Below are 104,445 nucleotides of genomic sequence, written 5' to 3' on the forward strand. Positions count from 1 at the left end.
GCTTTCTTGTCGTCGCCGCAGCCGGCGAGGGAGATGGCGAGGGCCAGCAGACTGGCGGTGGCCAGGGGCATACGAGTCATGGCGGATTCCTTTGCTTTATTGGTGGCGTGCCGAAGCGGCGTGCGCTTGTCGGAAACACCCGCGAGGGCGTTAAAAAACCGCCACATAATGCGAAAGATTTGCATTTTTGAAAAGGGCGCAGCGTGATCGCCGTCGTGCCTGGACATGTCGGGCGCAGCTAGAATGCCAGTATCTTCGTCCGGAGCTCCGTCCATGAGTCTGACCGCTATCGCTTTCTGGGTTGTCCTGCTGCTGCTCGCCGGCTACGCGGTGGTGCTCTACAACGGCCTGGTACGGCTGAAGCACGCCGTGGGCAAGGCCTGGGCCAATATCGACGTGCTCCTCAAGCAGCGCCATGACGAGCTGCCGAAGCTGGTCGAGGCCTGCAAGCAATACATGCAGCACGAGCGCGCCACCCTGGAGCGGGTCATCGCCGCCCGCAACGCCGTCGCCAGCGCCCGCGAGCGCGCCGACGTGAATGCCCTGGGCAAGGCCGAGAGCGGCCTGCGCGCCGGCCTGGGGCAGCTCTTCGCGCTGGCCGAGAACTACCCGCAGCTCAAGGCCAACGAAAGTTTCCAGTTCCTTTCCCAGCGCATCAGCGGCCTGGAGAACGGGATCGCCGATCGCCGCGAGCTGTACAACGAGGCGGTGAACCTGAACAACGTGCGCATCGAGCAATTTCCCGACCTGCTGATCGCCCGTGTCGCTGGCTTCAAGGCCGCCGAGCTGTTGCAGTTCAGCGAGGCGGAGAAGGCCGACGTCGATCTCAAGGCCCTGTTCGGCTGAGATGGACTTCGACCTGCGCTGGCTGTTCATCGCCGCCAGCCTGGGGCTCTGCGCCTGGGCCGGCTGGCAGTTCGTGCACCGCCTTGCCCGGGCGCGCCTGCTCGGCGACGTACCGACCTCGCGGATCCGTTCGGCGGCGCAGGGTTTCGTCGAACTCTACGGGGTGCTCGAGGAGGGCCCGGAAGGCCCGCTGCAGGCTCCCTTGACCGGCAAGCCGTGCCTGTGGTGGCGCTACCGCATCGAAGTCGAGGAAAAGCGCAGCGGCCGCGAGAAGGCCTGGCGCACCGTCGACAAAGGTGCCAGCGAGTCGCCATTCAGCTTGCGCGATGCCACCGATGCCTGCCTGGTCGACCCACGCGGCGCCGAGGTGCGACCCTTGACCCAGCAGCGCTGGGAGGCTTTTCGCGAAGCACCGATCGATACCCTGCGACTGCTGGAGAGCTTCGGCACCCTGGTCGGCGGAGAGCGGCTCTACCGCTACACCGAGGAGCGCCTGCATGCCGGCGAGCCGCTCTATGCGCTGGGCGAATTCCGCAGCAGCGGTGGCGGTCGCCAGGGACTCGATGCCGAACGGGCGCAGGGTGCGGTGATCCGTGAATGGAAGGGCGATTTCCACGGGCTGCTGGCGCGCTTCGACAGCGACGGCAACGGCGAGCTGGACGAGCGCGAATGGAACCGGGTGCGCCTGGCGGCACGGCTGGAGGCCGAGGATCGGCATCGGGCAAGCAGCGCCGCGCCGACCCGCCACCGGCTCGGCAAGCCGGGGGAGGCGCATCCCTTCATTCTCTCCAGCCAGGGCGAGGACGATCTCGCCGTGCAACTGCGCCGCCAGGCGGCGGGGGCCGCGTTGCTCTGCCTGGGCAGCGCGCTATTGGCGGGCTGGCTGTTCAGCCGCCTGTTCTGATCAGGGCCGTTCGCTGCTGGTGGCCTGGCTCAGGCGTCGCGCCTGCTTGAGGTACTGGGTCAGTTCCCTGGCCGGCAGCGGCTTGCTGTACAGGTAGCCCTGACCTTCGTTGCAACCTTCGGCGATGATGTACGCCTCCTGCTCGGCGGTTTCCACGCCCTCGGCGATCACCTGCATGCCCAGGCTCTTGCCGAGCTGGATGATGGCGCGAACGATGGTCGCGTCGTCCTCGTCCTGCAGCAGGTCCTGGACGAAACTCTTGTCGATCTTGATCTTGTCCAGCGGCAGGCTCTTCAGGTAGCTCAGCGAGGAATAGCCGGTGCCGAAATCGTCGATGGCGATCAGCGCGCCGGCGCGGCGCAGGCTGAGGAGGTGCTGGGCGGCAGTGGAGATGTCCTCCATCAGGCCGGTCTCGGTGACTTCCAGCTCCAGGCTGCGCGCCGGCAGGCGGTAGACCTGCAGCAGGTTGCTGACCACCCGTGGCAGGGCGTTGTGGTGGAGCTGCACGGTGGAAAGATTGACCGCCATGCGCAGGTCGTCGAAGCCCTGGTCGTGCCATTCGCGCAACTGCCGGCAGGCCTGGTCGAGCACCCACTCGCCGATGCTGAAGATGCTGCCGTTCTGTTCCGCCAGCGGGATGAACAGGTCCGGCGGGACGAAGCCGTGCAACGGATGTTGCCAGCGCAGCAGCGCCTCGACGCCGACCACGCGGTGGTCGCGGTAGTCCACCTGCGGCTGGTAGACGAGATGCAGCTCGTGGCGCTGCAGGGCGTCGCGCAGGTCCTTTTCCAGTTCCCGGCGGCGACGCATCTCGCTGTCCACGCTGGCGATGTAGAACTGGTAGCGGTTGCGCGAGCGGGTCTTGGCCAGGGTCATGGTCTGCTCGGCCTTCTGCAGCAGTTTCTCCGTGGTCTCGCCGTCCTCGGGGAACAGGGTGATACCGATGGTGGCGCGCAGGCGCACCTCGTGCTGGTCGATCTCGAACGGCGCTTCCAGGCCGTCGAGGATGCTCTGCGCCAGTTCGGCCGCCTCGTAGGGTTGCTCGATGTCGGCCTGGACCAGGGCGAACTGGTCGCCGCCCAGGCGCGCCAGCGAACCGAGCCGCGCGCTGTGCCCGCGCAGGCGGTCGGCGAGGGCGATCAGCAGCTGGTCGCCGAGCTGGTAGGTGTACTGCTCGTTGATCCCCTTGAAATCGTCGAGGCCCAGGCACAGCACTGCCACCCGGCGCTGCTGGCGGCCGGCGCCGTCGAGGATCTGGTCGAGTTGCTGCTGCAGCAACTGGCGGTTCGGCAGGCCGGTGAGGAAGTCGTACTGGGAAATGCGCAGCAGGTTGTCCTCGGCCTCGCGGCGCAGGTGGCTGTTGCTTTCGATCGAGGCGAGCAACTGGTTGGCGGTGGTCACCCAGAGCCCCAGCTCGTTGCGTTCGTGCCCCTTGAGCAGCGGCAACTGGTGCTGGCTGGGGCGGTCGGGATTGATGCTGACCAGGTGCTCGATGATCTTCGACAGCGGCTTGGTCAGCATCCAGTGGTAGACCAGGAACAGCACCAGGCCCATGGCCAGGGCGCGGAGAATGCCGGAGATGAAGATGATTTCCGAAGTGGTGACGAAGTTCTCGCCGTAGGGCGCGGTGTCCAGGGTGATCTTCAGGTCGCCGTAGTATTCGCTATAGGGCGGGCGGCCGATCAGTCGAATGCTGAAGGTGCGTTCCTGGCCGAGGATCGGGTCGGTCAGCCAGCGCGTCGGCAGGTCCAGCAGCGGCCTGGATTTCTCCGCCAGCATTGGCTCGCCGGGATGGCCGATGCTCGCCTGGCGCACCGCCTCGTGCTGGAACAGGCCTTCGAGGACCTGCATCGCCATTTCCCGGTCGAGGCTGTAGACCGCCTGGGTGGAAGGGTCGCGGACCATCGCGAGGATGCGTTGGGCGTCGCTGCTCACCGCCTGCTTGGCCTTGTAGGCGTCGAAGACGATCTGCGCGCAACTGAGCACTACGCCAACGGCTAGCGCCGCCAGTAGCACGACACGCAGCAGCTTGAGCGAGAGGCTGTGTCGGGAGTCCAGTTTCAAGGGGCCTTCCTTGTTCGTCGCCAGGGCGAAAGACAAGCCGGTAGGAAGAGCTTGTTTACCTCAAGAGGCTATCACGAGCGAAGGTCTACCAGTTCCTGAGGGTAGACGATGGCTCCTGGACCGCAGATTAAAACGAAAAAGCCCGGCGAATGCCGGGCTTTTTCGTGGTTCTGATCAGACTCAGGCAGCGAAATTCTTCGCTACGAAGTCCCAGTTGACCAGGTTCCAGAACGCCTCGACGTACTTCGGACGCAGGTTGCGGTAGTCGATGTAGTAGGCGTGTTCCCAGACGTCGCAGGTCAGCAGCGGGGTGTCGCCGCTGGTCAGCGGGTTGCCGGCACCGATGGTGCTGGCCAGGGCCAGGGAGCCGTCGGCCTTCTTCACCAGCCAGCCCCAGCCGGAACCGAAGGTGCCGACGGAAGTCTTGGTGAACTCTTCCTTGAACTTGTCGAAGGAGCCGAAGGCGGCGTTGATGGCGTCGGCCAGGGCGCCGGTGGGCTGGCCACCGCCGTTCGGGCTCAGGCAGTTCCAGTAGAAGGTGTGGTTCCACACCTGGGCGGCGTTGTTGAAGATGCCGCCGGAGGAGCTCTTGACGATCTCTTCGAGGCTCTTGCCTTCGAACTCGGTACCCGGGATCAGGTTGTTCAGGTTCACCACGTAGGTGTTGTGGTGCTTGTCGTGGTGGTATTCCAGGGTTTCTGCGGAAATGTGCGGCTCAAGGGCGTTCTTTTCGTAAGGCAGCGGCGGCAATTCGAAAGCCATGGTGTCTCTCCTATTCTTCCTCAGGTCAGGACTGGCGCGGCTAGCGCGCGACCGGTTCACGGGGCCGGTCCGATGCCTGTCCGGGAGCCCGTCCTGGATCCCCGGGGGGACGTTCGGCGGAGCGCTCCGGAAAGGGCGCCGGGTGCGACTCGGAGCCTAGGCTCCCAGTGCCGCGAACTCCGGATCATAGCACCCGTGTCGGGGCATATCCACGCAGCAACTGTAGGGGCAAAGGCCGGCGGCGGCGCGCTGCGACGGGCTTCTGCAAGCTCGCCGGCGAACACCGCCACATTCTCTCTGGACTGCCTGGTGGCGCGAGGGTTCGCTCGGGAAGACAGAAACCGCGTTATCCCCGGAACAGCAGTTGCGCGGCCATGCCCAGCATCATGGCCGCCACCATCAGGTCGAGCAGGCGCCAGGTGGCCGGGCGCGCCAGCCAGGGGGCCAGCCACGCCGCGCCGAGGGCGAGGGCGAAGAACCACATCAGCGAGGCGCTGGCCGCGCCGAGGGCATAGGCGCCCGGCGCGGCCTGCTGGGCGCCGAGCGAACCGATCAGAAGTACGGTATCGAGATAGACGTGGGGGTTGAGCAGGGTGACCGCCAGTGCCGCCAGAAGCACCGCCTTGCGCGAGCGTGGCCCGGTTTCCGCTGCGTTGCCGAGAGCGTCCGGGCGCAACGCGCGAAGCAGCGCCTTGAGCCCGTACCAGGTCAGGAAGGCGATCCCGCCCCAGCGGGCGATGGCCAGCAGCGTCGGGTTTTCCAGCAGCAGCTTGGCCAGGCCGAACACGCCGAGGCTGACCAGCACCGCGTCGCAGAATACGCAGAGCGCGGCCACCGAGAGGTGATGCTCGCGGCGCAGGCTCTGCGCGAGAACGAAGGCATTCTGCGCGCCGATGGCGATGATCAGGCCGGCAGCCACCAGGATGCCGTTGAGATAGCTCTGCCACATGTCAGTGTGCCTCCGCCGCCAGCCGCTGGAGCACGGCGAGGGCGCGCCGGCCCTCGTCGCGGGCGACGAACAGGTGGTCGTGGAAATAGCCGGCCATCACGTTGCAACTGATCCCGGCTTCGGCCAGCGCCGTGGCGAAGGCGGCGGTCAGGCCCACCGCCGCCAGCGAGGAGTGCACCGTCAGGGTGATCCAGGCCGCCACGTATTCGTAGGGCAGGCCCAGGCGTTCGGCCTGCCGGCGTTCGAGCACCAGGGTCAGGCCCTCGCGCTCGCGGAAGCTGGCGAGCGGCTCGGCGCCGTTCGGCAGCGCGCCAGCGGCGCAGGTACAGAACACATAGTCGCCGGGATTGAGTTCGGGAGTGAGCGTGCGCAGCAGGGTGCGCAGCGAGGTTTCGCCAGCCATGGTCGGTCCGCGTCGGGTGAATCGGAAAAGTGCTGGCGAGTGTGGCCGCGGGCGGTTTATAAGGAAAACGAATCCTGCTGATCTCTCATTAGGAAAACTGATTTTGTTCGACTACAAGTTGCTCGCCGCGCTGGCCGCGGTGGTGGAGCAGGGCGGTTTCGAGCGCGCCGCACAGGCGCTGGGGCTGTCGCAATCGGCGGTATCGCAGCGGATCAAGCTGCTCGAGGCGCGGGTCGGCCAGCCGGTCCTGGTGCGCGAGACGCCGCCGCATCCCACCGATCTCGGGCGCCGCCTGCTCAACCATGTACAGCAGGTGCGGCTGCTGGAGGGCGACCTGCAGCGCTGGGTGCCGAACCTGGATGAAGGCGGTGCCCCGGAGCGCCTGCGCATCGCTCTCAACGCCGATAGCCTGGCGACCTGGTGGGCCGCCGCGGTGGGCGATTTCTGCGCCGAGCGGCGGGTACTGCTGGACCTTGTGGTGGAGGACCAGGAGGTCGGGCTCAAGCGCATGCGCGCGGGCGAAGTGGCCGGCTGCGTCTGCGGTAGCCCGCGGCCGGTGGCCGGCGCGCGTTCGCTGCTGCTCGGAGCCATGCGTTATCGCGGCCTGGCCAGCCCGGATTTCATTGCCCGGCACTTTCCCCGCGGGGTCGAGGCGGCCGCCCTGGCCGGTGTGCCGGCGATCGTGTTCGGCCCGGACGACCTGCTGCAACACCGCTTTCTCAAGGACCTCGGCGTCGAGGGCGGTTTCATCCACCACCTCTGCCCGTCCTCGGAAGGTTTCGTCCGCCTCACCGCCGGCGGTCTCGGCTGGGGCCTGGTGCCGGAGCGCCAGGTGCAAGGCGAGCTGGCGCGCGGTGAACTGGTCGAGCTGCTGCCCGGCCAGGTCATCGACGTACCGTTGTACTGGCACTACTGGCGCAACGGCGGCGAACTGCTCGCGTCGCTCACCGAGCACCTGCTCGCCCGCGCCGGCGACGGCTTGGTGCGGGTGTCAGGCTGATCAGCCGATGACGGTGATTCGTCCGGAGCCGGGCAACGATTCGACGCAGCGCGCGCCGAGCAACCGCGATGGCGTGAAGTAGCCGCCGGGACCCTGGTAGTCCAGCAGGTGGCGCACTGCCAGGAGCACGCCGTGCAGGGTCAGGTCGTACACGTTGGCCGTCTCCAGGCGCGCCGTGCGGCGTTCGCCGCGGGCGTTGCGCGCCTCGCCCCAGACCCAGGTGCGCAGGCGCTCGCGGGCCGCCTGGTCGGGGCCGGCGATGCGTTTGTCGACCTGCCCCTTGAGCCAGTCCTGGACCCGTTGCCGACCGAGCAGCGGACGCAGCGGGTCGATCAGGCGCATGCCCAGGGCCAGCAGCGGCGGCGCCGGCAGGTAGACCTCGATGTCCGGGATGCCGGTGCTGTAGTAGGCGGTGGCCACGTCGCCCCAGGGAATCGTCACGGCGTGCCGCAGGCCGCGGCCGAAATCGATGTCGCGGCGCTTGTAGCCCAGCGGCACGTCGCGCAGGCGGCCATTCTCGCGGATCTTGCCGCCGAACTTGAGGCCTTCGACGCTGGTCTTCGCGGTTCCCGTCGAAAGCCCGCTGCCGGTGTCGAAGCCCAGCGCCAGCCGTTGCGCGTCCGGCAGCGCCTCCTTCAGGCAGGCAGCCAGGCAATCGGTGGGGATCACATCGAAGCCGACGCCCGGGCAGACCACGATGCCGGCCTCGCGGGCCTCGGCGTCGCCGGCGTGGGCCTGCTCGAACACCGCGATCTCTCCAGTGATATCCACGTAGTGGGTGCCGGCGGCGCGGCAGGCGGCGATCATCGGCGTGCTGGTGGCGGAGAACGGACCGGCGCAATGGGCCACCACCTTCACCTGGTCCAGGGCTTCGCGGCAGGCCTGCGGATCCCCCAGGTCGAAGACCCGGCACTCCAGCCCGAGCTGGCTGCCGAGCGCGTGCAGGGCGGCCGGGTTGCGTCCGCCGAGGAGCGGCGTCAGGCCCTCGCGCTGCGCCTGTTCAGCGACCAGCCGGCCGGTGTAGCCGTTGGCGCCGTAGATCATCCAGTGACTGGCCATGGTGCGTCTCCCAGCGTGCAGGTGGCTTTCAGGTTAGACCTTGTAGCGCGCAGCGCCGCTTCTGTCGCCCAACGCAAGTCGTGCCGGCGGCCCGCAAGGTCGTTGTTCTGGCATGCTGTGCCAGTGGTGGCGCGGCTCCGGGTTGCTAGAGTCGCGGCACAAGAAGAACAACGGGAGAAACGCAATGCGGATTCTGGTAACGGGGGCGACGGGCTTCATCGGCGGGCGTTTCGCTCGCTTCGCCCTGGAGCAGGGCCTGTCGGTACGGGTCAGCGGTCGTCGTGCGGACGCGGTGGAACATCTGGTGGCGCGGGGCGCCGAGTTCGTTCCCGGCGACCTCGCCGACCCGGCGCTGGTCCTGCGCCTCTGCGAGGATGTCGAGGCGGTGGTGCATTGTGCCGGCGCGGTCGGAGTCTGGGGACCGCGCGAACGCTTCCTGGCGGCCAACGTCGGGCTTGCCGAGAGCGTCGTCGAGGCCTGCATGCGGCAAAAGGTGCGGCGCCTGGTGCATCTGTCGTCGCCGTCGATCTATTTCGACGGGCGCGACCACCTGGACCTGAACGAAGAGTACGTACCCCGGCGTTTTTCCGACCATTACGGGGCGACCAAGTACCAGGCCGAGCAACTGGTGCTCAGCGCCCGCGACCTGGGCCTGGAAGTGTTGGCGCTGCGTCCGCGCTTCGTGGTCGGCGCCGGCGACACCAGCATCTTCCCGCGAATGATCCAGGCCCACCGCAAGGGACGCCTGCGGATCCTCGGCAACGGCCTGAACCGGGTCGACTTCACCAGCGTGCACAATCTCAACGACGCGCTGTTCAGTTGCCTGCTGGCCGGCGAGCCGGCGCTGGGCAAGGTCTACAACATCAGCAACGGGCAGCCGGTACCGTTCTGGGATGCGGTCAACTACGTGATGCGCCAGCTCGACCTGCCGCCGGTCGGCGGTCACCTGCCGTATGCCGTCGGCTATGGCCTGGCGGCGTTCAACGAAGGCGTCTGCCGGATCCTGCCGGGGCGCCCGGAGCCGGTGCTGTTCCGCCTGGGCATGGCGGTGATGGCGAAGAACTTCACCCTGGACATCAACCGCGCCCGCGAATACCTCGACTACGACCCGCGGGTCAGCCTGTGGACCGCGCTCGACGAGTTCTGCGCCTGGTGGCGCGCCCAGGGACTCTGATCAGCCGCGCAGCGGGCCGGCGTATTGTCGGCTCGGCGCCTGCGCGGGCAACAGGGAAGGTTCCGCCGGCGGCAGCGCGACCCCGCTGAGCCTGCCGAGGCGCTGTCCCAGCTCCCGCGTCGTCGCATCGCCGGAGCGGGCGCAGGCCGCCTGCATCGCGGCGATCGCATCGCGTTGCTGAAAGTGGATATCCAGCGCCTGTTCCTCGCGCAGGCGTCGGCGCACGGCGCGCATGCAATCCAGCAAGGATTTGTTCAACTCCATGCATCCTCCGGCTCTCGAATCTGCCCGGCAATGCCCAGGCAAGCGACGTGCCATGCGGGCCGCGGACCAGCGCCGGCGTGCGGGGCGGGGAACCGCTGGCGGCCTGCGGCGGTCTGTGCCGGACAACGTTCGCTCCGTCTTGGGGCGCACGGCTTCGCGGTGGAGCGCCCCGGTCCGGCAATTTGCTTCGAGCAGACGCTGAAGGGGCGGGGCCGAACCGATATAATGCGCCATTCGGCCCTTTCTCCAGGCCTCCGGCAGGATGCCGTTCCCCTTCACAGGTTTTCACCATGCGTAACGATGCTTTCGACGAACTCGACGATGTGCCCAGCCTGACCACCGATGCTGCCGACCGTGATGAATTCGGCCACCACCCGCGGCACGTCTACGAACCGGAGCAGCGCCGGGTCGTCGACACCAAGGAGCGCCGTCCGGCCTCTACCGGCCCGCTCTGGGCCCTGCTCGGGGCGATGCTGATCGCCCTCGCCGGGGTGGGTTGGTGGAGCCACCAGCAAATCAGCCTGATGGAACAGCAGTTGGTGGCGACCCAGGAAAGCTTCGTAAGGATCAGCGAGGAAGCCGCCGGGCGCCTCGACGACATTCGCGGCAAGGTGGTCGCCAGCGAGTCCAGCGTCACCAGCGAACGCGAGGCTCTGCGCCTGCAGGTCAAGCAACTGCAGGAGAAACTCGGCAGCCAGGAACGCCAGCAGGCCGATGTGAGCAACCAGTTCGGCGGCCAGGGCAAACGCCTCGACCAACTGGCCAGCGATCTCAAGGCCCAGCAGGAAAGCGCGGCGCAACTGGTCGCGCAACTGGACGGCAAGCTGCAGACACTGGCCGCCGAACAGGAGAAGCTGAAAGCCCTGCAGGTCGAACTGGGCAAGACCAACGAGCAACTCAAGGCCCTCGGCGGCGATGTCGCGGCGCTGAAGAAGCAGGGCAACCCGAGCCAGACGATCAAGGGTATCCAGGATGACCTGCTGGTATTGCGCAGCCAGCTCGACAACCGCCCGGCCCAGGGCGGCAATACCGCCGAGTTCGACGCCTTCCGCACCCAGGTGATGCGCAACATCAACACCCTCCAGGCCCAGGTGCAGAACCTGCAGCAGCAGCTCAATACCCGCTGACCCCTTGCGCCGCCAGCCGCCCGTCGCACCGGGCGCTGGCGGCGACAGTTCGCCGCGCCCGGCGAAAATCCCCGCTTCCATTGCTCTGGATCAGCGAATCCGCTGCTCCTCCACTCCGATACTGCGTCCTTAAGCGAGCCTTAAGTGAGAGTCGTTTAGATTCTCGGTCACCGGCCAGGGAGGCCATTGGTCCCTTCCTCTGCCTGGAATCCGCCATGAGCGCATTGCAACCGTCCCGTTCCTACCGCATCACCGGTTATTCCCCCGCCATCAGCAACGGCTATCGCCAACGCCTGTTCTCCATGGGGCTTCTGCCCGGCGCGGCGCTGCGCGTGGTGCGCATCGCCCCGCTGGGCGACCCGATCCAGGTCGAGACCCGCCAGACCAGCCTGGCGCTGCGGCGCAAGGACCTCGCCCTGCTGACCCTCGTCCCGCTCGACTGACCCCGCCCGGAATCCCCATGACCGCATTGACCCTCGGCCTGATCGGCAATCCCAACTCCGGCAAGACCACCCTGTTCAACCAGCTCACCGGCTCGCGCCAGCGGGTCGGCAACTGGGCCGGCGTCACCGTGGAGCGCAAGGAGGGTGCGTTCCATACCGTCCGTCACGCGGTACGCCTGGTCGACCTGCCCGGCACCTATTCGTTGACCAGCGTTTCCGCCCAGGCCTCGCTGGACGAGCAGATCGCCTGCCGCTACATCGCCAGCGGCGAAGTGGACGTGCTGGTCAACGTGGTGGATGCGGCGAACCTGGAGCGCAACCTGTACCTCACGGTGCAACTGCGGGAGATGGGCATCCCCTGCATCGTCGCGCTGAACATGCTCGACATCGCCCGTAGCCAGCGTATCCGCATCGATATCGACGGTCTGGCGCGGCGTCTCGGTTGCCCGGTGGTGCCGCTGGTGTCTACCCGCGCCGATGGCATCGACGAGCTGAAGGCGGCCATCGACGAGTTGCAGGTCCCGCAGGCGGCGCTGGCGGTGGACTACCCGCCGGCCATCCAGGCGCAGGTCAGCTACCTCCTGGAAACGCGCGCTCCGGCGGCCTCGGCCATCGAGCCGCGCTGGCTGGCGTTACAGGCGCTGGAAGGCGACATCTTCAACGGCCCGGCGCTGGGCTTGCCACCCGCCACCCTGGAACAGGCGCGCCAGGGCTGCGGCGAGGAGCCCGAGCTGGCGATCGTCGATGCGCGCTACCGACTGATCGGCGAGATCTGTGCGGCGGTCTGCGACCACCAGCAGGCTCAGCCGCACCGGCTGACCCAATGGCTCGACCGGGTCGTCCTGAATCGCTGGCTGGGTCTGCCGATCTTCCTGCTGGTGATGTACCTGATGTTCTTCTTCGCCATCAACATCGGCGGGGCGCTACAGCCGATCTTCGACAAGGGCTCGTCGGCGATCTTCATCGACGGCATCCAGTGGCTGGGTATCCGCTTCGGCCTGCCCGATTGGCTCACGGTGTTCCTCGCCCAGGGCATCGGTGGCGGGGTCAACACGGTGTTGCCGCTGGTGCCGCAGATCGGCTTGATGTACCTGTTCCTCTCGCTGCTCGAGGATTCCGGCTACATGGCACGCGCGGCCTTCGTCATGGACCGCCTGATGCAGGCGCTGGGCCTGCCGGGCAAGTCGTTCGTGCCGCTGATCGTCGGTTTCGGCTGCAACGTACCGTCGATCATGGGCGCGCGGACCCTGGACGCGCAGCGCGAGCGGCTGATTACCATCATGATGGCGCCGTTCATGTCCTGCGGCGCGCGCCTGGCGATTTTCGCCGTATTCGCCGGGGCCTTCTTCGGCCAGGGCGGCGCGCTGGTGATCTTCTCCCTGTACCTGCTCGGCATCGTCGTGGCGATCCTCACCGGGCTGTTGCTCAAGCACACTTTGATGCGCGGCGAGGCCTCGCCGTTCGTCATGGAACTGCCGCTGTACCATGTGCCACACCTTAAGAGCCTGCTGCTGCAGACCTGGTCGCGCCTGCGCGGCTTCGTGGTGCGGGCCGGCAAGGTGATCATCCTGGTCAGCCTGGTGATCGGCGGCCTGAACAGCATCACCCTCGACGGCAAGCCGGTGCAGGGCGACATCGGCCATTCCGCGCTGGCCAGCGTCAGCCAGCGTCTCACTCCGCTGCTGGCGCCGCTCGGGGTGCAGCCGGACAACTGGCAGGCCACCGTCGGCCTGGTCACCGGGGCGATGGCCAAGGAAGTGGTGGTCGGCACCCTGAACACCCTCTACACCGCCGAGCAGATCCAGGGCGAGGCCTTCGACTACGAAGGCTACGACCTGCCCGGGCAACTGCGCGACGCCCTGGTCGAAACCTGGGACGGCCTGGTCGATACCTTCAGCCTCAGCGTGCTGGCCAACCCGGTGGAGGCGAGCATGGCCGACGGCGACATGGAGACCGGCTCGATGGGCACCATGGCGAGCAAGTTCGGCAGCCCCATCGCGGCCTACAGCTATCTGGTCTTCGTCCTGCTCTACGTGCCCTGCGTGACCGCCATGGGCGCGATCGCTCGGGAAAGCAGCAAGGGCTGGATGGCTTTCTCGGTGCTCTGGGGGCTGAACGTCGCCTACTCGCTGGCGACCCTCTGCTACCAGGTCGCCACCTTCGCCGCGCACCCCGAGCGTAGCGTCCTGACCATCGCCGTGGTGCTGCTCTTCAACCTGATCCTGATGACCTGCCTGCGTCTGTTCGGCCGTGAGCAGGTACTGCAACTGCCAGGCCGAATGGCCGATGCCCCGAGCGGGCAGGGAGGATGTCACTGATGGCGACACTCATGCAGATCCGCGCCGCCCTGGAAGACTGCCAGGCGCGTGGGCTGAAACAGCTCAGCCGCCAGGTGGACGCGCCGCCGGCGCTGGTGGAGGCGATCCTGGAGCGGCTGATCGCGCTCGGCAAGGTCGAGCGGGTGGCTGCGCAAAGCTCGGGCGGTTGCGGCGGCGGTTGCAAGGGCTGCGCCCAGCGCGATCCGTGCGCGGAGCCGGAGCCGTATTTCCGCCTGCGCTAGACGGGCAAAGCACAGAGCCCGCCACGGCAAGCGTGGCGGGCTCTGTCCTGGCTGGCGCGATCAGGCCAGGGTCGGATAGTCCAGGTAGCCTTCGGTGCCGCCGGTATAGAAGGTCTCCGGGCGCGGCGGGTTCAGTTCGGCGCCCTGGCGCAGGCGTTCGACCAGGTCCGGGTTGGCGATGAAGGGGACGCCGAAGGCCACCGCATCGGCGTCGCCCTTGGCCAGGATGGCGTTGGCGCTGTCGAGGGTGAACTTCTCGTTGGCGATGTAGGGTCCGCCGAAGGCTTTCTTCAGGGCTACGCCGATGCTGTCGTCGGCCTGCGCTTCGCGGGCGCAGATGAAGGCGATGCCGCGCTTGCCCAGCTCACGGGCGACATGGCTGAAGGTTTCCAGGCGGTTGGAATCGCCCATGTCGTGGGAGTCGGCACGCGGCGCCAGGTGTACGCCGACGCGCTGGGCGCCCCATACGGAGATCGCTGCGTCGGTGACTTCCAGCAGCAGGCGCGCGCGGTTCTCGATGGAGCCGCCGTAGCGGTCGGTGCGCTTGTTGGTGCTGTCCTGGAGGAACTGGTCGAGCAGGTAGCCGTTGGCGCCGTGGATCTCCACGCCGTCGAAGCCGGCGGCCTTGGCCCGCTCGGCGCCCTGGCGGTAGGCCTCGACGATGTCGGCGATCTCCTCGGTGTCCAGCGCGCGCGGGGTGACGTAGGGACGCTTCGGGCGCACCAGGCTGACGTGCCCCTCGGCGGCGATGGCGCTCGGCGCCACCGGCAGCTCGCCATTCAGGTAGAGCGGATCGGAAATCCGCCCGACGTGCCAGAGTTGCAGGAAGATGCGCCCGCCGGCGGCGTGCACCGCCTTGGTCACGTTGCTCCAGCCACGGACCTGGTCATCGGACCAGATGCCGGGGGTGTCGGGGTAGCCCACGCCCATCGGCGTGACCGCGGTGGCCTCGCTGAGGATCAGGCCTGCATCGGCGCGCTGGGCGTAGTACTCGGCCATCAGGGCGTTGGGCACGCGGCCTTCATCGGCGCGGCAGCGGGTCAGCGGCGCCATGACGATGCGGTTGGGCAGCTCGAGGTCGCCGAGCACGATGGGATCGAACAGAGTAGCCATGGAACATCCTCCACTAGGGAATAGACGGACAGGGGATCAATCGAGGACCGGCTGCGCCCGGGCGCGGCCGTTTCCGGAAAAGGCGATCAGGGTGGCCAGTAGCGCCAGCGCGGCCAGCGCGGCGGCGGCCAGCGGCACGCGGGTCAGGCCCAGGCCGTGGTCGATGACGCTGCCGCCGACCCAGGCGCCGAGCGCGTTGCCGACGTTGAAGGCGCCGATGTTCAGGGTCGCCACCAGGTTCGGCGCGGCATGCCCGACGCGGACCACGTTGACCTGCAGCGCGGGCACCGCGGCGAAGGCGGCGGCGGCCCAGAAGAACAGGGTGATTTCCGCCGGCAGCAGGGCCTGGCTGGTCCAGCTGAACAGCGCCGAGACCAGCGCCATGGCGGCGAACACCGCGGCCATGGTGGTGCCCAGGCGCCAGTCGGCGAGGCGGCCGCCGATCACGTTGCCGACGGTCAGGCCGACGCCGATCAGCAGCAGGGTCCAGGTCACGCCGCGCGGGCTGACCCCGGTGACTTCGCCGAGCAGCGGCGCGACGTAGGTGAACAGGGCGAACATCGAGGCGGCGAACAGCACGGTGGTGCCCAGGGCCAGCCACAGCGACGGGTTCTTCAGCGCGGACATTTCCTGGCGCAGGTCGACCTTCTCTTCCTCGCGGTCGTTTGGCAGCACCCTGGCCAGGCCGACGAAGGCGACCACGCCGATCAGGGTCACCACCCAGAAGGTCGCGCGCCAGCCGGCTTCCTGGCCGAGCGCGGTACCCAGCGGCACGCCGAGCACGTTGGCCAGGGTCAGGCCGGTGAACATCAGGGCCACGGCGGAAGCGCGGCGGTTCGGCGCCACCAGGCTGGCGGCGACCACCGAGCCGATGCCGAAGAAGGCGCCATGGCAGAGCGCGGTGACGATCCGCGCCAGCATCAGCAGGCCGTAGTTGGCGGCCACCGCGCAGAGCAGGTTGCCGACGATGAAGATGCCCATCAGCGCGAGCAGGGCTTTCTTGCGCTCCAGGCGGGCGGTGGCCATGGCCATCAGCGGGGCGCCGAAGGCCACGGCGAAGGCGTAGCCGCTGATCAGCCAGCCGGCGCTGGGAATGGATACCCGCAGGTCGCCGGCGACCTGCGGCAGCAGGCCCATGATGACGAATTCGGTGGTACCGATGGCAAAGGCGGATAAAGCGAGGACGAGAAGAGACGCCGGCATCGGTCGAGCTCCTGGACTGCGAGGTGGTGGGGTGGAAGCGAGTGCTGCTTACAGCTCGTCGCCGAGTTGGTCGAGGAAGGCCTGGATGGTCTCCTCGTTGCGCTTGAAGAAATTCCACTGGCCGACCCGGCGGCTGGTCACCAGACCGGCGCGTTGCAGGGTGGCGAGGTGTACCGACACGGTGGACTGGGAGAGACCGGTACGCTGGTCGAACTTGCCGGCGCAGACGCCGATCTCGAACGGGTGGTCCTGCTCGACGAAGTACTTCTCCGGTTCCTTCAGCCAGCGCAGCATGTCGCGTCGCACCGGGTGGGAGAGAGCCTTGATGATTTCGTCGATGTCCAGTGGCATGGCGGTGGTCCGTTGGCCGTCCATATCGGGTTGGGACGAACTATATATCGGTGTGGGACGATATGGGGATCGATTGCGACGATAGTCGCTATCGACAGGGCTGATGACGATGATCGAAACGACCGTTCCGTCCCTGGGGTAAGCTAGCCCGCATGAACTACCTCGCGCATCTCCACCTCGGCGGCCCGCAACCGGCCCAACTGCTCGGCAGCCTGTACGGCGACTTCGTCAAGGGCCGCCTGCAGGGACAATGGCCGGACGAGATCGAGCGGGCCATCCAGTTGCACCGGCGCATCGACGCCTTCACCGACAGCCACCCACTGGTGCATGCGGCCAAGCGGCGCTTCCCGCTGGAGCGCCGGCGTTTCGCCGGCGTCCTGCTGGACGTGTTCTTCGACCACTGCCTGGCGCGCGACTGGAACGACTACGCCGACGAACCGCTGCCGCAGTTCGTCGAGCGGGTCTACGGCACCCTGCGCACCGCCTCGCCGCTGCCGGAGCGCCTGGCGCGCATCGCGCCGCGGATGGCGGCCCAGGACTGGTTGGGCAGCTACCGCGAGTTCGCGGTCTTGCGCGAAGTGCTGGGCGGTATGTCGCGGAGGCTGTCGCGACCGCACCTGCTGGACGGCTCCTGGGAAGAACTGGCCCAGCGCTACGATGACCTGAGCGCGGATTTCCGCGCCTTCTACCCGCAACTCCAGGCTTTCGCCCTGAGCCAGCGCTGAGCCTGGCGCAGCGGCCATTGGCCCGGCCGGCGGAATCACCTATCAATTGTTTCAGTCCGAAGCATCCGCTTGATGCACATCAACCGGCAGCGGTCGCGTCGATCGTTCAATGGGGCCGACGTTCAACGCTCTGCCAATGGAGGTGGAAGATGAAACGAATCCTGGTGGCGACCGACCTGTCCTCGCGTTCCGAGCTGGCGGTCATGCGCGCCGCGGCGCTGGCCAAGGCGAGGAATGCCGAACTGACCGTGCTGAACGTGCTCGACGACGACCAGCCGCCGGTGCTGATCGCGCCGCAACGGCTGGCCATCGCCAACCTGCTGGAAGTGAACGGACAGGCCCTGAAGGAGCGCCTCGGCGTCGAGTCCAAGGCGATCGTGCGGGTCGGCGATCCGGTGGTGGTGATCAACGCGGTGGCCGAGGAGATCGGCGCCGACCTGCTGGTGATGGGCGCGCACCGGCACACGCCGCTGCGCGATCTGTTCATCGGCACCACCCTGGAGCGGGTGGTACGCAATGCGAAGATCCCGGTGCTGCGCGCGGCCGGTGCGCCGGAAGAGGAGTACCGCCGGGTGCTGCTGGCGCTGGACTTCTCGCCGACCTCGACGCGCGCGGTGCAGATGGCCGGCCAGCTCGGCTTCCTCGACGCCGCCAGCCTCACCGCGCTGCATGCCTTCGAGCCGTTCGCCAAAGGCATGATGCGTTATTCGGGGATCAAGGAAGACCGCGTCGAGCATTACGTCGACCAGGAGGAACTCAAGGCCAACGTCGAGCTGCGCGACTACGTCGCCGGCCTGGGGCTGGGCCGCGAGGACATCCAGTTGCGCGTCGGCGAAGGCTTGCCGATCAACGTGATCATGACCGAGGTACGCCGCCAGGCGCCGCAGTTGACGGTGCTCGGCACCCAGGGCCTGACCGGCTTCCGCCGCGCGCTGATCGGCAGCGTGGCCGAGGCGGCCCTCGGCGACCTGCCGTGCGACGTGCTGGCGGTGCCGCCCAAGCGCGACTAGGCGGCGCGCCGGGTTTGCGTAGTGGCGGCAGTGCCGAACAGCGCCAGGCGCACCGCCTGCTGGGCCTGGCGGGCCAGTTCGGCGCGGTCCAGGCCCTGGCTGGGGATCGGCTCCAGCAGCTGGATATGCACGCTGCCGCGCTCGCCGCGCAGCAGGCGGCCGAGGTGGCTGAGCAAGTCGTCGTCGCCGATGAACGGCGCCTGCGCATCGGGCACGCCGTCGCGGCGGTAGCTGATCGCCACCGGCTGCACCGCCACGCCGGCTTCCAGGGCGCTGGCCATCAGGCGACCGTGGAAGGTGCGCAGGCTTTCGCCGTTGGTGGTGGTGCCTTCCGGGAAGATCAGCAGGTTGCGCCCACGGTGCAGTTGTTCGGCCAAGCGCTGGTTGATCAGCCGGCTGTCGCCCGAGCCGCGGCGGATGAACAGGGTGCCGGCCTTTTCCGCCAGCCAGCCGGCCAGCGGCCAGGCACGCACCTCGGCCTTGGACAGGAAGGTCAGCGGCGCCAGGGCGCCGAGCAGCGGGATATCGGTCCAGGACACATGGTTGGCTACCCACAGCATGGGTTGCCGGGGCGCTTCGCCGCTGACCCTGACCTCGAAGGGCAGGGCCGCGCAGAGGCGCGCCAGCCACCAGCGGGTCAGGCGCTGGCGCAGCGGCGTGACGTCGGCGCCGGGCAGCCGCTCGCGCAGGCTGACCCAAGTGGCCAGGCCCAGTCCGAGCGCGACCAGCCCGAGCAGGCGTGCGCTGCGCAGCAGCAGGCGCAGCCGCGCCATCAGACCGCTGCCTTGAAGTGGCGGGCGTAGCGCGGGCAGAGTTCGTCGCGCTTGAGCAGGATGAACACGTCGGCGACCTGGAAATCCGGGTCCCAGCAAGGCTCGCCGCAGATCTTGGCGCCCAGGCGCATGTAGGCCTTGAGCAGCGGCGGCAGCTCGGCGGTGAGGTTTTCCGGGACGTCCAGCGGCGGCAGCGGGTTCTTCGGCTCGGCCTGCAGGTAGTCGGTGCACAGGTAGCGTTCGCGCAGCCGCTGCATCACCGCCTTGGCCTGCATACCGCCGTCGCGCATGGGAATGCTGGCGCAGCCCATCAGGTAGCGGTAGCCGCCCTCGTTGAGGACCTCGGCGAGTTCGCCCCAGAGTACCGCGATGGTGGCGCCGTTGCGGTATTCGGGAGCGACGCAGGTGCGGCCGATCTCCAGGACCGGGCCGTGCAGGGCGTCGAGGCCGGAGAGGTGGAACTCCTCTTCGCTGTAGAAGCGCCCGAGGCGTTCGGCGGCGCGATGGTCGAGCAGCCGGGTGGTGGCCACCAGGGCGCCGCTGTCGAGGTCGCGGACGCCGATGTGCGCGCAGTGACGGTCGTAGTCGTCGCGGTCGAGGCCGTCTTCGGCGCCTTCGAGCTTGGCGTCGAACTCGGCGCTGAATACGCGGTAGCGCAGGGCCTGGGCCTCGCGCAGGGCGCGGGCGCCGTTCAGGCGCTCGGCCTTCAGGCGGCGTCCGGCGACGGGTTCGCGGGTAATGGCGGTCTGGGTCATGCCTGGGCCTCCTTGGGCCGGCGCCGCGGGTTGCGGCCGCTCGGCTTTGTTGTGCAAGCTCAGGCTAGGAAGGCGCGGTGTCACCCCTGTGACAGGGGCGTGATGCTTGTATGACATTGTCGCCGGATGTAACGCGCCGTTGTTCAACGCTGGCACCCTCGGCAGGATGCCGGTTCCGACACATTCCACACTGGAGTCCGCCATGTCCTGGCAACGCTTGCTCGGCCCGCTCGACCGCCTGCCCACCGAAGGCTCCCTGGAAGACTGGCACGCCGCCGCCCTGGCGCGCGCCGACGGTCTTGGCACCCTGGAGCGGGCGGTGCTCGGCGGACGATTGGCCGCGAGTCCGGGCCTGGCCTTCCTCGCCGGCTACCAGGCGGCCCTGCGCGCGCTCTGGCCGGCGGCGCCGGAAGGTCTCGGCGCGCTGTGCGTGACCGAGAAGCGCAGCGTGCGCCCGGCGGACCTGCAGACCCGCCTGGAGGGGCTGGTCCTGCATGGACAAAAGGATTTCGTCACCGCTGGCGACAGCGCCTCCTGGTGGCTGGTGGCCGCCCGCGACGAGGCACCGGGGCAGCCGCCGCGACTGTCGATGACGGTGGTCCTGGCCGGCGCCCCGGGGGCGCGCCTGGAGGCGTTGCCGGCGCTGCCGCTGATGCCGGATGTGCCGCATTCCCGCCTGTTGCTCGACGGTGCCCATTGCGAGCGCCTGCCCGGCGATGGTTGGGACGACTACGTCAGGCCGTTCCGCCTGCTGGAGGATGTCCATGTGCTGGCGGCGCTGGTCGGCTGGCTCTATGGGGTCGGCCATGAATGCGGCTGGCCCTCGCCGCTGCTGCTGCGCCTGGCCGGCATCCTCGGCGGCTGCGCCGAGGTCGCGCGGCATCCGGTCGCCTGCGTCGGCACCCAGGCGGTACTGGCTGGGCTGTTCGAACAGTTCTCGGCGCTGGAGGGGCAACTGGATGCCGCCTTCGCCGCCAACGCCTCGACCTGGGAGGCATTGTGGCAACGCGATCGCGGCTTGCTGGCGATTGCCAACGGGGCCCGCAAAGTTCGCCTGGAGAAGGCCTTGACCCGCCTCGGGCTTGACCCAGGTCAGTGAGGCGCCGCGCCGCAGGCGCTTACCCTGCGCAGCATCCGGCGAGGAATGCTCCTCGGCGCCTGCACAGAGTAGATTTCACCGACCATGCGACGCGAACCGATCGTGCTGTTCGACAACGGCAGCCACCAGTGCCTGTGTTTCGATGACCTCGTCAGCGGCGAAGGGGTCCAGTCCAACCAGTTCCTGATCGTCGACAACGGCCAGTACCTGCTGCTCGATCCCGGCGGCGACCTGACCTACACGCCGCTCTCGCTGGAATTGTCGAAACGCTTTCCGCTGCAGGAGCTGGACTACATCTTCGCTTCGCACCAGGACCCGGACATCATCGCCGCCCTCGACAAGTGGCTGCTGCACACCCGCGCCCGGGTGATCTGCTCCAAGCTGTGGGCGCGCTTCCTGCCGCACCTGACGGCCAACTACCTGGCGGTCAGCCATGGCATCAACACCTACGACCGGGTCATGCCGTTGCCCGACCGCGGCCAGGCGATCGCTCTCGGCGACTGCTCGTTGAAGGCGATCCCCGCGCATTTCCTGCATTCGGTGGGCAACTTCCAGCTCTACGACCCGGTGAGCAAGATCCTTTTCTCGGGCGATATGGGCGCCTCGCTGGTGGACGACGCGGCGCCGGTCAGCGATTTCGCCGCGCATATCCAGTACATGGACGGATTCCATCGCCGCTACATGGCGGCGAACAAGATCTGCCGCCTGTGGGCGCGGATGGTCCGGGACATGGATGTGGAGATGATCGTGCCGCAACACGGGCGGCCCTTCGTCGGCAAGGAAATGATCAGCGCCTTCCTCTACTGGATCGAGAACCTCGAGTGCGGCATCGACCTGCTCGGCCCGGACGACTACCGCATGCCAGGCTGAGTCCGCGCTTCCTGGCGTCATCGAGGCCATGCTAGGGTTGCCCCTCGACCGTCGAGAGGGCCCGCCGATGCCCGCTTTGCCGTTGTCCCGCCGCGCCCTCGCCGCGCTGGCCCTGGTATTTGCCCTCCCTGCCCTGGCCGAAGACTGGCCCGACACCGACTGGCCCCGTGCCCAACAGCCCGCGGGGCCGGCGCTGGAGGCATTCGAGCGCTATGCCTTCGGCCGTCGCGACGATGTTCGTCGCAAAGGCATCCGCACCGACGCGGTAGTGGTGATCCGCGACGGTCGCCTGGTCTATGAGCGCTACGCCGGCCCGAGCCGTGCCGAGACCCCGCACCTTACCTGGTCGGTGAGCAAGAGCCTGCTCGCCACGCTGCTTGGCGTCGCCGAGGGCGAAGGGCGCTTCCAGCTCGACGACCCGGTGGCGCGCTACTACCCGCCGTTCGCCCGTCATCCCGAGGTGACGTTGCGCCACCTGCTGAACTGGTCTTCCGGACTGGACTGGCAGGAGGACTACGAGTTCGCGCCATTGAAATCCTCCGTGGTGGCGATGCTCTACACCCGTGGGCGTGACGACATGGCCGGCTTCGTCGCCGAAACCCCGCAGGCCCGGCCGCCGGGCCGGCGTTTCCGCTACTCCAGCGGCGACAGCAACGTGCTGGCGGCGGCCCTCCACGGCATGCTCGGCGCGGACTATGCCGAGTACCCCTGGCGCGCGCTGTTCGAGCCGCTGGGCATCCGTTCGGCGGTATGGGAGCGAGACGCCGCCGGCACGTTCGTCGGCTCGTCGTACGTCTACATGAGCGCCCGCGACCTGGCGCGCGTCGGCCTGCTGATGCAGCGCCACGGGCGCTGGCGCGAGCGGCAACTGCTGCCGCTGGCATGGGTCGAGTTCAACCTGACGCCCTTCGCCCGCTACCGGCCGAGCGCGGAAGAGGAGGGCGAGGCGGTGCCGGGCGGCCAGTGGTGGTTGAACCGTGCGGTGAAAGGCGCGCCGGCGCCCTGGCCGGACGTCGCCGAGACCGCCTTCGCCGCGCTCGGCCACTGGGGCCAGGCGCTCTACGTGCTGCCCGAGGAGAAGCTGGTGATCGTGCGCTACGCCGACGACCGCGACGGGCGTTTCCGCCACAACGAATTCCTGCGCCTGGCACAGGCGGCGTTCGCCGGGGAGGCGCGGCCATGATCCGTCGCCATCCCTTGCTCTTCCTGTTCGTCCTGGGGCTGTTCGCTGCCCTCGCGTGGGCCTGGCAGAACCGCATCCACCTGGCGGCCTTTCCCGCCATCATCGGCGCCTACACGGCCAAGGAGTACTGCTCCTGCCGCTACGTGATGGGGAACTCCGCGGACTATTGCCGGGCCTATACCCAACAGTACGTGCCGATCAGCGGCTTCTTCGACGACGAAGCCCGCCGCCGGGTGACCGCCCGCGGCCTCGGCAGTACGCAGACGGCCGCCTGGCTGGGCCCGCGCGAGGGATGCCGGCTCATGCCCGAGGCGGACAGGCTGCCGGACTGACCGGCGGCGCATGTCGGGGCGCGGGGCGAGGGACGGCGCCGGCCCGAAGCCGGAGGTGGAATGCCTGTTGTATTGTGTGTCCTGTTGTTGCTCCTCAGCCCTCTGCTGTCGGCGGCGGAATGGCAACTGGAGCCGGATTACTCGCGGATCAGCTTCGTTTCCGTGAAACGCGCGAAGATGGCCGAGGTGCAGCGCTTCGATCGTCTCAGCGGCCAGATCGACAAGCAGGGCGTCGCGCGCATCGTGGTGCCGCTGGGCACCCTGGACAGCGGCCTGGCCCTGCGCGACGAGCGAATGAAGGACAACTTCTTCGAAACCTCGCGCTTCCCCGAGGCCACCGTGGAGAGCCGCCTGGACATGGCCGGCTTCGACGACCTGCGGGTCGGCCAGTCGCGGGTCGAGAAGCTCGACTTCACCCTCGACCTGCACGGCCAGCAGCGCCGCCTGAAGGCCGACGTGCTGGTCACCCGCCAGGGCGAAGGGCTGGTCCAGGTGGCGACCCTGGAGCCGGTGCTGCTGAAGCTGCTCGACTTCGACCTGGAAGAGAAGCTCAAGCCCTTGAAGGAGATGGCCAATATTCCCTCGATCACTCCCGAGGTACCGGTGTTCGCCGTGCTGAACTTCCGCGAAGTGCCGCCGGAACAGTTCTGACGTACCGGCGGAGGGCGGCGCGGGCCTTGGGTTCCACCCAGTGGAACCGCCTTCCGTTGTCCTTCGCCGCGTGCCGCGCTTAGCTGTGACCACGCCCGGCCGGCCTTGCGTCCGGGCCTCCCGCCAACAAGACCGGAGCGCAATCCGGCCAGAGGAGAGACGGCATGGCTCGACATCGACACATCGTGGCCTGGCTCGAGGAGGTCGCCGACGACCTGCGTAGCCTGCGCCAGGACATCCACGCCCATCCCGAACTGGGCTTCGAGGAGCGACGCACCGCCGCGCTGGTCGCCGAATGCCTGCGCGGCTGGGGCTACGAAGTGCACGAAGGGATCGGCCGCACCGGCGTGGTCGGCGTCCTCCGCCAGGGCGACGGCACGCGGCGGCTCGGCCTGCGGGCGGACATGGATGCGTTGCCGATCGTCGAGGCCACGGGGCTCGGCTACAGCAGCTGCCACGGCGGGCGCATGCACGCCTGCGGCCACGACGGACACACCGCGATGCTGCTCGGCGCGGCACGCTACCTGGCGGCGACGCGGCGTTTCGACGGCACCCTAGTACTGATCTTCCAGCCCGCCGAGGAAGGCCAGGGCGGCGCCGAGGCGATGCTCGCCGACGGGCTGCTGGAGCGCTTTCCCTGCGATGCGCTGTTCGGCATGCACAACATGCCGGGACTGGAGGCCGGGCACCTGGGCTTCCGCGCGGGACCGATGATGGCTTCCCAGGACCTGCTGAGCGTCACCCTGGAGGGCGTCGGTGGACACGGTTCGATGCCGCACCTGAGCGTCGATCCGTTGCTCGCCGCGTCGAGCGCGGTGATGGCCCTGCAGAGCGTGGTGGCGCGCAACGTCGATCCGCAGAAGGCCGCGGTGGTCACGGTCGGCGCATTGCAGGCCGGCGAGGCGGCCAACGTCATACCCCAGCGCGCCGTGCTGCGCCTGAGCCTGCGGGCGCTCGACGGCCAGGTGCGCGAGCAGGTGCTGCAGCGGGTTCGCCAGATCATCGAGTTGCAGGCCGCCAGCTATGGGTGCCAGGCCAGCATCGAGCACTACCCGGCCTATCCGGTGCTGGTCAACAGCGTCGAGGAAACCGAGTTCGCCCGCCAGGTCGGGGTCGAGCTGGCCGGCGCGGAGCAGGTCGACGGCGACACGCCGAAGCTGATGGGCAGCGAGGACTTCGCCTGGATGCTACAGCGCTGCCCCGGCAGCTACCTGTTCATCGGCAACGGCAGAGGACGGCCGATGGTGCACAACCCGGCCTATGACTTCAACGACGACATCCTGGTCCGGGGCGCGGCCTATTGGGGCGCGCTCGCCGAGACCTGGCTGGCCGCCCCCGCGGCGTCCGGCCTTCGACTGACTGCCGCCAATAACGGCGCGGCCTGAGCCGCGCCGGCATTCCCCCGGTTACCAGGAGATTCCCATGCACGCTTGCCCGAGCGGTACCTCGCGTACCCGCCAGGTGGCGGCTGCCGTGATCGGCAACGCCCTGGAGTGGTACGACTTCATCGTCTACGGCTTCCTTTCCAGCCTGATCGCCAGGCTGTTCTTCCCTTCCGGCGACGAGTACACCTCGCTGTTGATGGCCCTGGCCACCTTCGGTGTCGGTTTCTTCATGCGTCCGGTCGGTGGGGTCCTGCTCGGCCTGTATGCCGACCGCAGGGGACGCAAGGCGGCGATGCAACTGATCATCCTGCTGATGACGCTGTCCATCGCGATGATCGCCTTCGCCCCGACCTACGCGGCGATCGGCGTCGGCGCACCGTTGCTGATCGTGATCGCGCGAATGCTGCAGGGTTTCGCCACCGGCGGCGAGTACGCCAGCGCCACGGCTTTCCTGGTGGAAAGCGCGCCGCCGCACCGGCGCGGTCTCTACGGTTCCTGGCAATTGTTCGGCCAGTGCCTGGCGGTGTTCGCCGGTGCGGGGATGGGCGCGCTGGTCACCCATTGCCTGGACGCCGAGTCCCTGGAGAGCTGGGGCTGGCGGGTGCCGTTCCTGTTCGGTCTGCTGATCGGTCCGGTGGGATTGTGGATCCGCCGCTACATGGGCGAGACCGAGGCCTTCCTCGAAGCCATCCGGGAGCCCGGCGAGCGCCAGGGGCTGCTCGGCGTGCTGCGCGAATACCGGCGCAGCGTGCTGGTGAGCATGGGCCTGACGGTGATCGGCACGGTGTCCTTCTACGTGGTGCTGGTGAATATGCCGACCTTCGCCCACAAGCAGTTGGGCCTGCCGCTGGACGAGGTGTTCATGGTGCAGATGGCTGCGGTGGCGCTGATGACCCTGGTGATCCCGTTGGCTGGGGGACTCTCCGACCGGGTCGGGCGGCGCCCGGTGCTGCTGGTCGCGACCCTGGCCTTCATGCTCATGGTCTATCCGCTGTTCGCCTGGGTCGCCGCGGCGCCGAGCCTGGGGCGCCTGCTGCTGATGCAACTGTTGCTGTGCACGGCGATCGGCGGCTTCTTCGGCCCGGCGCCGACCGCGGTGGCCGAGCAGTTTCCGGTGCGGGTGCGTTCCACCGGCCTGGCGGTGGCGTATAACCTGGCGGTGATGCTGTTCGGCGGTTTCGCTCCGTTCATCGTCACCTGGCTCACCGAGGTCGGCGGCTCGCCAGTGGCGCCGGCGTTCTACGTGCTCGGCGCGGCCTTCCTCGGGCTGCTCGCCACCCTCTATCTGCGGGAGGGCGCGACGCCCGCCCCGCGCCCCCGTGAACCGGCCCTGGGCAAGCCGGCAAGGAGTCTGTGAATGAGCGCCACCCGCCATCGAAGCGACGGCCACGAGGAAATCGTCGCGCTTGACGCGCTGCCGCTGTCCGCGGCGATCCGCCGACGCGAACTGTCCTGCCGCGAGGTCATGCAGGCCTACCTGGCGCAGATCGAACGGTTCAACCCGCGGGTCAACGCCATCGTCTCGCTGCAGGCGGAAAGCCGCCTGCTCGCCCAGGCCGACGAGCGCGACCGGCAACTGGCGCGCGGCGAATGGCTGGGCTGGATGCACGGCATGCCGCAGGCGATCAAGGACCTCGCCGCCACCTCCGGCATTCCTACCACCCTGGGTTCGCCGCTGTTCGCCGGGCAGGTGCCGGAGCACGACGCCATCGTCGTCGAGCGGGTGAAGAGCAGCGGTGCGATCGTCATCGGCAAGACCAACGTACCGGAGTTCGGGCTCGGCTCGCAGACCTACAACCCGCTGTTCGGCACCACCCGCAATGCCTACGATCCGGCGCGGATCGCCGGCGGCAGCAGCGGTGGGGCGGCGGTGGCGCTGGCGCTGCGCATGCTGCCGGTGGCCGACGGCAGCGACATGATGGGTTCGCTGCGCAACCCCGCCGCCTACAACAACGTCTACGGCTTCCGCCCGTCCCAGGGACGGGTACCGCACGGCCCGCAAGCGGAACTGTTCGTCCAGCAACTGGCCACCGAAGGCCCGATGGGGCGCAGCGTGGCGGACCTGGCCCGGCTGCTGGCCACCCAGGCCGGCTACGATCCGCGCTGTCCGCTGTCGTTGCGCGACGATCCGCGCAGGTTCGCCGACGACCTCGGGCGCGATTTCCGCGGAGCCCGGCTCGGCTGGCTCGGCGACTACGCCGGCTACCTGCCGATGGAGGAGGGCGTGCTGGAGCTTTGCGAAGCCGCGCTGGGCGATTTCGCCGAGCTGGGCTGCGACGTCGAGGCGTGCCTGCCGGACTATCCCCTGGAGCGCCTGTGGCGCACCTGGCTGGTCCATCGCCAGTGGCTGGTGCAGGGCTCGCTTGGCGAGCTTTACGCCGATCCCGCACGGCGCGTCCGGCTCAAGCCGGAGGCGCAGTGGGAAGTGGAGTCCGGGCTCGGCCTCGGCGCCACCGAGGTCTATCGCGCCTCGCTGGATCGCAGCGACTGGTATCGGGCGCTGGCGCGTCTGTTCGAACGTTACGATTTCCTCTTGCTGCCCAGCGCCCAGGTGTTTCCTTTCGATGCAGAAACGGCGTGGCCGCGGCAGGTCGCCGGGCGGCCGATGGACACCTATCACCGCTGGATGGAGGTGGTGATCGGCCCGACCCTGGCCGGTTTGCCGGCGATCAGCGTACCGATCGGCTTCGGCGCGGCGGGCCTGCCGATGGGATTGCAGATAATCGGCCCGGCGCAGGCCGACCTGGCGGTGCTGCAACTGGCCCATGCCCACGAGGGCCTGACCCGTTGGGTCAGCCGCCGTCCGCCGGCGATGCTCGAGGCTCCAGGGGGCATCGACTAGGCCGCGGAGCAATGCTGGCGTATTCGCAGATTCTTCCTACATGACCTGGGCCTGCATCTTGCTTTGCCATAACGGTCTGTCGACGGTGGAGGTGTCGTCATGCCGGAAAGAGAAGAGGCGGGAACCGTGCGTTCGGTGGAGCGGGCGCTGGCGATCCTCGATCTGCTGGGCCAGCACCAGGCGCTGGGGCTCGAGGAACTGCATTACCTGACCGAACTGCCCAAGGCCACGGTGTCGCGGCTGCTGCATACCCTGCTGGAGCAGGGCTGGCTGTACCGCGGCTTGACCGACCGGCGCTACCGGCTGCGTTCCACCCGCCTCTACGGTGACGCCGCCGAGCGCTTCCGTTGCCAGGTGGTGGAGCGTTCCGCGCCGCTGCTGGTGGAGTTGAGCGAGCGAACCGGGCTGGTCGCCGATTTGTCGATTCTCGACGGCGACCGCCTGCTGGTGGCGGAAAGCTCGGTGCCCGGCGTCCTGCGCAAGCGCTACCCGGCCAACCGGCTGGTGGTCGGCCAGCACGCCAGCCTGTTCCATTCGGCCATGGGCAAGGCCTGCCTGGGCGAACTGGCAGACAGCGAGGTGCGCCGCCTGGCGCGCCAGCACCAGGTAGACGAGGACCTCTGGTTGCGCACCCGCGAGCAGGCCCACGGCCAGGGCTACGGCGAGCGTACCGAGGGACACTGGGAGTATCCGGTGCGCCTGCCGTTCCTGATCCGCGCGGTGGCCTTGCCGGTACGCGCCCAGGGTCGCCTGCTCGGCAGCGTGGCGCTGCACTGGCCGCGCGACCAGGATTGCGTCGAACGGGTGCGCCGCCGGCACCTGGGAACCCTGGCCGATACCGTCAGTCAGTTGCAGCACGCGCTCGACTGACGCGGGAGTTTGCCTGCTCCCAGGCGGCCGGTTTAAGGTGGCGCCGGACGCAAAGGGAGCCCGCATGCACAAGTTGATCTGCCTCGGCCTGGCCCTCCTGGCCTTGCCGGTCCAGGCCGCCTGGTACCTGGACTACGAGTCGTCGCGACTCAGTTTCATCTCCACCAAGAACGCTACCCTTTCGGAAGTCGGCCGCTTCCTGGTCATGCACGGCAAGGTCGACGACAAGGGGCAGGCGCGCCTGCGCGTCGAGCTGGACTCGGTGAGCACCGACATCCCGCTGCGCGACGAACGCATCCGCGAGCATCTGTTCGAGACCAAGCGCTTCGCCGAGGCGGAGATCACCGCCCAGCTCGACCTGGCGCCGATCGTCGAGCTGGCCGACGGCGTGCAACTGGAAATGCGCCAGCCGGTGACCGTCAGCCTGCACGGCAAGCGCAAGAGCTACGCCAGCGACCTGTTGGTGACCCGCCTGGACGAGCATCGCTTCCAGGTGGTGACCCTGTCGCCGCTGGTGCTGGACGCCGCCGACTTCGACCTCGCCCCCGGCATCGAGACCCTGCGCAAGCTGGCCGGCGCCGGCAGCATCGGGCTCTCGGTGCCGGTCGGCGCCGTGCTGATCTTCACTTCGCGGTGAGCGGCCCGGTCTTTCCCTGGCGCAGCGACAACCGCTTCGCCCTGCTCAATGACGGCGTGCGGTTCTTCCCGCGCATGCTGCTGGCCATCGAGGCGGCGCAGCGGAGCATCGAGCTGGAGCTGTACCTGGTGGAAGACGGGCATTGCGCCGAACTGTTTCTCGTCGCCCTGCTGGATGCCCGCCGCCGGGGCGTCGCCGTGCGCTGCCTGTTCGACGGCTTCGGCTGCCTCGGCCTGGGCAGCGCCTGGATCCAGCGCCTGCGCGAGGCCGGCGGCGAACTGCGGCTGTACAACCCGCTGCGCTGGAAGCTGACTGGCGGCAATCTCTACCGCGACCATCGCAAGCTGCTGCTGGTGGACGGGCGCCTCGGTTATGTCGGCGGCGCCGGGATCACCGACGAATTCTGGGAACCGGTCAGCGACGTCAGCGCCTGGCGCGAGGTGATGGTCGAGATGGACGGCCCGGTGGTGGCGGACTGGGCGGCGCTGTTCGAGCGGCAATGGCTGGCCTGTCTCGAAGAGAAAGCCTGGAAGCCCCGCGAGGGCATGACCCTTACCCGCCTTCCGCCGCAGCCGGGGGCGGCCCGTGGGTTGGGCCGGGTGGCCTACGCCGACGCCCGCCAGCACCGCGACATCCTGCAATCGCTGGTCCGCGCGCTGAACGGCTCGCGCCGACGGATCTGGCTGGCGACGCCGTACTTCCTGCCGACCTGGAAGGTTCGCCGGGCCCTGCGCAAGGCCGCCCAGCGCGGCGTGGAGGTGCGCCTGCTGCTGGCCGGGCGGCTCACCGACCACGCCCCGGTGCGCTATGCCGGGCAGCGCTACTACCCGCGCCTGCTGCGCGCCGGCGTGCGCATCCACGAATACCAGCCGCGCTTCCTGCACCTGAAGATGGTCATGGTCGACGATTGGGTGAGCGTCGGCTCCTGCAACTTCGATCATTGGAATCTACGCTTCAACCTCGACGCCAATCTCGAGGCCCTCGACCCGGACTTCACCAATGAGGCGGCGGCGAGCCTGCTGGCGGACTTCGCCGACAGCCGCGAGGTGACCCTGGCGATGTGGCGCGCGCGACCCCTGTGGATGCGCCTGCACCAGCGCCTGTGGGGTTGGCTTGACCGGGTAGTGGTGAATTTCCTCGACCGCCGGCGCTAGGGAGCGGCCGTTCGTAGCCGCTGGCCGGCCCGGTGAAACTTGCCGGGGAGCTTGCGGGTCTACCCCGGACCGCCCATTACAATGACAAAGGAGAGATGCGTGGCAACGCCCGACTCCAAGGAACGTTTCATCGGACTGGAATGGTTGCGCTTCCTGCTCGGCCTGTACGTGGTGGTGTACCACACCCTGCATACCTATCCGAAAGAGCAGAAGTTTCCCGGTCTCGACGAACTGACCAGCCTGGGGTTCTTCGCCACCAGTACCTTCTTCGTGCTTTCCGGCTTCCTCCTGGCCCATGTTTACGCACGCAGCGGCCGGTTGCGCGAAAGCGCCCGCAGCTTCTGGACCAAGCGACTGTCCAATCTCTATCCGCTGCACCTGTTCTCCCTGCTGCTGTCGATCCTGGTGTTGCTGGCCCTCAGCCACCTGGGAATCGGTCCCGAGCTGGACAAGGCCACCCCGCGCTTCGTCATCTACGACACCAACGAAGTGCTCGGCCGCACCCACCCGGAACTCTTCCTGCACTGGATGAGCAACACCGAACTGTTCGTCAACAGCATCCTGCAGATCCTCCTGCTGCAGGCCTGGAATCCCTATTACCTGACCTTCAACGCGCCGTTGTGGTCGCTGTCGACGCTGATGTTCTTCTACCTGGCGTTTCCCTTCGTCGCCCCGCGGCTGATGCGCAGCCGGCACAAGTGGAAGGTGCTGGCGCTGGTCTGGCTGGTCTACCTGATCCCGCCGGCGCTGGTAGTGGCCAGCGAGAGCTACGGGATCCCCTGGACCGGCCTGCTGCACCGCAATCCGTTGCTGCGCCTGCCGGAATTCCTTGGCGGCATCCTGGCCTACGGGTTGTTCCGCGGCTACCGCGACCGTGGCATGGTGCCGGGACGCGGCCTGCTGGCCGCGCTGGTGGCGCTGGTGGTGGCGGCCTTCCTGGTGGCCGACTACCTGTTCACCCAGGGCGCCAAACATTGGTACTTCCTGCTGCACAACGGCCTGCTGCTGCCGGCCCAGTTGCTGCTGGTGTGCCTTTGCGCGCTGCCCGCCGACCCGAAGAGCGCTTTCGTCCGCCACTGGTCGCCGCGCCTGGGGGCCGCCTCGCTGTCGCTGTTCGCCCTGCATGTGCCGATGTTCACCCTGTTCTCCCGTAGCGAGCGCCTTATCGCCGTGCCGGGGCGTTGTCTCGACGACTGGCGCGCCTGCACCGAGGCGGCGGCCGCGCTGCCATCGTCGCTGCTCTACTACCCGCTGTTCCTGGTCCTGCTGGTGGCGTTCTGCGTGCTGTTCCAGGAGCGCGGCGTGGTGCCGGTGCGCAAGTGGCTGGTGCGCCGGCTGATGCCGGCGCCGGCGCTGGCCAAGGTGCCGCGCCCGGCCTGAGGCCGTTCTCCCGGAGAACCGGACTTTCGACGGGTGGCAGGCCCGGCCCGGCTGGTTATGCTGCGCGGATAACCATAAGAAGAGGGATGGAGCATGCTGCGCAGCCTGTCGCTGGCCCTGTCGATCGTCGCGAGCCTGGTCGGCTGCAGCACGCCCGGCGCGTTCTTCGGTGCGGTGGACGGACCGGCCTTCGTCGCCCATCCGAGCGCCGATGCCAGCCACGCCACCGTCTACCTCTACCGTCCGCGGAGCCAGTGGGCGGACGAGGAACTCGAGGCGCCGGGGATCTTCCTCAACAACGAACTGATCGGCAGCCTACCGAGCAACGGCTACCTGGCGTTCGAGTTCGAGACCGGCAGCTACAAGCTGGAAATGCGCCGGCCGCTGGCGGGCAGCTTCTGGACCCTGTTCGCCGACGGTCCGATGGATTTCACCCGCATCGCCAGCTTCATGCTCGAGGCCAGGGCCGGCTCGGTCTACTACCTGCGCTACGACGAACTCAACCCGCCACCGAAGAGCGAGCACCCGGCGGGTGAGGGCGATGGCCCGCTGCAATTGGTGGCGGCCGATCTCGGCGCTGCGGAAATCGGCGCTACCCACCAGGTTCAGGAGCCCATGCAGTTCGCCGCCAGCGGCTACCGGAAACGCGTGCAGCGCTCGTTCTGGGAAGGCGTCGGGCGGGCCCTGGACAAGATCGGCATCTGAACCCGGCACGCGTGTAGTAACCGTCTATTACCCGCGTCCCCCTGCGGATTGGCTACCTTAGGTGCATCCCCGGTATGACCGGGCCCTGCCCGAAGGAGTGCGCGTGATGGCTGCGAAGAAGATCCTGATGCTGGTCGGCGACTATGCCGAAGACTACGAAACCATGGTCCCGTTCCAGGCCCTGCAGATGGTGGGCCACCAGGTGCATGCGGTGTGTCCGGACAAGCGGGCCGGGCAAAGCGTGCGCACCGCCATCCACGATTTCGAAGGCGACCAGACCTACAGCGAGAAGCCGGGCCACAACTTCACCCTCAATGCCGACTTTGCCCAGGCCCGCGCCGAGGATTACGATGCCCTGCTGATCCCCGGCGGCCGCGCGCCCGAATACCTGCGCCTGAACGAGCAGGTGCTGGCTCTGGTGCGTGACTTCGACGCCGCGCGCAAGCCGATCGCCGCGGTCTGCCATGGCGCCCAGCTGCTGGCCGCCGCCGGCGTCCTGCAAGGGCGGGCGTGCAGCGCCTATCCGGCCTGCGCCCCGGAGGTGCGGCTGGCCGGCGGCGAGTACGTCGACATTCCGTCGGACCAGGCCCACGTCGACGGCCACCTGGTCACTGCGCCGGCCTGGCCGGCGCATCCGGCGTGGCTGGCGCGCTTCCTTGAGGTGCTCGGCACCCGTATCAGCCACTGAGACCCAGGAGACCCCCGCGCATGTGCGAACTCTATGTGAAAGCCGATCCGATCCTCTATGAATCGCGCTCGCGTTCCTTGCGCATCCGCGGGGTGGTGACCACCCTGCGCCTGGAGAACCAGTTCTGGGACATCCTCCGGGAAATCGCCGAAGGCGAGGGCCTGAGCACCAACCAGTTGATCACCAATCTCTACGAGGAAGTGATGGACTATCGCGGCGAGGTGCTCAACTTCGCCTCCTTCCTGCGTGTCAGTTGCACCCGCTACCTGGCGCAGCGGCGCGAGAAAGTCGCCGAGCTGAGCCTGGTCGGCCAGCGCGCCCAGGCCTGAGGCGAGGGAAGACGCGACCGGGGTGAAACGTTTAGGCTGGTCGCACTTCCTCCCCCGATCCGGCGTCGCCTCGTGAAATACTCCCTGCCCACCACGGCCACCGCGCCGTTCTGTCCCTCGGCGGTCAGCCACAGCGTGGCGGTGCCGGCCGACGCCTCGCCGCTGCGCAAGCTGGCGCTGTTCATCGGCCCCGGCCTGCTGGTCTCGGTCGGCTACATGGACCCCGGCAACTGGGCCACCGCCATCGAGGCGGGCTCGCGCTTCGGCTACGCGCTGCTGTTCGTAGTGGTGCTGGCGAGCTTTTCCGGGATGCTCCTGCAAAGCCTCTGTTCGCGCCTGGGCATCGCCACCGGCCGCGACCTCGCGCAGCTCTCCCGGGAGCGCTACCGCCCTGGCGTGGCGCGTGGCCAATGGCTGCTGGCGGAACTGTCGATCGTCGCTACCGACCTTGCCGAGGTGCTCGGCGCGGCGCTGGCCTTCCACCTGCTGCTGGGCGTCTCGATTACCACCGGGGTGGTCCTCACCGCCTTCGATACCCTGATCGTGCTGGCCCTGCAGGGCGCCAACTTCCGCCGCCTGGAGGCCATAGTGCTGGGGCTGATCGCGACCATCGGCGCGTGTTTCTTCGTCGAACTGGTGCTGATCGGCCCCTACTGGCCGGATGTCGCCGCCGGCTTGCGGCCGTCCTGGGACACCCTGAGCAGCCAGGAGCCGCTGTACCTGGCGATCGGCATCCTCGGCGCGACGGTGATGCCGCACAACCTCTACCTGCATTCGTCCGTGGTGCAGACCCGGGTCAGCGGCGACGACGCGGCGAGCAAACGCTCGGCGATCCGCTTTTCCCGGCTCGACACCATCGGCTCGCTGTCCCTGGCGCTGCTGGTCAATGCGGCGATCCTGATCCTCGCCGCCGCGGCTTTCCACGGCAGCGGCCATACCGAGGTGGTGGAGATCCAGGACGCCTACCACCTGCTCGACCCGTTGGTGGGCGGCGCCCTGGCCAGCTTCCTGTTCGGCTTCGCCCTGCTGGCGGCGGGGCAGAGCTCGACCTTCACCGGCACCATTGCCGGGCAGGTGGTGATGGAGGGTTTCCTCCGGGCGAAGATTCCCTGCTGGCAGCGGCGCCTGATCACCCGCGGCCTGGCCCTGGTGCCGGCCTTGATCGGCGTGCTCTGGCTGGGCGAAGGCGCGGTAGGCAAGCTGCTGGTGCTCAGCCAGGTGGTGCTCAGCCTGCAATTGCCGTTCGCCCTGTGGCCGCTGATTCGCTTCAGCAGCGACCGGGGCCTCATGGGGGAGTTCGTCAACCCGCGCTGGGTCAGCGCGCTGGCCTGGTCGTTGTTCGGCCTGATCTCGGCGGCGAACCTGACCTTGCTGTATTTCTGGTTCGGCTGAACCAAGGCGCCTGCGGCGCTGCCAGCCCAGGCTCCGGCCAGTGGCCGTACGAAAAAGCCCGGCGCGGGGCCGGGCTTTTTCAGGGACGGAGCAGGCTTACTTGACCTCGACCGCCAGGCTTTCGGCGATCTTCTTCTGCCAGACCGCCGGGCCGGTGATGTGCACCGACTCGCCGTTGGTGTCAACCGCGACGGTGACCGGCATGTCCTTCACCTCGAACTCGTAGATCGCTTCCATGCCCAGTTCGGCGAAGGCCAGCACCTTGGACTTCTTGATCGCCTGGGCGACCAGGTAGGCGGCGCCGCCGACGGCCATCAGGTATACCGCCTTGTTGTCCTTGATCGCCTCGATGGCGATGGGACCGCGCTCGGACTTGCCGATCATGCCCAGCAGGCCGGTCTGTTCGAGGATCTGGCGGGTGAACTTGTCCATCCGGGTGGCGGTGGTGGGACCGGCCGGGCCGACCACCTCGTCGCCGACCGGATCGACCGGGCCGACGTAATAGATGAAGCGGCCTTTCAGGTCCACCGGCAGCGTTTCGCCCTTGTTCAGCATGTCGACCATGCGCTTGTGCGCGGCGTCGCGGCCGGTGAGCATCTTGCCGTTGAGCAGCAGGGTCTCGCCCGGTTTCCAGCTTTGCACCTCTTCCGGGGTGATTTTGTCCAGGTCGACGCGGCGCGCGGACGGGCCGGCTTCCCAGACGATCTCCGGGTAGGCGTCGAGCGACGGCGCTTCCAGTTCGGCGGGGCCGGAGCCGTCGAGCACGAAGTGGGCGTGGCGGGTCGCGGCGCAGTTGGGGATCATGCACACCGGCAGCGAGGCGGCGTGGGTCGGGTAGTCCATGATCTTGACGTCGAGCACGGTGGTCAGGCCGCCCAGGCCCTGGGCACCGATGCCCAGCTGGTTGACCTTCTCGAACAGCTCCAGGCGCAGTTCCTCGATGCGGTTCTGCGGGCCGCGGGCCTTCAGTTCGTGGATGTCGATCGGGTCCATGAGGACCTCCTTCGCCATCACCGCTGCTTTCTCCGCGGTACCGCCGATGCCGATGCCGAGCATGCCCGGCGGGCACCAGCCGGCGCCCATGGTCGGTACGGTCTTCAGCACCCAGTCGACGATCGAGTCGGACGGGTTGAGCATGGCCATCTTCGACTTGTTCTCCGAGCCGCCGCCCTTGGCCGCGACATCGACCTCGACCTTGTCGCCGGGAACGATGGAGTAGTGGATCACCGCCGGCGTGTTGTCCTTGGTGTTCTTCCGCGCGCCGGCCGGGTCGGCCAGGATCGAGGCGCGCAGGACGTTCTCCGGCAGGTTGTAGGCGCGGCGCACGCCTTCGTTGATCATATCGTCGACGCTCATGGTAGCGCCGTCCCAGCGCACGTCCATGCCGACCCGGACGAACACGGTGACGATCCCGGTGTCCTGGCAGATCGGGCGGTGGCCGGTGGCGCACATGCGCGAGTTGATCAGGATCTGCGCCATGGAGTCGCGGGCAGCCGGCGATTCTTCGCGCAGGTAGGCCTCATGCATGGCCTGGATGAAATCGACCGGGTGGTAGTAGGAGATGAACTGCAGGGCATCGGCGACGCTCTGGATCAGGTCGTCTTGCTTGATCACGGCCATGGAGCACGGTCCTCTTCAGGCGGGTAATTCGGATGCGGGGCAGGGTCACGGAGCCGGCCGCAGCCGAGGAGCGCGCCGGTCAGGCACCGGCGCAAAAAAGGCGCGACAGTATAGCCGTTCCGGCGAGACGGGCGCACGCGCCGACGATCAGACCTTGGTCGGCCAGCCGGCTGGTCGGCCGATAAATCCGCGGTCCGCTAGCTGGCAGTTCGTTCGACTAGGCAACCCGCAGGGGGCAGGGTACATTGCGGCCAGGTGCCATTACGGGACGGAGCCCATGCGCACAGACAAGCCTCCTCTGAAACAGCGTGCGCTGCAAAAGCTCTTGCTCCGCCGGTTCGGCATGGCCGCAGGCACCTACCTGCTCGGCCTGGTCCTGCTCTGGCTGGCGCTACTCAGCGGCTTCTACCGCGCAGCGCCGACCACCGCGGCGGCCAGCACCACCCTGGTGGTGGCTTGCCAACTGGCCTTCCTCTGGCTGTTCGCCAGCGGTCGCAACCTGCGTTACGCCGATCCCAGCCTGACCGAGCCGCAGGTGCTGGTGGCGATCGCCTGGCTGACCTATTTCCTCTACCACGTCGACAGCCTGCGCGGCACCTTCATGGTGTTCTACGTGCTGGCCCTGCTGTTCGGTGTGTTCCAACTGCCGCCGCGGGTCTTCGCCCGCTGTGCGGCGCTGGCGTTCATCGCTTTTTCCGGCATCTACCTGGTAGAGGCCTTGCAGCAGCGTCTCGAGCTACCGGGCCGGGCTGCATTGCAGGTGCTCGTGATGTTCATCGTAATGGTCTGGCTGAGCCTGTTCGCCAGCTACATACAGGCGATGCGGCAACGCATGCGCCAGCGCCGCTATGCCTTGCAGGCGCACCAGGACACGCTGCGCGGCATGATGCGCCAACTGGAAGACCTGGTGGCCACCGACGAACTCACCGGTCTGTTCAACCGCCGGCATTTCATGCGCATGGCCAGCCGGGCGCTGGAAGACCTGCTGCCGAACCGGCAGCACGGCCTGGCGCTGATCGACCTCGATCACTTCAAGCGGATCAACGACCGCCACGGCCACGCCGCCGGCGATCGGGTCCTGCAGACCTTCGCCGCGGTGGCGCGTTCCTGTCTGCGCGATGGCGACGTCCTGGCCCGTTACGGCGGCGAGGAGTTCGTCCTGCTGCTGCCCCACGCCGACGCGGAACAGCTGGAAAGCTGTTGCGAGCGCCTGCGCCTGGCGTTCCAACAGGCGGAACCGGTCGGGGTCACAGTGGATACCCTGAGCCTTTCGGTGGGCATGACCCTGCTGTATGCCGACGACGATCTCGACGAGGCCTTGCAGCGGGCCGACCAGGCGCTCTACCGTGCCAAGCGCGGCGGACGAAACCGCTGCGACGCCACCTGGGAGGTCACCAGTGCCTGACATACGGGTCGGCGAGCGACGCCTTGCCGTCGCCGCCGGCAGCAACCTGCTGGATGCGCTGCTCGCCGGCGGCATCGCCGTGCCCCATAGCTGCCGCGCCGGCAGTTGCCACGCCTGCCTGGTGCATTGCCTGCAGGGCGAGGTGGACGACACCCTCCCGGAGGCGCTCGATCCGGCACGGCGCGAAGCGGGCTGGCGGCTGGCCTGTCAGTGCCGGGTGCTCGGCGACCTCGTGTTGCAGCCTTTCGATCCTGAGCGCGACGGGCTGCCGGCCAGGGTCGTAGCCTGCCACTGGCTGGGCGATGTGCTGCGCCTGCGCCTGGAGCCGGAGCGGCCCTTGCGCTATCGCGCCGGGCAGCACCTGCTGCTGTGGAGCGACGATGGCGTGGCGCGTCCCTATTCGCTGGCCAGCCTGCCTCACGAGGACCCATGGCTGGAGTTCCACATCGACTGTAGCGCTCCCGGCGCGTTCTGCGACCGCGCCCGGCGCCTGGCGCCTGGCGCGCTCCTGCGTCTGGGCGAGTTGCGCGGCGGGGCGTTGCGCTACGAGCCGGACTGGCAGGAGCGACCGCTGTTGCTGATGGCCGCCGGTACCGGGCTGGCGCCGCTCTGGGGGATACTTCGCGAGGCCTTGCGCGCGGAACACCAGGCGCCGATCCAGTTGCTGCACCTGGCGCGCGACCACTACCTGGCGAGCGAGTTGGCGGAGTTGGCCGGGCGTCATCCGCAAGTGCGCGTCAACCTGGTGTCGGCGGCGCAGTTGCCCTCTGCCTTGGCCGATCTCCGCCTTGTTCCGCGGCGCAGCATGGCCTTACTCTGCGGCCAACCCGCCAGCGTCGAACGCTTCGCCCGGCATCTCTACCTGGCCGGCGTACCGCGTAGCCAGACCCTGGCGGACCTGTTCCTGCCCCACGCCTGACGCGGCGCGGTGGCGGTGCCTTGCAGCCATTGCCGCGGCCCTGCGCCGCATCCCTGGAGTGACGATGAGCGAGCTGATTCGGGTCGAACGCGAAGCGGGGCTGCTGACCCTGCGCCTGGACCGCCAGGACAAGAAGAACGCGCTGACCCGCGCGATGTACAGTCGGATGGCCGAGGCGCTGCTGGAGGCGCAGGCCGATACGGCTGTGCGGGTAGTGCTGATCACTGGCGGCGATGCCTGCTTCACCAGCGGCAACGACATCCTCGACTTCCTCGAGCAACCGCCATCCCTGCGCGACAGCCCGGTCGGCCGCTTCATGAGCGCTCTGCTGGAATTCCCCAAGCCGGTGATCGCCGCGGTGAACGGACCGGCGGTGGGTATCGGCACCACCCTGCTGCTGCATTGCGACCTGGTCTTCGTCGGTCGCAACGCGCGATTGAAGATGCCGTTCGTCAACCTCGGCCTGACACCGGAGTTCGGCTCGAGCCTGATCCTGCCGCGCATGCTCGGTCATGCCAGGGCTGCGGAATTGCTGATGCTCGGCCAGGACTTCAGCGGCGAGCAGGCGGCGGCCTGGGGCCTGGCCAATGCGGCGCTGGAGGATGGCGCCACGGTGCTGGAGCACGCCCGCGATGCGGCCCGGCGCTTCCTGCACCTGGCGCCCTCGGCGGTAGTGGAGAGCAAGCGCCTGATGAAAGCGCCGTTTATCGAGGAGCTTCGCCGGGTGATCGCCGAGGAAGGCGATATCTTCAGTACCCGACTGCGCTCGCCCGAGGCGATCGAGGCGCTCAGCGCCTTCATGCACCGGCGCCAGCCGGATTTCTCCAGGTTCGCCTGAGCACACCGCTGTTGGGCCAGCGGAGCGACGATCCGTAGGGCGGATAACGCCCCAGGCGTTATTCGCCGTGAGGCGTCTGAAACGGCGGATAACCGCGTAGCGGTTATTCGCCCTACACCAGGTTGGGCCAGCGGAGCGCCGGTCCGTAGGGCGGATAACGCCCTAGGCGTTATTCGCCGCGATGCGGCTGAAACGGCGGATAACCGCGTAGCGGTTATTCGCCCTACACCACGTTGGGCCAGCGGGGCTCCGGTCCGTAGGGCGGATAACGCCATAGGCGTTATTCGCCGTGAGGCGTCTGAAATGGCGGATAACCGCGTAGCGGTTATTCGCCCTACACCACGTTGAGTTAGCGGAGCGCCGGTCCGTAGGGCGGATAACGCCGCGGGCGTTATCCGCCGCGACGTGCGCTTATACCAGCAGGTCGCCGACGTGCAGCACCTTCATGGTGTTGGTGCCGCCCTGGGCGGTGTAGCTGTCGCCCTTGGTCAGGATAACCCAGTCGCCCTTGGTCACCACGCCGCGCTTGAGCAACTCGTCGACCGCGGCCTGGCTGACCTTCTCCGCCGGCAGCGCCGCCGGGTCGAAGGGGATGGTTTCCACGCCGCGGAACATCGCCACGCGAGCCTGGGTCTCGCGGTGCGGGGAGTAGGCGTAAATCGGTACCGACGAGCGGATGCGCGACATGATCAGCGGGGTGAAGCCGCTTTCGGTCAGGCAGATGATCGCCTTGATCCCCGGGAAGTGGTTGGCCGTGTACATCGACGCCAGGGCGATGCTCTCGTCGCAGCGGTCGAAAGTCTGGCCGAGGCGATGGCTGGATTTCTGGCTGGTCGGGTGCTTCTCGGCGCCCTGGCAGACGCGGGCCATGGCTTTCACCGCTTCCACCGGGTACTCGCCGGCGGCGCTTTCCGCCGAGAGCATCACCGCGTCGGTGTAGTCGAGCACGGCGTTGGCCACGTCGGAGACTTCCGCGCGGGTCGGCATCGGGCTGTGGATCATCGACTCCATCATCTGGGTCGCGGTGATCACCACTTTATTGTTGCGGCGAGCGTGCAGGATGATCTTCTTCTGGATGCCGACCAGCTCGGCATCGCCGATTTCCACGCCGAGGTCGCCACGGGCCACCATCACCGCGTCGCTGGCACGAATCAGGCCGTCGAGGGCGTCGTCGTCGGCGACCGCCTCGGCGCGCTCGATCTTGGCCACCAGCCAGGCCTTGCCACCGGCCTCGGTGAGCAGGCGGCGGGCGTACTCCATGTCCTTGGCATCGCGCGGGAAGGAAACGGCCACGTAGTCCAGGTCCATGTCCGCGGCCAGCTTGATGTCGGCCTTGTCCTTGTCGGTCAGCGCCGGCGCGGTGAGACCGCCGCCGCGGCGGTTGATGCCCTTGTGGTCGGACAGCGGGCCGCCGATCAGCACCCGGCAGCGCAGTTCGTCGGCGGCGACTTCCTCGACCACCATCACCACCCGGCCGTCGTCCAGCAGCAGTTCATCACCGACCCCGCAGTCCTTCACCAGGTCCGGGTAGTCGATGCCGACCACTTCCTGGGTACCGGCGTCGCGGGCGTGGCTGGTGGAGAAGCGGAACTTGTCGCCGACCTGCAATTCGATGCGCTTGTTGGCGAACTTGGCGATGCGGATCTTCGGTCCTTGCAGGTCGCCGAGCAGGGCGACGAAGCGGCCGTGCTTGGCCGCCAGTTCGCGCACCAGCCTGGCGCGGGCGCGGTGTTCATCGGGGGTGCCGTGGGAGAAGTTGAGGCGGGCGACGTCGATCCCGGCCAGGATCAGTTGCTCCAGCACTTCCGGGGAATTGCTGGCTGGGCCGAGGGTGGCGACGATTTTGGTGCGGCGAACGGACATGCAAAGGACTCCTTGGATAACGCTGGCGTGCAGGCTACCACCGGCGAGGCTCGGCGGCGACTGCGGAGTCATACTATCTGCATCAGATGTCATTTGTCGGTTTGAGCACCAGCAGGTCGCATTCCACCTCCTCCAGGACGCGTTCGGCGGTTTGCCCGATCAGCGCGTTGTCCAGGTGCCCCCGGGCGACCGCGCCCATCAGCAGCAGGTCGATGTCGTTGGCCCGGACGAAGTCGGGGATCGTCTGCTCGGCATAGCCGGCCAGCAGGTGGCGGCGCTCCGCGGCGATCTCCGGGTAGGCTGCCAGCAGGTCGTCGAAGGCCTGGCGGTGACGTTCCTCATGTTGCAGCACGAAACGCTCGTAACCGGCGAGCATTTCCGCGTCGAACAGCAGGCTGCGCGGCATCGCCGCGTGGGTATGCAGGTAGTCGGCGCGCAGCCCCAGGCTGGCTTCGAGCTGGCGGGCGGCGGCGATCAGCCGGTGATCGAGGGCGGCCGGCTTGTCGCTGGCATGCAGCGGGTCGAGCGCCGCGCACAGGCGCTGGCCGCGCCAGGCGTCGTGATGGACCAGCCAGAGCGGCTGCGGGCAGTGGCGGATCAATTGCCAGTCGCTGTTGCCCAGTAGCAGGCGGCGCAGCAGGTTGTGCTTGCGGGTGCTCTTGAGGACCAGGTCGGGCCGGGTTTCGCCGACCCGTTGCAGGACCATCCGGTCCAGCGGCTTGCCCCACTGGGCCTCGACCTGAGTGCGGATGCCGGCCTGCTGCAGCGGCATGGAAAGCTGCTCCAGCCAGGTGACCCGTTCGTCCAGGTAAAGGTCGCGGGCACGCTGCAGCGAGTGACTGTCGAAGAACAGCCCGCCGTCCAGCGCCGGGTTGAAGTCGCACAGCAGCAACTCGACGCTGGCGCCGCTGCGTTCGGCGATCCACTGGGCACGGGTAAGGGCCGGCTGTTCGTCGCTGCTCGGGTCGACGACCACCAGCAGGTTATGCAGGTTCATGGCAACGCTCCTGGCACTGGGCGGGAATGCCATTGCAGACCAGGCGCCGCGACGGGCGCTTGATCTGGGTCAGTCCGGCGGGGATCAGCGCGGTTGCACGTTGAGCGCCTGGTCGAGGTGCCGGCTGGCCTTGTTCGACAATTCGCCTTCAGGATAGTCGAGCAACTGGCGGCGCAGGTATTCGATGGCCTTGTCGCGGTTCGGGTGCGGGTTGTCTGGCGCCAGGTACATCAGGCCGAGCTGGTAGAGGGCCTTTTCCTTTATACCGGCAGGAATCGCCGGATCGTTGACCGCCAGCAGGTAGAGCTCGGCGGCCTCGTCGACGCGATCCTTGAGCACCGCGCGGCGCGACAGCAGGGTCATGTCCGGGTCGAGGCTGGTCTTGTAGAGGTCGAGGTTCTGCTGCGGCTTCCAGGTGGCGAGCAATTCGCGGGCGCTCTTCTGCACCGGCTCCCTGGCTCGCTGCCGCATCGCCAGCAGGCGCGCCTGGGCATGCTCGGCGGCGTGGGTGCCGGGGAACTCGCGGACCACGCGCTGGAAGTAGTCGGTGGCCTTGGCGTCGTCGCGCTGGTCGTTGTAGCGGCTCATGTAGATCAGGCCGATCTGGTACAGCGAGATACCGCGCACCTCGGCGCTGTAGCGGCTATTGTCGTAGCCGGTGAGGTAGAGCTTCTCCGCCTCGGCGCTCCTGTTGTCGCGGATCGCCATGGCGCTGTAGGTCAGCAGGTCGCCTTCCTCCTCGATGGCGGCGGTCATGCGGTTGCTCTTCATCTGCTTGTATTCGGCGACTTCGCCAGTGGTCACCTGGGCGACGAACAGCGGCGTGGTCGGCGAACAGGCGGCCAGCAGCGACAACAATGGGAGCAGGACGAGACGGCGGGCGAAGCGCATGGCATCTCCTTGGCGCCAGGGCGAGAGCCACCCCAGTCTAGTCAGGCCCTTCAGTCACGCCAATACGCGCCGATACAGTTCCCAACGGAGGATATGCCTATGCGAAGCTTGATCGTTGCCTGCCTGGCGCTGAGTGCCACCGGTTGTAACAGCTGGTCGCTGAACAGCGACCTGAACGGGGCCTACCGCGCCTACGACAAAGGCGATTGCGCACAGGTGATGCTCGACCTGTCGCGGGCCGAACGGCGGATTCGCGCGCGGCCCTACCTGCAGCCGGAAATCTCGCTGCTGCGCGGCCAGTGCCTGGAACGCCAGAGCCTGTTCGTCGACGCGGCGCAGACCTACCACTTCATCATCGCCCGTTACCCCACCAGCGAATATGCCTACCGTGCCAAGGCGCGGCTGGAGACCTTGCGCCAACTGGGCCGGCTGAGCGAGACGCCGGCCTCGGCCAGCGCCGTGCCGACCCGCCTGTAGGCGGCCGGGAGACTGGACGGGCGTTCAGGCTGACCGTCGGTCGCATGGGACCCCGGTCGATCCGGTAAGCTTCGTCCTGGATTTCACGGAGGAGGTTCGCATGCGTGCCCTGTGGTTCTGTGTCGCCCTGATGCCCGTGCTGGCGCAGGCGGACATCTATCGCTGGACCGATGCCCAGGGCAAGGTACACTTCTCCGCCACGCCACCGGCCGGCGCGCAACGCGTCGAAGTCAGGCCGCAGGTGGTGGAACGTGACGCCGCGACCCGCCAGCGCGAGCAGCGCACCCAGGAGTATTTCGATGCTCGTCGCGAGGAACGCACCGCCGCCGCCGAACGTGCCGGCCAGCGCCAGGCTGCGCTGGCCGAGGAATGCGGGCGCTTGCGGCAACAGTTGTCCCAGCTCGAACGCGGCGGCCGCTTCTATCGGCAGGACGCCGGCGGCGGGCCGGTTTACCTGAGCGATGCCGAGCTGGACGCCATTCGTCGCGAACTGGCCTCGCGGGAGTCCGAACGCTGCCGCTGAGCTTGTTCCCCGAGCGCCGGCATCGTCATACTGGACTGCAAATCATAGCGAAATGCCATTATGGGTCTTCAACGACATATCCAGCGCCATCAGTTGCCCAGCTACCTGAAGGTGTTCAATCGCATCACCGATAAGCCGATGGGCTACATCGGCAACGTCTCCGAGGACGGCCTGCTGCTGATCAGCCAACTGCCGATGCTGGTCGGCGCGCGTTTCGAACTGCGCCTGAAGGTTCCGGGACTGGGCGGTCGCCCGAAATGCATCGATTTTTCCGCCGACTGCCGGTGGACCTGCGAGGACGTCACGCCCGGTCATTTCGATTCCGGCTTCCACCTGCTGGCGCCGCCCGCCGAATTCCTCGAACTGGTGGAGGCGCTGCGCCGCTACTTCAGCTTCCCCCGCCAGCCGCAGTCGGTCTGATCCGTCAAAGCACGCCGGCGCGCTTCCAGCCCAGGTAGCGGCTGATCAGCTCCGGCCCGAGTTCGCTGGGACGCGCATCGAGCACTGGCACGCCGTGGGCCGCGAGCTTCTCGTGGAGGCCGTTGCGCGCATTCAGGTAGTCGATGGTGCCGGTGTAGGCGAGCGCCTGCTCGTAGCGGGCGACCGGCTCCTGGCGCAGGGTGTCGAGCACTTCCTCGCGCAGGCTGGCGACCAGCACCCGGTGCTGGCGGCCCAGGCGTTTCACCGCGCCGAGCAGTTCTTCGTCGTCCTCGTCGCGCAGGTTGGTTACCAGGATCACCAGGGCCCGCCGCCGCTGGCGGGACAGCACCGCCTGCACGGCTTCCGGGAAATCGGCGGGACGCTGGCTGGTCTGCAGGTCGTAGACGGTGTTGAGCAGCGCGCCGAGCTGGGCGCTGCCCTTGCCCGGCGGGAGATGCCGGCGGTCGTCGCCGGCGAAGGTCATGGCGCCCACCGCGTCGCCCTGGCGCAGGGCCACGTAGGCCAGCAGCAGGCTGGCGTTGAGGGCATGGTCGAAGTGCGACAGGTCGCCGTCCTGGCTGCGCATGCGGCGGCCGCAGTCGAGCAGGAAGAGGATCTGCTGGTCGCGTTCGTCCTGGTATTCGCGGGCGATCGGCGTGCGTTTGCGAGCGGTGGCCTTCCAGTCGATCTGGCGCAGGGTGTCGCCGTCGCGGAATTCGCGCAACTGGTGGAACTCCAGGCCGAGGCCGCGGCGCTGGCCGCCGCGTACGCCGATCTGGTTGAGCCAGTGGTCGACCGCCATCAGTTCGGCGCCGTAGAGGCGGGCGAAGTCCGGGTAGACGCGGGTCTCGCCGCGTGCTTCCAGGTAGCGGCGCTGCCGCCACAGGCGCAGCGGGCTGGGCAGTTCCAGCTCGCAGCGGGGAAACACGAAGTGACCGCGGTTGAGCGGCCGCACCCGGTAGCCGACCTCGGTGCTTTCGCCCGGGCGCAGTTCGACCTCCTGCGGCAGGTACTCGAAATCCATGCCGGCCGGCAGGTGATCGAACAGGGTCAGGCGAACCGGACGCCGATAGGTGTGCTGCAGATGCAGGCGCACTTCGCTCCAGCGCCCCAGCGGCAGGTTGCCGCTGAGCTGGCGGCTCAGCTTCGGCACCGCCTGGCGGCGCGCCCACAGGGCGTCCAGCAGGCCGAGCAGGAGCAGCGCGGCGAGCGCCGCCCACCAGAATGTATGCAGTTGCGCAGGCAACCGCTGGCCGAGCGCCGACAGGCTGCCCAGGCCGATGGCCAGCAGCAGGAGCGCGGCGAACAGCGCCAGCAGGGCGCGCGATGGCTTCATACGCGGGGGGCCGGTACCTGGTCGAGCAACTGTTGCAGGACCTGGTCCACCGACAGCCCCTCGATGTCCAGCTCCGGAGACAGCCGGACCCGATGGCGCAGGACCGCCAGGGCACAGCCCTTGATGTCGTCCGGCACCACGAACTCGCCGCCGCGCAGCAGCGCCCGCGCCCGGCCGCAACGGACCAGGGCGATCGACGCGCGAGGTCCGGCGCCGAGGGCCAGGCCCGGCCAGTTGCGGGTGGTGCGGGCCAGGCGCACGGCATAGTCGAGGACCTGGTCGTCGATCGGCAGGTCGCTGGCGATCCGCTGCAGGGCGAGAACGTCCTTGTCCTTCAGCAGCGGCCGCAGGTTGGCCACGTCGAGCATGTCGCTGCGCGCGGAGCGGGTCACCTGGCGCACCAGGGTCTGCTCCTCGGCTTCGGCCGGGTAATCGATGCGCAGCTTGAGCATGAAGCGGTCGAGTTCGGCTTCCGGCAGCGGATAGGTGCCTTCCTGCTCGATCGGGTTCTGCGTCGCCAGCACCATGAACGGCTGCGGCACCGGCAGGGCGCGTCCTTCCAGGGTGACCTGGCGCTCCTGCATCACTTCCAGCAGGGCGGCCTGGGTCTTGGCCGGCGCGCGGTTGATCTCGTCCGCCAGCAGCAGGTGGGTGAACACCGGCCCCTTGCGCAGCTTGAACTGCTCGCTGGCGAGGTCGTATACGGCGTGGCCGGTGACGTCGCTGGGCATCAGGTCGGGGGTGAACTGGATGCGCGCGAAGCCGCCGTCGAAGCAGCGCGCCAGGGCGCGTACCAGCAGGGTCTTGCCGAGCCCCGGCACGCCTTCCACCAACACGTGGCCGCCGGCGAGCAACGCGGTGAGCACATCGTCGATCACCGCGCCCTGGCCGATCAGGGCTTTCTGCAGTTCGCTGCGCAGGGCCTGGGCCAGTTGGCTGGCGCGCTGGCGCTGGAGCGCCGGGTTGGGCGCGGTGCTCGGTTGTTCGGGCGTCTGTTCGCTCATAGGGCATTCCTGAGGCTTTGCAGGTGGGCGACCTGGCGGGTGAAGTCGGCAGCGGAAAGGCGCTGCGCCGGATATGGGCGCATGGCCTGGCTGATGGCGCTGGGTGGCAGGCGGGTCATGCGCCCGAGGATCTGCCATTGCTCGGCGACGCCGAGCTGTTCGAAACCGGGGTGGCGACGCCGTGCCCTGCGCAGGATGTCGCGTTGCAGACCGTGCAGCAAGGCGACGTGGCCGCGCTGGCGGAGGAGGAAGTCGGCGCCGGCGCGCAGGTGTTCCTCCAGTTGCCGGCGCGAACGGCTGGCCACCGGCTGCAAGGGACCCTGGCGCAGCCCTGCGCGCCACAGGCCAGCGAGCAACAGCAGCAGCGCTGCCGCCAGGGCCTCGGGGAAGTGGCGGGCGAGCAGGGTGGCGAGGCTGTCGCGTTCGGCGCGGTAGAGCAGGGTCACCTGGTTGTCCTGGGTCAGGTACCAGAGCAGCCAGGCGTTGTCGTACTGCTCGATGTTGCGGTTCTGCCAGATCCAGGCGTCGGTGAGCACCGTGACCAGGCCCTTGCCGTGCTGCATCTGCAACAGGTGGGTGGCGTCGCCGCTGTTGGCCCAGGCGTAGGCGTGGTTCTGCGGATCGTAGAGGTGGTAGTCGGGATCGAAGCCGATGTAGGCCGGCGAGCGCTCGTTTTCCAGGTACAGGCGGGTCAGTGCGGAATAGTCCGGCACGCTGTCGGCGGGCTCTTCTTCCTCGCCGGCGGCTTCCTCCGGCGGCGCTTCGGTCGCATGGTCGTCGACGCTACCTTCGTCGGCGTCGGCGTCGGCGGTTTCCTCGCTGGCCCGGTCCTGGCTGTCGTCGAAGTCCTCGGTCAGGTACTGGCGGATATCCAGGCTGTCGAGCAGCAGGTCGCCGCTCTTCTTCTCGTCCTCGTCCCACAGGCGTTCGGCGATCAGCACCAGGTGCCCGCCCTGCTCGCTCCATTGCAGCAGGCGGCGCGCCTGGCCGGGAGTCATGCCGGAGCGGCTGCCGAGCAGGAGCAGGGTATGCCCGGAGGGCGGCAGCTCCTTGAGGACCTCAAGGCCGTCGGCGCGGCTCACCGTGACCCCCTGCTTGCGCAGGAACAGTTCGGCGGCCAGGTAGGGATTGCGCCGGGCCTCCGGCGATGGGCCGAGGTCGATCGTCTCCGTATAGGGTTGCAGGCGGCTGGCCAGGAAGATCGCCAGCAGCCCGGCCAGCAGCAGGAGCACGGCAAGCAACAGGAAGCGCGCGCGCCGGCTCATCATGGCTTGGCTCCCGCGGCGAAAAGGCTGCGCCAGCCGTCGCAGAGGCGCTGGCGAGCGTCGTCGGCCGGCAGCCGGTGGCCGTAGGCGAGCGCCTGCCATTGGGCGGTCAGCAGTTGGCTGTAGTGCAGCAGCGGCCGTTGTTGCTCCAGTCCTTCGACCAGGCGCAGGACCTCGCCCTCGGTATGGGAGCCCTTCAACGGCAGGCGGTAGTCATGCAGCAGTCGGCTGAGCAGCCCGCGGTAGAGCAGGCCGAGGGCTTCCCGTGGTTTCTCGTTCCAGAGCCGTTCGGCGTTGCCGGCGATGTCGTCGGGCAGGCTTTCCGGACTGAGATCGAGGCCGAACATCACCGTCGGCGCTTCGCGGCGGGCCCGTTGCGGCAAGCCCAGGTTGCCGACGAACAGGCGCAGCCATTCACGGTAGCGCCAGACCAGCAGGAACACCGCGCTGAACAGCAGCGCCCAGAGCAGCACTTCGATGACCTGCGCCGCGTGACGGAACGGCACCCAGTTGGCCAGGGCCTCGAAGAATGCCTTGAGCCGCTCTTCGTCCTCCTTGCGGCTGTCCTTTTTCTCGGTCTTGTCGCCGAAGCGCCAGCCCGTCACGGTCTCGCTGTTCTTGAACGGCGCGCCGTCGACGATCGCCCGGATCTGCTTGCCGGCCTGTTCGCTGTTGAGTTTCTGCCGCAGCAGGCGGGCCTGCTCGGGCGGCAGCTCGGCGTCGCCGGCGCTGGCGGCGGCCGCCGGCTCGGCGTAGGCGGAAGGGGCGGGCAGCCAGGCCAGCGAAGCGGCCAGGCCGAGCAGCAGGACATAGGCGCTGCCGACCAGACGCTGGCGCAGGCGGCGGAACACCAGCTCGATGTCCCAGGCCTCCAGTTCGGTGCGCCGGTTCAGGTAGAGGGTGAAGCCGCAGGCCACGTAGATCGGCTCCCAGACTACCAGCACCAGGACGTAGAGCAGGTTCGACAGGTGCTCCAGCCAGAGCCACTCGCCGGCTTCCGGGTCGAGCAGGCTCTGCCAGTTCCAGTCGATCTCGTTCTGCGCCGGGATCAGCAGGTAGAGAAGCATGGCGAAGCCGGCCCAGAGCGCCATTTCCAGGTGCACGCCGACCACGGTCAGCCAGGTCGCGCCGCCGGCGTTGCGCTGGGACAATACGATCAGGCGCTGGCTGCGGGGCTCCCCGGCGAGCCCTTCCAGTTGCAGGACCGGCAGGTCGAAGCTGCGCGTCGGACTGAAGCGGCGCCACAGCAGGCTGGCCGGCAACTGTTTCCTCAGCAGGGCGGGATAGGCGCGCAGGGCCTGCTTCAGGGTTGGCGTATCGCCGAACAGGGCGTGCGAGAGAATGTACAGCGGCAGCCGTTCGAAGGCCGGCTTGAGCCACCAGAAGATCAGGATCGCCAGGGTCGGATGCTGCCACAGCAGGAGGCTGAGCACGGCGAACAGCGGCAGGGTCAGCAACGCCCAACTGCCCATCAGCAGGCGCGCATGGCGATGCGCCAGGAGGATGCCGAGGTCGAGCGCTTCCCAGGCGCTGCGCGGCCGAATCGCCACGCTGGCGTCAGTCAGGCGCATGGCGGCTCCGTCCGGCGAACAGGAAGTAGCTGCCGACCAGCAGCCAGAGGACCGCGCCGACCGCGTACTTCACCCGCGGCTCGAAATGACTGATGGAAGACCAATAGGCCTCGGTGAAGGCCGCCAGCAGCAACAGCACGATCACCCCGGCGATCAGTTGCACGCTGCGCCTGGCGGCCAGCCGCAGGGCTTCGCCGCGGGTCAGGCGACCTGGCGCGAGCAGCGCCCAGCCGAGCTTGAGGCCGGCGGCGCCGGCGAAGGTGATGGCGGTCAGTTCGAACGCGCCGTGGCCGATGACGAAGGGCCAGAAGGTCTGCACGTAGCCGATCTGCGTCAGGTGGCCGGCCACCGAACCGATCATCAGGCCATTGAACAGCAGGAAGAACAGGCTGCCGAGTCCCAGCAGCACGCCGCTGGCGAAGGTCTGAAAGGCGATGCCGATGTTGTTCATGATGTAGAAGCCGAACATTTCCCAGTCGTCGCTGGTGTCGCGTGCCCCCAACGGACCCAGGCGGGTGGTTTCCGGGGCGTACATAGACTCCATCTCGCTGACCTTGTCCGGGCTGACCACGCTGTAGATCAGGTCGGGAAAGTGATAGACCAGCAGCCCCATGAGCAGGGCGCTGCCGTAGAACAGCAGGCTGGCCACGGCGATGCTGCGCCACTCCTCGCGGACCAGGCGCGGCAGGCCGGCGAGCAGGAAGCCGAGGATGCGGCTGCCGAGGTGGCTGCGGTGCCGGTAGAACTGCTGGTGGCCGCGCATCGCCAGTTGCTGCAACTGGTCGATCAGGTGACTGCTGTAGCCGCGCTCCTGGGCCAGCGCCAGTTGCTGGCAGAGGCGCCGGTAATCGGCGGCGAAGTCGTCGCTGGAGCCTTCCAGCTTCTTGCCTTTCTCGAGAAAGGCGAGGCGTTTGTCGAAGCGTTGCCAGGCGGCCTGGTGGCGCTGTTCGAAGAGGCTCTGTTTCATGCGCTCTCCTGACGCAGGCCGAGAAAGCCACGGGCGATGCCGTTGATCTCGGCCTGGGCGCGTACCGGCTCGACGCCCAGCGGTTCGGCGAGAATGCCCGCCAGTTCCTCGCGGCGTGCCGAGGAAAGCGCCGCGCCGCGTTCGGCGAAACCGAGGAAGGCGCGCTGTTCTTCCAGGCTCATGGGGAAGGGCGGCAGTTGCGGCTCGACGTCAGGCAGGCTGGGCCGGCTCAGTTCGGGTTCGCGGTAGACCACCAGGGTGCCGGCGGCGATGTCGCCCAGGCGCTTGAAGGCCGGATGGTTCAGGCAACAGAGCAGACCGAGGGCGTAGCCGAAGGGCAGGATGTCGGCGAAGCGCAGCAGGTTGCGCAGCAGCGACGCGGCCCAGCCCACCGGAGTGCCGTCGTCGTGGACGACGCGCAGTCCCATCATCTGCTTGCCGGGCGAGCGGCCCTGGTTGAGCACCTCGAAGAGGACCATGTACCACCAGGTCATGACGAAGGTCAGCAGCAGGCCGAGGCCGGCGCCGAGCTTGCCGAGGAACGCCAGGCCGAGCATCAGCACCAGCATGATCAGGCCGCGGATGCAGAGGTCGATGGTATAGGCCAGGGCCCGGGGGACGACGCCGGCGGGACGCAGGAGCAGGTCGATGCCTTCCGGCGTTTCCACGTGGTAGTGGGTGTCGAGGACCTCGGCGCCTGGCCGGGGGGCGGGCGCGACGAGGCGGGCGGCTGCGTTCGGTGGCATCGGGGGGCCGTGTCGGGGAAAGTCAGATGCTAGCCAGCGTGGCGTCATCAGGCAACCGGGCCGCCGCGACGGCCCGGTCTGCACCTCAGTTGCCCAGCGGGCGAACGCCGAAGATGGTGCGGTAGAGAATACCCATGGAAACGACGAACAGCGGGCCGGTCCAGATCAGGCCGATGAACAGCGGGATCATGCTCACCAGCATCAGCAGGCTCAGCACCAGCAGCAGGCCGAACACCTTGAACCAGTGGCGGCTGATGGCCTTGCGCGAGGTTTCCAGGGCCTGCCAGGGCGTCAGGCCGCGCTCGGCCACCAGCGGCAGGGCGAGCATGTAGGCGACGCTCAGGTAGAGGCCGGGGATGATCAGCAGGAAGAAGCCGACGTAGACCATCAGCATCATCAGCAGGCCGGTGAGCAGCAGCGGCACCAGCATGCCGAAGTAGTTGAACATTTCGTTGAAGGTCGCCGGCTGGTCGGCGGCGCGGCGGATGCCGATCATGGTCAGGCCGGTGAAGAACGGGTAGCCCACCGCCGTGGCGACCAGGCTGGCGATCATCTGGCCGACCGCGAAGGCGATGGGATCGGCCTCGCTCATCAGGCCGATACCGCCGAAGAGCAGGGTGAGGATGAAGGTGATGGTCTGGATCACCACGCTGTAGACCACGAAGGCGCCGATCAGGATGCCTTTGACGCCCTTGATCTTGGCCCAGGCTTCGCTGATCACGTCGCCGATGCGGAAGTCGTAGTCGCCGATGACCGTCGGCACCGCCTGGGTCGGTTGCAGGGCGCTGGCGGGGGTAGCGTAGGGATTGCTGGTGTCGTTCATGGTGCTGTCCTTGTCAGTGAAACGGGCATCCGTGCGAGCGGAATGCTAGCGAGGGCGGAGGGGACAACGCAAGGTTCGGATGGCAGATATGCGCACTGACGCGCCCTGGCGGGATGTGCCTACGGCGCTTTCCGTGAGTTCGTTGGAAAACCTGGAAATCCCCGAAGTGGGTCGCGAGCTTCGCGGCAGTCACTGGTAGACTGCCCGGTGCCGCCAGAAAGGGAATGACCGTGAACGCGAGTATTTTTTGGTACGACTACGAAACCACCGGCATCGACCCCCGCCGCGACCGGCCGTTGCAGATCGCCGGGATCCGCACGGACGAGGCGCTGAACGAGATCGGCGAGCCGATGAACCTGTATTGCCGTCCCAGCGACGATATCCTGCCCCACCCTATGGCTTGCCTGATCACCGGCATCACTCCCCAGCGGCTGGCCGAGCGGGGGCTGTCCGAGGCCGACTTCATGACCCGGGTACACGCCCAGCTGGCGCAGCCGGCGACCTGCGTGGCCGGCTACAACTCCCTGCGCTTCGACGACGAAGTGACGCGCTACAGCCTGTACCGCAACTTCTTCGATCCCTACGCACGCGAGTGGCAAGGCGGCAATAGCCGCTGGGACCTGATCGACATGGTCCGTACCGCCTATGCCCTGCGCCCGGAGGGCATCCAGTGGCCGCAGCTGGACGGCCGGCTGTCGCTGAAGCTGGAAATGCTCACCGCGGCGAACGGCCTGGAGCATGGCCAGGCCCACGACGCGCTTTCCGATGTCCGCGCCACCATTGCCCTGGCCCGCCTGATCCGTCAGCGCCAGCCGCGCCTGTACGATTACCTCTACCAGTTGCGCAGCAAGCACAAGGTGCTCGACCAGGTGCGCCTGCTGCAGCCGCTGGTGCATGTCTCCGGACGCTTTTCCGCGGAGCGCCATTTCCTCTCGGTGGTCCTGCCGCTGGCCTGGCACCCGCGCAACCGCAATGCTCTGATCGTCTGCGACCTCTGCGCCGATCCCGCGCCGCTGCTGGAGTTGTCGGCCGAGGACTTGCGCAGGCGCCTGTATACCCGTCGCGACGAACTGGCCGAGGGCGAGTTGCCGGTGCCGCTGAAGCAGATCCAGGTCAACCGTTGCCCGGTGGTGGCGCCGCTGTCGGTATTGCGCGCCGAGGATCGCCAGCGAACCGGCATCGAACTCGAGGAGTGCCAGCGAAAAGCCGAGTTGTTGCGCCAGCATCAAACCGTCTGGGCGGACAAACTGACAGCGCTATATGGCGAAGAAAGTTTCTCCGCCAGCGACGACCCCGAGCAACAGTTGTATGACGGATTTATTGGCGATCGGGATCGACGCCTTTGTGAACAGCTGCGCCTTGCCGAACCGGAGCAATTGGCCAAAGAACAATGGCCCTTCGACGATGCCCGTTTGCAGGAGTTGTTCTTCCGCTATCGTGCGCGAAATTTCCCGGAAACTTTAAATGTGGACGAGCGCCAACAATGGGAAAGCTTCTGCCGCAATCGTTTGTCCCATGAAGAATACGGCGCACCGAATACTTTGCCGGCCTTCGAGGCGGCGCTGGAGGCTTGTCGGCAAGAGCAGGGCGGCACATTGCCGGCGGTACTTGCGGCCTGGCGCGATTACGCCGCGGAACTGCGTCAACGCTATTCGCTGGAGACTTGAGGACGCAGGCAGAGGAGTCGGTACGATCCGGCGGAAATGAAAAACGCCAGCACTGGGCTGGCGTTCTTCGTGGAACTGACTGGTTTAGCCGAGCAGGGTGGCCCAGCTCTCGACGGCCTCGGGGCCCCACTTGGCTTTCCACTCTTTCAAAGTCTTGTGGTTGCCGCCCTTGGTCTCGATGACTTCGCCGGTGTGCGGGTTCTTGTACTGCTTGACCTTGCGCGCGCGCTTGCCGGCAGGCGCCTTGGCGGTGCGGGTGCTCTTGCCGATCTTGGCGTCCGGATCGAGCAGGGAAATCACGTCACGCAGGGACTTCTGGTAAGTGCCCATCAGCGTGCGCAGCTTCTCTTCGAATTCCAGTTCTTTTTTCAGTTTGTCGTCTTGTTCCAGGGACTTCAGGCGCTCCTGAAGTTCCTTGATGGCTTCTTCCGTGGCGCGATATTCGTTGATCAGGGACATGTCAGGTACCTTGTCTGTGCTGAGTGGCGGTGGCGGGCATGTAAGTAGATTCAATAATAGTCAGGGCGAAACTGTAAGTAAACCGCGATGAAAACTTTTCTCGATGAAATTCAAAGTAATTAATTCCGCATCGGGATTGCCCTGTTGTGCGGGTTTATTCTCTCGCGCAACAGCCTGTCGAAAGGCCTTCGCCGAGGCTGAACTTTTCCCGCCATGCCGCTAGAATGGCGGCCTTTCGCGATGTTTCTGGAGTATACCCATGCGCACTTTTCGGCTGGTGATCGCCTGTCCCGACGGGGTCGGGATCGTTGCCAAGGTGAGTAACTTCCTGGCCACCTACAATGGCTGGATCACCGAAGCCAGCCATCATTCCGACAACGATAACGGCTGGTTCTTCATGCGCCACGAGATCCGTGCCGACTCTCTGCCGTTCGACCTGGATGGCTTCCGCCAGGCTTTCGCCCCGATCGCCCGCGAATTCTCCATGGAATGGCGGATCACCGATTCCGAGGTGAAGAAGCGCGTGGTGCTGATGGCCAGCAAGGAGTCCCATTGCCTGGCCGATCTGCTGCACCGCTGGCACAGCGGCGAACTGGACTGCGAGATTCCCTGCGTGATCGCCAACCACGACGACCTGCGCAGCATGGTCGAGTGGCACGGTATCCCGTATTTCCACGTTCCCGTCGATCCGCAGGACAAGCAGCCGGCTTTCGATGAAGTTTCCCGGCTGATCGACGAACATGGCGCCGACTGCATCGTCCTGGCTCGCTACATGCAGATCCTGCCGCCGGACCTGTGCCGCAAGTACGCCCACCAGGTGATCAACATCCACCACAGCTTCCTGCCGTCCTTCATCGGCGCCAAGCCGTATCACCAGGCGTCGAAGCGCGGGGTCAAGCTGATCGGCGCGACCAGCCACTACGTGACCGAGGAACTGGATGCCGGTCCGATCATCGAGCAGGACGTGGTGCGGGTCACTCACCGCGACAATGTCGAAGACATGGTGCGGCTGGGCAAGGACGTGGAAAAGCTGGTGCTCGCGCGCGGACTGCGCTATCACCTGGAAGACCGCGTACTGGTACACGGCAACAAGACGGTGGTGTTCGACTGAGCCGGCTCCCCTGGAATGCCGGCCGGGGCCGGCACCCGGAGGAACGAACATGAGCGATCCCAGGTCGGCGGGCACCGCCAGCCCGCCACCGACCCTCGGCGAGGGTTGCACCAGCCGTTACGACATCGACGCCCTCGGCGACGAGGACGGAACCGAGTTTCCCGGCGCGGCCGAACTCTGGCGGCGTATCCAAGAGAGCGCCAGCGAGACGGGCGAGGCTAACGCCGAGGATGCGCTCAGGAAGAAGCCTCGCGACTGCTGATCAGCTTCTTCAGCAGCGGGCGTCCGGCGAGCACGGCGAACACCGGGCCGCCGGCGACGAGGTAGAAATAGAAGGTCACCGCTCGCCAGATGACGATGGCCGCCGCTGCCGTCGACTTGCCGATCATGGGGGCCAGCAGGGCCGCCGAGGTCAGCTCGGTGCCGCCGGCGCCGCCGGGGATCAGCGAGAGCTGTCCGGCGCTGAGCGAGACCATCTGGATCAGGAAGGTCCAGGCCCACTGGATGTCCACTCCCAGGCCGCGCAGGGTCAGGTCGAGCACGCTGAAGCGCAGCAGCCAGTGCGTACTGCTGAGAAGGAAGACCGCCAGCAGGCGTCGTTTCGGCAGGCGCAGGCTGTCGTGCAGGGCAATGCGGAAATGCAGGATCTTGCGGCCCCAATGCAGGCGCTTGCGCGATGACACGCCGAGCCGCGCCAGAACCCGTCCGTTGAAGCGGATCACCTGGTGCAGGTAGCGGATCAGCATTACCGCGCCGACGAACAGGCCGATCAGGAATACCGCGCTGAAGATCAGGCTCGATTCCATGTTCGGGCTCAGCGAATGGCTGAGGGCATAGATCAGGATCGCGCCGAGGGCGCAGAGGAAGAACGTCAGGTCGGCCAACTGGTCGACCGCGAACACCGCGCTGGTCTGTGCCGGGCGCAGGCCGCGCCGGGCCAGCAGCGCCATCAGGGTCAACGGCCCGCCGCTGCCGCCCGGAGTGGCGCAGAAAGCGAATTCGCTGGCCATGATGATGCCGACGCTCTGCAATTGCCCGAGCTTGCCGGCGCGCCCGGCGAGCAGCAGGCGCAGGCGCAGGCCGTTGATGAACCAGCAGACCACGATCATGCCGAACATCAGCAGCAGACTGTCCAGCGGGAAGGCGCGCAAGCGCGGGAACATGTCGCTGCCGCCGAGCACCAGCGGAATCAGCGAGGCACCGATCAAACCGAACAGCAGTAACCAGCCTCGACTCATGCCGCGCGGTCCAGGGCGAGGTGGCGCTCCAGCCAGTCGATCTTGGTCAACGGCTGGCGCCCCTCGGATAGCAGGGTGCGCAGGGTACGCAGCCAGTATTCGCGGGAAAAGCGATGGCGCATGTCGACCGGATGGAGTCCGAGACGGATCACCGGCGCTGCGCGCCAGGCCCGGCGGCGCTGCTCGCTGAGCGCCCAGGAGAGGCCGCGACGCCAGGCACTGCGCGCGCTCCAGACCAGGCCGGGGGCCTCGATCGGTTGCAGGTGGGGAAGCAGATACAGGTTGGACGGGTCGCTGGTGTAGCGCAGCCCGCTCTCGCCGAGCGCCTGGCGGGTGCCGGCGCTCATCAGCCAGGCCGGCGCGACGAAACCGTGCAGCGGCCATCCGCGGCGGCGGAACAGCTCGATGCCGGCGGCCAGGCGGGTCTTGGCCTCGGCGTGGTCGAGGGCATAGAACTCTCCCTCCCAGGTGTAGATGCGACGCATGAAGTATTGCCCTGGAGTACGCGGTGGTGGGGCGTCATCGTAGTGATAGAAGCCGTGGAGAGCCAGTTCGTCACCCCGGGTTACCCGCCGCGAGAGCAGTTTGCAGAACTTTCCGTCGGCTTCCAGCGGGTTGCGATGGTGGAAGTCGGGCACTACCAGCCAGGTCATGGGGACCTCACCGAGCGCGTCCACGGCCTCGACGAAGGGCCGGTAGTCCGGCCAGGTTTCCGGGGCCACGTCGTGCAACACCAGCAGCAGGCTGCGTTCAGCCATAGCGCGGGAACCTCGCCTCGCTGTCGCCGAGTACCGCGTGGTAGTGCAGGAGCAGACCGGCGACCACCGCGTCCCAGGCATGCTGGCGCTCGACGTGACGGCGGGCGCGCTGGCCGCGCAGCTCGACGTCGTGGCTGAACAGTTCGCGCACCGCGCAGGCCATGGCGTCGCCGTTGTTCGGTGCGCAGAGCACGCCGCAACGCTCCGGGACTATTTCCGCCAGTGCCCCGGCGCGCACCGCCACCACCGGAATGCCGCTGGCCATCGCTTCGAGTGCGACCAGGCCGAAGGTCTCCTGGTCACCGGCGTGCAGCAGCGCGTCGCTGCTCGCCAGCAGGCGGGCGACTTCGCGGCTGTCGCAGAAATGGTCGACCACGCTGGTGTTGCGCGGAACCCGGGTCGGCATGTTGGAACCTACCAGCAACAGGTGATAGCCGTCGCCGAGGCGCTGGATGGCGTCGAGCAGTACCGGCAGGTTCTTTTCCCGCGAACCGCGCCCTGCGAACACCAGCAGGCGGGTTTCCTCGTCCAGGCCGAGTTCCTGGCGCAGCCCCGGATCGCGGTTGCTCGGATGGAAGGTGACCAGGTCGACGCCCAGCGGTTGTACATGCACGTCGGCGACGCCCAGGCGCATCAGCTTTTCCGCCATTACCCGGCTGGGGGCCAGGACCCGGTCGAAGTGGCCGTACAGCTTGCTGACGTAGTTGTCCGCGTTGGTGCCGAGCCAGGCGCCCATGCGATTGCTCACCAGCAGCGGCAGGTCGGAGTGGTAGAAGCCGATCACCGGCACGTCCAGCCGACGTCGCGCGTCGAGCGCCGCCCAGGCGGTGAGGTAGGGGTCGCCGACCTCGATCAGGTCCGGTTGTAGATTGCGCAGCACCTTGCGCCAGGGGCCGCGACGGAGAGGGAAGCGGTAGCCATTGCCGAATGGCAGCGGCGGCGCCGGCACCTCGTGGATGCCGTTCGCCTGGCGGTAGCTGGCGCCGGGAACCAGCACGCTGTGGCGAATGCCGGGATAGTGCCAGAGATGGCGATGCTTGGCTTCGAGATAGGTGCGTACCCCCCCGCTGGCAGGCGCGTAGAACATGGTCATATCGGCGATGTGCACGATGGGCCTTCCTCCGTTGAGCTTGTTCCTTCTGCCACTCAGTGGACCACCGGCACCGGCAGTCGTTCGAACGGTGTGCGGGAGCCGTGGGTAGCTTCAAGTCTAGGAAAGAAAGCGCGAGCCGGCGCGCTTGCGGCAGCCAGCGCGGGAATAGGTCGCAGAGGGAGCGGGCGGAGAGGAAGGCATGCCTCGGGAGGCATCCTGGCAGGATAAGGGTGAACAACGCCGTTGGCGTTGTTCACCCTACGAATGGCCGGGGGCAGGGCGGATAGCCGCGGCGCGATTATCCGCCGGTTCGGCTACGGCTCGGGCAGTGCTCAGATCTTGAAGCTGTCCACCAGCTGGCGCAGGCGCCCGGCCTGGGTTTCCAGCTCGCCGCAGGCGCGCAGGGTGGCCTGGAGGTTCTCCACGCCTTCCTGGTTGAGGGTGTTGATCTCGGTGATGTCCATGTTCAGCGAATCGACCACCGCGGTCTGCTCCTCGGTGGCGGTGGCCACCGACTGGTTCATCCCGTCGATCTCGGCGATCCGTCCGGTGACGCTGCTCAGGCGTTCGCCGGCACGGTTGGCGATCTCCACGCTTTCAAGGCTGTAGCGCTGACTCTCGGTCATGGTACTGACCGCTTCCTGGGCGCCGATCTGCAGTTCCTCGATCATCTTCTGGATCTGCTGGGCCGACTCCTGGGCGCGGTGGGCCAGGTTGCGCACCTCGTCGGCGACCACTGCGAAGCCGCGTCCGGCTTCGCCGGCGCGCGCGGCTTCGATGGCGGCGTTGAGGGCGAGCAGGTTGGTCTGCTCGGAGATGCCCTTGATCACTTCGAGGATCTGGCCGATGTTCACCGTGCGGCTGTTGAGGGCCTCGATGTTGGCACAGGAGGCGCTGATCTTCTCGGAAAGCTCGTTCATCGCGCGGATGGTCTGCTCGACCACCTGTTTGCCGTCCTCGGCCTGGTGGTTGGCGTCGGACGCATGGTGCGAGGCATCGGCGGCGTTGCGGGCGATTTCCTGGGCGGCGGCGCCGAGTTCGTTGATCGCCGCGGCGACGCTGTTGGTGCGGTTGGACTGCTCGTCGGAGTTGGCCATCGAGGAGTTCGAGGCGTTCACCACCAGTTGCGCCACGTCGTGCAGTTGGCGAGCGGTGCCGGCGACCTCGCGGATCGATTCGTGGATACGCTCGACGAAGCGGTTGAAGGAAATGGCCAGGGCCCCGAACTCATCGTTGCTGGTGACCTTCAGGCGCTTGGTCAGGTCGCCTTCGCCCTGGGCGATGTCCTGCATGGCGCGGCCCATGTCGGTGAGCGGCTGCATCAGTACGCGGATCAGCATGCCGAGGAGGAGGACGATGGCGACCACCGCGATCAGCGCGGCGACGATCGCCGAGGTACGCAGCTTGGTGAGCATGGCATAGGCCTTGTCCTTGTCCACCGAGATGCCGATGTACCAGTCCAGGCCGGACAGGCCCTTGACCGGAGAGAAACTGAGGATCCGGGTGTTGCCGTGCAGCTCGGCCTCGCTGAAGCCGCTGCCGATCTTCGGCGTGTTGCGTGGGTAGACGTCGCTGAGGCTCTTCATGACCTGGTCCTTGTCCGGATGGACGAGGATCTTGCCGTCGCCGCTGACCAGGAAGGCGTAGCCCATGCCGCCGAAGTCCAGCGAGTTGATGATCTTCACCACCGTCTGCAGGCTGAGGTCGCCGCCGACCACGCCGAACGGCTGGCCGCCCTGGCGCGCCGGGCTGGCGATGGTCAGTACCAGCTCGTGGATGGCCGGCTCCATGTAGGGTTCGGTGAGGGTGGTCTGGCCGGCGCTGGTGGCGGCGTTGTACCAGGGGCGGCGGCGCGGGTCGTAGTCGGCCGGCAGGTCGCTGGTGGGGCGCGCGGTGTAGGTGCCGTCGGTCTGCCCCAGGTAGGTGAAGAGGAAGGTCGAGCCCAGCAGCGGCTGTTCCAGCAGGGCCTGGGTGGTCTCCGGGCTGTGGTCGCGGGCCAGGGTCTGGGCCAGGTTCTCGATCAGCAGGATGCGCCCGCTCAGCCAGTTCTGCACGTTGCTGGCGGTGATCTCGCCCATTTCGTGCAGGTAGTCCTCCAGGTCCTCGCGGATCGAGGCACGCTGCAGGGAGTCGTTGTAGAGGGTGAACAGGGAGAAGGTCGCGATCACCACCAGCGCGGCGGCGAGCAGGATCTTGTGGCTGAACTTGAGACTTTTGATCATGGTTTCTTGCATCCGGGAGGCGCGGGCGCGCTGTCGTGAACAGCCCCAGTTGGATCGCAACTGCAAGGCTTGCCGTGTCTGTCGGCGGCAAGTCCGGAAGCTTTAGCGCAACGGATGAATGGTTTCACCGAATGCGACCTGGAGAACGAAAAAAAGCGCCCGTGGGCGCTTTTCGTCGGCAGGGCGGATAACCGCATCGCGGTTGTCCGCCGGTTCGGCGATGAGACCGGCCGGTCTCAGATCTTGAAGCTGTCCACCAGTTGGCGCAGGCGCCCGGCCTGGGTTTCCAGCTCGCCGCAGGCGCGCAGGGTGGCCTGGAGGTTCTCCACGCCTTCCTGGTTGAGGGTGTTGATCTCGGTGATGTCCATGTTCAGCGAATCGACCACCGCGGTCTGTTCCTCGGTGGCGGTGGCCACCGACTGGTTCATGCTGTCGATCTCGCCGATCCGGCTGGTCACGCTACCCAGGCGTTCGCCGGCACGGTTGGCGATCTCTACGCTCTCCAGGCTGTAGCGCTGGCTTTCGGTCATGGTGGCCACCGCCTCGCGGGCGCCGATCTGAAGTTCCTCGATCATCTTCTGGATCTGCTGGGCCGACTCCTGGGCACGGTGGGCCAGGTTGCGCACCTCGTCGGCGACCACCGCGAAGCCGCGTCCGGCCTCGCCGGCGCGCGCGGCTTCGATGGCGGCGTTGAGGGCGAGCAGGTTGGTCTGCTCGGAGATGCCCTTGATCACTTCGAGGATCTGGCCGATGTTCACCGTACGGCTGTTGAGGGCCTCGATGTTGGCGCAGGAGGCGCTGATCTTCTCGGAAAGCTCGTTCATCGCGCGGATGGTCTGCTCGACCACCTGCTTGCCGTCTTCGGCCTGGTGGTTGGCGTCGGAGGCGTGGTGCGAGGCATCGGCGGCGTTGCGGGCGATTTCCTGGGCGGCGGCGCCGAGTTCGTTGATCGCCGCGGCGACGCTGTTGGTGCGGTTGGACTGCTCGTCGGAGTTGGCCATCGAAGAGTTCGAGGCGTTCACCACCAGTTGCGAGACGTCGTGCAGTTTGTGCGCGGTCCCGGCGACTTCCCGGATCGAGCGATGGATACGCTCGACGAACTGGTTGAAGGCATCGCCGAGCACTCCGAATTCATCGCGGCTGGTCACGGCGAGGCGCTTGGTCAGGTCGCCCTCGCCCTGGGCGATGTCCTGCATGGCACGGCCCATCAGGTGCAGCGGCTGCATCAGCAGGCGGATCAGCAGGCCGAGCAGGACCAGGATGGCGACGATGGAGATCAGCGCGGCGGCGATGGCCGAGACGCGGAACTTGCTGAGCATGGCGTAGGCCTTGTCCTTGTCGATGGACAGCGCCAGGTACCAGGTCACCGAAGGCAGGCCCTTGATAGGGGTAAAGGCGAGGATGCGGGTATGCCCGTGCAATTCGGCCTCGCTGAAACCGGTGGCGATCTTCGGCGTGTTCTGCGGGTAGACCTCGCTCAGGGTCTTCATCACCTGCTCTTTGTCCGGGTGCACCAGGATCTTGCCGTCGCCGCTGACCAGGAAGGCGTAGCCCATGCCGCTGAAGTCCAGCGAATTGATGATCTGCACCAGGGTCTTCAGGCTGAGGTCGCCGCCTACCACGCCGAGGGTGTTGCCAGCGGCCTTCACCGGTGTCGCCGCGGTGATGATCAATTCCTGGGTGGCGGCGTCGACGTAGGGTTCGGTCAGGGTCAGGCCGCCGGCCGCCACGGCGTCCTTGTACCAGGGCCGGCTGCGCGGATCGTAGCCGGCCGGCATCGGGCTGTCCGGACGCATGGTGAAGACGCCGTCCTGCTGGCCGAGGTAGGTGAAGCTGAAGGTCGAGGTCAGGGCCGGCTGTTCGAGCAGGGCGCTGACGGTTTCCGGGCTGTGGTCGCGGGCCAGGGTCTGGGCGGTCTGCTCGACCAGCAGCAGACGGCCGCCGAGCCAGTTCTGAATGTTGCTGGAAGTCACGTCACCCATTTCCCGCAGGTAGCTTTCGAGGTCCTCGCGGATCGCGTTGCGCTGCAGGTAATCGTTGTAGAGGGTGAACAGTGCGAAAGCGGCGAACACCACGAGGGAGGCCGCGAGGAGGATCTTGTGGCTGAACTTCAGACTTTTGATCATGTTGTATTGCGTCCAGGAGTATGTAGCGCCAGTCTTTGACCAGACCCCTGCGACCGTTCCGCGGGCGCAGGGGCTTTCCGTACGCCTTGCAGCGTCGGGCGGGTCGCGCGGGTGGGTAGTCCGTCGACCCAGGCACGGCCTTGTGCCACGAAGCCACGGTTCCCTGGGTGGCTCCGAAGAATGCGTGATACGGATACGATGGCGATTTTTCCTGTCTCAGCAAGGCCCGAAGGTCTTCGCTGAAGCTGGACGGCCAGATCGGGTCGATGCGCTGGCCCGACGCCCTTCGCGGGAACCCGCGCATATTGGTACGTGGGTTCCGCTGGAAGCCCCGTTGCACAAGAGCTTTCCCTTACTGTCGGCACAGCGTGCCGGAGCTTTAGTCCCGAGGATGAATGGATGTCGCAAGCGAATGAGTTGTTGATCGGCGCTGGCCCCGATGGCCAGCCGGTAGGACAGGCCTGGCGCCTGGCCAACCGTCATGGATTGATCGCCGGCGCCACCGGTACCGGCAAGACGGTGACCTTGCAGCACCTCGCCGAATCCTTCAGCGATGCCGGTGTCGCGGTGTTCGCCGCCGACATCAAGGGCGACCTGTGCGGCATCGCCGCGCCGGGCAACCCGCAGGGCAAGGTCGCCGAACGTATCGCCAGCATGCCGTGGCTGAACTACCAGCCGAAGGCCTACCCGACCACGCTCTGGGACATCGCCGGGAAGACCGGCCACCCGTTGCGCACCACCATCAGCGAGATGGGCCCGCTGCTGCTGGCCAACCTCCTGGAGTTGACCGATAGCCAGCAGGCCGCGCTGTTCGCCGCCTTCCAGGTGGCCGACCGGGAAGGCCTGCTGCTGCTCGACCTGAAGGACCTGAAGGCGCTGCTCAACCATCTGAAGGACAATCCGGAAATCCTTGGCGAGGACCGGGCGCTGTTCACTGGCGCTTCCGGGCAGGCGCTGCTGCGCCGCCTGGCCACTCTGGAGCAGCAGGGCGCCGAGGCCTTCTTCGGCGAGCCTGCCCTGCAACTGGAAGACATCCTCCGCCCCGAGCCGGACGGGCGCGGGCGCATCCACCTGCTCGACGCCAGCCGCCTGGTGCACGAGGCGCCGAAGGTCTACGCGACTTTCCTGCTCTGGCTGTTGGCCGAGCTGTTCGAGCAACTGCCGGAGCGCGGCGATGCCGACAAGCCGGTGCTGGCACTGTTCTTCGACGAGGCCCACCTGCTGTTCAACGGCACGCCGAAAGCCTTGCGCGACCGCCTGGAACAGGTGGTCCGGCTGATCCGCTCGAAAGGCGTCGGGGTGTACTTCGTCACCCAGTCGCCGGGCGACCTGCCGGACGATGTCCTGGCCCAGCTCGGCCTGCGTATCCAGCATGGCCTGCGCGCCTTCACCGCCAAGGAGCAGAAATCGCTGCGCGCGGTGGCCGACGGTTTCCGCCCGAACCCGGCGTTCGACACCCTGGGGGTGCTGACCGAACTGGGTATCGGCGAGGCGTTGGTCGGCACCCTGGAGGAAAAGGGCACGCCGGCCATGGTCCAGCGCGTCGCGGTGGCGCCGCCCTATTCGCGGATCGGCCCGCTGAGCGACAGCGAGCGCGCTGAACTGGTCCAGCGGTCGCCGTTGAAGGGTCGCTACGACCAGCCGATCGATCGCGAGTCGGCCTACGAGGTGCTGGCGAACAAGGCGGGCGCCAAGCCCGAGGTCCAGGGCCAGGCGACTGCTCAGCAGGAAAGCTCGTCCGGCGTCGGCGGCATGGCCGGGCAGATTCTCGGCAGCCTGCTGTCCAATTCGACGGTGAAGAGCGCCATGCGCCAGGCGGCCAACCAGTTGAGCCGGGAGCTGGTGCGTGGCCTGCTCGGCTCGTTGATGGGCGGGAAGAAGCGGCGCTGAGCGCCAGGCCATGAAAAAGGCGCCCGCGGGCGCCTTTTTCATGGGGGCTGGATGATCGCCGGCTAACCGCTTCGCGGTTAGCCGGCCTGTGGGACGGACGGGCTCAGATCTTGAAGCTGTCCACCAGGTGCCGCAGGCGCCCGGCCTGGGTTTCCAGCTCGCCGCAGGCGCGCAGGGTGGCCTGGAGGTTCTCCACGCCTTCCTGGTTGAGGGTGTTGATCTCGGTGATGTCCATGTTCAGCGAGTCGACCACCGCGGTCTGTTCCTCGGTGGCAGTGGCCACCGACTGGTTCATGCTGTCGATCTCGCCGATCCGGCTGGTCACGCTACCCAGGCGTTCGCCGGCACGGTTGGCGATCTCCACGCTCTCCAGGCTGTAACGCTGGCTTTCGGTCATGGTGGCCACCGCCTCGCGGGCGCCGACTTGCAGCTCTTCGATCATCTTCTGGATCTGCTGGGCCGACTCCTGGGCACGGTGGGCCAGGTTGCGCACCTCGTCGGCGACCACCGCGAAGCCGCGTCCGGCCTCGCCGGCGCGCGCGGCTTCGATGGCGGCGTTGAGGGCGAGCAGGTTGGTCTGCTCGGAGATGCCCTTGATCACTTCGAGGATCTGGCCGATGTTCACCGTGCGGCTGTTGAGGGCCTCGATGTTGGCACAGGAGGCGCTGATCTTCTCGGAAAGCTCGTTCATCGCGCGGATGGTCTGCTCGACCACCTGCTTGCCGTCCTCGGCCTGGTGGTTGGCGTCGGAGGCGTGGTGCGAGGCATCGGCGGCGTTGCGGGCGATTTCCTGGGCGGCGGCGCCGAGTTCGTTGATCGCTGCTGCGACGCTGTTGGTGCGGTTGGACTGCTCGTCGGAGTTGGCCATCGAGGAGTTCGAGGCGTTCACCACCAGTTGCGCCACATCGTGCAGTTGGCGAGCGGTGCCGGCGACCTCGCGGATCGATTCGTGGATACGCTCGACGAAGCGGTTGAAGGCATTGGCCAACGTACCGAATTCATCGTTGCTGGTGACCTTCAGGCGCTTGGTCAGGTCGCCTTCGCCCTGGGCGATGTCCTGCATGGCGCGGCCCATGTCGGTGAGCGGTTGCATCAGTACGCGGATCAGCATGCCGAGGAGAAGCATGATGCCGACCACCGCGATTAGCGTGGCGACGATCGCCGAAGTGCGGAATTCGCTGAGCATCGAATAGGCGGTGTCGCGGTCGAGGACCAGGGCGACGTACCAGGTCACGCCGGGCAGTCCCTTCACCGGGGTGAAGGAAACGAACTGGCTGCGACCGTCGAGTTCCACCTCGTGGACCCCGGGGACGATGTTCGGTGCGCCTTTGGGATAGGCTTCGGCGAGGGTCTTCAGGACCAGCCCGGAGTCGGGGTGGAGGAGGATCTTGCCGGCGTCGCTGACCAGGAAGGCGTAGCCGGCACCGTCGAACTTCAGGGAATTGAGGATCGCGGTCAGGGTCTCCAGCTTCATGTCGCCGGCGGCGACGCCCAGCAGTTGACCGGCGTGCCGCACCGGCAGCGACATGGCGAGGATCTGCTCGCCGGTGCCGGCATCGACGAAAGGTTCGGTGACGATCAGCCGGTCGGCCGCCAGCGCGTCCTTGTACCAGGCGCGGGTACGTGGGTCGTAACCTTCCGGCATGGCGTCGTAGGGGCGCATGGTGAAGGTGCCGCTGGCCGCCTCGCCAAGATAGACCGACGCGAAATTGCGGCTGAAGACGGGCTGTTCCAGTTGCCTTGCGATATTCGCCTCGTCGGGCTGGTCGAGCAGCGCCAGTTGCGAGGCCAGGCCTTCCACCAGGTGCATGCGGCCTTCCAGCCAGCTCTGGATGTTGCTGGCGGTCAGGGTGCCGATTTCCCCGAGGTAGTTTTCCGTGTCCGTGCGCACGGCCTCGCGCTGTCGGTAATCGTTGTAGAGGATGAAGCAGCTGAAGGCGAAAACTACCACCAGCGCGGCGGCGAGAAGGATTTTCTTGGCAAACGACAGCGAGCGAAGCATGAGCGATGCGTCCTGGCAAAAGCCTCAAGAAGGGCGGGGAGCCCAGGCCACCAGGTAGGGAGCTTGCGGGGGAAAGCCATGATCCAGCGCCTGAACGGCAGGCTTTGTAGCACAGTGCCATTACAAAGGCAAAATAGTGGCGCCATGAAAATGGCGCCACTATGGGAAGCGACCGGGAAAGCGCTCGCGTCAGTTCGCTGTCGGAGCCAGCCCGCCGACTTTTTCGCCGACTCCGTCGAAGAAGGCTTTCAGCCCGCCGACGATACCACTGTCCGTGGGACTCAATACGGCAATCAGAGCCACCGCGATCAAACCTGCGATAACCGCGTATTCGATGGCATTTGCCCCTTCTTCGTCCGCCAGGAATGCGCGAAGTTTGCAATACACGAGCAGAGTCAGGTTCTTCATTCTTGTTTGCTCCTCGAACGCGGCAATCACCGAGACAGAGCCCTGCCTCCACGCTGAGGCTAGGCCGATGATGGCGTTTTGCAACAACTAAATGGCATTAGTAGGAGTGGATTAGTCGCAAGGTTATATGGCGAGTTACAAGGCTTGGACTACATCTAATGACAAATTGACATTGATTATCCCGAGTCTAGATTCAGGCCTATCGCCGCATGGTCGAAGTTATGAACTTTGGTTCTTGAATAACGACTGTCTCCAGTCGATAACCCAATGTACCTGCCATGGAAAGCCAGTCCCGGAGTATGGCCATGACACGGACAGCAAGACGCCACTTTTTCTTTTTCGTTCATCGGCGATCGCCGGTGATTTTCCGTTCATCGACCTGTCCGGACGCATAGCAGGGGTCTGCCCATGAATAGCAAGGTGCTGATGGCCCTGGCCGGCCTGCTGCTGCTCGGTGCGGTGTTGCTCGGATACCTCGGCGTATCCATCGGCCGCGCGCCATCGAACGCGCACGCTCCATCCGTGGCGCCGGCTTCGGCGACGGTGGACGCTTCGCTGGAAAAGCTCGAACGCAAGCCGGTGCTGGTGGCCAGTCGCGATCTCCCGGCGCTGGCGGTGATCGGCAAGGACGACCTGAGCGTCGAGCTGTTGCGGACCGCACCGGTCGGTAGCTACGACAGGCCCGAGGCGTTGCTCGGCAAGCGGGTCTGGGTCGCGGTGCCGGCCGGCAGCATTCTTTCCGCCGCGGCCCTCGAACCCGGCGGTCCGCTGGCCCGGACCATCCGTCCGGACGAGCGGGCGATGGCGATCGCTGTGGACGAAGTGGTCGGCGGCGGCGGCTTCGTCCTGCCCGGCGACTATGTCGACGTGATGCTCTTCGTGCGTGACGAGCGGGACGGCGAATCGACCCCGCTGGCGCAACTGGTGTTGCCCGGCGTCCGGGTACTGACCTACGGCGAGCGGATCGCCGTGGGCAGCGATGGACAGGACCGCTCGAACCAGGAAAAGGACCCGCGTCCGCCGCGTACCGCGGTGTTGGCGGTACCGGAGGACGGCGTGGCGCGGCTGATGCTGGCGAGCCAGGCCGGTTCGCTGCGCCTGGCCATCCGCAGCAAGGACGAAGAACTCTACCGCAGGGAGCAGGAAGGCGCGCTGCTGCAAGCGTCGCTGGGCGCGCCGAGCGCGGCGCTGAGCCTCGACCAACTGCTGGAGCGCCGCAAACCGACGGCGCCGAGCGTGCGCAGCGCGGCTCCGCGCGTGCCGGTGGCCAACGGGGTCACGGTCTACCGTGGCAGCGCCATGACCCATGAAGCGCCTTGAGGGGAGCCGGCATATGCATCGGAGCACCGGGATAGGCGTGTCGCGCTGGCTGGGAGGGCTGCTGGGGGTGGCGTTGTCGCTGCCGGCGCTGGCTTTGCCGCAGGGCTGCATCGAGTTGCTGGCGCAGGCGCCGCGGGTCGACGTCGTCCAGGGACAACAGCGTGACCTGCGCCTGGCGGTGCCGATCGAACGGCTGGCCATCGGCGATCCGAAGATCGCCGACGTACAGTTGCTGGATCGTCGCGGCTTCCTGGTCACCGGCAAGGAACAGGGCTCCACCAGCCTGCTGATCTGGACCGGCTGCAGTCCCGAGCCGTTGCGCAGCCTGGTGGAGGTCGAGGGACGCGGTAGCGTCGATACCCGCGGTGCTCCAGCGTTCACCGCCGGCGCCGCGGAGGAGCTGCCGAACCAGGTGCAGACCGATATCCGCTTCGTCGAGGTCAGCCGCAGCAAGCTGAAGCAGGCCAGCACCTCGTTCGTCCGGCGCGGCGGCAACCTCTGGGTGCTCGGTGCGCCGGGCAGCCTCGGCGATATTAAGGTCAATGCCGACGGCAGCGGCCTGGGCGGCACCTTCGGCACCGGCAGCTCGGGATTCAACCTGATCTTCGGCGGCGGCAAGTGGTTGAGCTTCATGAATGCCCTGGAGGGCAGCGGCTTCGCCTATACCCTGGCGCGCCCGAGCCTGGTGGCGATGAGCGGGCAGAGCGCGTCGTTCCTCGCCGGCGGCGAGTTTCCGATCCCGGTGCCGAACGGCACCAACGACAACGTCACCATCGAATACAAGGAGTTCGGCATCCGCCTGACCCTCACCCCGACGGTGATGAACAACCGCCGCATCGCTCTCAAGGTGGCGCCGGAGGTCAGCGAACTGGACTACAGCGCCGGCATCCAGAGCGGCGGGGTGGCGGTGCCGGCACTGCGCGTCCGGCGCACCGACACCAGCGTGATGCTGGCCGATGGCGAGAGTTTCGTGATCAGCGGGCTGACCAGCAGCAACTCGGTGAGCAACGTCGACAAGTTTCCCTGGCTGGGCGACATCCCGATCCTCGGTGCGTTCTTCCGCTCGACCAAGCTGGACAAGGACGACCGCGAGCTGCTGATGATCGTCACCCCGCACCTGGTCCAGCCGCTGGCCGCCGACGCACAGTTGCCGGACCTGCCCGGCGAGGGCCTGCGGCACTACGATCCGGGGTTCTCGCGCCTGTACTTCCTCGAGCGCGGCGAGTACGACGGCCAGCAGAACGACACCGGTCTGTCGGATTAGGAGGCGCGCATGAACCAGAACTTCGTGGCGCTGACCCAGCATCCCGGCGAACTCGACTGGTTGCAGAACAGCCTGGCGTCCGCCGGCCAGGTGGTTCCGGCAGGCAGCGCCAGCCTGGAGGAGCTGCTGGCGCTGCTCGACGTCACCGCCGCCGGGGTGCTGTTCATCAGTCTCGGCAAAAGCAACCTGGTGTCCCAGGGCGCGCTGGTCGAGGGATTGGTATCGGCGCGGCCGATGCTCTCGGTGGTGGCCATCGGCGACGGCCTGGACAACCAATTGGTGCTGGCGGCGATGCGCGCCGGCGCGCGCGACTTCATCACCTACGGCGCCCGCGCCAGCGAGCTGACCGGGCTGATCCGGCGCCTCGGCGGACGCCTGCCCAGCGTGCCGGTGAGCGCGGCGCGCCAGGGCGAGCTGCTGACCCTGGTCAGCGCCCGACCGGACGCCGACGGCGCCTTCGTCGCCTTGCACCTGGCCAAGGCGTTGCAGGAGCAGACGCCGAACCAGGTCCTGCTGCTGGACGTCGGCCAGCCCACCGGCGAGGCGCTGGCGATCCTCGGCCTGGACTCGGCCTTCACCTTCAGCGATGCCTTGCGCAACCTGCGGCGCCTCGACCAGACCCTGATCGACAGCGCCTTCACCCGCCTCGACAGCGGCCTGCGGATACTCAGCCTGACCGACGAGCCCGGCGTGCTGGAGCGAGTCACCACCGCCGAACTCTATCTGTTGCTGGGCAACCTGCGCGGGGCGTTCAGCCATGTGGTGGTCAACCTCACCGGGCTGCCCGAGGGCGAGCTGAGCAACCAGTTGCTGGTGCAGGCCAACCGCGTGCTGTGGATGGTCGACCAGAGCGTGCCGTCCTGCAAGAAGGGCCTGGAGCGCCTGCGCCGCCTGCGCGAGCGCAACCTGCCGTTGCCCTCCATCGAGTTGCTGATCGAGCGCTACCTGCCCAATGTGGCGCCGGACCAGCAGGCCCTAAGCCGGATGTTCGACCTCGATCTGTTCGGTGTCCTGCCGTTGTCCCCGGAATCGCGCCTGCGCGCGAAGAACCTCGGCAAGAGCCTGTTCGAGGTGGCGCCGCGCGACCCATTGGCGGCCAAGCTGCGGCAACTGGCGGACAGCCTGTGCGTGACACGCGGCGAGCGCCGTTCGCTGCTGTCCTGGCTCGGCCGGGCCAAGGCGGCGCTGCTATGAGCACGGGATTCGGCGCGCGTCCTGACGGCGGTGCCTTCCACTCCCGCCAGGAGCAGGACATCCAGGCGCTGAAGCTGCGCCTGCACCGCTACATCATCGACGAGATCGACGAAGACGGCATGAACCTGCTGGAGGGCGCGCGCTCCGCCGTGGTCCAGTACGTCTCGGAAAAGGTCTGCGAATACGGCTCGCGCCATCAACTGGCGATCTCCCGCTACGAACTGGACCGCCTGGCCGAAGAGGTGGTCGACGAACTCACCGGCTTCGGCCCGCTGGAGATCCTCCTGCGCGATCCCGGCGTCTCGGAAATCCTCGTCAACGGGCCGGGCCGGGTGTTCGTCGAGCGGGAAGGGCGGCTCTACCAGAGCGACCTGCGCTTCATCGACGACCACCATGTGCTGCGGGTGATCCAGCGTATCCTCGCGCCCCTCGGCCGACGCCTGGACGAGTCCAGCCCGATGGTCGACGCGCGCCTGCCGGACGGCAGCCGGGTCAACGCGATCATTCCCCCGGTGGCGCTGGACGGGCCGTGCATCTCGATCCGCAAGTTCAGCCAGGAGCTGCTGCGCAGTGCCGACCTGCTGGCCTACCAGAGCGTCGACGAAGCCTTGCTCGAGTTCCTCCGCCAGGCGGTCTCGCGCCGCTGCAACATCCTCATCAGTGGCGGCACCGGCACCGGCAAGACCACCTTGCTCAACGTCATCAGCGGCTTCATCGACGAACGCGAGCGGATCGTCACCATCGAGGACACCGCCGAGCTGCAACTCGGCCACGACCACGTGGTGCGCCTGGAGACCCGTCCGCCGAACGCCGAGGGCTACGGCGAGGTGACCGCCCGCGACCTGATCCGCAACGCCCTGCGGATGCGCCCGGACCGGATCATCCTCGGCGAGATCCGCGGCGTCGAGGTGCTCGACGTGCTGCAGGCGATGAACACCGGCCACGACGGCTCGATGAGCACGGTGCACGCCAACTCGGCGATGGATTCGCTGCTGCGCATGGAGATGCTGGTCGGCCTGACCGGCAACAGGCTGCCGGAGCAGACCTTGCGCCTGATGATCTGCGCCGCGCTGGACGTGGTGGTGCAGATCACCCGCCTGGCCAGCGGTCGGCGTTGCATCAGCGAAGTGCTGGAGGTGCTGGAGGTGCGCGACGGCGTGTACGTCACCAATACCCTGTTCAGTCTCGACCGGCGCGGTAGCGGGCAGTTCGTCCGCCAGGCCGCGCCGGTCGGGCAGAAATTCCGCCAGGCGCTGCTGTGAACGGCGCGCAACTGCTGGTGCTGTTCAGCGGCGTGCTGGCTTTCGCCGCGCTGGCCCTGGCGTTCATGGGCTGGCGCGCCGGGCGCAACGAACTGGTGGTTGAACGGCTGCTGGGACGCCAGGAGGCGGTCGCGGTGCGGCCGCGCAGCAGTCACTGGCTGGCTCGCCAGATGCGTCGCGCCGGTATCCAGCGCCCGCGTCCGTGGTTGTTCGGGGCGGCAGTGCTTGCGCTGCTGCTGGTCTGGAGCGGATTACGCCTGTTCGGCATCGTCGGCGCGCTAGGCGGCCTGCTACTGGCGGCGCTGTCCTGCCGCGTCGCCCTGGGCATGCTCTACCAGCGCCGCCTGAAGCGAATGATCCGGCAGATGCCGCGTTTCCTCGACCAGGTAGTGCGCAGCCTGCACGCCGGGCGCACGCTGGGCGACGCGCTAATGCAGGCAGTGGAGAATGCCGAGGAGCCGCTGCGCGACATCTTCACCCTGGCGCGCAACCACGTGCTTCTCGGCATCCACCTGCCGGAGGCGTTGCAGGAAGTCGCCGAACTCTACGAGGTTGAGGAGCTGCGCATCCTCGCCCTGGGCGTCTCGGTCAACCACCGTTATGGCGGCAATACCAGCGACCTGCTGGACAGCATCGTCAAGCTCATCCACGAGCGCGAGAAGCTCAGCCGGCAGTTGCACGCGATGACCGGCGAGACACGGATCAGCGCCTATGTCCTGGCCGGCGTGCCGAGCGCCCTGGGCGGCTACATCCTGGCGAGCAACCCGGGCTATCTGCTGAACATGTGGGCCGACGGCACCGGGCGTTTCCTGCTGCTGGCCTCGCTCGGGCTGCAACTGCTCGGCTGCTATGCGCTGTGGCGCATGCTCAAGAGCGTCTAGGAGGTGGCCATGCAGGCACAGTGGCTGATTTTCGCGGCGCTCCTGATGGCGGTCGGCGGTGCCTTGTTGCTGTTGCTCCAGGCGCGCAACGGCAGCCGCGAGCAGCGCCTGATCGAGAGGCGCCTGGGAGCGCTGGCCAACCCTGGCGGCTCGACCAGGTGGCTGGCCGGCATGACCGAGCGGATGGACGACAGCTTCTGGGTGCGGCGCCTGCAACTGATGGACAGCGAGGCCCGCCAGTTGCTGCAACAGGCCGGCTGGCACGAGAGTCGCTACCGGACCCTGTACCTGATCTCGGTGTTCCTCACGCCGCTGCTGTTCGTTCTCCTGGTCTTGCTGGTCAAGCTGCTGCGCGCCGAGAGCGAGGCGTCCTACGCGGTGCCGCTGCTGTTCGCCGCCGGCATCGGTTTCCTCCTGCCCAAGCAGGTGCTCAAGCACTTCGCCAAGGCGCGCCGGGCGCTGATCGCCGACGAGATGATCCTGTTCGTGCAACTGATCCGCATCCTCTTCGACGCCGGCCTGACCGTGGAGCAGACGCTGCGCGTGGTCTGCCTGGAAGGCCGCGGGATCACCCCGCAACTGGCCCGCGAGCTGGACCTGGCGCTGACCCGTGCCGACAACGGCATCGACCTGGCGGAAGAGCTGGAGGCGCTTGCCCGGCGCCTGCAGGTGGACCCGCTGAACGACTGCTGCGGCGTGCTACGGCAGATGTTGCGCCAGGGCGGCAGTGCGCGCAGCACCCTGCTGACGCTCAAGCAACTGTTCGAAGACCGGCGCCTGACCACCTTGCAGGAACGCATCGGCAAGCTGTCGGCGAAGATGAGCCTGGTGATGATGGTGCTGCTGTTCCCGGCGCTGCTGATCGTCCTCGCCGGTCCGGGCGTCATTGCCATCACCAAGGCCTTGGGAGGACTGGGATGAAAGCACTGATCGGCATCGGCCTGTGCGCCGCCCTGCTCGGCGGTTGCGCCGCGCTGCCGGGGCGGGACGGCCCACGGGAGTGTTCGCAGCAGCTCGGCCAGGAGCAGGAACTGCAGATGAACATGGTCCGCGACATGATCCGCGAGGGCCGCCTGCATGCGGCCCTGGCCAACCTGGAAAGCATGCCGCCGGGGTTGCTCGACGTGCGCGAGGAAAGGGCGCTGATCCTGCGCCGGATCGGCGACCCGCGGGCCAGGGCCGAGTACCAGGCCCTGCTGGAAACCTGCAAGGCACCCGAGGCGCACCACGGCCTCGGCCTGCTCGCCCTGCGCAATGGCGACAGCGCCCGGGCGGTCCTCGAGCTGCGCGAGGCGGCGCGCCTGCGGCCGACCGAGAGCCGCTTCCGCAACGACCTGGGGGTCGCCCTGCTCAAGCGCGGCGACCGTGTCGGCGCGCGCTTCGAATTCATCACTGCGCTGGAGTTGCAGCAGGGTGGCAAGCTGCCGGCGACCAATCTGCTCGGCCTGCTGTACCTGCAAGGCGACCGGGAAGATGCGCAGCGCCTGATCGAGCGTTTGCAGCTGGATGCCCGGGACATCCGCGCGGCCGAGGCGCGGGCGCGCAGCTGGGGTGCCGTACCGACACCCGGCGCGGCGCCGGCAAGCGACGACCCGCTGGCGGAACTGCCGGCGGAGGCGAATATGCATACCGCGATGGCCAACGAGGCGCCCTGAGCCGGCGCCGGAGAGGTGAACCATGCACGAGCGAATCCTGTTCGGCGTCTTGCTGCTCCTGTCCGGCACGGCCTGGGCCGCGGACACGCCGGCGGTCCGTCCTGCCGCGCCAGCGACGGCCGAACCGCAGACCGCCACCCGCGCCTGGCTGGCCATCCAGGCGAGCGGCCGGGCCGCCAGCCCGGTTCGGCAAAGCGCGACCGCCGCCGAGCGCCAGCGTGCCTACCAGCGCTACCTGAAAAGCTATGAGCACGAGATTCCCGAGTACCTGCTGGAAGATCGCGGCTTCGGCGAGAGCAAGAACTGACGGTTCCTGGCGGAGGGGCAGGGCATGAACGGATGGCCTGCAAGACAGCGCGGGGCGATCGGCATCCTGGCGGCGACCACCCTGCTGCTGGCCTTGATCTGCCTGTTGCTGGTGGTGGATACCGGGCGGCTCTACCTGGAGCAGCGCAACCTGCAGCGAGTGGCGGACGTGGCGGCGCTGGAGAGTGCCTCCCAGGGAGCCTTGTGCGGCGACCAGAGTTCTGCCCAGGCGACGTCTTTCGCCAAGGCCAGCGCGATGCTCAACGGGTTCGATGCGGACGCCGCCGGCTCCAGCCTGTCGGCGGAGGTCGGCGGCGTGCTGAGTGCCGGCGGCCTGCGCAGTTTCATAGCCAGCGCGTCGAACGCGGCTGCCGCCAACGAGGCGGTGCATGTCGAGGTGACCAAGAGCGTTCCCGGCAGCCTGGTCGCCAACCTCGGGGGACTGTTCGGCGGCGGCAATGCCAACGTCGATCTCCGCGCAGAGGCTGTGGCGCGACGCCTGCCGAACGCCACGATTTCCGCAGGCACGGGGCTGGCGAGCGTGAACAGTGGCCAATCGGCGTTGCTCAACCCCATCCTGAGCGGATTGCTGGGCACCCACATCGATCTCTCGGCGGCGGCCTACAACGGTATCGCCGACGCGAAGCTCAGTGTGCTGGACATTCTCGGCGCGGATGGAATGGGCTTGATCGGGGTCGATACCAGCCTGGGGACCATCGAACAGTTGTTGAATACCAACGTCGGCTTGCAGCAGGTACTCGCCGCCAGCGTGAACGTCCTGGCGAAGAACGGCGTAGCCTCGGTCGAGGCCCTGAGAGCGCAATTGGTGGGGGTAAAGTCGGCCACGTTGAAACTGGGAGACTTGCTGGGGCTGAGCGCCGGCGAGGTGAACAGCATGTCGCAGCTGGATACGGCGATCAATGCGCTGGATCTCATCATGGCGGTTGCCCAGGTCGCCAACAAGAATTCCGCGGTCGCCGTGAACCTGGGTATCCCTGGATTGGCCAATGCACGGCTCACGGTCGTAGAGCCGAAGAGGATCGTCTCCGGGCCGCCAGGGCAGGATGAGAGCGGTGCCTGGCGCACGGAGGTGCGCCAGTCCCAGGTACGACTTACGGCGGACATCGATTCCGGGTTCCTGTCCATTCTCGCCACCACGAAACTGCAACTGGCCATCGAAGGCGCGTCGGGAGCCGTCTGGCTGAAAAGCATGGCCTGTACCCGCCCGGATACCGCGTTGGACTTCGGCTGGAGAAGCAGCGGAGCGACGATAAAGATCGGCAGTCCGGCCAACATCGATCAGGTCGGCTCGATTCTGGTGCTTGGCGGCTTGGTGCGATTGGATCTCAAGCTCGATACCTCGATCGCCGGCAGCTCGGGCGATACGCGATTCAACGTGAAAGCCGACGGTTCCGATCTCGTCCAGAGCCGCAGGTTGCCGGAAAGCGGCTTTCTCGCCAGTACCCTGAAAACCAGCATCAACGTCAATCCCGTGGTGCTCGGACTGTGCTTGCCTTTGCTGTGCGGCTCGACGGCGCTCACCGACCTCATCGTGAATTCCGTGGTGGCACCTCTGGTCGATGGGCTGCTGACGCCGATCCTGAATCTGGTCCTGCCCTTGCTGGGGGTACAACTTGGATACATCGACGCGGAGATTCTGAAGGTCGATGTCGGCAGGGCGGAACTGCTGATCTAGCAGGCCCGCCGGGCCATCGCGCCTGTCAGTGCACCACCGCTCCGCTGCCCTGCTGCATCGCCGCAGGCGACAGGGCCAGCGCCAACTGGGTGCGGTTGTGCATATGCATCAGGCGCAGCACCTGGGAGACGTACAGCTTCACGGTGTTCTCGGTGATGCCCAGCTCGTAGGCTATCTGGTAGTTGGTCAGGCCCTTGCTCACCAGCCGCGCCACCGCCTGCTGGCGGGGCGACAGCTTGCCGAACAGCGGATTGCTCGGGGACACCTGGCTTTCCGCGACCGGCGTCGGCGGCGCGGACGGCTGGCTGTCTTCGCTCTTGAGGGCACTCGGCTGGCTGTTGCCGTGTACCTCGTACTTGATCTTGTGGATGTCGCGGTAGATCGAGTTCAGCGATTCGGCGAGGTATTCCAGGCGCTGGTTGACGTGGCTCAGGCTCAACTGGCTGCGGACGCGCTCGTGCAGGCGGTTCTCCAGGCGTTCGAGGCCATGCAGCAGTTCCTGCGGCGCCACCGGTTTCTGGTAGTAGTCGGCGGCGCCGACCCGCATGGCCTCGATCACTTCCTGGCGGCCATCGTGACCGGTGAGGATGATCGATTCGAAGAACCTGCCGTTGCCGGCGACTTCCTTGAGGCTCTCGATCAGGCGGATACCGTTGTCCTGCCCCAGGTAGAGGTCGCAGATGACCAGGCCGATGTTCGGGTCGGCCTGGAAGCTGGCGATCGCCGACTCCCGGTGGGTGCTGGTTACGCAACGGTAGCCACTGTTTTCCAGCAGTTCGCGGAGTTCCGAGGTCACCTGGGGTTCATCATCGATGATCAAGACGCTGAAATGCCGCGAGGCCGGTTTGTCCATGGTCATACGCTCCATTTGCTTATTTTGTTTTTAACAGGGGACGTGCATTGGAATGCAGCCATACCGAATGGTATTAGCCATAAGCATATAGTCGCTAAGTGAGGTCTTCCGCAAGTTTGCTCAGATAATTTTACTGATAATCAGATGTGCCAAAAGGCCGGCGCTCATGGCGAATATAAAAGGGAATGACTTGTTTTTTGACGGTGCCCTTCGAAGGCGAACTTCTTCATTCATTGCGGACTTTTCTACCGAACGTTTGAATAACTTTACGAGGATGAATAGCGCGATGCACAGCAGGCAGCCGAAGGCCAGGCTATAGAGCACCGTAAGTGGGTCGCTGGCCAGCCCCAGTGCGGCCAAGTACTTGACGTCGGCGGCGCCGAGCCTGCCGAGAAGGTAGCCGGGAAGGCTGAGGCAGACGCCTATAAAAAGTGCGGTCATTGCCATATTAACCGTAGCGCCGGTCAGGCTTGACTCTTTCACATATAAATAAACAAAGGAAATAAGAAAACCGCCCAGGATAAGCCAGTTGGAGACGCGCAAACGTTTGATGTCCTGATATCCGCAAACGCTTGCCCACAAGGCCAGTGCTAATTGCTCCATCCTGTTCTTCAGCCTTTTTTCGACATCTGGATTAATACCTTTTCAGTAACGTTGGCGGAGCGAATGACGACTAGTATTAAGGATGCGGATCGGGGATGTCAGCTCATGCTCGGAAAAGCTTCCCGGCGACGCCAGCACGGCGCCGTCGCCATCGAATTCACAGCGATCTTCCTGCTGTTTTTCGCGCTGGTCTACGGCCTGATCAGCTACAGCATTCCTTTGCTCATGTTGCAGTCGTTCAACGATGCCGCTGCCGTGGGGGCCCGTGCGGCGATCGCTGTCGATCCCTCCGATGCGGGCTACGAGAGCCTCGCCGAAGCCCGTGCCAGGGACGAGTTGCTCGCACGCCTGGACTGGATGCCGGCGGCCTGGCGAGCGAACCTCCAGCCTTGTGCCGGTAACGGCCAGTACGCCGACTACGTCAGCGCCACGTCGCGGATCGAGGTCTGCGTGCAGTACCCGTACGGCGATCCGGGCAAGGCGATCATCCCCGTGCTGAGCTTCCCCGGCATCGGCGCGATTCCCAACCTGCCGCAGACGCTGAAGGCGAGTGCCAACCTGTTGCTGTGAGGTGGTCGCATGTTCGAATTTTCCCGCTCGTCGTCCGCCGAGGCCGAGAGGTCGGAACCCTTTTCGCAGGAAGGCCCCTCCCTCTGGAGCGCTTCGCTGAGGAGTTGGGACCTGTGTTTCGAGATGGACGAACAGGACCGCGTGATCCGGGTCGGCGGGCGGCAGGCGTATCGTCTGCAGTGCGCCCATGGGCTTGGCGAACAGCCGCGGCCTTTCGCCGAGTATCTGGAGCGGCGCGCCCCCGGTGCGCCGACGCTGGCCGGCCTGCGCCGGGGCGAGCGTCTCGACCTGACGCTGCGCAGCGATGCCGCCGCGCCATTGACCTGTCGTTTCCAGCCGATGCAGCCGCTCGACGGCCTGGGACGCTCGCTGCTGCTGGGCATGGACATCTCCGACCTCAACTGGCAGTCCGACAACCAGCAGCACCAGTTGCAGAGCCTGAGCCTGGGCAAGCTGATCCTTTCGCGTCTGCGCCATGTCTCCCACGGACACCTGGCGGAGGCGGTCCAGGAGATTCTCGAATCGCTCTCCGGCGCGTTCCAGATGCAGGCTATCGCCCTGCTGCTGGGCGACGGCAAGGGTTTCTGCACGGTCTTCGCCAGTCATGTGCGGCCTGGCAGCGACAGTTTGCTGCGACCGACCCTGCAACTCGCCGACGACGACCTGCGCGAAGGGGCGGGCGCGCGCTTGCTACGCCGTGGCGAAGGCGCCTCGACGCTGCTCCGGCAGATCGGCGAGGACGCGCTCTACCTGGTGCCGGCGGCGATGCGCGGTGGCCGCCTGGGGGCGTTGCTGGTGCGGCCGATGTCGCTGGAGCAGCTCGCCCAGGGGCCCGCGCCGCAGGACTGGCAATACCTCGCGGAACTGCTGGCGAACCAGGTGGCGGACCGCTGCGAACTCCACGAGCAGCACGACAGTTCGCGCAAGCTGGGGCTGTTGCAGGAGATGATCGGCGGCGGCTGGTGGCGTTACTGGGCGGAGCAGGAACTCTTCGAACTGGCGCCGGCCTTGCACGACAGCCTGGGGTTGACCGGCGAGTATCGTCGGGTGCCGCTGGAACACCTGCAGGGCCTGCTGCAACCGGCGGACGCCGACGAACTCGGCCTGCGCCTGCGTGCCAGCCTGCGCAGCGGCCAGGCGCTGGCCCAGGACCTTTGCCTGCGTCAGCCGGATAGCCGCGGCGAGCGCCGCTGGCTGCGCATCGAGGGTCGACCGCTGGGGCGCGGCAGCGCGCTGGGGCTGTCCGGCGTGCTGCTCGACATCAGCGAAGGCCGGCGCCAGGAGGAACGGGCACAGGCGGCCCACGCGCGGCTGCGCAGCCTGATCGACAGCGCGCCGGTGGTGATCTACGTCCAGCGGGTCGAGCAGGGGCACCTGGTGCCGGAGTTCTACAGCGAAAGCGCGAGCAACCTGCTCGGCCTCGACTTGCAGGGACAGAGTTGGCAGGCGCTCGCCGAACGGGTGCATCCGGACGACCTGGAGGCCTTTTTCGCCCGTGGCCGCGAGTTGCTTTGCGAGGGCCGGGTGAAGACCCGCTATCGCCTCGCCGATGGCCAGGGCAACTGGCACTGGCTCTACGACGAAGCCAAGCTGCTGCGCGATGCCCAGGGCCTGCCCAGCGAGGCGGTGGGCCTGTGGCTGGACGTGACCGAGCAGCACCTGGCGGCACAGCGTATCGCCGAGAGCGAGGAACGCTACCGGGTCCTGGTGGAGGATTCGCCGGCGCTGATCTGTCGCTATACCGCCGACCTGGTGCTGACCTACGTGAACCGGACCTTCGCCGATAGCCTCGCGACCAGCCCGGAGCGCCTGGTCGGTCGCCGGCTCGACGAGTGGCTGGCGGCGGAAGACGCCAGCGCCTTGCGCGCGCGTCTGCTGGGTTCGCCGCGGGAGGGCGCCAGCGAGGTGCCGGAACTGCGCTTCAACCTGCCGGGGCAACGTTTTCTCTGGCTGGTGTGGGCCGAGCGACCGTTGTTCGACGCCCGGGGCGAATTGTGCGAGGTACAGGCGGTGGGACGCGACAACACGCCGGTGCGTCGGGCCCAGCAGCAACTGGCGCAAGGCGCCAAGATGGCCAGCCTGGGGGAGATGGTCAGCGGCCTCGCCCACGAGGTGAAGCAGCCGCTGCACGTGCTGCGCATGACCCTCTTCAACATGCGCCAGCGGATGAACAGCGTCGGCCTCGACGGCGACTACCTGGGCGAGAAACTGGAGCGCATGGATGCCCAGGTCCTGCGCGTCGACCGCCTGGTCAGCCACCTCGGCGTGTTCAGCCGCAAGTCGGCGCTGGAGGCGCTGCCGTTCGACCCCTATACCGCCTTCGAAGGCGCCCTGGGCCTGCTCGGCGAGGGGCTGCGTCAGCACGCCATCGAGGTGGAGTGCCCGGCGCCGACGCAGCGGATGGTGGTACGAGGGCAGGCGGACCAGCTGGAACAGGTGATCATCAACCTGCTCGCCAACGCCCGCGATGCCCTGCTCGGCAATCTTGGCCTGGCCAGCCGGCGCATTCGCCTGGAGCAGGTGGCCTGCCGCGAACCGGGCTGGGTCGAATTGCACGTGCACGACAACGGCGGCGGGATCGAACCGCTCCTGCTGGAGCGGATATTCGAACCCTTCTTCACCACCAAGGTGGAGGGCAAGGGTACCGGCCTGGGTCTCTCGGTCAGCCACGATCTGGTGCGCAACATGGGCGGTAGCCTGACGGCGGCCAACCAGGGGGAGGGCGCGTTGTTCGTGGTTCGCTTGCCGCTGGCGGCGCTGCCCGCCGAGGCGGGCGGATGACGTCGGTGGGAGCGCGGCAAAAAAACGCCTGCGGACAAGCAGGCGTTTTTTTCAACCGGCGAGGCGGCTCAGATGAATTGCGAGGCCAGCCAGAACAGGCCGGCGGACAGCGCCATCGAAGTCGGCAGGGTGAGCACCCAGGCCATCAGGATGTTGCGCACGGTGCCGCCGTGCAGGCCGCTTTTGTTCGCCACCATGGTCCCGGCCACGCCGGAGGACAGTACATGGGTGGTGGACACCGGCAAGCTGTAGATGTTGGCCATGCCGATGGCGGCGGCGGCGGTGATCTGCGCGCTCATGCCCTGGGCGTAGGTCATGCCCTGCTTGCCGATCTTCTCGCCGACGGTGAGCACTACGCGCTTCCAGCCGACCATGGTGCCGATGCCGAGAGCCAGGGCCACCGCGATGATGACCCAGAACGGCGCGTATTCGGTGGTCGCGGTCAGGTCCTTGCGTAGCTTCTCGAGGTCGGCCTTCTCCCGCGCCGGCAGGTCGGACAGCTTGCCGACCTTCTTCGCGGTGTCGTCCAGGCACAGCAAGTAGCGACGCACCTGCACGCGCTCGTCGGCGTCCAGGTCGTTGTAGCTGGGCACGCCGCGCAGGTCGCGGAGCAGCGCGTTGATGGTCGGCTCGGTCTGTTTCGGATCGCAGCGGTAGAACTGCGGCATCTCGCTGCCATTGCTCTTGCCCAGGGCCAGCATGTCGCCGAGGGTATCGGTGTGGCGCTGGTAGAACTGACTGAGGTGCAGGGCGGCGTCGCGGGTGCGCTCGATCTGGTAGGTGGTGCTGTTCAGGTCGAGGACGAACTTGGCCGGGACGATGCCGATCAGTACCAGCATGATCAGGCCGATACCCTTCTGGCCGTCGTTGGAGCCATGGACGAAGCTTACCGCCATGGCGGAAAGCACCAGCACCAGGCGGTTCCAGAACGGCGGGTGCTTCTTCTCGTCGAGTTCGCGACGGGTTTCCGGGGTTTTGTGCATCTTCGACAGCGGACGCCACCATTTCAGTCCGAGCAGGACCAACGCGGCGACCATGAAGCCGGCCAGCGGCGAGAAGATCAGCGACAGGCCGATGTCGATCGCCTTCTGCCAGTTGATCCCTTCGGCCAGCGGCACGTCGGTGATCAGCGCATTGGCCAGGCCGACGCCGAGGATCGAGCCGATCAGGGTGTGCGAGCTGGAGGCCGGGATGCCGAAGTACCAGGTGCCGAGGTTCCAGGCGATGGCGGCGGCGAGCAGGGAGAAGACCATCGCCAGGCCATGGCCGGTGTTCACGTTGATCAGCAGCTCCACCGGCAGCAGGTGAACGATGGCGTAGGCTACGCCGACACCGCCGAGCAGCACGCCGAGGAAGTTGAACACACCGGAGAGCATCACCGCCCGGTAGGGGGACATCGCTTTGGTGTAGATGACGGTGGCCACCGCGTTGGCAGTGTCGTGGAAGCCGTTGATGAACTCGAAGGTGAGGACGAAGGCCAGGGCCAGCACCAGGCTGATACCCACCCAGGCATCGAGCCCGCTGAAAAGATCGAACATGTGAGAAACCGGTCAGAGACGGGGCGGCGATTATGCCAGATGCGTTTTTATCCGTCTGGAACTCCGGAAGGTTGCCATTGTCGCGGGCAACGCCCCGTCGCATCGGGCTTTGCGGGAAAAACGAAACAGATTGAAACGCTTCGTTATCCGTCGCTCTCCTGTCGGTTGGAGGTAAATGGAATGGGGTTCGCTGCTTCCTGCCCGGCCTTGAGACGCTCTTCTTCGATCTTCTGCAGTTCTCTGTCGAACGCCTGCTCCTGAACGGTTGGGCGTTTGCGCCAGGGCTTGCGGTCGGGTTCCGGCTGGGCGGCATAAAGCGTCACTTCGCCGCCGTACACGTCCTTGTAACGCTGTTCCTCGCGCGCCAGCGCGGCACGCAATTCGTCTTTCGTCACGGGTGGTCCTGAGTCCAAAAAGAGCGGGCCCGATAGCGACCAGGCTGGGCGGAAGCGGGGTCCGGCCAGCGCCGGTTGGGAGTCTAGTCGACCGCTACCGGCTGTAAATGGGCGCGGAATTATAACGTGGGCTCCGGGCTTGTCATACGGTGTCGGCCGACGGACGGCAGGACGGAAGTTCTTCGAGCGTCCCCTGGAAATGCGGCGAAGCCCCCATGGATCAAGGCCTGGCCGACGCGTCCGGGGTGTTCTCCGCCTTTCGTCGCGGCCTGCGCTAGTCGAATGCCAGCCATTGGCCATACCACTAAGGAACGATGGCGGCGCTTCCGGGGGCGGGCTACAAACCGGACTACAAGTCAAATAAAGAAGCCCCGCCGTCGCCCGTCCGACCCCAGGGTCATGACGCAACGCCCCGGAGGCCGGAGATTTACTCATGCAGCCCGCTCGTTCCCGCATCCTCTTCGTCTGCCTGTTGCAGAGCCTGGCCCTGGTTCTCCTGCTGGTCGGCGCCCGGCATGGCTGGCTGCCGCTGTACCTGGCCCTGCCGCTCGGCGTGGCGCTGCTCTGGTTGCCCTGGCTGCTTCCCGGCAACCGCACGGCGGTGGCGACCGTCGGCGAGCCCGACATCGCCCGGCTGGCTCGCGACCTGTCCCATAACACCAGCCAGAACGCCTTGTCGGCCGCCGGCGTGGCGTTCTCGGTGAAGCGCCTGGCGGAGAAGCTGCAATCCCAGCTCGACGCCGCCGAACAGATCGTCGGCAGCGCCGAAGTGATGATCCACACCGAGCGCGCCACCTCCAATCTGGCGCGCCAGGCCATGGACGCCGCCACCCGGGCGCGCGCCGGCAGCGACGAGGGCCAGGTGCTGCTGGCCTCGACCATCGAGCGCATGCATCGGCTCAGCGAGCGGATGGGCGCCAGCCGCGAGGCGATCGAGGCGCTGAACCAGCGCAGCGAGGACATCCAGCGGGTCACCCTGGTGATCCAGGGCATCGCCAGCCAGACCAACCTGCTGGCCCTCAACGCGGCCATCGAGGCGGCCCGCGCCGGCGAGCATGGGCGCGGCTTCGCGGTGGTTGCCGAAGAGGTGCGCGGCCTGGCCGGACGTACCGCCGAGGCCACCGAGGAAGTCGGCCAGATGGTCGCCGAGATCCAGCGCCAGACCAGCGAGGTGGTCGAGCAGATCCGCCAGCTTTCCGAAGAGTTGGGGGAAGGGGTCGGCCAGGTCGAGCTGACCGGTCGGCAACTGGAAGGCATTGCCGAACTGGCGGCCGGGGTGGAAAGCCAGATTACCGAGATCGCCCAGGGCGCCGAGATCAACCGCAGCCAACTCGCCAGCCTGTTCGCCGCGGTCGAGCAGGTGCGCGGCGACCTCAGCGCCAGCGAGGAACAGACCCTGCGCCTCGGCGAAGCTGCCAGCCAGTTGGAGAACCAGGCCGAGGTGATCAGCGAGCGCCTCGCCGAGGTCAGCCTGGACGCCTACCACCAGTCGGTCTACGACCTCGCCCGGGAGGGCGCGGCGGCTATCGCCGCTCGCTTCGAGGAGGACGTGCGCAGCGGGCGCATCGACCTCGACGACCTGTTCGACCGCAGCTACCAGCCGTTGCCCAATACCCAGCCGACCAAGTACCGGACCCGCTTCGACAGCTACACCGACCAGGTCCTGCCGGGCATCCAGGAGCAGTTGCTGGAGCGCAACCGCAACCTGGTATTCGCCATCGCCTGTACCCCCGAAGGCTACGTGCCCACCCACAATCGCGCCTTCGCCCATCCGCCCAGCGGCGACCCGCAGACGGACGCGTTGCGCAGCCGCAGCAAGCGCCTGTTCAACGACCGCACCGGGATTCGCTGCGGCAGCCACCAGCAGCCGCTGTTGCTACAGACCTATACCCGTGACACCGGCGAGCTGATGCACGATCTTTCGGTGCCGATCTTCATCCACGGCAAGCACTGGGGCGGCCTGCGCCTCGGCTATCGGCCGGAGGGCGCGGAGCCGGGCAAGGCGGCCGCGCCGGCGGCGCAGGGGCTGAGCCTGGCCTTGAACGGCTAGCCGGCTGCGGCGATCAGGCCGCCGGCCACGGCGCAGGCGAGCACCACTTGCCAGGGCGGCGTCTTCCAGGCGAGCAGGGCCAGCAGGGCGAAGAGCAGCAGGGCGAAGTCGGCCGGGCGCAGGATGCCTTCGGTCCAGAGCGGCTGGTACAGCGCCGCCAGCAGTAGGCCGACCACCGCCGCGTTGACCCCGGCCAGCGTTGCCCGTACCCGGCGTTCGTGGCGCAGGCGTTCCCAGAATGGCAAGGCACCGGCGACCAGCAGGAACGACGGCAGGAAGATCGCCAGCAGGCACAGCAGCGCGCCGCTCCAGCCGTTCGGCGCCGGGCCCGAGGCTGCGCCGAGGAACGCGGCGAAGGTGAAGAGCGGGCCCGGTACCGCCTGGGCGGCCGCGTAGCCGGCGAGGAAGGTATCGCCGTCGACCCAGCCCTTGGGTACCACTTCCGCCTGCAGCAGCGGCAGCACCACATGGCCACCACCGAATACCAGCGAGCCAGCCCGGTAGAACGCATCGAGCAGGCGCAGCCACTGTTCCGGCCAGAGGCGCGCGGCCAGCGGCAGGCAGACCAGCAGCACGGCGAACAAGGTGAGGAACAGCAGCGCGCCGCGGTAGCCGATGGCGATCGGCAGCCGCTCGTGGCCTTCCACTGCTTCCGTTTTCAACAGGGCGCGGCCGGCCAGGCCGGCACCGGCGATCACCGCGACCTGGGTCCAGGCAGTGGGCCAGGCCAGCACGCTCGCGCAGGACAGCGCCATCAGCGTCAGGCGCGGGCGATCCGGGCACAGGCTGCGACCCATGCCCCAGACCGCCTGGGCCACCACCGCCACCGCGGCGATCTTCAGGCCATGCAGCACGCCCTCGGGCAACAGCGCGCCCCAGCGTCCCAGGCCGAGAGCGAAGAGCACCAGCAGCAACGCCGAGGGCAGGGTGAAACCGAGCCAGGCGGCGAGGGCGCCGGGATAGCCGGCGCGGGCCAGGCCGAGGGCCATGCCGACCTGGCTGCTGGCGGGGCCGGGAAGGAACTGGCAGAGGGCGACCAGGTCGGCGTAGCTGCTTTCGCTCAGCCAGCCGCGGCGGCGGACGAACTCGTCGCGGAAATAGCCGAGGTGGGCGATGGGCCCGCCGAAGGCGCTGCAGCCCAGCTTGAGGAAGGCGAGGAACACCGCGAGGGCGGTGTCGGGATGGCGGCTGGCGGTTGGCATGCGAACTCCGGATGGTGGCTGCTGCGAGCATAGCCGCAACGCATGCACGGCGGGTTACAGCATCGGCATGTCCTGGGCGCGGCTGGCCAGGCGGTATTGTTCCGGTGTGGTGCCGGCCAGCCGGCGGAACATCGAGATGAACGCCGAGGGGCTGCTGTAGCCGAGGTCGAAGGCGATCTGCTGGATCCCCCTGCCGGCTTCCAGCGCCTCGATGGCCGCGAGGAAGCGCAGGCGTTGGCGCCATTCGCCGAAGGTCATGCCCAGTTCGCGCTGGCAGTGCCGGGCCAGGGTTCGCTCGGTGCTGTGCACCTGCTGCGCCCATTGCGCCAGCGAGCGGTTGTCGCCCGGCTCGGCCTGCAGTGCGTCGAGCACCTCGCGCAGCGCCGGGGTACGGCCGTAGGGCAGGTAGTCGTCGTGGGGCTGGGCGCATTCCAGCTGGTCCATGACGACCCGGGCCAGGCGCAGGTCCTGCGCCGAGGTCGGCAGGTTGACCCCGCGCTCGGCGAAGTCCGAGAGGATCGCCTTGAGGATCGCGCTGATCGCCAGGGTGCAAGGTGTCGCCGGCAGGCGTCGTGACAGTTCGGCGGAGAGGTACAGCGAGCGGTAGACGATGGCCTGGCTGTTGTAGCAGCTGTGCACCCGCTCCGGTGGTATCCATACCGCGTATTGCGGAGGTGAGAGGAAGCGCTGGCCGTCGATCTCCAGCTGCATCACGCCATGGGCTGCATAGTTGAGCTGGCCCCAGGCGTGGGTGTGCGGCGGCGAATGGGTGTCGGCACCGAACTCGTCATAGCGGAAATAGACGTCGAAAGACTGCCCCTGGAGATCGGGAAGGCGCAGCAAGGTGGTGGTCGACATGTCCGAACCTACGGGTGGTTTGTCTGGAATTCATTATACGTCTGTATTCGGACTGGCTCAGAATGGCCGCGTATTCCTTTTTCATAGTGCGGAACCTCCCATGCAATACCTGTTTCCCCTGCTGGCCGTGTTCATCTGGGCCGGCAACACCGTCGTCAACAAGCTCGCCGTGGGGATCATCCAGCCCGCCGAGATCGGTTTCTTCCGCTGGCTGCTGGTCGGCCTGGCGCTGACGCCCTTCATGCTCGGCCCGGTGCTGCGCAACCGCCGCTACATCCTCGCCAACCTCGGCAAGTTCGTGGTCCTCGGCCTGCTCGGCATGGCCGTCTACCAGAGCCTGGCCTACTACGCGGCGGCGCTGACCAGCGCCACCAACATGGGCATCATCCTGTCGCTGATGCCCCTGATGTCGCTGGGCCTGGCCAGCAGCATCCTGGCCCACCGGCTGAACGCCGGGGCGCTGCTCGGCGCGCTGGTGTCGCTGGCCGGCGTGGTGCTGGTGATTTCTCAGGGCCATCTCGGCGCTTTGCTGGAGCATGGAGTGAATCTCGGCGACGCGATGATGATCGTCGCCACCCTGGCCTATGCGGTGTACAGCGTGCTGCTGAAGAAATGGAGCCTGAAGCTGCCGGCCATGCAACTGCTCTACCTGCAGGTGCTGGTGGCGATCCTCGCCCTGCTGCCGCTGTACCTGCTGTCGCCGCGCACCGGCCTGAACGCCGCCAACCTGCCGCTGGTGCTGTACGCCGCGCTGTTCGCCTCGATCGTCGCCGCGCTGGCCTGGATGCACGGTGTCGCCCGTCTCGGGCCGAGCCGGATGGCCCTGTTCTTCAACCTGCTGCCGATCATCACCGCCTGCATCGCCACCCTGGTGCTCGGCGAGCGCCTGACCGTCCATCACCTGGTCGGCGGCGCGCTGACCCTGGCCGGGGTCCTGCTGGCCGAGTTCTGGCAGCGCCGCCCGGCCCGTCTGCGCTCGGCAACCTGCTGATTTCCCGGCAACTTCCTCGCGATTACGGCGCACGGAGGCGCCGCCACTGGCTATCATAGGCAGCGCTCCCCGCGTGGGAGCCGAGCCGTGCCAGCCTGGAAGAGGAAGAATCGTGGTCGAAGTGTTTTCCGTGCAGGATGGGCTGGACGCCGAGCGCGCCCTGCTCGACGAGGTGTGTGGCGGTGCCCGCGAGCATGGCCTGTTGCTCTGGCAGCCCTGCGATCGGGCGCTGGTCATGCCGCGCCGGATGGAGCGCCTGGAAGGATTCGCGCCGGCCAGCGCAGCGGTCGCCGAACGCGGCTGGCCGGTGCTGCTGCGCGATACCGGCGGCGAGCCGGTGCCGCAATCGCCGGGCGTGCTGAACATCGCCCTGTCCTATGCGCTGGGGCCCGGCGACAACGAGCAGACCCGTATCGAAACCGCCTACCTGCGGCTGTGCCAGCCGATCTGCGACTGGCTCCGCGAGCGCGGCCTGGACGCCGGCGTGGGCGCCGTGGCCGGTTCCTTCTGCGACGGCCGCTACAATGTCACCCTGGATGGGCGCAAGCTCGCCGGGACCGCGCAACGCTGGCGGCGCAACGGCGCCGGCCGGCCGGTGGTGCTGGCGCACGCGGCGCTGCTGGTCGGCGCCGAGCGCGAGGAGATGGTCGAGGTGGTCAACACCTTCACCCGCCGTTGCGCCAGTGCCCCGGATTGCCAGGCGGACAGCCATCTCGGCCTGAGCGAGCGCTGGAGCGATTTCCGCATGGCCGACAGCCTCGAACTGGAACGACGCTTCGTCGCCGCCCGATCCTGACCTCTTTCGCCAGAGCCTTGCGCCAGGAATAGCCGTACCGATGCCAGAACCCTTGGGAACCACCGCCCTCACGCCCGGATTCATGATCGTCCACGGCAATCGCCTGGACGACCTGCGCGACCTCGCCGTTTCCTGGATGCGCCGCTATCCGCTGGCGCCGCTGGAAAGCGAGCGGGTCCTGGTGCACAGCAACGGCATCGCCCAATGGTTGAAGCTGGCATTGGCCGAAGATCCCCGCGAGGACGGCGGCGGCGGTGGCGGCATCGCCGCGGCGCTGGAGGTGCAGTTGCCGGCGCAGTTCCTCTGGCAGGCCTATCGCGCGGTGCTGGGCCGCGAAAGCATTCCCGAGGTTTCCGAACTGGACAAGGCGCCGCTGACCTGGCGCCTGATGCGTCTGCTTCCCGGATTGCTGGAGCGTCCCGAGTTCCGCACCCTGCAACGTTTCCTCGCCGACGATGCCGACCTGCGCAAGCGTCATCAACTGGCCGAGCGCCTGGCCGACCTGTTCGACCAGTACCAGGTCTATCGCGGCGACTGGCTCGACGACTGGAGCCAGGGCCGCGACCAGTTGCGCACGGCGAACGGGCAGGCGCGCCCGCTCGGTGCCGACGAGCGCTGGCAGGCCGAATTGTGGCGCGCGCTGCTCGCCGACGTCGGTGCCGATAGCCTGGCCCGCAGCCGCTCCGGCGTGCACCGGCGCTTCATCGAGGCGCTGCGCTCCGCCAGCGCGGCGCCGCGCGCGTTGCCGCGACGAGTGGTGGTGTTCGGGATTTCCTCGATGCCGGCGCAGACCCTCGAGGCGCTGGCCGCCCTGGCCAGGTTCAGCCAGGTGCTGCTCTGCGTGCACAACCCCTGTCGCCACCACTGGGCCGACATCGTCGCCGACAAGGACCTGTTGCGCCACGAGTACCGCCGCCAGCAGCGCCGCGCCGGCGTCCCCGCCGACCTCGACGAGGACCGCCAGCACCAGCATGCCCAGCCGTTGCTGGCGGCCTGGGGCAAGCAGGGCCGCGACTACATCAACCTGCTCGACAGCTACGACGACCCGGACAGCTATCGGAACCTGTTCGGCGAGGTCAACGGCGGGCGCATCGACCTGTTCAGCGAGGAGGCCCCGCACGGGCTGCTCGGCCAGTTGCAGGACGATATCCTCGAACTGCGCCCGTTGGCGGAAACCCGCGAGCACTGGCCGCCGGTGGCGCCGCGGAGCGACGCCTCGATCCGCTTCCATGTGGCCCACAGCGCGCAGCGCGAAGTGGAGATCCTCCACGACCAGTTGCTCGCCCGCTTCAACGCCGATCCGAGCCTGAAGCCGCGCGACGTGATCGTCATGGTCCCCGACATCAACGCCTACGCACCGCACATCGAGGCGGTGTTCGGCCAGGTGCCGCGCGACGACCAGCGCTTCATTCCCTATACCCTGGCCGACCAGGGACAGCGCGGTCGCGAGCCGCTGCTGATCGCCCTGGAGCACCTGCTGAAACTGCCCGACAGCCGTTTCGCCGTGAGCGAGATCCTCGACCTGCTGGACGTCCCGGCATTGCGCCGGCGTTTCGGCGTCGACGAGGCCGACCTGGCGACCCTGCACCGCTGGATCGAAGGCGCCGGCGTGCGCTGGGGGCTGGATGCCGCGCAGCGCGAGCGTCTCGGCCTGCCAGCGGGACTGGAGGGCAACAGTTGGCGCTTCGGTCTGCGGCGCATGCTGCTCGGCTACGCGGTCGGCGAAGGCGCGGCCCTGCAAGGCATCCAGCCCTACGATGAGGTCGGTGGCCTGGACGCCGCCCTGGCAGGCCCGCTGGCTGTGCTGCTGGAGCGCCTCGAGGTGGCCTACGCCGAGCTGGCCGAACCGGCCACCCCGGCGCAGTGGGGCGAGCGCCTGCAAGCCCTGCTCACGGTGTTCTTCGAGGCCCACGACGAGCGCGACGAACTGCTCCTCACCCAGCTCCTGCAACTGCTCGAGCGCTGGCAGGAACACTGCGCCTGTGCGGCCTTCGCCGAGCCGCTGCCGATCAGCGTGATACGCGAGGCCTGGCTCGGCGGCCTGGACCAGGGCGGCCTGAACCAGCGTTTCCTGGCTGGCGCGGTGAGTTTCTGCACGTTGATGCCGATGCGCGCGATCCCGTTCCGGCTGGTCTGCCTGCTTGGCATGAACGATGGCGACTACCCCCGCCAGCAGTCGCCGCTGGATTTCGACCTGATGCGCAACGACTACCGCCCCGGCGACCGCTCGCGGCGCGAGGACGACCGCTACCTGCTGCTCGAGGCGCTGCTCTCGGCGCGCGAGCAGCTCTACGTGAGCTGGGTGGGGCGGAGTATCCGCGACAATGGCGAGCGGCCGCCCTCGGTGCTGATCGGCCAGTTGCGCGATCACCTGGCGGCCGGCTGGCGCCTGGACCCGGACGGCGACGGCGAGGCGCTGCTGCGTGCCCTGACCCAGGAGCATCCGCTGCAGCCGTTCAGCCGTCGGTATTTTCACGATGCGCCGGAGCAGGGCGTCGATGGCCTGTTCACCTACGCCCGCGAGTGGCGCGAGGTCCATAGCGAGGACGACATCGCCGTTCCCGACGCCGAAGCGTCCCTGCCGCCGCTTGAACTGGAGGGCGCACTGGGGCTGCGAGCGCTGGCGGAGTTCCTCGCCAACCCGGTGAATGCGTTCTTCCAGCAGCGGCTCAAGGTGCGTTTCGACGACGAGCAATTGACCGGCAACGACGAAGAACCTTTCGAACTGGACGCGCTGGACAACTGGAAGCTGCAATTCGAGCTGACCGAACGCATGAAGCGCTGGGTCGAGCGGGACTGGGATGCCGAGGGCCTGCCGGCGCAGTTGCAGGCCCAGGTCGAGCGACTGCGGCGACAGGGTCGCCTGCCGCTGGCGGCGTTCGGCGAGTTCTCCGCGCGCCATTTGCTGCAACCGCTGCCCGACCTGCTCTGGCGCTACCGCCAGGAAATCGAGCGCTGGCCGGAGGCGGTCGAGCAGCAGCAGGAGTTGCGCCATCGCCATCCGTCCGGGCTGGAGCTGGAGGACTGGCTCGGCGGCTTGCGTCGCGACGCTTCCGGGCGCCTGGCGCGCCTGCAGTTGCTCAGCGGCAAGCTCCATGAAGGGCGCGGCTTCAAGTGGCACAGCCTGGTGCGCCACTGGTTGCAGCACCTCGCCCTCCAACGTCTAGGCCAGCCGGTGAGCAGCGTGCTGGTGAGCCAGACCGGCACCCTGGAGATTCCGCCGTTGCCGAGCGAGCGTGCCGGCGAGTACCTCGACCAGTTGATCGACGCCTGGCGCCAGGGCATGCGCCAGCCGTTGCCGGTGGCCTGCCGGACCGCTTTCGCCTGGCTCGCCAGTGGTGGCGCCGCAGAGCCCGAGAAAGCCATGCGCGAGGCGCGCAAGCGCTACGAGGGAGGGTTCGGCATGGGGGGCGAGGTGGACGCCTCGCCGGCGCTGGCTCGGGTCTATCCGGACTTCGACCGGCTGCTCGCCAGCGGTGAGTTCGCGCACTGGGCCGAGCAGCTCTACGCGCCGCTGCTGGCTGCCCTGGGACGTGGCGCGGAGGAGCAGGCATGAGCCAGCAGCAGATGCCCGTGGCCCTCGATCCGCTGGACTTCCCGTTGCACGGCAGCCGCCTGATCGAGGCCAGCGCCGGTACCGGCAAGACGTTCACCATCGCCCTGCTATACGTACGTCTGGTCCTCGACCATGGCGGCGAGAACGCTTTCGGCCGGCCGCTGAGCCCGCCGGAAATCCTCGTGGTGACCTTCACCGATGCGGCGACCCAGGAACTCCGCGAGCGTATCCGCAGCCGCCTGGGCGAAGCGGCGCGTTGTTTCGCCGAGCCGCAGGAGCGCCACGACGGCCTGCTGGTCGCGTTGCGCCAGCAGTATCCCGCCGAGCGCTGGCCGGGCTGCGCGCGCCTGCTGCGCCTGGCCGCGGAGTGGATGGACGAGGCCGCGGTATCGACCATCCACAGTTGGTGCTACCGGATGCTGCGCGAGCACGCCTTCGACAGCGGCAGCCTGTTCACCCAGAACCTGGAAACCGACCAGAGCGAATTGCTCGCCGAAGTGGTACGGGACTACTGGCGGCGTAACTTCTACGGCCTGACGGCTCCGGCGGCGCAAGCCGTGGCCAGTTGCTACAGCGGGCCGGAGGCGCTGGGCAAGGCCTTGCAGCCGCTGCTGGCGCGGCAGGACGCCGACTTCCGCTACGCCGACCAGGCGCTGAGTGCGCCCGAGTCACTGACAGCCTTGCTAGAGCAGGGCGGCGACTGGTATCGCCAGCTCGACCAACTGGACGCGCAGGCCCGCGCCGCCTGGCGCGCAGCGCGCGTCGAACTGGAAGCGCTGCTGCGCGACCTGCGTCCCTACCTGAACGGCAACAGCTATCGCGGCAAGGACAGCGACGAGACCTTCGACGCCTGGCTGCAAGCGTTGGCGGACTGGAGCGAGGGCGGCGAGCAGCCGGCCAACCTCGGCAAGTTCGGCCAGACCCGGATCAAGCTCACCGCCAAGCGCGTGGCGCCCGAGCATGCCGCGCTAAGGGCCATCGACGCCTGGGCCGCGCATCAGGAAGAGCGTCCCGATCTCGCTCCCCACCTGTTGTTGCACGCGTTGGGCGAAGTCGGGCACGAACTGGAGATCGAGAAGCAGCGGCGTGCCGAGATCGGCTTCGACGACCTGCTCAGCCGCCTCGACCGCGCCTTGCAGGGGCCTGGTGGCGAGCGCCTGGCGCAATTGATCCGCGAGCAGTTCCCGGTGGCGCTGATCGACGAGTTCCAGGATACCGACCCGGTGCAGTACCGGATCTTCGAGCGCATCTACCGGATCGCCGCCGATCCCGACGAGCCCCAGGCGCGGGAAACCGGCCTGTTCATGATCGGCGACCCCAAGCAGGCGATCTACGCCTTCCGCGGTGCCGACATCCATACCTACCTGCGCGCCCGCGAGGCCACTCGCGGGCGGCATTACACCCTTGGCAAGAACTTCCGCTCGACCGCCGCCATGGTGGCGGCCGCCAACCGCTGCTTCGCCTTCGCCGAAGAGCATCCGCGCGGCGCCTTCCGTTTCGCCCGCGAGGGGCTGGAAAACCCGGTGCCGTTCCATGCGGTGGACGCCCAGGGGCGCGCCGAACGTTTGTTGATCGACGGTGCCGAGGCGCCAGCGATGACGTTCTGGAACCTTGATGTCGAAGCCGGCGTGCTCGGCTCCGCGGCGTATCGCCAGGAAATGGCCGAGCGCAGCGCCAGCGCCATCCGCCGCTGGCTGAGCCTGGCCGACCTGGGCCGCGCCGGCTTCGCCGACGAGCAGGGCGGCTGGCGGGCGTTGCGCCCGGCGGATATTGCCATCCTCGTCCGCGGTCGCGCCGAGGCCGAGGCGATCCGCAGCGCGTTGGCGGCGCGACGACTGGCCAGCGTCTACCTGTCCGACCGCGACTCGGTGTTCGACAGCCAGGAAGCCGCCGACCTGCTGCATTGGCTGCGTGCCTGCGCCGATCCCGGTGCCGATACGCTGCTGCGGGTCGCCCTGGCTACCCGCAGCCTGCACCTGGACTGGGCGACCCTGGAACGATTGAACCAGGACGAATTGTTCTGGGAACGGATGGTCCTGCGCTTCCGCGACTATCGCCGGTCCTGGCAGGCCCAGGGCGTATTGCCGATGCTGCGGCGCCTGCTCGCCGACTTCGAACTGCCGGCGCGCCTGCTGCGGCATGCCGATGGCGAGCGCAGCCTGACCAACCTGCTGCACCTGGCCGAGTGGCTGCAGCGCGCGGCGGTGGAGCTGGACGGTGAGCACGCGCTGATCCGCCATCTGGCCGAGCAGGTGCAGAGTCCGGGGAGCGAAGAGATCCTCCGCCTGGAAAGCGACGCCGACCTGATCAAGGTGGTGACCATCCACAAGTCCAAGGGGCTGGAATACCCCTTGGTGCTGCTGCCCTTCATCTGCAGCTGGAGGGAGCTGGACGGCAACAGCGGCGCGCCGGCGAGTTTCCACGAGGATGGCGCTGCAGGGCGGGTCATCGAGCTGGCGCGGCGCAAGGAGCAGGCTGCGCGGGCCTACGAGCAGGCCAACGACGAGCGCCTCGGCGAAGACATGCGCCTGCTCTACGTGGCCCTGACCCGCGCCCGCCATTCGGTGTGGCTGGGCATCGCGCCGCTGGTGGCGAGCAACAGCAAGTCGCCGGAGTTGCACAAGGGGGCCCTGGGCTACCTGCTTGCCGGCGGCGCGACCATCGGCAGCGATGGCCTCGGACAATGCCTCGCCGCGTTGCGCGGCGAGTGCCGGGAGATTGTCGTCGAGCCGGCCCCCGAGGCGGACGCCGAACGCTATGTCGCAGGGCGCGGCCAGGGCCTTGGGCAGGCCCGCGAAACCCGCCGCAGCAGCCGCGAGAAGTGGTGGGTCGCCAGCTATTCCGGCCTGCAATTGCAGGCCTCCGCCGGGCTGGACGATGACGAGGTGTTGGAGAGCGACGAATCGCAGGAGCCGATCAGCGCCGAGGAAGCCACCTTCCACGAAGAAGGCCGTTCCGCCGAACAGCCGCCGGTCGCGCACGCCAGCGAGATGCGCGACGACCTGCATCGCTTCCCGCGCGGACCGGCTCCCGGCACCTTCCTCCACGGGCTGCTCGAATGGGCCGGCCGCGAAGGCTTCGAGGTGGCGCGCGCCGATGCCCAGCGGCGCCGCGAACTGGTCGCGCGACGCTGCGATCTGCGTGGCTGGAAGGACTGGGCCGAACCGCTCGACCTGTGGCTGGAGCAGTATCTCGCCGAACCGCTGCGCTGGCCCGGTGGCGAAACCAGCCTGGCCGGGCTGGTCGCCTACCAGGTGGAAATGGAGTTCTGGTTCGCCACCCACCAGGTCCAGGCCGAGGCGATCGACGCCCTGGTCCGGCGCCATACCCTCGGCGGCGCGGCGCGTCCGGCGCTGGCGCCGACCCTGCTGAACGGCATGTTCAAGGGCTTCGTCGACCTGGTCTTCGAGCACCAGGGGCGTTTCTACGTGGCCGACTACAAGTCCAACTGGCTGGGCGCCGACGACGGCGCCTACAGCCCGGAAGCGATGACCGCCGCGGTGCTGGAGAACCGTTATGACCTGCAGTACGTGTTGTACCTGCTGGCCCTGCACCGGCAGTTGAAGGCGCGCCTGCCCGACTACGACTACGACCGCCACATGGGCGGCGCCGTGTACCTGTTCCTTCGCGGCGCCCGCGCGGCGACCCAGGGCCTGCACTTCGAGCGCCCGCCGCGGGAACTGATCGAACGCCTGGACGCGCTGTTCAGCGGCCAGCCGGGAGCCGAGCGATGAATCCGACCCTCAAGCAACTGGCCGGCGAAGTCCGCGATGGCCGCGACGACCAGGTAGCGCAACCGCTGGCGGTACGCCACGACCTGCTGCGCCAGCTCGACCTGTGGGTGGCGCGCGGCTGGCTACGGGCGCTGGACCGGGCGTTCGTCGCCTTCCTCGTCGAGTTGCAGCCGCAGGCCGATCCCCGGGTGCTGCTGGCGGCGGCGCTGACCAGCCACCAACTGGGCCACGGGCACGTCTGCCTGGACCTGGAGGCGACCCTCGGCGCGCCTGACGCGGCACTGTCGCTGCCGCCGGAAGGCGACGAAGGCCGCGATGTGCTGCTGCCGTCGCAACTGCTGCGCGGCGTGCGCCTCGACGCCTGGCGCGAGGCCCTGGCGGCGTCATCGCTGGTGGAGGTGGTCGACGAGCGCCCAGGCGATCCCGAGCCGAGCGAGACGGCGACCTCGCCGCTGGTGCTTTGCGCTCAGCGTCTCTACCTGCGTCGTTATTGGCGGCACGAGCTGGAGATCGCCCTGGCCCTGCGCGAGCGCCTGGGTCGGCAGGCGCCCCTGGCCGCAGACCTGGCGCCGCGCCTGGCCGCGCTGTTCGCGCAGGCGCCGACGGAAGACGGCCAGCGCGTCACCGACTGGCAGAAGCTGGCCTGTGCCCTGGCGGCCCGCGGCTATTTCAGCCTGATCACCGGCGGTCCCGGTACCGGCAAGACCACCACCGTGGTGCGCCTGCTCGGTCTGCTCCAGGCACCGGCGGTAGCCGCCGGCCAGCCGCTGCGCATCCGCCTCGCGGCACCCACCGGCAAGGCCGCGGCGCGTCTCTCCGAGTCCATCGGCCAGCAGGTCCGGGCCCTGCCGCTGGCGGAAGACGTGTTGCAGGCGATCCCCGCCGAGGTCACTACCCTGCACCGTCTGCTCGGCAGCCGTCCGGATACCCGGCACTTCCGCCACCACCGGGACAACCCTTTGGCGCTGGACGTGCTGGTGGTGGACGAGGCCTCGATGATCGACCTGGAAATGATGGCCAGCCTGCTCGATGCGCTACCGCCGCAGGCGCGCCTGATCCTGCTCGGCGACAAGGACCAGTTGGCCTCGGTAGAGGCCGGCGCGGTGCTCGGCGATCTCTGCCGGGATGCCGAGGAGGGCTGGTACAGCGCCGAGACCCGCGCCTGGTTGCAGCGGGTCAGCGGCGAAACCTGGCAGGGCTTGCGCGAAGGTTCGGCGCAGGCGCATCCGCTGGCGCAACAGACCGTCATGCTGCGGCATTCCCGGCGCTTCGGCGCGAGCAGCGGGATCGGGCGCCTGGCGCGGTTGGTCAACCGGCAACAGGCCGACGACGCGCGCGCGCTGCTGGACAGTCCGCCCGCCGACCTCTTCGACCTGCGCCTGCGCGGGGAGCGCGATGCAGCCTTCGCCCGGCTGTTCGTCGACGGTCATCCGCAGGCGCCGGGCACGCCGTACGGCTACCGGCACTACCTGCAACGCCTGGCCGAGGGCCGCCCGGCCGCCGGACTGGCGCTGGAGGATGGCGCCTGGGAGCGCTGGGCGCAGTCGGTACTGACGGCTTTCGACGCCTTCCGCCTGCTCTGCGCGCTGCGCCGCGGCCCATGGGGCGTGGAAGGACTGAACCAGCGGGTGGCGGCGGAACTGCTGCGCCTTGGCCTGATCGAGGCCGATCACGGCTGGTACGAGGGGCGGCCGGTACTGGTGACGCGCAACGACTACAGCCTGGGGCTGATGAACGGCGATATCGGCATCGCCCTGCGCCTGCCCGAGCGCAACGACGACGGCAGCCTGCGCTTCGCGCTGCGCGTGGCCTTCCCGCGCAACGACGGTAGCGGCGGCGTGCGCTTCGTCCTGCCGAGCCGCCTGGTCGAGGTGGACACCGTGTTCGCCATGACCGTGCACAAGTCGCAGGGCTCGGAGTTCGCCCATACCGCGCTGGTCCTGCCGGACGCGCTGAACCCGGTGCTGACCAAGGAGCTGGTGTACACCGGTATCACCCGCGCCCGCGACTGGTTCAGCCTGGTGGAAAGCCTGCCCGGGGTGTTCGAGGAAGCAGTGCGGCGCAAGGTACGCCGGCTCAGCGGGCTGATGCTGCATCTGCGGCCGGAAAGGGAAGAGCAGCCGCCGCATGCTCCGGGTGAACAGACCGAACTGCCGTTCTGACGTGCCGCCCGGGCGGTCGGCTCAGCCGACCACCTTCAGGCTGCTCATGCCGTTGCCCTCGCGCTGGACCCGCACCTGGACCGGGATCCGTTCGTGCATTTCCTGAACGTGGGAAATCACCGCCACCTTGCGCCCCTGGGCCTGCAGGTTGTCCAGGGCATCCATCGCCAGTTGCAGGGATTCCGGGTCGAGGCTGCCGAAGCCTTCGTCGATGAACAGCGACTCGATGCGCAGCTTGCTCGATGCCATCGAGGCCAGGCCGAGCGCCAGGGCCAGGGAAATCAGGAAGGTCTCGCCGCCGGAGAGCGAATACACCGAGCGCAGTTCGTCGCCCATCTCGGTGTCCACCACCAGCAGGCCCAGTTCGCTGCCGCCGCGCTGCAGGCGGTAGCGCCGCGCCAACTGGCGCAACTGCACGTTGCTGTGCTGCACCAGCAGGTCGAGGTTGTAGCCCTGGGCGATGCGGCGGAACTTGTCGCCGCTGGACGAACCGATCAGTTCGTTCAGGCGGCCCCATCTGCGGAACTCGGCGCGGGCTCGCTCCAGTTCGGCAAGCAGCGCCTGGCTCTGCTCGCGGCGTTGGTTGTCGGCCTGCAACTGGCTGTAGGTATCCAGGTAGGCCTGTTCGCTGGTGGCCAGGCGTTCGCGCTGTTGCCGCAGGTTGTCTTCCAGCACCTCGCGGTCGGTTTCCGGCCGCTGCCGGCGATGCTGGAGCAGTTGCGCCTGGCGCTCCGCTTCCAGCGTCTGCTGGCGGGTGATCTCCTCTTGCAGTCGCTGCAATTGCTCCCGCCATTGCGTCGCCTGTTCCTCGGAAAGGCTGAGCAGGGCGTCGAGGCGGCTGTCGTCGAGGTTGTCCTGGCGTTCGCGCCAGGCCTGCCAGTCGGCCTGCAGGCGCTGGAACTCCTCCTGTTGGCGCTGGCGTTGCTGCTGCAGGTGTTCCAGGGCTTCGGCGAGTCGCAGTTGTTCCTCGCGCAGCGAATCCAGGGGCGCCTGGAGCGTCTCGACAGCGCTCTGCGCCGCTTGCGCGGCGTGCTCCAGCGATAGTTGCCAGTCCTGGGCGCAGGCGTGCTGGCCCAGGTGAGCGCCGAGGCGTCCGTTCAGCTCGGCGAGTTCCGCCTGGACCCTTTCCTCTGCCTGGCGGGCTTCGTTGCGTTGCTCGTCGCTTTGCTTCAGTTGCCAGCTTGATTCATCGCAGCGCTGCTTGAGCTCCTGCAGACGCTGTTCGACCTGCTGAAGCCGCGCCTGTTGCTGCCGGCGTTGCTCGATGGACTCGCCGAGGGCCTGGAAAGTCCGCAGCGGATCTGCCTGCCAGCGCTGCCAGTGCTCGTCGGAGAGCAATGGACGCAATTGCTGGCTGTCCTCCTCGACCTGCTGCTGCAAATGTTCGTAGCGCTGCCGTTGTTCCGTCAGCGCCTGCTGACGCTGTTGGAGGATCGTCTCGGCGGCCCGCAGTTCCTGCTGCAATTGCTGGGTCTGGCGCTGGCGGGCGATCAGCCGGTCGAAGTCTCGTTGGCGCTGCTGGCGCTGCCCTGCCAGGTCGTCCAGGCGTTGTGCCAGCCACTCCAACTGCGCGGACGGCTGCAGGAGTCGCAGTTCTTCCGGCAGCGTCCATTGCTCCAGTTGCCGATCGAGCGCGGCCAGTTGGCCGGTCAGTTCCTGCTGCTCCTGGCGACTCTGGTTGAGTCTTTCCCGCTGGCTGGAATAGCCCTCGCGCAGACCGACCAGGGTCTGTCGCAGCCGCTCGAGGGCCTGCTCGGCGCGGACCTGCTCCTGGTCGTCGTGTTCACCGAGGGCGGCGAGCAGTTGCTCGGAATGGTGATAGGGATGCTCCTGGCTGCCGCAGACCGGGCAGGCCTCGCCGTCCACCAGGCCGGCGCGCAGTTGCTCGACGCTGGCGCTGCGGGCCAGACGTTGGCGCTGGAGCAACTCGCGGGTGACCTGCAGGGCCTGCTCCGCCGCCTTCACCTCCTCGGCGCATTGGCTGCCTTGTCGTTTCAGGTCGAGCAATGCCTGCTCCTGCTCGACCATACGCTGGTCGAGTTCGCCCAGGCGTCGAGCCAGACCGGCGCGTTGGTCGAGGACCTGTTGCCATTCCTTGTGGAGCGCTTGTTGTCGTTCCAGGCTATCGGTCTGCCGGCGCAATTCGTCCAGGCGTGCCGCCAGGTCGTCCGGCTCGCTGCCATGGAGGGCGGTCCATTGCGCCTGCAAGCGTTCGAGCGGTTCCCCGGCGTGGGCCAGGGATTTTTCCAGCTCGGGGAGCTGCGCCTGGCTTTCGAGCGCGCGCTGGCGACGTTGCACGAAGGCGGCGAGCTGGCCCTGGTGGGTCGCCCAGGCGTCGCCGAGCGCGGCGAGAGCCTGGCTGTCGCGCAATGCCGCCTGCAGTTGCGCCTGTTCCGCGACATGGCGCTGCTGCTCCATATCCAGTTGCCGAGCGGCGTCGCTTTGCTGGGCGTGGCGCTGGTTCGATTGCCGATGGAGTTCCTGTCGCTCGGCCAGCGTTCGCTCCAGGCGCCTGGCCTCGCTCTCCAGCTGGAAAGCCTCGCGCAACGGCGCCTGGGCCTGACGCAGATGGTTGTCGGCCTGGGCCTGGCGCTCGCGCGCCTCCTGCAAGCGGGCCTGCAATCCTTGCAAGCGCTCGGCGCCCGCGGCTTGCTGCTCGGTGCGCTGCCGCTGCTGCTGCTCGGAGTGCCGGAGTTCCTGCTCGAGTTGCTTCAGGCGTTCGATCAGTCCGCGAACCGGAGCCAGGCGCTCCAGCCATTGCAGGGTTTCCCGCTCTGTCGCCAGAGCGTCCCAGGCCTGCCTGGCCTCGGCCAGTTGGCCTTGTGCGTGCTCGCAGGATTGCAGCAGCCGCTGCTCCTCGGTGAACCATTGTTGCTGGCCTTCCAGGCGTTGCAGGGCCTGTTGCTCCTGGAGACGCGCCTGGGCGTGGGATTCCAGCGCCGCTTCGAGCCCGGCCCGAGCCTGCTCGGCCAGCGGCAGGCTGCCTTCCAGGCGTTGCTCGAGTTGCTTGCGCTGCTCGTCGGCCTGGCTGGCGCGCTGGTAGGCGGCTTTGCTCAATTGGCTGTACAGGCCGGTGTCGGTGAGTTTCTCCAGCAATGCGCCGCGGTCGTTGTCGCTGGCCTTGAGGAAGGCGCTGAATTCGCTCTGGGCCAGCAGCACGGCGCGAGTGAACTGGGCGAAGTTGAGGCCGAGCTTCTGCTCCAGCTGTTCGCGGAACTCGCTTTTCTTGTTCGCTGCCAGCATTTGCTGGGTCTCCAGGTCCTGGAGGCTCTGCTGGCTCTTTTGCAAGGCGCCGTCCGCCTTGTCCCGGGAGCGCCGGGTTTCCCAGCGGGCGCGATAGCGGTGGCCGTCGATGCCGACGAAATCCACTTCGGCGTAGCCGCTGGCGCAACCGCGGCGCAGCAGGTTGCGTTCGTCGTTGCTGGACAGCTCGTTCCGGCCATCGGGAACCTTGCTGCTGGCCGAAGTGCTTTCCAGCCGCGGCGTGCTGCCGAACAGGGCCAGGCACAGGGCGTCCAGCACGGTGCTCTTGCCGGCGCCGGTCGGACCGGTGATGGCGAACAGGCCGGCGCTGGACAGCGGTTCGCGGGTGAAGTCGATTTCCTGCTCGCCAGCGAGGGAGGCGAGGTTCTTCAGACGGATGGCGAGAATCTTCATGGAACGGCTTATTTCCCCGGGGGCTCTTCGGTGGCCAGTTCGACGCTTTGCAGCAGGCTGGCGAAGTCATCCAGCGCCTGCGCATCCGGGCCGGAGCCATAGGCGCTTTCCCAGGCGCGGCTGAACAGTTCCTGGGGGTTGAGTTGGTCGAGCCCGAGCAGCGGCGCCTGCTCTTCGTCGCGGCGCTGGTACTCGCTGGCGATGCGCACCAGGCGACAAGCCTTGCCCAGCAGGGCGCTCTCGACCTGCTGGCGCAGGTCCGGTTGCGGCTGATCCAGCATGACGCGGACTTCCAGCCAGGGCCGCTGTTCGTTCAGCAGGTCGGCCTCGGCCAGTTCGCCGATTCGATCGAGCACCTCGCCAAGAGGCGCGGGGCCGATGCGCAACAGTTCCACCGCGCGTGGCACCGGGAGACTCTGTACATCCTTCAGGCGCTCACCTTCCAGGGTGACGAGGAGGACCTGGTGGCGATAGTTCACTTCGGCGAAGGACAGCGGCAGCGGCGAGCCGCTATAGCGAATACGCTCCTGTCCGGCGACTTTCTGTGGCTTGTGCAGATGACCGAGGGCTACGTAGGCGATCTGCTCCGGAAACAGGCTGGCGGGCAGCGCTTCGACGTTGCCGATGATCAGGTTTCGCTCGGAGTCTTCGGAAACCGAGCCGCCGGCCATGTGTGCGTGGCTGACGGCGACCAGTGCCTGTCCCGGCGTGCGACGGGCTTGCGCGGCGGCAACCAGGCGTTCGTGCACCTGGCGGATACCGGCCAGGTAATCGTCGCCGAGCCCGCCTCCGGTGACTTCGGCGGGACGCAGGAAGGGCAGGGCCAGGCACCAGGCGGCGACCTGGCCATCCGCGTCGTGCAGGGGCAGCAGCAGGCGATCGCTATCGAGGCTTTCGTCTATCCAGCCGATCCGGCCAATGGCATGGGCGTTCAGTCGTTTCATCAGCGGAGCGGGCAGTTCGATGCGCGCGCCGGAGTCGTGGTTGCCTGCGATCATCACGATCTCCAGCCGCGGCAGCCGCCGATGGGCGCTGACGATGAAGTCGTAGAGGCGCTCCTGGGCTTTGAGCGGTGGATTGATCGTGTCGAAGATATCGCCCGCGATCAGCAGGACATCGGCGCGCTGCTCTTCCAGCTGGCGCAGCAGCCAGTCGAGGAAGCGCGCATGCTCATGATCGCGGTCCTGGCCGTGCAGGGTCTGACCCAGGTGCCAGTCGGAGGTATGTATGAGGCGCATGGAACACTCGTCGAAAGCGGCGGAGCCGTGGCTCGCATTCCTTATATGAGGCAACAGAAGGAGAGGGCGGGGCAAGCCAGCCTATAAAGGAGGAATGGGGCGTCCTCTGGGCTTCCTGACCTTTGGGTTAAAAAGTTTCAAATAAGTGTTGACGCCAGTTTCTATCTCCCTATAATGCGCACCACTCCCGGCGACGACGAAGAGTAAATGCTTGAAAATCAAGGATTTACGGATTCTCTCCC

General features: G+C 67.5%; 92 protein-coding genes (1 of these 92 only partly in view). 53 read left to right on the forward strand and 39 right to left on the reverse strand.

What is annotated here, in order from left to right:
- A protein-coding gene (locus FHW81_RS25625) for an imelysin family protein (protein ID WP_003112765.1) crosses the window boundary here: on the reverse strand, positions 1-80 show its beginning. Its footprint begins 1,261 nt before the window's first position; 80 of the gene's 1,341 nt are visible here — the first part of the coding sequence; its start codon is at positions 78-80; the stop codon falls past the left edge of the window.
- Between the two features lie 193 nt (positions 81-273).
- Here FHW81_RS25625 and FHW81_RS25630 point away from each other — a divergent pair, with 193 nt between their 5' ends.
- Together FHW81_RS25630 and FHW81_RS25635 are read left to right on the forward strand one after the other, a co-directional pair.
- Positions 274-846 carry a LemA family protein gene (locus FHW81_RS25630; protein WP_003094011.1) on the forward strand — a complete coding sequence of 191 codons (573 nt, stop codon included), beginning with the start codon at positions 274-276 and terminating at the stop codon, positions 844-846.
- Position 847: 1 nt separating this feature from the next.
- The gene (locus tag FHW81_RS25635; protein WP_003112766.1) at positions 848-1,750 is read left to right on the forward strand and encodes a GIDE domain-containing protein; all 903 of its coding nucleotides are present in this window, start codon (positions 848-850) and stop codon (positions 1,748-1,750) included.
- Here the strand turns inward: FHW81_RS25635 and bifA are convergent, their stop codons facing one another.
- From bifA to FHW81_RS25655, 4 genes are all read right to left on the reverse strand, one after another.
- On the reverse strand, positions 1,751-3,814 hold the full coding sequence (gene bifA / locus FHW81_RS25640) for a cyclic-di-GMP phosphodiesterase BifA (RefSeq protein ID WP_003094007.1): 2,064 nt from the start codon (positions 3,812-3,814) through the stop codon (positions 1,751-1,753). It abuts the gene before it with no gap.
- Positions 3,815-3,994: 180 nt separating this feature from the next.
- Positions 3,995-4,576 (reverse strand): superoxide dismutase [Fe], encoded by a 582-nt coding sequence (sodB, locus tag FHW81_RS25645; protein ID WP_003094005.1) that lies wholly within the window; start codon positions 4,574-4,576, stop codon positions 3,995-3,997.
- 346 nt (positions 4,577-4,922) lie between these two features.
- Positions 4,923-5,525 (reverse strand): LysE/ArgO family amino acid transporter, encoded by a 603-nt coding sequence (locus FHW81_RS25650; RefSeq protein WP_003094003.1) that lies wholly within the window; start codon positions 5,523-5,525, stop codon positions 4,923-4,925.
- A 1-nt stretch (position 5,526) separates the two neighbouring features.
- On the reverse strand, positions 5,527-5,928 hold the full coding sequence (locus tag FHW81_RS25655) for an ACT domain-containing protein (RefSeq protein WP_003103830.1): 402 nt from the start codon (positions 5,926-5,928) through the stop codon (positions 5,527-5,529).
- A gap of 97 nt (positions 5,929-6,025) precedes the next feature.
- Between FHW81_RS25655 and FHW81_RS25660 the strand changes: the two genes are divergently transcribed.
- Positions 6,026-6,928 carry a LysR family transcriptional regulator ArgP gene (locus FHW81_RS25660; protein WP_003134688.1) on the forward strand — a complete coding sequence of 301 codons (903 nt, stop codon included), beginning with the start codon at positions 6,026-6,028 and terminating at the stop codon, positions 6,926-6,928.
- Here FHW81_RS25660 and FHW81_RS25665 read toward each other — a convergent pair whose 3' ends face one another.
- On the reverse strand, positions 6,929-7,987 hold the full coding sequence (locus tag FHW81_RS25665; protein WP_003093996.1) for a saccharopine dehydrogenase family protein: 1,059 nt from the start codon (positions 7,985-7,987) through the stop codon (positions 6,929-6,931).
- Positions 7,988-8,171: 184 nt separating this feature from the next.
- Here FHW81_RS25665 and FHW81_RS25670 point away from each other — a divergent pair, with 184 nt between their 5' ends.
- Positions 8,172-9,161 (forward strand): NAD-dependent epimerase/dehydratase family protein, encoded by a 990-nt coding sequence (locus FHW81_RS25670; RefSeq protein WP_003161488.1) that lies wholly within the window; start codon positions 8,172-8,174, stop codon positions 9,159-9,161.
- On the opposite strand, the gene FHW81_RS25675 is transcribed toward FHW81_RS25670, so the two are convergent.
- A complete protein-coding gene (locus FHW81_RS25675) occupies positions 9,162-9,425 on the reverse strand; it encodes a hypothetical protein (RefSeq protein ID WP_003103821.1) in 264 nt (87 codons plus the stop codon).
- Positions 9,426-9,715: 290 nt separating this feature from the next.
- Between FHW81_RS25675 and FHW81_RS25680 the strand changes: the two genes are divergently transcribed.
- The 4 genes from FHW81_RS25680 (at position 9,716) to FHW81_RS25695 (ending at position 13,555) form a co-directional block, all read left to right on the forward strand.
- Positions 9,716-10,552 carry an ATPase gene (locus tag FHW81_RS25680; RefSeq protein WP_003093989.1) on the forward strand — a complete coding sequence of 279 codons (837 nt, stop codon included), beginning with the start codon at positions 9,716-9,718 and terminating at the stop codon, positions 10,550-10,552.
- A 215-nt stretch (positions 10,553-10,767) separates the two neighbouring features.
- Entirely contained in the window at positions 10,768-10,995 is a 228-nt protein-coding gene (feoA, locus tag FHW81_RS25685; RefSeq protein WP_003103819.1) for a ferrous iron transporter A, read from the forward strand.
- A 17-nt stretch (positions 10,996-11,012) separates the two neighbouring features.
- A complete protein-coding gene (gene feoB, locus FHW81_RS25690; RefSeq protein ID WP_012614517.1) occupies positions 11,013-13,313 on the forward strand; it encodes a Fe(2+) transporter permease subunit FeoB in 2,301 nt (766 codons plus the stop codon).
- The gene (locus FHW81_RS25695; RefSeq protein WP_429480813.1) at positions 13,313-13,555 is read left to right on the forward strand and encodes a FeoC-like transcriptional regulator; all 243 of its coding nucleotides are present in this window, start codon (positions 13,313-13,315) and stop codon (positions 13,553-13,555) included. The genes feoB and FHW81_RS25695 overlap by 1 nt, the downstream gene beginning before the upstream one ends.
- Positions 13,556-13,615: 60 nt before the next feature.
- Here FHW81_RS25695 and FHW81_RS25700 read toward each other — a convergent pair whose 3' ends face one another.
- Genes FHW81_RS25700 through pyeR form a run of 3 tightly spaced genes read right to left on the reverse strand, consistent with a single transcriptional unit; the run spans position 13,616 to position 16,222 of the window.
- Positions 13,616-14,668: an alkene reductase gene (locus FHW81_RS25700; protein WP_003093980.1), complete on the reverse strand. Its 1,053-nt coding sequence runs from the start codon at positions 14,666-14,668 to the stop codon at positions 13,616-13,618.
- A gap of 36 nt (positions 14,669-14,704) precedes the next feature.
- A complete protein-coding gene (locus FHW81_RS25705; protein WP_023090827.1) occupies positions 14,705-15,871 on the reverse strand; it encodes an MFS transporter in 1,167 nt (388 codons plus the stop codon).
- 48 nt (positions 15,872-15,919) lie between these two features.
- Positions 15,920-16,222 carry an ArsR family transcriptional repressor PyeR gene (gene pyeR / locus FHW81_RS25710; protein ID WP_003093978.1) on the reverse strand — a complete coding sequence of 101 codons (303 nt, stop codon included), beginning with the start codon at positions 16,220-16,222 and terminating at the stop codon, positions 15,920-15,922.
- A gap of 152 nt (positions 16,223-16,374) precedes the next feature.
- Between pyeR and FHW81_RS25715 the strand changes: the two genes are divergently transcribed.
- Positions 16,375-16,947, forward strand: coding sequence for an ACP phosphodiesterase (locus tag FHW81_RS25715; RefSeq protein ID WP_003093976.1), 573 nt, complete (start codon positions 16,375-16,377; stop codon positions 16,945-16,947).
- A gap of 149 nt (positions 16,948-17,096) precedes the next feature.
- Complete coding sequence (locus FHW81_RS25720; protein ID WP_003093974.1) at positions 17,097-17,957, forward strand: universal stress protein; 861 nt, start codon at positions 17,097-17,099, stop codon at positions 17,955-17,957.
- On the opposite strand, the gene olsA is transcribed toward FHW81_RS25720, so the two are convergent.
- Both olsA and olsB read right to left on the reverse strand, forming a co-directional pair.
- Positions 17,954-18,730, reverse strand: coding sequence for a lyso-ornithine lipid O-acyltransferase (gene olsA / locus FHW81_RS25725; protein WP_023090826.1), 777 nt, complete (start codon positions 18,728-18,730; stop codon positions 17,954-17,956). The genes FHW81_RS25720 and olsA overlap by 4 nt on opposite strands.
- Positions 18,730-19,485, reverse strand: a complete 756-nt coding sequence (gene olsB / locus FHW81_RS25730) for an L-ornithine N(alpha)-acyltransferase (RefSeq protein WP_003093970.1) — start codon at positions 19,483-19,485, stop codon at positions 18,730-18,732. The genes olsA and olsB overlap by 1 nt, the downstream gene beginning before the upstream one ends.
- 202 nt (positions 19,486-19,687) lie before the next feature.
- Between olsB and FHW81_RS25735 the strand changes: the two genes are divergently transcribed.
- The 16 genes from FHW81_RS25735 to FHW81_RS25810 all read left to right on the forward strand — a co-directional run bounded on the left by FHW81_RS25735 (position 19,688) and on the right by FHW81_RS25810 (position 35,002).
- The gene (locus tag FHW81_RS25735) at positions 19,688-20,584 is read left to right on the forward strand and encodes an acyl-CoA dehydrogenase family protein (RefSeq protein ID WP_003093969.1); all 897 of its coding nucleotides are present in this window, start codon (positions 19,688-19,690) and stop codon (positions 20,582-20,584) included.
- Between the two features lie 84 nt (positions 20,585-20,668).
- A complete protein-coding gene (locus FHW81_RS25740) occupies positions 20,669-21,454 on the forward strand; it encodes an MBL fold metallo-hydrolase (protein WP_003093967.1) in 786 nt (261 codons plus the stop codon).
- A gap of 67 nt (positions 21,455-21,521) precedes the next feature.
- A complete protein-coding gene (locus tag FHW81_RS25745; RefSeq protein WP_003101127.1) occupies positions 21,522-22,637 on the forward strand; it encodes a serine hydrolase domain-containing protein in 1,116 nt (371 codons plus the stop codon).
- A complete protein-coding gene (locus tag FHW81_RS25750) occupies positions 22,634-22,969 on the forward strand; it encodes a hypothetical protein (RefSeq protein ID WP_023090825.1) in 336 nt (111 codons plus the stop codon). Before FHW81_RS25745 ends, FHW81_RS25750 begins: the two co-directional genes overlap by 4 nt.
- A gap of 60 nt (positions 22,970-23,029) precedes the next feature.
- Positions 23,030-23,620, forward strand: a complete 591-nt coding sequence (locus FHW81_RS25755) for a YceI family protein (RefSeq protein WP_003120867.1) — start codon at positions 23,030-23,032, stop codon at positions 23,618-23,620.
- Positions 23,621-23,784: 164 nt separating this feature from the next.
- Positions 23,785-25,005: a M20 aminoacylase family protein gene (locus tag FHW81_RS25760; RefSeq protein WP_003101134.1), complete on the forward strand. Its 1,221-nt coding sequence runs from the start codon at positions 23,785-23,787 to the stop codon at positions 25,003-25,005.
- 37 nt (positions 25,006-25,042) lie between these two features.
- Positions 25,043-26,362, forward strand: coding sequence for a citrate-proton symporter (locus tag FHW81_RS25765; protein ID WP_003101135.1), 1,320 nt, complete (start codon positions 25,043-25,045; stop codon positions 26,360-26,362).
- Positions 26,363-27,847 (forward strand): amidase, encoded by a 1,485-nt coding sequence (locus FHW81_RS25770; RefSeq protein ID WP_003123277.1) that lies wholly within the window; start codon positions 26,363-26,365, stop codon positions 27,845-27,847. It begins immediately after the preceding gene.
- Between the two features lie 99 nt (positions 27,848-27,946).
- Positions 27,947-28,717, forward strand: a complete 771-nt coding sequence (locus FHW81_RS25775) for an IclR family transcriptional regulator (RefSeq protein WP_003093951.1) — start codon at positions 27,947-27,949, stop codon at positions 28,715-28,717.
- Positions 28,718-28,781: 64 nt separating this feature from the next.
- Positions 28,782-29,354 (forward strand): YceI family protein, encoded by a 573-nt coding sequence (locus FHW81_RS25780; protein WP_003093949.1) that lies wholly within the window; start codon positions 28,782-28,784, stop codon positions 29,352-29,354.
- A 74-nt stretch (positions 29,355-29,428) separates the two neighbouring features.
- Positions 29,429-30,508, forward strand: coding sequence for a phospholipase D-like domain-containing protein (locus tag FHW81_RS25785; protein WP_003120863.1), 1,080 nt, complete (start codon positions 29,429-29,431; stop codon positions 30,506-30,508).
- Between the two features lie 99 nt (positions 30,509-30,607).
- Positions 30,608-31,888 carry an acyltransferase family protein gene (locus FHW81_RS25790; RefSeq protein ID WP_003112774.1) on the forward strand — a complete coding sequence of 427 codons (1,281 nt, stop codon included), beginning with the start codon at positions 30,608-30,610 and terminating at the stop codon, positions 31,886-31,888.
- 93 nt (positions 31,889-31,981) lie between these two features.
- Positions 31,982-32,593 carry a DUF2846 domain-containing protein gene (locus FHW81_RS25795; protein WP_003101143.1) on the forward strand — a complete coding sequence of 204 codons (612 nt, stop codon included), beginning with the start codon at positions 31,982-31,984 and terminating at the stop codon, positions 32,591-32,593.
- A gap of 103 nt (positions 32,594-32,696) precedes the next feature.
- Positions 32,697-33,281 carry a DJ-1/PfpI family protein gene (locus tag FHW81_RS25800; RefSeq protein ID WP_106120558.1) on the forward strand — a complete coding sequence of 195 codons (585 nt, stop codon included), beginning with the start codon at positions 32,697-32,699 and terminating at the stop codon, positions 33,279-33,281.
- 20 nt (positions 33,282-33,301) lie between these two features.
- Positions 33,302-33,610, forward strand: a complete 309-nt coding sequence (locus FHW81_RS25805) for a ribbon-helix-helix domain-containing protein (protein WP_003101146.1) — start codon at positions 33,302-33,304, stop codon at positions 33,608-33,610.
- 84 nt (positions 33,611-33,694) lie between these two features.
- Positions 33,695-35,002, forward strand: a complete 1,308-nt coding sequence (locus FHW81_RS25810; RefSeq protein ID WP_073637108.1) for an Nramp family divalent metal transporter — start codon at positions 33,695-33,697, stop codon at positions 35,000-35,002.
- A 96-nt stretch (positions 35,003-35,098) separates the two neighbouring features.
- Here the strand turns inward: FHW81_RS25810 and FHW81_RS25815 are convergent, their stop codons facing one another.
- Positions 35,099-36,622, reverse strand: coding sequence for a fumarate hydratase (locus FHW81_RS25815; protein WP_003093938.1), 1,524 nt, complete (start codon positions 36,620-36,622; stop codon positions 35,099-35,101).
- Between the two features lie 277 nt (positions 36,623-36,899).
- Here FHW81_RS25815 and FHW81_RS25820 point away from each other — a divergent pair, with 277 nt between their 5' ends.
- The 3 genes from FHW81_RS25820 (at position 36,900) to FHW81_RS25830 (ending at position 39,784) form a co-directional block, all read left to right on the forward strand.
- A complete protein-coding gene (locus tag FHW81_RS25820; RefSeq protein WP_003101151.1) occupies positions 36,900-38,027 on the forward strand; it encodes a GGDEF domain-containing protein in 1,128 nt (375 codons plus the stop codon).
- Positions 38,020-38,946 carry an iron-sulfur-binding ferredoxin reductase gene (locus tag FHW81_RS25825; RefSeq protein ID WP_003101153.1) on the forward strand — a complete coding sequence of 309 codons (927 nt, stop codon included), beginning with the start codon at positions 38,020-38,022 and terminating at the stop codon, positions 38,944-38,946. The genes FHW81_RS25820 and FHW81_RS25825 overlap by 8 nt, the downstream gene beginning before the upstream one ends.
- A 64-nt stretch (positions 38,947-39,010) precedes the next feature.
- On the forward strand, positions 39,011-39,784 hold the full coding sequence (locus FHW81_RS25830) for an enoyl-CoA hydratase (RefSeq protein WP_003101155.1): 774 nt from the start codon (positions 39,011-39,013) through the stop codon (positions 39,782-39,784).
- A gap of 411 nt (positions 39,785-40,195) precedes the next feature.
- Here FHW81_RS25830 and pyk read toward each other — a convergent pair whose 3' ends face one another.
- The 3 genes from pyk to FHW81_RS25845 form a co-directional block, all read right to left on the reverse strand.
- Complete coding sequence (gene pyk / locus FHW81_RS25835; RefSeq protein ID WP_003093930.1) at positions 40,196-41,647, reverse strand: pyruvate kinase; 1,452 nt, start codon at positions 41,645-41,647, stop codon at positions 40,196-40,198.
- Between the two features lie 82 nt (positions 41,648-41,729).
- A complete protein-coding gene (locus FHW81_RS25840) occupies positions 41,730-42,644 on the reverse strand; it encodes a universal stress protein (protein WP_003134646.1) in 915 nt (304 codons plus the stop codon).
- A gap of 84 nt (positions 42,645-42,728) precedes the next feature.
- Positions 42,729-43,535, reverse strand: a complete 807-nt coding sequence (locus FHW81_RS25845; protein ID WP_003093924.1) for a tetratricopeptide repeat protein — start codon at positions 43,533-43,535, stop codon at positions 42,729-42,731.
- A gap of 93 nt (positions 43,536-43,628) precedes the next feature.
- On the opposite strand from FHW81_RS25845, the gene FHW81_RS25850 reads away from it, so the two are divergent.
- The 3 genes from FHW81_RS25850 to FHW81_RS25860 all read left to right on the forward strand — a co-directional run bounded on the left by FHW81_RS25850 (position 43,629) and on the right by FHW81_RS25860 (position 44,955).
- Positions 43,629-44,012, forward strand: a complete 384-nt coding sequence (locus FHW81_RS25850; protein WP_003120855.1) for a tetratricopeptide repeat protein — start codon at positions 43,629-43,631, stop codon at positions 44,010-44,012.
- Between the two features lie 100 nt (positions 44,013-44,112).
- The gene (locus tag FHW81_RS25855; RefSeq protein WP_003093901.1) at positions 44,113-44,535 is read left to right on the forward strand and encodes a DUF4124 domain-containing protein; all 423 of its coding nucleotides are present in this window, start codon (positions 44,113-44,115) and stop codon (positions 44,533-44,535) included.
- Between the two features lie 60 nt (positions 44,536-44,595).
- Positions 44,596-44,955 (forward strand): PilZ domain-containing protein, encoded by a 360-nt coding sequence (locus FHW81_RS25860; protein WP_060774281.1) that lies wholly within the window; start codon positions 44,596-44,598, stop codon positions 44,953-44,955.
- A gap of 4 nt (positions 44,956-44,959) precedes the next feature.
- Here FHW81_RS25860 and FHW81_RS25865 read toward each other — a convergent pair whose 3' ends face one another.
- Genes FHW81_RS25865 through FHW81_RS25895 form a run of 7 tightly spaced genes read right to left on the reverse strand, consistent with a single transcriptional unit; the run spans position 44,960 to position 52,667 of the window.
- A complete protein-coding gene (locus FHW81_RS25865; RefSeq protein ID WP_003110040.1) occupies positions 44,960-46,291 on the reverse strand; it encodes a DUF58 domain-containing protein in 1,332 nt (443 codons plus the stop codon).
- Positions 46,288-47,295 (reverse strand): AAA family ATPase, encoded by a 1,008-nt coding sequence (locus FHW81_RS25870; RefSeq protein WP_003093896.1) that lies wholly within the window; start codon positions 47,293-47,295, stop codon positions 46,288-46,290. Before FHW81_RS25870 ends, FHW81_RS25865 begins: the two co-directional genes overlap by 4 nt.
- Positions 47,292-48,563 (reverse strand): DUF4350 domain-containing protein, encoded by a 1,272-nt coding sequence (locus tag FHW81_RS25875; protein ID WP_003101165.1) that lies wholly within the window; start codon positions 48,561-48,563, stop codon positions 47,292-47,294. The genes FHW81_RS25870 and FHW81_RS25875 overlap by 4 nt, the downstream gene beginning before the upstream one ends.
- A complete protein-coding gene (locus tag FHW81_RS25880; protein WP_003141220.1) occupies positions 48,560-50,131 on the reverse strand; it encodes a DUF4129 domain-containing protein in 1,572 nt (523 codons plus the stop codon). Before FHW81_RS25880 ends, FHW81_RS25875 begins: the two co-directional genes overlap by 4 nt.
- Positions 50,118-51,098: a stage II sporulation protein M gene (locus FHW81_RS25885; protein WP_003093893.1), complete on the reverse strand. Its 981-nt coding sequence runs from the start codon at positions 51,096-51,098 to the stop codon at positions 50,118-50,120. Before FHW81_RS25885 ends, FHW81_RS25880 begins: the two co-directional genes overlap by 14 nt.
- Complete coding sequence (locus tag FHW81_RS25890; protein ID WP_003134638.1) at positions 51,095-51,892, reverse strand: RDD family protein; 798 nt, start codon at positions 51,890-51,892, stop codon at positions 51,095-51,097. The genes FHW81_RS25885 and FHW81_RS25890 overlap by 4 nt, the downstream gene beginning before the upstream one ends.
- A 37-nt stretch (positions 51,893-51,929) precedes the next feature.
- Positions 51,930-52,667, reverse strand: a complete 738-nt coding sequence (locus FHW81_RS25895; protein ID WP_023090822.1) for a hypothetical protein — start codon at positions 52,665-52,667, stop codon at positions 51,930-51,932.
- 224 nt (positions 52,668-52,891) lie between these two features.
- On the opposite strand from FHW81_RS25895, the gene sbcB reads away from it, so the two are divergent.
- The gene (sbcB, locus tag FHW81_RS25900; RefSeq protein WP_009878058.1) at positions 52,892-54,334 is read left to right on the forward strand and encodes an exodeoxyribonuclease I; all 1,443 of its coding nucleotides are present in this window, start codon (positions 52,892-52,894) and stop codon (positions 54,332-54,334) included.
- Between the two features lie 84 nt (positions 54,335-54,418).
- Here sbcB and mvaT read toward each other — a convergent pair whose 3' ends face one another.
- The gene (mvaT, locus tag FHW81_RS25905) at positions 54,419-54,793 is read right to left on the reverse strand and encodes a histone-like nucleoid-structuring protein MvaT (RefSeq protein WP_003093888.1); all 375 of its coding nucleotides are present in this window, start codon (positions 54,791-54,793) and stop codon (positions 54,419-54,421) included.
- A gap of 259 nt (positions 54,794-55,052) precedes the next feature.
- Between mvaT and purU the strand changes: the two genes are divergently transcribed.
- Complete coding sequence (gene purU, locus FHW81_RS25910; RefSeq protein WP_003101174.1) at positions 55,053-55,904, forward strand: formyltetrahydrofolate deformylase; 852 nt, start codon at positions 55,053-55,055, stop codon at positions 55,902-55,904.
- 49 nt (positions 55,905-55,953) lie between these two features.
- Positions 55,954-56,166, forward strand: a complete 213-nt coding sequence (locus FHW81_RS25915; RefSeq protein WP_003093886.1) for a hypothetical protein — start codon at positions 55,954-55,956, stop codon at positions 56,164-56,166.
- Here the strand turns inward: FHW81_RS25915 and FHW81_RS25920 are convergent.
- The 5 genes from FHW81_RS25920 to pctA all read right to left on the reverse strand — a co-directional run bounded on the left by FHW81_RS25920 (position 56,141) and on the right by pctA (position 63,341).
- Positions 56,141-57,142, reverse strand: coding sequence for a lysylphosphatidylglycerol synthase transmembrane domain-containing protein (locus FHW81_RS25920; RefSeq protein WP_016852096.1), 1,002 nt, complete (start codon positions 57,140-57,142; stop codon positions 56,141-56,143). The two genes, FHW81_RS25915 and FHW81_RS25920, sit on opposite strands and share 26 nt — an antisense overlap.
- Positions 57,139-57,900: a DUF2334 domain-containing protein gene (locus tag FHW81_RS25925; protein ID WP_023090821.1), complete on the reverse strand. Its 762-nt coding sequence runs from the start codon at positions 57,898-57,900 to the stop codon at positions 57,139-57,141. The genes FHW81_RS25920 and FHW81_RS25925 overlap by 4 nt, the downstream gene beginning before the upstream one ends.
- Positions 57,893-59,008: a glycosyltransferase family 4 protein gene (locus FHW81_RS25930; RefSeq protein WP_003101181.1), complete on the reverse strand. Its 1,116-nt coding sequence runs from the start codon at positions 59,006-59,008 to the stop codon at positions 57,893-57,895. Before FHW81_RS25930 ends, FHW81_RS25925 begins: the two co-directional genes overlap by 8 nt.
- A 317-nt stretch (positions 59,009-59,325) precedes the next feature.
- Positions 59,326-61,215, reverse strand: coding sequence for a methyl-accepting chemotaxis protein PctB (pctB, locus tag FHW81_RS25935; RefSeq protein WP_003148126.1), 1,890 nt, complete (start codon positions 61,213-61,215; stop codon positions 59,326-59,328).
- A 236-nt stretch (positions 61,216-61,451) separates the two neighbouring features.
- The gene (gene pctA, locus FHW81_RS25940) at positions 61,452-63,341 is read right to left on the reverse strand and encodes a methyl-accepting chemotaxis protein PctA (protein ID WP_031684940.1); all 1,890 of its coding nucleotides are present in this window, start codon (positions 63,339-63,341) and stop codon (positions 61,452-61,454) included.
- 399 nt (positions 63,342-63,740) lie between these two features.
- Here pctA and FHW81_RS25945 point away from each other — a divergent pair, with 399 nt between their 5' ends.
- A complete protein-coding gene (locus tag FHW81_RS25945; RefSeq protein ID WP_003114975.1) occupies positions 63,741-65,231 on the forward strand; it encodes a helicase HerA-like C-terminal domain-containing protein in 1,491 nt (496 codons plus the stop codon).
- A gap of 103 nt (positions 65,232-65,334) precedes the next feature.
- Here FHW81_RS25945 and pctC read toward each other — a convergent pair whose 3' ends face one another.
- Positions 65,335-67,233 carry a methyl-accepting chemotaxis protein PctC gene (pctC, locus tag FHW81_RS25950; RefSeq protein ID WP_003163018.1) on the reverse strand — a complete coding sequence of 633 codons (1,899 nt, stop codon included), beginning with the start codon at positions 67,231-67,233 and terminating at the stop codon, positions 65,335-65,337.
- A 189-nt stretch (positions 67,234-67,422) separates the two neighbouring features.
- The gene (gene flp, locus FHW81_RS25955) at positions 67,423-67,641 is read right to left on the reverse strand and encodes a type 4b pilus Flp major pilin (protein ID WP_003107380.1); all 219 of its coding nucleotides are present in this window, start codon (positions 67,639-67,641) and stop codon (positions 67,423-67,425) included.
- Positions 67,642-68,049: 408 nt separating this feature from the next.
- Here flp and rcpC point away from each other — a divergent pair, with 408 nt between their 5' ends.
- Genes rcpC through tadG form a run of 9 tightly spaced genes read left to right on the forward strand, consistent with a single transcriptional unit; the run spans position 68,050 to position 77,219 of the window.
- Positions 68,050-68,961: a type 4b pilus Flp biogenesis protein RcpC gene (gene rcpC / locus FHW81_RS25960; protein WP_023090818.1), complete on the forward strand. Its 912-nt coding sequence runs from the start codon at positions 68,050-68,052 to the stop codon at positions 68,959-68,961.
- A gap of 13 nt (positions 68,962-68,974) precedes the next feature.
- The gene (gene rcpA, locus FHW81_RS25965; protein WP_016264297.1) at positions 68,975-70,225 is read left to right on the forward strand and encodes a type 4b pilus Flp secretin RcpA; all 1,251 of its coding nucleotides are present in this window, start codon (positions 68,975-68,977) and stop codon (positions 70,223-70,225) included.
- Positions 70,226-70,234: 9 nt separating this feature from the next.
- The gene (gene tadZ, locus FHW81_RS25970; protein ID WP_003093855.1) at positions 70,235-71,419 is read left to right on the forward strand and encodes a type 4b pilus Flp biogenesis protein TadZ; all 1,185 of its coding nucleotides are present in this window, start codon (positions 70,235-70,237) and stop codon (positions 71,417-71,419) included.
- Complete coding sequence (gene tadA, locus FHW81_RS25975; protein ID WP_003103953.1) at positions 71,416-72,681, forward strand: type 4b pilus Flp biogenesis ATPase TadA; 1,266 nt, start codon at positions 71,416-71,418, stop codon at positions 72,679-72,681. Before tadZ ends, tadA begins: the two co-directional genes overlap by 4 nt.
- Positions 72,678-73,562 (forward strand): type 4b pilus Flp biogenesis protein TadB, encoded by an 885-nt coding sequence (gene tadB, locus FHW81_RS25980; RefSeq protein WP_003093848.1) that lies wholly within the window; start codon positions 72,678-72,680, stop codon positions 73,560-73,562. The genes tadA and tadB overlap by 4 nt, the downstream gene beginning before the upstream one ends.
- A gap of 9 nt (positions 73,563-73,571) precedes the next feature.
- On the forward strand, positions 73,572-74,483 hold the full coding sequence (tadC, locus tag FHW81_RS25985) for a type 4b pilus Flp biogenesis protein TadC (protein WP_003103955.1): 912 nt from the start codon (positions 73,572-73,574) through the stop codon (positions 74,481-74,483).
- Positions 74,480-75,217 (forward strand): type 4b pilus Flp biogenesis protein TadD, encoded by a 738-nt coding sequence (gene tadD / locus FHW81_RS25990; RefSeq protein ID WP_003114982.1) that lies wholly within the window; start codon positions 74,480-74,482, stop codon positions 75,215-75,217. Before tadC ends, tadD begins: the two co-directional genes overlap by 4 nt.
- Before the next feature lie 22 nt (positions 75,218-75,239).
- Entirely contained in the window at positions 75,240-75,524 is a 285-nt protein-coding gene (locus FHW81_RS25995) for a DUF3613 domain-containing protein (RefSeq protein WP_003114983.1), read from the forward strand.
- 24 nt (positions 75,525-75,548) lie between these two features.
- Positions 75,549-77,219 (forward strand): type 4b pilus Flp biogenesis protein TadG, encoded by a 1,671-nt coding sequence (gene tadG / locus FHW81_RS26000; RefSeq protein ID WP_003123262.1) that lies wholly within the window; start codon positions 75,549-75,551, stop codon positions 77,217-77,219.
- Positions 77,220-77,244: 25 nt separating this feature from the next.
- On the opposite strand, the gene pprB is transcribed toward tadG, so the two are convergent.
- Together pprB and fppA are read right to left on the reverse strand one after the other, a co-directional pair.
- A complete protein-coding gene (pprB, locus tag FHW81_RS26005) occupies positions 77,245-78,072 on the reverse strand; it encodes a two-component response regulator PprB (protein ID WP_003123261.1) in 828 nt (275 codons plus the stop codon).
- A gap of 120 nt (positions 78,073-78,192) precedes the next feature.
- Positions 78,193-78,675, reverse strand: coding sequence for a type 4b pilus Flp prepilin peptidase (fppA, locus tag FHW81_RS26010; RefSeq protein WP_003110115.1), 483 nt, complete (start codon positions 78,673-78,675; stop codon positions 78,193-78,195).
- A 63-nt stretch (positions 78,676-78,738) separates the two neighbouring features.
- On the opposite strand from fppA, the gene FHW81_RS26015 reads away from it, so the two are divergent.
- Positions 78,739-79,245: a TadE/TadG family type IV pilus assembly protein gene (locus tag FHW81_RS26015; RefSeq protein ID WP_003120840.1), complete on the forward strand. Its 507-nt coding sequence runs from the start codon at positions 78,739-78,741 to the stop codon at positions 79,243-79,245.
- A 9-nt stretch (positions 79,246-79,254) separates the two neighbouring features.
- Complete coding sequence (pprA, locus tag FHW81_RS26020; RefSeq protein WP_023090816.1) at positions 79,255-82,026, forward strand: two-component system sensor histidine kinase PprA; 2,772 nt, start codon at positions 79,255-79,257, stop codon at positions 82,024-82,026.
- A 68-nt stretch (positions 82,027-82,094) separates the two neighbouring features.
- Here the strand turns inward: pprA and FHW81_RS26025 are convergent, their stop codons facing one another.
- Together FHW81_RS26025 and FHW81_RS26030 are read right to left on the reverse strand one after the other, a co-directional pair.
- Positions 82,095-83,564, reverse strand: coding sequence for an inorganic phosphate transporter (locus FHW81_RS26025; RefSeq protein ID WP_003093821.1), 1,470 nt, complete (start codon positions 83,562-83,564; stop codon positions 82,095-82,097).
- Positions 83,565-83,707: 143 nt separating this feature from the next.
- Positions 83,708-83,959, reverse strand: coding sequence for a hypothetical protein (locus FHW81_RS26030; RefSeq protein WP_003117142.1), 252 nt, complete (start codon positions 83,957-83,959; stop codon positions 83,708-83,710).
- 433 nt (positions 83,960-84,392) lie between these two features.
- On the opposite strand from FHW81_RS26030, the gene FHW81_RS26035 reads away from it, so the two are divergent.
- Positions 84,393-86,009, forward strand: a complete 1,617-nt coding sequence (locus FHW81_RS26035) for a methyl-accepting chemotaxis protein (RefSeq protein ID WP_003093807.1) — start codon at positions 84,393-84,395, stop codon at positions 86,007-86,009.
- Here FHW81_RS26035 and chrA read toward each other — a convergent pair.
- The gene (chrA, locus tag FHW81_RS26040; protein WP_033974732.1) at positions 86,006-87,211 is read right to left on the reverse strand and encodes a chromate efflux transporter; all 1,206 of its coding nucleotides are present in this window, start codon (positions 87,209-87,211) and stop codon (positions 86,006-86,008) included. The two genes, FHW81_RS26035 and chrA, sit on opposite strands and share 4 nt — an antisense overlap.
- Positions 87,212-87,265: 54 nt before the next feature.
- The gene (locus tag FHW81_RS26045; RefSeq protein WP_003103975.1) at positions 87,266-88,069 is read right to left on the reverse strand and encodes an AraC family transcriptional regulator; all 804 of its coding nucleotides are present in this window, start codon (positions 88,067-88,069) and stop codon (positions 87,266-87,268) included.
- A 100-nt stretch (positions 88,070-88,169) separates the two neighbouring features.
- Between FHW81_RS26045 and FHW81_RS26050 the strand changes: the two genes are divergently transcribed.
- From FHW81_RS26050 to recD, 5 genes are all read left to right on the forward strand, one after another.
- Positions 88,170-89,060 carry a DMT family transporter gene (locus FHW81_RS26050; RefSeq protein WP_003093799.1) on the forward strand — a complete coding sequence of 297 codons (891 nt, stop codon included), beginning with the start codon at positions 88,170-88,172 and terminating at the stop codon, positions 89,058-89,060.
- A gap of 112 nt (positions 89,061-89,172) precedes the next feature.
- Entirely contained in the window at positions 89,173-89,856 is a 684-nt protein-coding gene (locus FHW81_RS26055) for a lipoate--protein ligase family protein (protein ID WP_003110110.1), read from the forward strand.
- A 40-nt stretch (positions 89,857-89,896) separates the two neighbouring features.
- Positions 89,897-93,412 carry an exodeoxyribonuclease V subunit gamma gene (recC, locus tag FHW81_RS26060; protein ID WP_003120834.1) on the forward strand — a complete coding sequence of 1,172 codons (3,516 nt, stop codon included), beginning with the start codon at positions 89,897-89,899 and terminating at the stop codon, positions 93,410-93,412.
- Positions 93,409-97,146 (forward strand): exodeoxyribonuclease V subunit beta, encoded by a 3,738-nt coding sequence (recB, locus tag FHW81_RS26065; protein WP_060774280.1) that lies wholly within the window; start codon positions 93,409-93,411, stop codon positions 97,144-97,146. The genes recC and recB overlap by 4 nt, the downstream gene beginning before the upstream one ends.
- Positions 97,143-99,308: an exodeoxyribonuclease V subunit alpha gene (gene recD, locus FHW81_RS26070; RefSeq protein ID WP_023090813.1), complete on the forward strand. Its 2,166-nt coding sequence runs from the start codon at positions 97,143-97,145 to the stop codon at positions 99,306-99,308. The genes recB and recD overlap by 4 nt, the downstream gene beginning before the upstream one ends.
- A 21-nt stretch (positions 99,309-99,329) precedes the next feature.
- Here recD and FHW81_RS26075 read toward each other — a convergent pair whose 3' ends face one another.
- A complete protein-coding gene (locus tag FHW81_RS26075; RefSeq protein WP_023090812.1) occupies positions 99,330-102,965 on the reverse strand; it encodes an AAA family ATPase in 3,636 nt (1,211 codons plus the stop codon).
- Between the two features lie 8 nt (positions 102,966-102,973).
- Positions 102,974-104,203 carry an exonuclease SbcCD subunit D C-terminal domain-containing protein gene (locus tag FHW81_RS26080; RefSeq protein WP_003162044.1) on the reverse strand — a complete coding sequence of 410 codons (1,230 nt, stop codon included), beginning with the start codon at positions 104,201-104,203 and terminating at the stop codon, positions 102,974-102,976.
- Between the last annotated feature and the right edge of the window lie 242 nt (positions 104,204-104,445).

This window comes from Pseudomonas sp. RC10-4-2 (genome assembly GCF_050433085.1).
GTDB lineage: Bacteria > Pseudomonadota > Gammaproteobacteria > Pseudomonadales > Pseudomonadaceae > Pseudomonas > Pseudomonas aeruginosa.

Excerpts from the sequence above, each read along its gene's own strand:
- recD (WP_023090813.1), top strand. The coding sequence starts at position 97,143 with ATGAATCCGACCCTCAAGCAACTGGCCGGCGAAGTCCGCGATGGCCGC.
- FHW81_RS25630 (WP_003094011.1), top strand. The coding sequence starts at position 274 with ATGAGTCTGACCGCTATCGCTTTCTGGGTTGTCCTGCTGCTGCTCGCC.
- FHW81_RS25665 (WP_003093996.1), bottom strand. The coding sequence starts at position 7,987 with ATGGCCAGTCACTGGATGATCTACGGCGCCAACGGCTACACCGGCCGG.
- FHW81_RS25920 (WP_016852096.1), bottom strand. The coding sequence starts at position 57,142 with ATGAGTCGAGGCTGGTTACTGCTGTTCGGTTTGATCGGTGCCTCGCTG.
- FHW81_RS25840 (WP_003134646.1), bottom strand. The coding sequence starts at position 42,644 with ATGAACCTGCATAACCTGCTGGTGGTCGTCGACCCGAGCAGCGACGAA.
- feoB (WP_012614517.1), top strand. The coding sequence starts at position 11,013 with ATGACCGCATTGACCCTCGGCCTGATCGGCAATCCCAACTCCGGCAAG.
- pprB (WP_003123261.1), bottom strand. The coding sequence starts at position 78,072 with ATGGACAAACCGGCCTCGCGGCATTTCAGCGTCTTGATCATCGATGAT.
- FHW81_RS25745 (WP_003101127.1), top strand. The coding sequence starts at position 21,522 with ATGCCCGCTTTGCCGTTGTCCCGCCGCGCCCTCGCCGCGCTGGCCCTG.
- pyeR (WP_003093978.1), bottom strand. The coding sequence starts at position 16,222 with ATGCCACTGGACATCGACGAAATCATCAAGGCTCTCTCCCACCCGGTG.
- pyk (WP_003093930.1), bottom strand. The coding sequence starts at position 41,647 with ATGTCCGTTCGCCGCACCAAAATCGTCGCCACCCTCGGCCCAGCCAGC.
- rcpA (WP_016264297.1), top strand. The coding sequence starts at position 68,975 with ATGCATCGGAGCACCGGGATAGGCGTGTCGCGCTGGCTGGGAGGGCTG.
- feoA (WP_003103819.1), top strand. The coding sequence starts at position 10,768 with ATGAGCGCATTGCAACCGTCCCGTTCCTACCGCATCACCGGTTATTCC.
- tadA (WP_003103953.1), top strand. The coding sequence starts at position 71,416 with ATGAGCACGGGATTCGGCGCGCGTCCTGACGGCGGTGCCTTCCACTCC.
- FHW81_RS25780 (WP_003093949.1), top strand. The coding sequence starts at position 28,782 with ATGCACAAGTTGATCTGCCTCGGCCTGGCCCTCCTGGCCTTGCCGGTC.
- FHW81_RS25700 (WP_003093980.1), bottom strand. The coding sequence starts at position 14,668 with ATGGCTACTCTGTTCGATCCCATCGTGCTCGGCGACCTCGAGCTGCCC.
- FHW81_RS25750 (WP_023090825.1), top strand. The coding sequence starts at position 22,634 with ATGATCCGTCGCCATCCCTTGCTCTTCCTGTTCGTCCTGGGGCTGTTC.
- pctB (WP_003148126.1), bottom strand. The coding sequence starts at position 61,215 with ATGATCAAAAGTCTCAAGTTCAGCCACAAGATCCTGCTCGCCGCCGCG.
- FHW81_RS25850 (WP_003120855.1), top strand. The coding sequence starts at position 43,629 with ATGCCTATGCGAAGCTTGATCGTTGCCTGCCTGGCGCTGAGTGCCACC.
- FHW81_RS26025 (WP_003093821.1), bottom strand. The coding sequence starts at position 83,564 with ATGTTCGATCTTTTCAGCGGGCTCGATGCCTGGGTGGGTATCAGCCTG.
- FHW81_RS25895 (WP_023090822.1), bottom strand. The coding sequence starts at position 52,667 with ATGAACGACACCAGCAATCCCTACGCTACCCCCGCCAGCGCCCTGCAA.
- tadG (WP_003123262.1), top strand. The coding sequence starts at position 75,549 with ATGAACGGATGGCCTGCAAGACAGCGCGGGGCGATCGGCATCCTGGCG.
- tadD (WP_003114982.1), top strand. The coding sequence starts at position 74,480 with ATGAAAGCACTGATCGGCATCGGCCTGTGCGCCGCCCTGCTCGGCGGT.
- mvaT (WP_003093888.1), bottom strand. The coding sequence starts at position 54,793 with ATGTCCCTGATCAACGAATATCGCGCCACGGAAGAAGCCATCAAGGAA.
- FHW81_RS26035 (WP_003093807.1), top strand. The coding sequence starts at position 84,393 with ATGCAGCCCGCTCGTTCCCGCATCCTCTTCGTCTGCCTGTTGCAGAGC.
- FHW81_RS25830 (WP_003101155.1), top strand. The coding sequence starts at position 39,011 with ATGAGCGAGCTGATTCGGGTCGAACGCGAAGCGGGGCTGCTGACCCTG.
- purU (WP_003101174.1), top strand. The coding sequence starts at position 55,053 with ATGCGCACTTTTCGGCTGGTGATCGCCTGTCCCGACGGGGTCGGGATC.
- FHW81_RS25740 (WP_003093967.1), top strand. The coding sequence starts at position 20,669 with ATGCGACGCGAACCGATCGTGCTGTTCGACAACGGCAGCCACCAGTGC.
- FHW81_RS25945 (WP_003114975.1), top strand. The coding sequence starts at position 63,741 with ATGTCGCAAGCGAATGAGTTGTTGATCGGCGCTGGCCCCGATGGCCAG.
- FHW81_RS25995 (WP_003114983.1), top strand. The coding sequence starts at position 75,240 with ATGCACGAGCGAATCCTGTTCGGCGTCTTGCTGCTCCTGTCCGGCACG.
- FHW81_RS25635 (WP_003112766.1), top strand. The coding sequence starts at position 848 with ATGGACTTCGACCTGCGCTGGCTGTTCATCGCCGCCAGCCTGGGGCTC.
- FHW81_RS25675 (WP_003103821.1), bottom strand. The coding sequence starts at position 9,425 with ATGGAGTTGAACAAATCCTTGCTGGATTGCATGCGCGCCGTGCGCCGA.
- FHW81_RS25795 (WP_003101143.1), top strand. The coding sequence starts at position 31,982 with ATGCTGCGCAGCCTGTCGCTGGCCCTGTCGATCGTCGCGAGCCTGGTC.
- FHW81_RS25865 (WP_003110040.1), bottom strand. The coding sequence starts at position 46,291 with ATGAAGCCATCGCGCGCCCTGCTGGCGCTGTTCGCCGCGCTCCTGCTG.
- pprA (WP_023090816.1), top strand. The coding sequence starts at position 79,255 with ATGTTCGAATTTTCCCGCTCGTCGTCCGCCGAGGCCGAGAGGTCGGAA.
- pctA (WP_031684940.1), bottom strand. The coding sequence starts at position 63,341 with ATGATCAAAAGTCTGAAGTTCAGCCACAAGATCCTCCTCGCGGCCTCC.
- FHW81_RS25650 (WP_003094003.1), bottom strand. The coding sequence starts at position 5,525 with ATGTGGCAGAGCTATCTCAACGGCATCCTGGTGGCTGCCGGCCTGATC.
- sbcB (WP_009878058.1), top strand. The coding sequence starts at position 52,892 with ATGACCGTGAACGCGAGTATTTTTTGGTACGACTACGAAACCACCGGC.
- FHW81_RS25760 (WP_003101134.1), top strand. The coding sequence starts at position 23,785 with ATGGCTCGACATCGACACATCGTGGCCTGGCTCGAGGAGGTCGCCGAC.
- FHW81_RS25880 (WP_003141220.1), bottom strand. The coding sequence starts at position 50,131 with ATGCGCCTGACTGACGCCAGCGTGGCGATTCGGCCGCGCAGCGCCTGG.
- FHW81_RS25720 (WP_003093974.1), top strand. The coding sequence starts at position 17,097 with ATGAAACGAATCCTGGTGGCGACCGACCTGTCCTCGCGTTCCGAGCTG.
- FHW81_RS25755 (WP_003120867.1), top strand. The coding sequence starts at position 23,030 with ATGCCTGTTGTATTGTGTGTCCTGTTGTTGCTCCTCAGCCCTCTGCTG.
- FHW81_RS25775 (WP_003093951.1), top strand. The coding sequence starts at position 27,947 with ATGCCGGAAAGAGAAGAGGCGGGAACCGTGCGTTCGGTGGAGCGGGCG.
- FHW81_RS25705 (WP_023090827.1), bottom strand. The coding sequence starts at position 15,871 with ATGCCGGCGTCTCTTCTCGTCCTCGCTTTATCCGCCTTTGCCATCGGT.
- fppA (WP_003110115.1), bottom strand. The coding sequence starts at position 78,675 with ATGGAGCAATTAGCACTGGCCTTGTGGGCAAGCGTTTGCGGATATCAG.
- recC (WP_003120834.1), top strand. The coding sequence starts at position 89,897 with ATGCCAGAACCCTTGGGAACCACCGCCCTCACGCCCGGATTCATGATC.
- FHW81_RS25915 (WP_003093886.1), top strand. The coding sequence starts at position 55,954 with ATGAGCGATCCCAGGTCGGCGGGCACCGCCAGCCCGCCACCGACCCTC.
- FHW81_RS26080 (WP_003162044.1), bottom strand. The coding sequence starts at position 104,203 with ATGCGCCTCATACATACCTCCGACTGGCACCTGGGTCAGACCCTGCAC.
- tadC (WP_003103955.1), top strand. The coding sequence starts at position 73,572 with ATGCAGGCACAGTGGCTGATTTTCGCGGCGCTCCTGATGGCGGTCGGC.
- FHW81_RS25765 (WP_003101135.1), top strand. The coding sequence starts at position 25,043 with ATGCACGCTTGCCCGAGCGGTACCTCGCGTACCCGCCAGGTGGCGGCT.
- FHW81_RS26075 (WP_023090812.1), bottom strand. The coding sequence starts at position 102,965 with ATGAAGATTCTCGCCATCCGTCTGAAGAACCTCGCCTCCCTCGCTGGC.
- rcpC (WP_023090818.1), top strand. The coding sequence starts at position 68,050 with ATGAATAGCAAGGTGCTGATGGCCCTGGCCGGCCTGCTGCTGCTCGGT.
- FHW81_RS25885 (WP_003093893.1), bottom strand. The coding sequence starts at position 51,098 with ATGAAACAGAGCCTCTTCGAACAGCGCCACCAGGCCGCCTGGCAACGC.
- FHW81_RS25785 (WP_003120863.1), top strand. The coding sequence starts at position 29,429 with ATGCTGCTGGCCATCGAGGCGGCGCAGCGGAGCATCGAGCTGGAGCTG.
- FHW81_RS25735 (WP_003093969.1), top strand. The coding sequence starts at position 19,688 with ATGTCCTGGCAACGCTTGCTCGGCCCGCTCGACCGCCTGCCCACCGAA.
- FHW81_RS25855 (WP_003093901.1), top strand. The coding sequence starts at position 44,113 with ATGCGTGCCCTGTGGTTCTGTGTCGCCCTGATGCCCGTGCTGGCGCAG.
- chrA (WP_033974732.1), bottom strand. The coding sequence starts at position 87,211 with ATGCCAACCGCCAGCCGCCATCCCGACACCGCCCTCGCGGTGTTCCTC.
- FHW81_RS25680 (WP_003093989.1), top strand. The coding sequence starts at position 9,716 with ATGCGTAACGATGCTTTCGACGAACTCGACGATGTGCCCAGCCTGACC.
- sodB (WP_003094005.1), bottom strand. The coding sequence starts at position 4,576 with ATGGCTTTCGAATTGCCGCCGCTGCCTTACGAAAAGAACGCCCTTGAG.
- flp (WP_003107380.1), bottom strand. The coding sequence starts at position 67,641 with ATGAAGAACCTGACTCTGCTCGTGTATTGCAAACTTCGCGCATTCCTG.
- FHW81_RS25805 (WP_003101146.1), top strand. The coding sequence starts at position 33,302 with ATGTGCGAACTCTATGTGAAAGCCGATCCGATCCTCTATGAATCGCGC.
- FHW81_RS25870 (WP_003093896.1), bottom strand. The coding sequence starts at position 47,295 with ATGAGCGAACAGACGCCCGAACAACCGAGCACCGCGCCCAACCCGGCG.
- FHW81_RS25715 (WP_003093976.1), top strand. The coding sequence starts at position 16,375 with ATGAACTACCTCGCGCATCTCCACCTCGGCGGCCCGCAACCGGCCCAA.
- FHW81_RS25770 (WP_003123277.1), top strand. The coding sequence starts at position 26,363 with ATGAGCGCCACCCGCCATCGAAGCGACGGCCACGAGGAAATCGTCGCG.
- pctC (WP_003163018.1), bottom strand. The coding sequence starts at position 67,233 with ATGCTTCGCTCGCTGTCGTTTGCCAAGAAAATCCTTCTCGCCGCCGCG.
- FHW81_RS25875 (WP_003101165.1), bottom strand. The coding sequence starts at position 48,563 with ATGATGAGCCGGCGCGCGCGCTTCCTGTTGCTTGCCGTGCTCCTGCTG.
- recB (WP_060774280.1), top strand. The coding sequence starts at position 93,409 with ATGAGCCAGCAGCAGATGCCCGTGGCCCTCGATCCGCTGGACTTCCCG.
- olsB (WP_003093970.1), bottom strand. The coding sequence starts at position 19,485 with ATGACCCAGACCGCCATTACCCGCGAACCCGTCGCCGGACGCCGCCTG.
- FHW81_RS25655 (WP_003103830.1), bottom strand. The coding sequence starts at position 5,928 with ATGGCTGGCGAAACCTCGCTGCGCACCCTGCTGCGCACGCTCACTCCC.
- FHW81_RS25670 (WP_003161488.1), top strand. The coding sequence starts at position 8,172 with ATGCGGATTCTGGTAACGGGGGCGACGGGCTTCATCGGCGGGCGTTTC.
- olsA (WP_023090826.1), bottom strand. The coding sequence starts at position 18,730 with ATGGCGCGGCTGCGCCTGCTGCTGCGCAGCGCACGCCTGCTCGGGCTG.
- FHW81_RS25925 (WP_023090821.1), bottom strand. The coding sequence starts at position 57,900 with ATGGCTGAACGCAGCCTGCTGCTGGTGTTGCACGACGTGGCCCCGGAA.
- FHW81_RS25820 (WP_003101151.1), top strand. The coding sequence starts at position 36,900 with ATGCGCACAGACAAGCCTCCTCTGAAACAGCGTGCGCTGCAAAAGCTC.
- FHW81_RS26045 (WP_003103975.1), bottom strand. The coding sequence starts at position 88,069 with ATGTCGACCACCACCTTGCTGCGCCTTCCCGATCTCCAGGGGCAGTCT.
- FHW81_RS25815 (WP_003093938.1), bottom strand. The coding sequence starts at position 36,622 with ATGGCCGTGATCAAGCAAGACGACCTGATCCAGAGCGTCGCCGATGCC.
- FHW81_RS25890 (WP_003134638.1), bottom strand. The coding sequence starts at position 51,892 with ATGACGCCACGCTGGCTAGCATCTGACTTTCCCCGACACGGCCCCCCG.
- FHW81_RS26015 (WP_003120840.1), top strand. The coding sequence starts at position 78,739 with ATGACGACTAGTATTAAGGATGCGGATCGGGGATGTCAGCTCATGCTC.
- FHW81_RS25695 (WP_429480813.1), top strand. The coding sequence starts at position 13,313 with ATGGCGACACTCATGCAGATCCGCGCCGCCCTGGAAGACTGCCAGGCG.
- FHW81_RS25845 (WP_003093924.1), bottom strand. The coding sequence starts at position 43,535 with ATGCGCTTCGCCCGCCGTCTCGTCCTGCTCCCATTGTTGTCGCTGCTG.
- FHW81_RS25860 (WP_060774281.1), top strand. The coding sequence starts at position 44,596 with ATGGGTCTTCAACGACATATCCAGCGCCATCAGTTGCCCAGCTACCTG.
- FHW81_RS26050 (WP_003093799.1), top strand. The coding sequence starts at position 88,170 with ATGCAATACCTGTTTCCCCTGCTGGCCGTGTTCATCTGGGCCGGCAAC.
- tadZ (WP_003093855.1), top strand. The coding sequence starts at position 70,235 with ATGAACCAGAACTTCGTGGCGCTGACCCAGCATCCCGGCGAACTCGAC.